This is a genomic window from Flavobacterium arcticum (assembly GCF_003344925.1).
GTDB lineage: Bacteria > Bacteroidota > Bacteroidia > Flavobacteriales > Flavobacteriaceae > Flavobacterium > Flavobacterium arcticum.
Genome location: NZ_CP031188.1, coordinates 2,852,672 through 2,968,014, shown reverse-complemented (window position 1 = coordinate 2,968,014; position 115,343 = coordinate 2,852,672). Strand labels below are relative to the sequence as shown.

General features: G+C 33.8%; 111 protein-coding genes, 1 tRNA gene, 1 other RNA gene and 1 riboswitch (2 of these 114 running past the window's edge). Of the genes, 51 read left to right on the top strand and 62 right to left on the bottom strand.

All coding sequences use genetic code 11. The features are described from left to right. Positions 1 to 196, bottom strand: partial view of a guanitoxin biosynthesis heme-dependent pre-guanitoxin N-hydroxylase GntA gene (gntA, locus tag DVK85_RS13470; protein ID WP_114678939.1) — the 5' end (the start) only. 500 nt of this gene lie to the left of the window's left edge; the window shows 196 of its 696 coding nt (coding positions 1-196); it begins with the start codon at positions 194 to 196; the stop codon falls past the left edge of the window. A 157-nt stretch (positions 197 to 353) separates the two neighbouring features. Between gntA and DVK85_RS13465 the strand changes: the two genes are divergently transcribed. Next, positions 354 to 797 carry a hypothetical protein gene (locus tag DVK85_RS13465; RefSeq protein ID WP_114678938.1) on the top strand — a complete coding sequence of 148 codons (444 nt, stop codon included), beginning with the start codon at positions 354 to 356 and terminating at the stop codon, positions 795 to 797. A 1-nt stretch (position 798) separates the two neighbouring features. Here DVK85_RS13465 and ribD read toward each other — a convergent pair whose 3' ends face one another. Further along, entirely contained in the window at positions 799 to 1,848 is a 1,050-nt protein-coding gene (gene ribD, locus DVK85_RS13460) for a bifunctional diaminohydroxyphosphoribosylaminopyrimidine deaminase/5-amino-6-(5-phosphoribosylamino)uracil reductase RibD (RefSeq protein ID WP_114678937.1), read from the bottom strand. 55 nt (positions 1,849 to 1,903) lie between these two features. On the opposite strand from ribD, the gene DVK85_RS13455 reads away from it, so the two are divergent. Both DVK85_RS13455 and prmC read left to right on the top strand, forming a co-directional pair. After that, the gene (locus DVK85_RS13455; protein WP_114678936.1) at positions 1,904 to 2,392 is read left to right on the top strand and encodes a GNAT family N-acetyltransferase; all 489 of its coding nucleotides are present in this window, start codon (positions 1,904 to 1,906) and stop codon (positions 2,390 to 2,392) included. Positions 2,393 to 2,416: 24 nt separating this feature from the next. Beyond that, positions 2,417 to 3,262 carry a peptide chain release factor N(5)-glutamine methyltransferase gene (gene prmC, locus DVK85_RS13450; RefSeq protein ID WP_114678935.1) on the top strand — a complete coding sequence of 282 codons (846 nt, stop codon included), beginning with the start codon at positions 2,417 to 2,419 and terminating at the stop codon, positions 3,260 to 3,262. A 15-nt stretch (positions 3,263 to 3,277) separates the two neighbouring features. On the opposite strand, the gene DVK85_RS13445 is transcribed toward prmC, so the two are convergent. Then, entirely contained in the window at positions 3,278 to 4,522 is a 1,245-nt protein-coding gene (locus DVK85_RS13445) for an ABC transporter permease (protein ID WP_114679074.1), read from the bottom strand. Positions 4,523 to 4,671: 149 nt separating this feature from the next. On the opposite strand from DVK85_RS13445, the gene hisS reads away from it, so the two are divergent. Then, on the top strand, positions 4,672 to 6,045 hold the full coding sequence (gene hisS, locus DVK85_RS13440) for a histidine--tRNA ligase (RefSeq protein WP_114678934.1): 1,374 nt from the start codon (positions 4,672 to 4,674) through the stop codon (positions 6,043 to 6,045). Positions 6,046 to 6,172: 127 nt separating this feature from the next. Here the strand turns inward: hisS and DVK85_RS13435 are convergent, their stop codons facing one another. Together DVK85_RS13435 and DVK85_RS13430 are read right to left on the bottom strand one after the other, a co-directional pair. After that, the gene (locus DVK85_RS13435; protein ID WP_127960595.1) at positions 6,173 to 6,403 is read right to left on the bottom strand and encodes a hypothetical protein; all 231 of its coding nucleotides are present in this window, start codon (positions 6,401 to 6,403) and stop codon (positions 6,173 to 6,175) included. A 156-nt stretch (positions 6,404 to 6,559) separates the two neighbouring features. After that, on the bottom strand, positions 6,560 to 7,180 hold the full coding sequence (locus DVK85_RS13430) for a hypothetical protein (RefSeq protein WP_127960594.1): 621 nt from the start codon (positions 7,178 to 7,180) through the stop codon (positions 6,560 to 6,562). 114 nt (positions 7,181 to 7,294) lie between these two features. Between DVK85_RS13430 and DVK85_RS13425 the strand changes: the two genes are divergently transcribed. Beyond that, positions 7,295 to 8,131 (top strand): hypothetical protein, encoded by an 837-nt coding sequence (locus DVK85_RS13425; protein ID WP_114678931.1) that lies wholly within the window; start codon positions 7,295 to 7,297, stop codon positions 8,129 to 8,131. Positions 8,132 to 8,136: 5 nt separating this feature from the next. On the opposite strand, the gene DVK85_RS13420 is transcribed toward DVK85_RS13425, so the two are convergent. The 4 genes from DVK85_RS13420 to DVK85_RS13405 form a co-directional block, all read right to left on the bottom strand. Beyond that, on the bottom strand, positions 8,137 to 8,325 hold the full coding sequence (locus DVK85_RS13420; protein ID WP_114678930.1) for a hypothetical protein: 189 nt from the start codon (positions 8,323 to 8,325) through the stop codon (positions 8,137 to 8,139). Positions 8,326 to 8,387: 62 nt separating this feature from the next. Continuing rightward, entirely contained in the window at positions 8,388 to 9,056 is a 669-nt protein-coding gene (locus DVK85_RS13415; protein ID WP_114678929.1) for a hypothetical protein, read from the bottom strand. A 48-nt stretch (positions 9,057 to 9,104) separates the two neighbouring features. Beyond that, on the bottom strand, positions 9,105 to 9,377 hold the full coding sequence (locus tag DVK85_RS13410) for a hypothetical protein (protein ID WP_114678928.1): 273 nt from the start codon (positions 9,375 to 9,377) through the stop codon (positions 9,105 to 9,107). An 8-nt stretch (positions 9,378 to 9,385) separates the two neighbouring features. Further along, on the bottom strand, positions 9,386 to 10,165 hold the full coding sequence (locus DVK85_RS13405) for an NYN domain-containing protein (RefSeq protein ID WP_114678927.1): 780 nt from the start codon (positions 10,163 to 10,165) through the stop codon (positions 9,386 to 9,388). Positions 10,166 to 10,564: 399 nt separating this feature from the next. Here DVK85_RS13405 and DVK85_RS13400 point away from each other — a divergent pair, with 399 nt between their 5' ends. Then, a complete protein-coding gene (locus DVK85_RS13400; RefSeq protein ID WP_114678926.1) occupies positions 10,565 to 13,042 on the top strand; it encodes a DUF5686 and carboxypeptidase regulatory-like domain-containing protein in 2,478 nt (825 codons plus the stop codon). Positions 13,043 to 13,120: 78 nt separating this feature from the next. On the opposite strand, the gene murA is transcribed toward DVK85_RS13400, so the two are convergent. The 3 genes from murA to DVK85_RS13385 are packed head-to-tail and all read right to left on the bottom strand — an operon-like array spanning position 13,121 to position 15,446. After that, positions 13,121 to 14,431, bottom strand: coding sequence for a UDP-N-acetylglucosamine 1-carboxyvinyltransferase (murA, locus tag DVK85_RS13395; protein ID WP_114678925.1), 1,311 nt, complete (start codon positions 14,429 to 14,431; stop codon positions 13,121 to 13,123). 14 nt (positions 14,432 to 14,445) lie between these two features. After that, the gene (locus DVK85_RS13390; protein ID WP_114678924.1) at positions 14,446 to 15,144 is read right to left on the bottom strand and encodes a DUF4290 domain-containing protein; all 699 of its coding nucleotides are present in this window, start codon (positions 15,142 to 15,144) and stop codon (positions 14,446 to 14,448) included. 17 nt (positions 15,145 to 15,161) lie between these two features. Further along, positions 15,162 to 15,446, bottom strand: coding sequence for a DUF493 family protein (locus tag DVK85_RS13385; protein WP_114678923.1), 285 nt, complete (start codon positions 15,444 to 15,446; stop codon positions 15,162 to 15,164). A 740-nt stretch (positions 15,447 to 16,186) separates the two neighbouring features. Here DVK85_RS13385 and DVK85_RS13375 point away from each other — a divergent pair. After that, positions 16,187 to 16,486 carry a hypothetical protein gene (locus tag DVK85_RS13375; RefSeq protein WP_114678921.1) on the top strand — a complete coding sequence of 100 codons (300 nt, stop codon included), beginning with the start codon at positions 16,187 to 16,189 and terminating at the stop codon, positions 16,484 to 16,486. An 83-nt stretch (positions 16,487 to 16,569) separates the two neighbouring features. Here DVK85_RS13375 and DVK85_RS13370 read toward each other — a convergent pair whose 3' ends face one another. Further along, on the bottom strand, positions 16,570 to 16,809 hold the full coding sequence (locus DVK85_RS13370; protein ID WP_114678920.1) for a hypothetical protein: 240 nt from the start codon (positions 16,807 to 16,809) through the stop codon (positions 16,570 to 16,572). A 295-nt stretch (positions 16,810 to 17,104) separates the two neighbouring features. Here DVK85_RS13370 and DVK85_RS13365 point away from each other — a divergent pair, with 295 nt between their 5' ends. The 5 genes from DVK85_RS13365 to DVK85_RS13345 all read left to right on the top strand — a co-directional run bounded on the left by DVK85_RS13365 (position 17,105) and on the right by DVK85_RS13345 (position 21,631). Then, positions 17,105 to 17,641 carry an AAA family ATPase gene (locus tag DVK85_RS13365; RefSeq protein ID WP_114678919.1) on the top strand — a complete coding sequence of 179 codons (537 nt, stop codon included), beginning with the start codon at positions 17,105 to 17,107 and terminating at the stop codon, positions 17,639 to 17,641. 5 nt (positions 17,642 to 17,646) lie between these two features. Beyond that, positions 17,647 to 19,539 carry a RecQ family ATP-dependent DNA helicase gene (locus DVK85_RS13360; RefSeq protein WP_114678918.1) on the top strand — a complete coding sequence of 631 codons (1,893 nt, stop codon included), beginning with the start codon at positions 17,647 to 17,649 and terminating at the stop codon, positions 19,537 to 19,539. After that, a complete protein-coding gene (gene fmt, locus DVK85_RS13355; protein WP_114678917.1) occupies positions 19,539 to 20,486 on the top strand; it encodes a methionyl-tRNA formyltransferase in 948 nt (315 codons plus the stop codon). Before DVK85_RS13360 ends, fmt begins: the two co-directional genes overlap by 1 nt. Before the next feature lie 188 nt (positions 20,487 to 20,674). Then, entirely contained in the window at positions 20,675 to 20,950 is a 276-nt protein-coding gene (locus DVK85_RS13350) for an HU family DNA-binding protein (RefSeq protein WP_114678916.1), read from the top strand. Between the two features lie 120 nt (positions 20,951 to 21,070). Further along, the gene (locus DVK85_RS13345; protein WP_114678915.1) at positions 21,071 to 21,631 is read left to right on the top strand and encodes a YqgE/AlgH family protein; all 561 of its coding nucleotides are present in this window, start codon (positions 21,071 to 21,073) and stop codon (positions 21,629 to 21,631) included. Here the strand turns inward: DVK85_RS13345 and DVK85_RS13340 are convergent. Next, positions 21,623 to 22,468: an aminotransferase class IV gene (locus DVK85_RS13340; RefSeq protein WP_114678914.1), complete on the bottom strand. Its 846-nt coding sequence runs from the start codon at positions 22,466 to 22,468 to the stop codon at positions 21,623 to 21,625. The genes DVK85_RS13345 and DVK85_RS13340 overlap by 9 nt on opposite strands. 53 nt (positions 22,469 to 22,521) lie before the next feature. After that, complete coding sequence (locus tag DVK85_RS13335; protein WP_114679073.1) at positions 22,522 to 22,914, bottom strand: START-like domain-containing protein; 393 nt, start codon at positions 22,912 to 22,914, stop codon at positions 22,522 to 22,524. Positions 22,915 to 23,068: 154 nt separating this feature from the next. On the opposite strand from DVK85_RS13335, the gene DVK85_RS13330 reads away from it, so the two are divergent. The 3 genes from DVK85_RS13330 to DVK85_RS13320 all read left to right on the top strand — a co-directional run bounded on the left by DVK85_RS13330 (position 23,069) and on the right by DVK85_RS13320 (position 25,928). After that, positions 23,069 to 23,142, top strand: a tRNA-Met gene (locus DVK85_RS13330). Positions 23,143 to 23,398: 256 nt separating this feature from the next. After that, positions 23,399 to 24,928: an Eco57I restriction-modification methylase domain-containing protein gene (locus tag DVK85_RS13325; RefSeq protein ID WP_205431324.1), complete on the top strand. Its 1,530-nt coding sequence runs from the start codon at positions 23,399 to 23,401 to the stop codon at positions 24,926 to 24,928. A gap of 16 nt (positions 24,929 to 24,944) precedes the next feature. Then, positions 24,945 to 25,928, top strand: a complete 984-nt coding sequence (locus DVK85_RS13320) for a BsuBI/PstI family type II restriction endonuclease (RefSeq protein ID WP_114678913.1) — start codon at positions 24,945 to 24,947, stop codon at positions 25,926 to 25,928. Between the two features lie 710 nt (positions 25,929 to 26,638). Here the strand turns inward: DVK85_RS13320 and DVK85_RS13315 are convergent. Beyond that, positions 26,639 to 27,202 (bottom strand): porin family protein, encoded by a 564-nt coding sequence (locus DVK85_RS13315; RefSeq protein ID WP_114678912.1) that lies wholly within the window; start codon positions 27,200 to 27,202, stop codon positions 26,639 to 26,641. 194 nt (positions 27,203 to 27,396) lie between these two features. Here DVK85_RS13315 and DVK85_RS13310 point away from each other — a divergent pair, with 194 nt between their 5' ends. The 7 genes from DVK85_RS13310 to DVK85_RS13280 all read left to right on the top strand — a co-directional run bounded on the left by DVK85_RS13310 (position 27,397) and on the right by DVK85_RS13280 (position 32,941). Continuing rightward, positions 27,397 to 27,924, top strand: coding sequence for a porin family protein (locus DVK85_RS13310; protein WP_162845312.1), 528 nt, complete (start codon positions 27,397 to 27,399; stop codon positions 27,922 to 27,924). Between the two features lie 21 nt (positions 27,925 to 27,945). Continuing rightward, entirely contained in the window at positions 27,946 to 28,482 is a 537-nt protein-coding gene (locus tag DVK85_RS13305) for a porin family protein (RefSeq protein ID WP_114678910.1), read from the top strand. A gap of 79 nt (positions 28,483 to 28,561) precedes the next feature. Continuing rightward, on the top strand, positions 28,562 to 28,978 hold the full coding sequence (gene aroQ / locus DVK85_RS13300; protein ID WP_114678909.1) for a type II 3-dehydroquinate dehydratase: 417 nt from the start codon (positions 28,562 to 28,564) through the stop codon (positions 28,976 to 28,978). A 124-nt stretch (positions 28,979 to 29,102) separates the two neighbouring features. Beyond that, positions 29,103 to 30,038, top strand: a complete 936-nt coding sequence (locus tag DVK85_RS13295; RefSeq protein ID WP_114678908.1) for a 1-phosphofructokinase family hexose kinase — start codon at positions 29,103 to 29,105, stop codon at positions 30,036 to 30,038. A gap of 13 nt (positions 30,039 to 30,051) precedes the next feature. Beyond that, a complete protein-coding gene (locus DVK85_RS13290; protein WP_114678907.1) occupies positions 30,052 to 30,951 on the top strand; it encodes a site-specific tyrosine recombinase in 900 nt (299 codons plus the stop codon). 81 nt (positions 30,952 to 31,032) lie between these two features. After that, positions 31,033 to 32,553, top strand: coding sequence for a sensor histidine kinase (locus tag DVK85_RS13285; RefSeq protein WP_114678906.1), 1,521 nt, complete (start codon positions 31,033 to 31,035; stop codon positions 32,551 to 32,553). Then, entirely contained in the window at positions 32,540 to 32,941 is a 402-nt protein-coding gene (locus DVK85_RS13280) for a response regulator (RefSeq protein ID WP_114678905.1), read from the top strand. The genes DVK85_RS13285 and DVK85_RS13280 overlap by 14 nt, the downstream gene beginning before the upstream one ends. 67 nt (positions 32,942 to 33,008) lie before the next feature. Here DVK85_RS13280 and rny read toward each other — a convergent pair whose 3' ends face one another. The 4 genes from rny to DVK85_RS13260 form a co-directional block, all read right to left on the bottom strand. Continuing rightward, positions 33,009 to 34,574: a ribonuclease Y gene (gene rny / locus DVK85_RS13275; RefSeq protein WP_114679071.1), complete on the bottom strand. Its 1,566-nt coding sequence runs from the start codon at positions 34,572 to 34,574 to the stop codon at positions 33,009 to 33,011. Positions 34,575 to 34,633: 59 nt separating this feature from the next. Further along, positions 34,634 to 34,740: non-coding RNA, 6S RNA (gene ssrS / locus DVK85_RS13270), on the bottom strand. Between the two features lie 59 nt (positions 34,741 to 34,799). Beyond that, a complete protein-coding gene (locus DVK85_RS13265; RefSeq protein ID WP_114678904.1) occupies positions 34,800 to 35,093 on the bottom strand; it encodes a cell division protein ZapA in 294 nt (97 codons plus the stop codon). Between the two features lie 7 nt (positions 35,094 to 35,100). Continuing rightward, entirely contained in the window at positions 35,101 to 35,391 is a 291-nt protein-coding gene (locus DVK85_RS13260) for a hypothetical protein (RefSeq protein ID WP_114678903.1), read from the bottom strand. A gap of 178 nt (positions 35,392 to 35,569) precedes the next feature. Between DVK85_RS13260 and DVK85_RS13255 the strand changes: the two genes are divergently transcribed. From DVK85_RS13255 to DVK85_RS13245, 3 genes are read left to right on the top strand one after another with little or no spacing between them, the layout of a single operon-like run. Beyond that, positions 35,570 to 37,285 (top strand): M23 family metallopeptidase, encoded by a 1,716-nt coding sequence (locus DVK85_RS13255; protein WP_114678902.1) that lies wholly within the window; start codon positions 35,570 to 35,572, stop codon positions 37,283 to 37,285. Then, positions 37,269 to 39,755, top strand: coding sequence for a TonB-dependent receptor (locus DVK85_RS13250; protein ID WP_240339584.1), 2,487 nt, complete (start codon positions 37,269 to 37,271; stop codon positions 39,753 to 39,755). Before DVK85_RS13255 ends, DVK85_RS13250 begins: the two co-directional genes overlap by 17 nt. Before the next feature lie 46 nt (positions 39,756 to 39,801). After that, entirely contained in the window at positions 39,802 to 40,548 is a 747-nt protein-coding gene (locus DVK85_RS13245; RefSeq protein ID WP_114679070.1) for a hypothetical protein, read from the top strand. Between the two features lie 8 nt (positions 40,549 to 40,556). Here the strand turns inward: DVK85_RS13245 and DVK85_RS13240 are convergent, their stop codons facing one another. The 6 genes from DVK85_RS13240 to DVK85_RS13215 form a co-directional block, all read right to left on the bottom strand. Beyond that, a complete protein-coding gene (locus DVK85_RS13240; RefSeq protein ID WP_114678900.1) occupies positions 40,557 to 41,255 on the bottom strand; it encodes a hypothetical protein in 699 nt (232 codons plus the stop codon). Between the two features lie 76 nt (positions 41,256 to 41,331). Beyond that, on the bottom strand, positions 41,332 to 41,955 hold the full coding sequence (locus DVK85_RS13235; RefSeq protein WP_114678899.1) for an HAD family hydrolase: 624 nt from the start codon (positions 41,953 to 41,955) through the stop codon (positions 41,332 to 41,334). A gap of 94 nt (positions 41,956 to 42,049) precedes the next feature. Then, complete coding sequence (locus tag DVK85_RS13230) at positions 42,050 to 43,879, bottom strand: ABC transporter ATP-binding protein (RefSeq protein WP_114678898.1); 1,830 nt, start codon at positions 43,877 to 43,879, stop codon at positions 42,050 to 42,052. Positions 43,880 to 43,883: 4 nt separating this feature from the next. Beyond that, entirely contained in the window at positions 43,884 to 45,611 is a 1,728-nt protein-coding gene (locus tag DVK85_RS13225) for a phospho-sugar mutase (RefSeq protein ID WP_114678897.1), read from the bottom strand. 60 nt (positions 45,612 to 45,671) lie between these two features. Further along, on the bottom strand, positions 45,672 to 46,622 hold the full coding sequence (locus tag DVK85_RS13220; protein ID WP_114678896.1) for a glycosyltransferase family 2 protein: 951 nt from the start codon (positions 46,620 to 46,622) through the stop codon (positions 45,672 to 45,674). Beyond that, positions 46,623 to 47,156 carry a DUF4199 domain-containing protein gene (locus tag DVK85_RS13215; protein WP_114678895.1) on the bottom strand — a complete coding sequence of 178 codons (534 nt, stop codon included), beginning with the start codon at positions 47,154 to 47,156 and terminating at the stop codon, positions 46,623 to 46,625. It lies immediately after the preceding gene. A gap of 245 nt (positions 47,157 to 47,401) precedes the next feature. Between DVK85_RS13215 and DVK85_RS13210 the strand changes: the two genes are divergently transcribed. From DVK85_RS13210 to DVK85_RS13200, 3 genes are all read left to right on the top strand, one after another. Further along, positions 47,402 to 47,653, top strand: coding sequence for a type B 50S ribosomal protein L31 (locus DVK85_RS13210; protein ID WP_114678894.1), 252 nt, complete (start codon positions 47,402 to 47,404; stop codon positions 47,651 to 47,653). Positions 47,654 to 47,816: 163 nt separating this feature from the next. Further along, complete coding sequence (locus DVK85_RS13205; RefSeq protein ID WP_114678893.1) at positions 47,817 to 48,992, top strand: GlmU family protein; 1,176 nt, start codon at positions 47,817 to 47,819, stop codon at positions 48,990 to 48,992. 13 nt (positions 48,993 to 49,005) lie between these two features. Continuing rightward, positions 49,006 to 49,611, top strand: a complete 606-nt coding sequence (locus DVK85_RS13200; RefSeq protein WP_114678892.1) for a thermonuclease family protein — start codon at positions 49,006 to 49,008, stop codon at positions 49,609 to 49,611. Between the two features lie 3 nt (positions 49,612 to 49,614). Here the strand turns inward: DVK85_RS13200 and DVK85_RS13195 are convergent, their stop codons facing one another. Continuing rightward, positions 49,615 to 51,216, bottom strand: a complete 1,602-nt coding sequence (locus DVK85_RS13195) for an ABC transporter substrate-binding protein (protein WP_114678891.1) — start codon at positions 51,214 to 51,216, stop codon at positions 49,615 to 49,617. Between the two features lie 88 nt (positions 51,217 to 51,304). Between DVK85_RS13195 and mtaB the strand changes: the two genes are divergently transcribed. Then, positions 51,305 to 52,642, top strand: coding sequence for a tRNA (N(6)-L-threonylcarbamoyladenosine(37)-C(2))-methylthiotransferase MtaB (gene mtaB / locus DVK85_RS13190; protein WP_114678890.1), 1,338 nt, complete (start codon positions 51,305 to 51,307; stop codon positions 52,640 to 52,642). Between the two features lie 111 nt (positions 52,643 to 52,753). On the opposite strand, the gene DVK85_RS13185 is transcribed toward mtaB, so the two are convergent. Genes DVK85_RS13185 through DVK85_RS13175 form a run of 3 tightly spaced genes read right to left on the bottom strand, consistent with a single transcriptional unit; the run spans position 52,754 to position 54,508 of the window. After that, positions 52,754 to 53,470, bottom strand: coding sequence for a 3-ketoacyl-ACP reductase (locus DVK85_RS13185; RefSeq protein WP_114678889.1), 717 nt, complete (start codon positions 53,468 to 53,470; stop codon positions 52,754 to 52,756). Positions 53,471 to 53,490: 20 nt separating this feature from the next. Then, on the bottom strand, positions 53,491 to 53,778 hold the full coding sequence (locus DVK85_RS13180; protein WP_114678888.1) for a GNAT family N-acetyltransferase: 288 nt from the start codon (positions 53,776 to 53,778) through the stop codon (positions 53,491 to 53,493). A 7-nt stretch (positions 53,779 to 53,785) separates the two neighbouring features. Next, a complete protein-coding gene (locus DVK85_RS13175) occupies positions 53,786 to 54,508 on the bottom strand; it encodes a pirin family protein (RefSeq protein ID WP_114678887.1) in 723 nt (240 codons plus the stop codon). A 121-nt stretch (positions 54,509 to 54,629) separates the two neighbouring features. Between DVK85_RS13175 and DVK85_RS13170 the strand changes: the two genes are divergently transcribed. Together DVK85_RS13170 and DVK85_RS13165 are read left to right on the top strand one after the other, a co-directional pair. Continuing rightward, entirely contained in the window at positions 54,630 to 55,292 is a 663-nt protein-coding gene (locus tag DVK85_RS13170; protein ID WP_114678886.1) for an alpha/beta hydrolase, read from the top strand. A 69-nt stretch (positions 55,293 to 55,361) separates the two neighbouring features. Next, positions 55,362 to 56,285, top strand: coding sequence for a lytic transglycosylase domain-containing protein (locus DVK85_RS13165; RefSeq protein WP_240339585.1), 924 nt, complete (start codon positions 55,362 to 55,364; stop codon positions 56,283 to 56,285). Positions 56,286 to 56,321: 36 nt separating this feature from the next. Here the strand turns inward: DVK85_RS13165 and DVK85_RS13160 are convergent, their stop codons facing one another. After that, positions 56,322 to 56,861 carry a DUF2892 domain-containing protein gene (locus DVK85_RS13160; RefSeq protein ID WP_114678885.1) on the bottom strand — a complete coding sequence of 180 codons (540 nt, stop codon included), beginning with the start codon at positions 56,859 to 56,861 and terminating at the stop codon, positions 56,322 to 56,324. Between the two features lie 170 nt (positions 56,862 to 57,031). Here DVK85_RS13160 and rpmH point away from each other — a divergent pair, with 170 nt between their 5' ends. The 3 genes from rpmH (at position 57,032) to DVK85_RS13145 (ending at position 61,175) form a co-directional block, all read left to right on the top strand. Beyond that, positions 57,032 to 57,193, top strand: a complete 162-nt coding sequence (gene rpmH, locus DVK85_RS13155; protein WP_091315350.1) for a 50S ribosomal protein L34 — start codon at positions 57,032 to 57,034, stop codon at positions 57,191 to 57,193. A gap of 164 nt (positions 57,194 to 57,357) precedes the next feature. Further along, positions 57,358 to 60,210, top strand: a complete 2,853-nt coding sequence (carB, locus tag DVK85_RS13150) for a carbamoyl-phosphate synthase large subunit (RefSeq protein ID WP_114678884.1) — start codon at positions 57,358 to 57,360, stop codon at positions 60,208 to 60,210. A 389-nt stretch (positions 60,211 to 60,599) separates the two neighbouring features. Next, positions 60,600 to 61,175, top strand: a complete 576-nt coding sequence (locus DVK85_RS13145) for a T9SS type A sorting domain-containing protein (RefSeq protein WP_114678883.1) — start codon at positions 60,600 to 60,602, stop codon at positions 61,173 to 61,175. Between the two features lie 110 nt (positions 61,176 to 61,285). Here the strand turns inward: DVK85_RS13145 and DVK85_RS13140 are convergent, their stop codons facing one another. The 5 genes from DVK85_RS13140 to rmuC form a co-directional block, all read right to left on the bottom strand. Next, entirely contained in the window at positions 61,286 to 63,298 is a 2,013-nt protein-coding gene (locus tag DVK85_RS13140) for an FG-GAP-like repeat-containing protein (RefSeq protein WP_114678882.1), read from the bottom strand. Positions 63,299 to 63,340: 42 nt separating this feature from the next. Next, positions 63,341 to 64,438, bottom strand: coding sequence for a hypothetical protein (locus DVK85_RS13135; RefSeq protein ID WP_114678881.1), 1,098 nt, complete (start codon positions 64,436 to 64,438; stop codon positions 63,341 to 63,343). Between the two features lie 133 nt (positions 64,439 to 64,571). Next, positions 64,572 to 65,669 carry a hypothetical protein gene (locus tag DVK85_RS13130; protein ID WP_240339586.1) on the bottom strand — a complete coding sequence of 366 codons (1,098 nt, stop codon included), beginning with the start codon at positions 65,667 to 65,669 and terminating at the stop codon, positions 64,572 to 64,574. 65 nt (positions 65,670 to 65,734) lie between these two features. Then, positions 65,735 to 66,280: an acyl-CoA thioesterase gene (locus tag DVK85_RS13120; protein ID WP_114678878.1), complete on the bottom strand. Its 546-nt coding sequence runs from the start codon at positions 66,278 to 66,280 to the stop codon at positions 65,735 to 65,737. Between the two features lie 9 nt (positions 66,281 to 66,289). After that, positions 66,290 to 67,681 carry a DNA recombination protein RmuC gene (rmuC, locus tag DVK85_RS13115; RefSeq protein WP_114678877.1) on the bottom strand — a complete coding sequence of 464 codons (1,392 nt, stop codon included), beginning with the start codon at positions 67,679 to 67,681 and terminating at the stop codon, positions 66,290 to 66,292. A 169-nt stretch (positions 67,682 to 67,850) separates the two neighbouring features. Here rmuC and DVK85_RS13110 point away from each other — a divergent pair, with 169 nt between their 5' ends. Together DVK85_RS13110 and DVK85_RS13105 are read left to right on the top strand one after the other, a co-directional pair. After that, positions 67,851 to 68,555, top strand: a complete 705-nt coding sequence (locus DVK85_RS13110) for an HAD family hydrolase (protein WP_114678876.1) — start codon at positions 67,851 to 67,853, stop codon at positions 68,553 to 68,555. A gap of 20 nt (positions 68,556 to 68,575) precedes the next feature. Next, positions 68,576 to 69,007 (top strand): DUF6526 family protein, encoded by a 432-nt coding sequence (locus DVK85_RS13105; protein WP_114678875.1) that lies wholly within the window; start codon positions 68,576 to 68,578, stop codon positions 69,005 to 69,007. 8 nt (positions 69,008 to 69,015) lie between these two features. Here the strand turns inward: DVK85_RS13105 and DVK85_RS13100 are convergent, their stop codons facing one another. Genes DVK85_RS13100 through DVK85_RS13090 form a run of 3 tightly spaced genes read right to left on the bottom strand, consistent with a single transcriptional unit; the run spans position 69,016 to position 71,991 of the window. Next, the gene (locus DVK85_RS13100; protein WP_114678874.1) at positions 69,016 to 69,801 is read right to left on the bottom strand and encodes an ABC transporter ATP-binding protein; all 786 of its coding nucleotides are present in this window, start codon (positions 69,799 to 69,801) and stop codon (positions 69,016 to 69,018) included. Between the two features lie 9 nt (positions 69,802 to 69,810). Beyond that, positions 69,811 to 70,845, bottom strand: coding sequence for a FecCD family ABC transporter permease (locus DVK85_RS13095; protein ID WP_114678873.1), 1,035 nt, complete (start codon positions 70,843 to 70,845; stop codon positions 69,811 to 69,813). A 6-nt stretch (positions 70,846 to 70,851) separates the two neighbouring features. Beyond that, the gene (locus tag DVK85_RS13090; protein ID WP_114678872.1) at positions 70,852 to 71,991 is read right to left on the bottom strand and encodes an ABC transporter substrate-binding protein; all 1,140 of its coding nucleotides are present in this window, start codon (positions 71,989 to 71,991) and stop codon (positions 70,852 to 70,854) included. Positions 71,992 to 72,045: 54 nt separating this feature from the next. After that, positions 72,046 to 72,250, top strand: a riboswitch (cobalamin riboswitch). 31 nt (positions 72,251 to 72,281) lie between these two features. On the opposite strand from DVK85_RS13090, the gene DVK85_RS13085 reads away from it, so the two are divergent. Both DVK85_RS13085 and DVK85_RS13080 read left to right on the top strand, forming a co-directional pair. Beyond that, positions 72,282 to 74,105 (top strand): TonB-dependent receptor plug domain-containing protein, encoded by a 1,824-nt coding sequence (locus tag DVK85_RS13085; protein WP_114678871.1) that lies wholly within the window; start codon positions 72,282 to 72,284, stop codon positions 74,103 to 74,105. 6 nt (positions 74,106 to 74,111) lie between these two features. After that, positions 74,112 to 75,176, top strand: a complete 1,065-nt coding sequence (locus DVK85_RS13080; protein ID WP_114678870.1) for a YncE family protein — start codon at positions 74,112 to 74,114, stop codon at positions 75,174 to 75,176. A gap of 96 nt (positions 75,177 to 75,272) precedes the next feature. On the opposite strand, the gene DVK85_RS13075 is transcribed toward DVK85_RS13080, so the two are convergent. Continuing rightward, positions 75,273 to 76,718 (bottom strand): S41 family peptidase, encoded by a 1,446-nt coding sequence (locus DVK85_RS13075; protein WP_114678869.1) that lies wholly within the window; start codon positions 76,716 to 76,718, stop codon positions 75,273 to 75,275. Between the two features lie 121 nt (positions 76,719 to 76,839). Here DVK85_RS13075 and DVK85_RS13070 point away from each other — a divergent pair, with 121 nt between their 5' ends. The 5 genes from DVK85_RS13070 to DVK85_RS13050 are packed head-to-tail and all read left to right on the top strand — an operon-like array spanning position 76,840 to position 79,337. Continuing rightward, a complete protein-coding gene (locus DVK85_RS13070) occupies positions 76,840 to 77,355 on the top strand; it encodes an RNA polymerase sigma factor (RefSeq protein ID WP_114678868.1) in 516 nt (171 codons plus the stop codon). Continuing rightward, entirely contained in the window at positions 77,336 to 77,788 is a 453-nt protein-coding gene (locus tag DVK85_RS13065; RefSeq protein ID WP_114678867.1) for a hypothetical protein, read from the top strand. The genes DVK85_RS13070 and DVK85_RS13065 overlap by 20 nt, the downstream gene beginning before the upstream one ends. Next, positions 77,785 to 78,246 carry a DUF4252 domain-containing protein gene (locus tag DVK85_RS13060; RefSeq protein ID WP_114678866.1) on the top strand — a complete coding sequence of 154 codons (462 nt, stop codon included), beginning with the start codon at positions 77,785 to 77,787 and terminating at the stop codon, positions 78,244 to 78,246. Before DVK85_RS13065 ends, DVK85_RS13060 begins: the two co-directional genes overlap by 4 nt. Positions 78,247 to 78,276: 30 nt before the next feature. Next, complete coding sequence (locus DVK85_RS13055; protein WP_114678865.1) at positions 78,277 to 78,798, top strand: DUF4252 domain-containing protein; 522 nt, start codon at positions 78,277 to 78,279, stop codon at positions 78,796 to 78,798. 2 nt (positions 78,799 to 78,800) lie between these two features. Continuing rightward, positions 78,801 to 79,337, top strand: a complete 537-nt coding sequence (locus DVK85_RS13050; RefSeq protein ID WP_114678864.1) for a DUF4252 domain-containing protein — start codon at positions 78,801 to 78,803, stop codon at positions 79,335 to 79,337. A gap of 78 nt (positions 79,338 to 79,415) precedes the next feature. Here DVK85_RS13050 and DVK85_RS13045 read toward each other — a convergent pair whose 3' ends face one another. Genes DVK85_RS13045 through DVK85_RS13030 form a run of 4 tightly spaced genes read right to left on the bottom strand, consistent with a single transcriptional unit; the run spans position 79,416 to position 83,161 of the window. Next, positions 79,416 to 79,865 carry a sterol desaturase family protein gene (locus tag DVK85_RS13045; protein ID WP_114678863.1) on the bottom strand — a complete coding sequence of 150 codons (450 nt, stop codon included), beginning with the start codon at positions 79,863 to 79,865 and terminating at the stop codon, positions 79,416 to 79,418. Positions 79,866 to 79,875: 10 nt separating this feature from the next. After that, on the bottom strand, positions 79,876 to 80,715 hold the full coding sequence (locus DVK85_RS13040) for a phytoene/squalene synthase family protein (protein ID WP_114678862.1): 840 nt from the start codon (positions 80,713 to 80,715) through the stop codon (positions 79,876 to 79,878). After that, positions 80,712 to 82,208: a phytoene desaturase family protein gene (locus tag DVK85_RS13035; RefSeq protein ID WP_114678861.1), complete on the bottom strand. Its 1,497-nt coding sequence runs from the start codon at positions 82,206 to 82,208 to the stop codon at positions 80,712 to 80,714. The genes DVK85_RS13040 and DVK85_RS13035 overlap by 4 nt, the downstream gene beginning before the upstream one ends. Before the next feature lie 53 nt (positions 82,209 to 82,261). Further along, entirely contained in the window at positions 82,262 to 83,161 is a 900-nt protein-coding gene (locus DVK85_RS13030; protein WP_114678860.1) for a MerR family transcriptional regulator, read from the bottom strand. Between the two features lie 234 nt (positions 83,162 to 83,395). Between DVK85_RS13030 and typA the strand changes: the two genes are divergently transcribed. Then, the gene (gene typA, locus DVK85_RS13025) at positions 83,396 to 85,195 is read left to right on the top strand and encodes a translational GTPase TypA (RefSeq protein WP_114679068.1); all 1,800 of its coding nucleotides are present in this window, start codon (positions 83,396 to 83,398) and stop codon (positions 85,193 to 85,195) included. 73 nt (positions 85,196 to 85,268) lie between these two features. On the opposite strand, the gene DVK85_RS13020 is transcribed toward typA, so the two are convergent. The 10 genes from DVK85_RS13020 to DVK85_RS12975 form a co-directional block, all read right to left on the bottom strand. Then, a complete protein-coding gene (locus DVK85_RS13020; RefSeq protein WP_114678859.1) occupies positions 85,269 to 86,177 on the bottom strand; it encodes a GTP pyrophosphokinase in 909 nt (302 codons plus the stop codon). A gap of 41 nt (positions 86,178 to 86,218) precedes the next feature. Continuing rightward, a complete protein-coding gene (locus tag DVK85_RS13015) occupies positions 86,219 to 89,578 on the bottom strand; it encodes a T9SS type B sorting domain-containing protein (RefSeq protein ID WP_114678858.1) in 3,360 nt (1,119 codons plus the stop codon). Between the two features lie 105 nt (positions 89,579 to 89,683). Further along, positions 89,684 to 93,028 (bottom strand): T9SS type B sorting domain-containing protein, encoded by a 3,345-nt coding sequence (locus DVK85_RS13010; protein ID WP_114678857.1) that lies wholly within the window; start codon positions 93,026 to 93,028, stop codon positions 89,684 to 89,686. Between the two features lie 38 nt (positions 93,029 to 93,066). Continuing rightward, positions 93,067 to 95,373, bottom strand: coding sequence for a T9SS type B sorting domain-containing protein (locus tag DVK85_RS13005; protein ID WP_114678856.1), 2,307 nt, complete (start codon positions 95,371 to 95,373; stop codon positions 93,067 to 93,069). 16 nt (positions 95,374 to 95,389) lie between these two features. After that, on the bottom strand, positions 95,390 to 96,232 hold the full coding sequence (locus DVK85_RS13000) for an ABC transporter permease (protein ID WP_114678855.1): 843 nt from the start codon (positions 96,230 to 96,232) through the stop codon (positions 95,390 to 95,392). An 11-nt stretch (positions 96,233 to 96,243) separates the two neighbouring features. Then, entirely contained in the window at positions 96,244 to 97,149 is a 906-nt protein-coding gene (locus DVK85_RS12995) for an ABC transporter ATP-binding protein (protein WP_114678854.1), read from the bottom strand. A 95-nt stretch (positions 97,150 to 97,244) separates the two neighbouring features. Next, positions 97,245 to 99,098 (bottom strand): BamA/TamA family outer membrane protein, encoded by a 1,854-nt coding sequence (locus DVK85_RS12990; protein WP_114678853.1) that lies wholly within the window; start codon positions 99,096 to 99,098, stop codon positions 97,245 to 97,247. 130 nt (positions 99,099 to 99,228) lie between these two features. Continuing rightward, positions 99,229 to 100,287 (bottom strand): nucleoid-associated protein, encoded by a 1,059-nt coding sequence (locus tag DVK85_RS12985; RefSeq protein ID WP_114678852.1) that lies wholly within the window; start codon positions 100,285 to 100,287, stop codon positions 99,229 to 99,231. Between the two features lie 48 nt (positions 100,288 to 100,335). Then, on the bottom strand, positions 100,336 to 100,860 hold the full coding sequence (locus tag DVK85_RS12980; protein ID WP_114678851.1) for an IS1096 element passenger TnpR family protein: 525 nt from the start codon (positions 100,858 to 100,860) through the stop codon (positions 100,336 to 100,338). Between the two features lie 115 nt (positions 100,861 to 100,975). Beyond that, on the bottom strand, positions 100,976 to 101,539 hold the full coding sequence (locus tag DVK85_RS12975; RefSeq protein ID WP_114678850.1) for a DUF1543 domain-containing protein: 564 nt from the start codon (positions 101,537 to 101,539) through the stop codon (positions 100,976 to 100,978). A gap of 104 nt (positions 101,540 to 101,643) precedes the next feature. On the opposite strand from DVK85_RS12975, the gene DVK85_RS12970 reads away from it, so the two are divergent. After that, complete coding sequence (locus DVK85_RS12970) at positions 101,644 to 102,153, top strand: hypothetical protein (RefSeq protein ID WP_114678849.1); 510 nt, start codon at positions 101,644 to 101,646, stop codon at positions 102,151 to 102,153. 86 nt (positions 102,154 to 102,239) lie between these two features. Here DVK85_RS12970 and DVK85_RS12965 read toward each other — a convergent pair whose 3' ends face one another. Continuing rightward, positions 102,240 to 102,491, bottom strand: coding sequence for a hypothetical protein (locus DVK85_RS12965; RefSeq protein WP_114678848.1), 252 nt, complete (start codon positions 102,489 to 102,491; stop codon positions 102,240 to 102,242). 449 nt (positions 102,492 to 102,940) lie between these two features. Between DVK85_RS12965 and DVK85_RS12960 the strand changes: the two genes are divergently transcribed. Both DVK85_RS12960 and DVK85_RS12955 read left to right on the top strand, forming a co-directional pair. After that, on the top strand, positions 102,941 to 105,130 hold the full coding sequence (locus tag DVK85_RS12960) for a glutamine synthetase III family protein (protein ID WP_114678847.1): 2,190 nt from the start codon (positions 102,941 to 102,943) through the stop codon (positions 105,128 to 105,130). A 121-nt stretch (positions 105,131 to 105,251) separates the two neighbouring features. Beyond that, complete coding sequence (locus DVK85_RS12955; RefSeq protein ID WP_114678846.1) at positions 105,252 to 106,142, top strand: OmpA family protein; 891 nt, start codon at positions 105,252 to 105,254, stop codon at positions 106,140 to 106,142. A gap of 162 nt (positions 106,143 to 106,304) precedes the next feature. On the opposite strand, the gene DVK85_RS12950 is transcribed toward DVK85_RS12955, so the two are convergent. Further along, positions 106,305 to 107,138: a TIR domain-containing protein gene (locus tag DVK85_RS12950; RefSeq protein WP_114678845.1), complete on the bottom strand. Its 834-nt coding sequence runs from the start codon at positions 107,136 to 107,138 to the stop codon at positions 106,305 to 106,307. Between the two features lie 129 nt (positions 107,139 to 107,267). Here DVK85_RS12950 and DVK85_RS12945 point away from each other — a divergent pair, with 129 nt between their 5' ends. The 4 genes from DVK85_RS12945 (at position 107,268) to DVK85_RS12930 (ending at position 111,015) form a co-directional block, all read left to right on the top strand. Beyond that, positions 107,268 to 108,446: an AIR synthase related protein gene (locus DVK85_RS12945; RefSeq protein ID WP_114678844.1), complete on the top strand. Its 1,179-nt coding sequence runs from the start codon at positions 107,268 to 107,270 to the stop codon at positions 108,444 to 108,446. Between the two features lie 45 nt (positions 108,447 to 108,491). Beyond that, a complete protein-coding gene (locus DVK85_RS12940; RefSeq protein WP_114678843.1) occupies positions 108,492 to 109,229 on the top strand; it encodes a YqjF family protein in 738 nt (245 codons plus the stop codon). Positions 109,230 to 109,234: 5 nt separating this feature from the next. After that, complete coding sequence (locus DVK85_RS12935) at positions 109,235 to 109,672, top strand: hypothetical protein (protein ID WP_114678842.1); 438 nt, start codon at positions 109,235 to 109,237, stop codon at positions 109,670 to 109,672. Between the two features lie 107 nt (positions 109,673 to 109,779). Next, the gene (locus DVK85_RS12930) at positions 109,780 to 111,015 is read left to right on the top strand and encodes a T9SS type A sorting domain-containing protein (RefSeq protein WP_162845313.1); all 1,236 of its coding nucleotides are present in this window, start codon (positions 109,780 to 109,782) and stop codon (positions 111,013 to 111,015) included. 82 nt (positions 111,016 to 111,097) lie between these two features. Here the strand turns inward: DVK85_RS12930 and DVK85_RS12925 are convergent, their stop codons facing one another. The 6 genes from DVK85_RS12925 to DVK85_RS12905 all read right to left on the bottom strand — a co-directional run. Then, on the bottom strand, positions 111,098 to 111,649 hold the full coding sequence (locus DVK85_RS12925; protein WP_114678840.1) for a carboxymuconolactone decarboxylase family protein: 552 nt from the start codon (positions 111,647 to 111,649) through the stop codon (positions 111,098 to 111,100). Positions 111,650 to 111,756: 107 nt separating this feature from the next. Continuing rightward, a complete protein-coding gene (locus DVK85_RS13610) occupies positions 111,757 to 112,056 on the bottom strand; it encodes a helix-turn-helix domain-containing protein (protein WP_205431326.1) in 300 nt (99 codons plus the stop codon). Positions 112,057 to 112,096: 40 nt separating this feature from the next. Further along, positions 112,097 to 112,606: a hypothetical protein gene (locus DVK85_RS13605; RefSeq protein WP_205431328.1), complete on the bottom strand. Its 510-nt coding sequence runs from the start codon at positions 112,604 to 112,606 to the stop codon at positions 112,097 to 112,099. A gap of 106 nt (positions 112,607 to 112,712) precedes the next feature. Beyond that, positions 112,713 to 113,822, bottom strand: coding sequence for a peptidylprolyl isomerase (locus DVK85_RS12915; protein ID WP_205431330.1), 1,110 nt, complete (start codon positions 113,820 to 113,822; stop codon positions 112,713 to 112,715). Between the two features lie 13 nt (positions 113,823 to 113,835). Beyond that, positions 113,836 to 114,399, bottom strand: a complete 564-nt coding sequence (gldI, locus tag DVK85_RS12910; RefSeq protein ID WP_114678838.1) for a gliding motility-associated peptidyl-prolyl isomerase GldI — start codon at positions 114,397 to 114,399, stop codon at positions 113,836 to 113,838. Between the two features lie 3 nt (positions 114,400 to 114,402). Next, positions 114,403 to 115,343, bottom strand: partial view of a DHH family phosphoesterase gene (locus DVK85_RS12905; RefSeq protein WP_114678837.1) — the 3' portion only. Its footprint extends 73 nt past the window's final position; only the last 941 of its 1,014 coding nucleotides appear in the window; the start codon falls outside the window, past its right edge; its stop codon occupies positions 114,403 to 114,405.

Genomic DNA, 115,343 nt, shown 5'->3' with positions numbered 1-115,343 from the left:
AATTGCGATAACCTTCAAGAAAATCATATATAAACTCGAGTATAGCTTTGTCGTCTTTTGGACACCCCATATGTCCTGCTGTCATAATTTTTAGTTGATCCTTAACTAAGGCAGCTTTTGCTGCTACGCAAGGAAAAATTTTATCTTTTAGCATTGATTTAAAATCTTCGCTAACTTTACCTTGAATTTCAGTCATGATGCTTATTTTTGTTACTACAATTTCTCACTTTTAGATCGCCAATACAAGGATTTTATATTTACTTTAAGCTTTGTAAGAATAAACTAAATAAAAAGTGTTAATTTGAGTTATAATTCAGCTAATAAATCATTTAATCAGCTAACAAAATATACTTATGAAAACAACAATTAAGACTTTACTCGTACTAATTACTTGCTTCACACTTGCTAATTGCAACAAGAAACAAGAAGCGCCAAAAGAAAAATATTGTGGTGTAGAAATTACTGGTTTTGAAATAATGGACTTAAAAACTATAGGCAATAAAGGCTATACTTATACTGATGCAGATAAGGTTCTTGCTGGCGATATGATGGAAGCTGTAGATAAAATGCTGGGTAAAACTGATGCGGTTAAGTTCTCTTATTTTATGAGAGATGAAAATACCATAGGTATGTATGTTATAGGACCAGATGACCAAGCTGAGGTAGAAAAAATAAGCTGTTTTTTATTAAAAGAAGATTTTGATGGTAGGTTACCAAAAGAAAGGAAATTATTATTTTATACCAATGATCATAATACGCTTGTTGCGGCTATAAAGAGTAAGAAAGAAGTCGATTAATTTAGCTGTTCTCATTTTTATAAATTAATAACTCATCATTTACTATCATTTGTTTTTTGATGATTGTTCCTCTTATTGAAGGAGCTTTAGTCCCTTCTCTAAAAGTTGTAGTCCCTTTAAAAACTCGGGCTTCATCCCATAGGTTTGCCGTTATAAACGTTTGTAACGTTTTAAGTCCTCCCTCAATAATAACCGATTGCAAGTTGTGTTTGTAGAGTATATCGCTAACAGTTTGGGCAAGATTATCATCAAAAGAAATAGTTTCATACAGCAGATTTTCACTACTCTCTAAATCAGTCTGCTCTGTTAAGAATATCGATTTTACACTACCATCCTTAACCGCATAGTCACTACTTACTCGGTTGGTTCTGTCTAAGACTATTCGCACAGGACTTATACCTGTCCAGTCGCGTACATCCAGTTTTGGGTTGTCGTCAATAACCGTTTGTGTGCCTACTACAATAGCTATTTCTTCACTACGCCATTTATGCACCAGTTGACGCGAATATTGGTTTGTTATCCATACTGGCTTTTTACTGTCTTTTGTTTTTGGACTCAAATAACCATCAGCACTCTCAGCCCATTTTAGTATAATGTAAGGTCGTTTCTTTTCATGGAAAGTAAAAAAGCGACGGTTAAATTCTCGGCACTCATTTTCTAAAACACCTACAATAGCATTTTTACCGGCTTCTAGTAGTTTAAGAATCCCTTTGCCTGCCACTTTTTCGTGTGGGTCTGTAGTACCAATAACAATATTAGGTATTTGTTGTTGTATAATAAGGTCGCAACATGGTGGCGTTTTACCATAATGGCTACACGGTTCTAGGCTTACATATAGTGTGGCTTCAGGTATTAAATGCTTGTCTTCAGGACGAACGGAATTAACACAGTTTACCTCACCATGTGCTCCGCCATAAGGCGAAGTATAGCCTTCTCCAATAATACGATTGTTATGTACAAGTACTGCTCCAACCGATGGGTTAGGCATGGCTGTCCTGAGTCCGTTTGCGGCGAGTTCTAGGCAACGGCGCATGTATAGTTCGTGGTTCATTATATTTACAAAAGTGTAAAGTTACAAAATCCGTAAATAGTAGTAGCTTTGCTTTATGGATGTAATAATAAGAAAAATTAAACTTGCTGATGATGTTGCTATAGCAAAAGTAATAAGGCAGGTACTTATTGAGCATAATGTACCCAAAATAGGTACTGCCTATGCCGATGTTTCGTTAGACTGTATGTATGAAACCTACAATCAAAAGAATTCGGAATATTTTGTAGTAGAGCAGGAGGGAACTATAATTGGCGGGGCTGGTATTGCACCGTTAGAAAATGGAGCTAATGATATTTGTGAGTTACAAAAAATGTATTTTCTGGAAGAAGCAAGAGGGATTGGTATTGGCGCCAAGATGATGGAGTGTTGCCTAGAAAGCGCAAAGAACTTTGGTTTTGTAAACTGTTACCTCGAAACAATGCCCTATATGCGTGATGCCCAAAAACTATATAAAAAATTTGGTTTTGAATATCTCGATGAACCTATGGGTAACACGGGGCATGGCTCATGCCCGGTATGGATGTTGAAAAAACTAGAGATTTAATAAACTACACACGATATTATAATAATGAAACTAAAAGTATATAAAACTAATTTTTTAGAGCAGCTTACTCCGCTATATGATAGCATGGAAGCAGAACGTTTTTTTACCATTACTCTCGAAAAGCTTAAAGGGTGGCAACGTGTTGATGTGGTTATGAATCCTGATGCTGAGTTAACTGATGCTGAGGTTGCAAAATGGGATGTTGTTTTAAATGCCTTAAAAATATATAAACCGATACAGTATATTTTTGGTATGGCTCATTTTTATGGACTGGAACTAAAGGTAAATGAAAATACATTGATACCACGTCCTGAAACCGAAGAACTGGTAGAGTGGATAATAAAAGAGAATGCAGATAAAGGCAAAATAAATATACTAGATATTGGTACAGGTAGTGGTTGTATTGCTATAGCACTGGCTAAAAATTTGCCTAATGCAACCGTATATGCTATAGATGTTTCTGATGAAGCGTTAATGGTAGCACAAGATAATGCTAAAGCTAATGATGCCGATGTTACTTTTTTGCAAAAAGATATTCTTATTACAGAGGAGCTGCCTTTACAATTTGATGTCATTGTTTCAAACCCACCGTATGTGCGTAATTTAGAGAAGCATGAAATAAAAAATAATGTGCTAGACTATGAGCCACATCTTGCGCTTTTTGTAGAGGATAATGACCCCTTATTGTTTTACCGAAAAATAGCGGTACTCGCACAAAAAAGCCTTACGCCAAACGGCAAATTATACTTTGAAATCAACCAATATTTAGGTAAAGAAACATCCGAAATACTACAAGAATATCAGTATAAGGATGTTGAAGTACGTAAAGACCTATATGGTAACAATAGGATGATAGGGGCTATTTTATAAAACCAATATCTTCAATTATTCATGACGAAGTGCCTCAATAGGGTCTAGTGCAGCAGCTTTTACAGCAGGGTAAGAACCTGAAAATAATGTTACTACTAAGATGGTGGTAAGTGCTGCAAAAATAGCTGTCCAAGGTATGGGGAATGATGTGTCCATAATGAGCGATAACCCTACGCCACCAGTAAGTACTCCTAAAAAAATACCCAATGCACCCCCTATAAGGCTAATGATAAGCGTCTCGGTAAAAAACTGCATAGCTATAGTAGCCTTTGTAGCCCCGAGTGACTTTCGCACCCCAATTTCGCGTGTACGTTCGGTTACAGATACTAACATGATGTTCATTAATGCTATAGATGAGCCAAATACTGTAATAATACCAATAACCCATGCAGCATAATTAATAGTTTCGGTTTGCGAAAGTAATGTTTCTAATAATTCGTCACTACGCTCTATACCAAAGTTGTCATCTTCTACAGGGTTTAATTTTCGCACCTGTCTCATGGTAATAATGGCTTCATCTACACCCGCATCGAGCATATCGCTATTACCTACCATTGTTTTTATCTCATAGTTAATGTACGGTGCTGTAAATAATGAGCGCGCAAGTTGTATGGGTATTAACACTCTTAAATCTTTACGATTACCAAAAGTAGAGCCTTGCTCTTTAAGAACTCCTATAACCTTAAATCGAGCCCCTCTAATAGATATAGTTTTATCTATAGGGTTCATATCTTTAAGAAGTCCTTTTTCAAAATCAGAACCTACTATACAAACATTATTGTTGTTTTTTATATCAAACGTATTAAAGTTTCTGCCTTTAGTAGTTTCTAATCCAGAGTTAGGCATAAAGTATTCATCAACACCTAATATGGTTATTTCGGGGTCTGTTTTTTCGCTTAAATGTTTTACTTCGGCACTGCTTGCTGCTGTAAACGATAATGAAACGGCAGCAGTAGGAAAGTTGTATCGTTCCTGAAATTCTTTAGCCTGGGGGTAAGAAATAATAGCATTTACTTTAGCTCTTCCGTTATTACGTCCTATTTGTTCAGAAAAGTCATAACGACTTATAGAAAAGGTATTAGTACCCATACTGGCAAAGTTTCCTGTAATAGTACTTTGTAAAACAGCTACCCCTGAGAGGATACCTACTAATGCAAAAATACCAATACCTATAATTGCTACTGTTAATATGGTGCGTAATAGTTGGCTACGTATAGAGCCTAATGCAATTTTAGTATTTTCCCTGAATAGGTTAAACATAGGTAGTAGTTTTAATGCCACTAAAATACACAATTTGTTTTAGCTTTAGGGGGTAAAATTTCAGGAGAATGTATAATCTTGAATTGTAAACTTATAATCTTACAGCCTCAATGTGTATATTTGCCTAATTAAAAATAAGATTTAAAAAGATGGCACAAAAACCAGGAATTCCAAAAGGCACAAGAGATTTTTCGCCCATAGAGGTGGCTAAGCGTCAATATATAATAGCGACGATAAAGCATCATTTTGAGACTTTTGGTTTTCAGCCTATTGAAACCCCTTCATTTGAAAATTATGATACCCTGATGGGTAAGTATGGTGAAGAAGGCGACCGACTTATTTTTAAGATACTAAATAGTGGAGATTATTTGGCTAAAGCCAATGAAACACTTTTAGTAAATAAAGATAGTGTAAAACTTACATCACAAATATCTGAAAAAGCATTGCGCTATGACCTTACTGTTCCTTTTGCACGCTATGTAGTACAGCATCAAAATGATATTGAATTCCCATTCAGACGTTACCAAATACAACCAGTATGGAGGGCTGATCGCCCTCAGAAAGGTCGTTTTAGAGAGTTTTATCAATGTGATGCCGATGTAGTTGGTAGTACATCGCTATGGCAAGAAGTAGAGCTAGTACAGCTATATGATGGTGTTTTCTCATCATTAGGATTAGCGGGTGTTACTATTAAGATTAATAACCGTAAAGTACTTTCGGGCATTGCTGAGGTAATTGGTGCAAAAGATAAACTGATTGACTTTACTGTAGCATTAGATAAGCTGGATAAGGTAGGAGAGGATGGCGTGAAGAAAGAAATGCTAGAAAAAGGTATTACTGAAGATGCAATAGCAAAAGTACAACCGTTATTCAACTTTACAGGAAGTATAAATGAGAAGTTGGAGAAGTTATCACAATTATTAGCATCATCTGAAGAAGGGATGAAAGGGGTTGAAGAGCTTCGTTTTATTTGTGATAATGTTATAACTGTAGGGCTCAACAAATCAGTGCTTGACCTTGATGTTACATTAGCGCGAGGATTAAATTATTATACAGGAGCTATATTTGAAGTTACTGCTCCTGAAGGAGTTGCTATGGGCTCTATAGGCGGTGGCGGTAGGTATGACGACCTAACTGGTATTTTTGGGTTAAAAAATATGAGTGGGGTAGGTATATCTTTCGGACTTGATAGAATTTATCTTGTACTTGAAGATTTAGGACTTTTTCCTGATACGGTTACTGAGGCTACTAAGGCATTGTTTATAAATTTTGGAGATACAGAGGCTTTATATAGCATGAAAGCGATTAAAAAATTGCGTGATATGGGCTGTAAAGTAGAGCTATACCCTGATACTGCAAAAATAGGAAAGCAGTTTCAGCACGCCGATAAACGAGGTATACCTTATGTAGTACTTACAGGAGCTGAGGAAATGAATAATAATAAGTTTACCCTAAAAAATCTCGCTACAGGAGAACAGACAGCAGTATCGCTAGATGAATTGATAGAACAGTTGAACAAATAATTATTTCTAAAAAGATTTGACTATTTTGTTTACCTTTTTTGGGAAGCTATAAAATAAATAAAATCCCGTCAGATAATGACGGGATTTTTGATTTTTAAATGCGATTTTTAAAATTTGAACGTTGCTATTAAACAATATTTAATAGACTGATTTTGCTTTTAGACACGTTACCCGTGTTGTCTTGTAAAATTTCAATTCCTAAAATTTCAAAAGGACGTTCAATCTGGTTACCGTTGATGTCGAGGTAATCCATTACAAGAGAGTCAAAATTGTCAGGATGTAGTGTAATGGCTACGCTGTCAGTAATTTCATTTTCAATAATGAAGTTGCGCATTCCGTCATAAGTAATTTTTTCCATAAGCATATATAAGTTTAGTTCTTATAAAAATAGGAAAGAAGATTGAATAAAATATTGTTTCAATTGTTAAAATTAACTGATTTAACATATGTTTGCTGTTTTGTTATATAATAATATATTTTTTTGTATTAAAAAATGAATTATTAGTAATTGCATTTACTGTTCCATAAAGTCAATTATTCCGCCACCAGTATCACCTTTTTTTACCGTGTTATTTTTAGTAATATCCCAGTTAATGTTAGGGTATTTCTTTTTAAATTCTTTTTTATCACGGTCAAATTTATCCCATATAACAACTCTAGGAGTGCCAGGTTGTGCATTTTCAATATAGGTAAGTTCGCCTATGTAAGTTATCTCTCCTTTTTTAATATCAAAAGGGATAGCAAATTTTTTACTGTTACTTACCATACCACTATAACCAATGTGATCGAGATAATTGTATTGTGTAAAGGCATAGCTGCCAGGTTCTCGTTCTATAACAAAAAGGTAGGTTTTTTTGCTATCAAAATCACCATTATAAGCAGGTTCACTTTTAATTCGGGCTTTAATTTCTATCTTACCATCATTTTGACGAATGAATTTTTTATCGCCCGATGTAGGTTCGTAAAAAAAGCGATATATATCATTAACGGGTTTTTCGCCTTCAAAAGTAATAGTGCCTATTGCTAGCCCTTTTGATGATGTTATATTGAATGTTTCGGGTGCGGTATCAGTAGTTTTGGTTTTGCATCCTGTTGCTAATACTAAGCTTAGCAAGAGTATAAAAGTAAATTTCATAGTAACAGTTTTATACTCGTAAATATACAAAAAACAAACTGCCATTAATTTTACTTGATGAATAAAGAAATATAGCAATATTTTATATATTGCCTGCTGTTAATTAATTATACCATGAATAGAATAGTTTATTTTTTTACAATATTATTTATTACAGTTAATGTTAATGCACAAGATAAAGACGAGGTGCTAGCAGAGGCTTGGCTAATGTATAATTCAGAAAAAGCTTCATGGAACGGTACTGATATGGTAACGCAGTATTACCCTGAAAAACTAAAAACATCTGGTGGATACTTCTCTTATACTAATGATGATAGGCATACTTGTGTTTTTTTTAACAGAGATTCTGTTCCTAGTATTACAATAAGTATAAGTTTTGATGATACTTTTATACCAGAAACAACTAAGGTTGATACTACCTATAGAAAAATGACATCTCTTGAAAATGACCTTTATGAAATAAGACAAAAGGCTATTATAGAATCAGTGAACGATACTGTTACATTTAAGCGTTATAAAAATACTAATTACAACTATATACCGCTAATAGTAGGCAAGAAGAAAAAGGTATATATACTAACGGGAACAGGGGTAAGAGGTGTGGTTGTTTTTGGAAATGATTACTTAATTACATTTGACAAAAAGAATAGGATTAAAAAAAAGAAACCACTACACAAAAATATAATACCTATTGAGTATAGTGATAATCCTGATGAAAATATAACGATACACAACCACCAAGAGGAAACAGGTGATCTTATTACCGCCACAGATATTTGTACTCTTATGCTGTATTGCCCATATACTAACTGGAGTCAACATTATGTAGTCTCAAAAAAAAATATTTCAATATGGGACTGCGAAAAGAGTGAACTTTTTGTGGTTACAATGAAGGCTTGGAAGCGTATGAACGAACATGATTTAGATAAGGAAAGAGAAGAAAACAAATAATCTCCTTAATACAATTCTGAAAGATAATATATTTGACTAGTAGTATATGCTTTTTCGTCTCTACCCTTACTAGCAGAACAGGTATACGTTATATCACCATTTTTCTCATGGTTTATTTTCCAAACATATATAGGTGTTTTTAAACCAAATTTTCCTGCTATATATACCTCATCATTTACATTGAACTTTACCATTTGTAGCTGTTTATGGTAAATATACGAAATAAAGACATGGCAACTCGTATATAGTCAAACTATTATTGTAAATCTACGTTTGTGTTTGTAGTAGTGATATGATGCGATTTAAAATAAGTATCGACAACATTACCAAAACTTTTCATAGTTACATAGTTAAAAGTACCGCCAACAGCCGCGCCTATACCAAAAGGGAGGAGTTTACCTAAAGTAGCCCCACCACGTTTACCTCCATATTTGGCAACTAGCTTTTGCCCTATTTTCTGATTTACATGATTACCTAGCTTATCATTAAAATGCTTATTAAGGTGCGCTGTAGTTATAACACTGCTTTTATAGGTTATAGTAGTACCATGACCATTTTTAATAACGCCAGACCATATACCTAATACGGTAGCAAACTCAGCTTCAAATTCTTCTTCTATATCCTTGCCATAAATTAATGATGTACCATAACAAATGCTAGCCATCCAGCGAAGCATAAGTACTAAATCGGCAGAGATAGAACCTGCTTCTATGGCAGCTTGTGTTGCAGTACCTAATCCTGGTATTATACCAGGTAGTGCTGTAATAGCCCCTACAGATGTGTATTTATTTCTTATTTTTTTGGTGTATAATCGAGATAGCTCGCTTGCAGGCATACCAGGGTGCGAAAAGTGTAATTTGTTTACATTTCTCTTAATGTCATGGTAAGCTGGTGTAACTTTATGTATTATTTTATTGAAATCCATATTATATGATTAGCAAATAGTATTCCAATAAAAAAATGAGGTTATTTGTTAACTTTGCAAATTGATTTTTTTAAGCCTACTATCTTCAAAGTCTTGTAATGGTTCTTTATGTAAAATGCACTGAATGTCCTCCCAAGTTGCACATTTTACAGTAAAAATAATCCCGTCTATAAGCATTGGTAGGTGTATAAAATCTACTCCTTTAAGGTCTTCGTTCAAATAATCTGCCATATCTTTAATGGCATAAAACCACTCTTTGTCATACTGCACTTTATTTATTGTACTTTCTTTACGCAGCAGCGCCTCATTAATCTTTTTCATGCCTATTATTAGTGCCTGTTTTTTACATAAACATGCTTAATGTTAGCCTTTCCTGTTTCTCTTTCATCTACTATAAAACTGTCTAAGCTTTTTATAAGCGGAAGCATTTTTGAAAATCCGTAGTTACGCGGATCAAAATCAGGCTGCTTTTTCAAGATGATGTTGCCTAGATCACCTAGAAATGCCCAACCATCCTCGTCACCAAGATCGTTAACACTATTGCGTATAAGACTCACTAAACGTTTATCAATTTTGCTAAGACTCTCTTTTGGTTTTGCAAGTACTTTTTCTTCATTATTGTCGCTAGTAGCCTTTTTCGGAGTAACATTATTTGTACTGTTATCTTCTTTTTCTAGAATTTCGAAATATATAAATTTATCACAAGCCGTTATAAAAGGGATAGGAGTTTTCTTTTCGCCTATACCTATTACTTTCATGCCTGCTTCACGCAGTCGAGTTGCTAGTCGCGTAAAATCGCTATCGCTAGATACTATGCAAAAACCATCTACTTTACCAGAGTAGAGTATATCCATAGCATCAATTATCATGGCACTATCTGTAGCATTTTTTCCTTTAGTATAGCTGTATTGTTGTATTGGGGTAATAGCGTTTTCTAATAGTACTTTTTTCCAGTTTGATACCCTGGGGCTTGTCCAGTCGGTATATATACGTTTGGTGGTAGGTGTACCATATTTTGTGATTTCTTCAAACATACCTTTTATGTTAGCATAAGGCACATTTTCGGCATCTATAAGCACTGCAAGTTTTAAGTTTTGTATTGTATTCATTGCAAATTGTTTACTCAAAGATAAGATAAATCTGTGGTAACAATGTTCATTTATTGTATAATTTGGTATATGATATAGCCAAAACAAGCATACAGTAATAGTGACAACAGGATGTTAATGTTCTTATGCTTTTTTACAATATTTTTAAATGAAGTTTTCTTTTTTAAGATAAGCCAATGTAAAAGTGCACCAGGATATACTACTGTAGTTATTAAGACTTCGATTATTATTTCGAAAATGAAATCGCCCATAATTGGTGTTTTAGAGGATTTAAATATAATAATTTGTTTTTTCTTGTAAGAAGAAGTTATAAATTACGTTCTAACCTAGAAAGTGATACAACCTTTTGTTAACTTACTTCGTCTATACCTACAATAACCAATACTTAACAATATATAAATGCATAAAGTTATTACCGTATTATTACTGTTGCTGGGAGTTACAGTACATTCACAAATTAAAGGTAAAGTAACCTCTTCCGATGGTCAATCTATACCTTTTGTAAGTATAACAGTAGAAGACACCTATACTGGTACTACTGCTAACGAAAATGGGGAGTATGAGCTAAATATAAAAAAAACAGGTAATTATACACTGCTTTTTCAGTCTATAGGTTATAAAACTAAGAGAAAGAGTATTGATATAAAAACTTTTCCGTACTTGCTTAATATTACTTTGCAAGATGAAACATATCAGCTAGATGAAGTGGTGATTTCTAATAAAGAAAATCCTGCCATTGCTATAATTAGAAGTGCTATTGCTAATAAGAAAGAAAACTCTGCTAAAACAGGACGGTTTGAAGCTGACTTTTACTCTAAAGGTATTTTTAGAGTAAAGGATGTTCCTAAAAAGATAATGGGCATAAAGGTAGAAGATGAAGAGGAAAGTATGCTAGATAGTACAGGAAGTGGTATTATATACCTATCAGAAACGGTATCTAAAATTACATTTGAGCAACCTAATAATCTTAAAGAGCGTATAATTGCTTCTAAAATAAGCGGTAATGATAATGGTTTTAGTTATAACACCGCATTAGGTACTTCTTATAATTTTTATGATAATTATGTAAAGTTTGGTATCAATATGGTGTCGCCCTTAGCAGATAACGCTTTTAATTATTATAAGTTTTCTTTTGAAGGTAGTTTTTTTGACGAAAACGAAACGCAGATAAATAAAATAAAAGTAATACCGCGCCGAGATAAAGAACCTGTAGTTGAAGGTTATATTTATATCGTAGAAGATAGTTGGGCTATTTCGGCTGTAGATTTTGATATAAAAGGATATAGAGTACAGCAACCTATAATGGAAACTCTAAACTTAAAACAAAACTTTAGTTACAATACTAAAAATAGAATATGGGCTAAAAATTCGCAAACACTAGATTTTAAAGCAGGGTTATTTGGTATAACCTTTACAGGCAAGTTTACTCATGTATATACTAACTATGTATTTCATGATAGTTTTGATAAAGGCACTTTTGGTAAAGAGGTTGTGTATATAGAGAAAGACTCTAATAAAAAAGATTCCATATATTGGAATGAAATGCGACCTGTACCGCTTACAGAAGAAGAAGTTGTTGACTATGTAAAGAAAGATAGCATACAAACACTGCACACCTCGCAAACCTATCTTGATTCTACAGATCAAAAGAATAATAAGTTTGGTGTGTTCGATATTCTATCGGGTTATACCTATCGCAATTCATTTAAAAAATGGCGTATAAGCTACGATGGTTTATTAGGTCTTTCTAATATTGGCTTTAATACTGTACAAGGATGGAACCTTAATACAAACCTTTCTTTTACGAAGTATGATGAAGATACAGGGAAGTCAACCTACTTAGGTACAAATTTTGAGTATGGTTTAGCCGAAGATAGACTACGTGTTTTAGGGCGTTTTACTCATCGCTTTAATAGGACTAATAATGCTACTCTTTATTTAACAGGAGGTAATGTAGCTGAACAATATAATGAAGCAAAACCTATAAGTAAATTTATAAATACGGTTAGTACATTGTTTTTTAAGGACAACTACATGAAGCTGTATGATAATACTTTTGCTAAAGCACAATACCAACAGGAGATAATTACAGGGCTAAATGTACTGGCTACTACAGAGTATACTAGAAGAAGAGCCTTAACGAATCATACTGATTATGTTTTAATAAAAGATAGTGACAGTTACACTTCTAATAATCCATTAGCGCCAGAGGTAGACGTACCTACTTTTGAGAAACATCATTTAATGAAAGCAAGTATTGTGGCGAATATGAGATTTGGTCAAAAATATATAACCCGTCCTGATGGTAAAATACCTATAAGCAGTCGCAACTATCCTTCATTTTCGGTAATGTATGAAAAAGGTTTTGCGGGTAGCGAAAGTAATTATGAGTATGATTTTGTTGCTGGGCGTGTTACTTATAACACAACGTTAGGTAATAAAGGTAATTTTGGCATTAATATAAAAGGAGGTAAGTTTTTTAATGCTGATAATATAGCATTTATCGACTATAAACATTTTAATGGTAACCAAACTCATGTGGGAGGCGGACAAAGCTATTTGAATGTTTTTAATTTACTACCTTATTATAGTCATAGTACTAATGATGAATATATGGAGCTACACGCAGAGCATAACTTTAAAGGATATATAATGAACAAAATTCCGTTATTAAATAAATTGCAATGGAATCTTGTAGTGGGATATCACCAAATTTCGACACCGGATTATAAACCATATAGTGAGTTTACTGCAGGTTTTGATAATGTAGGTTTTGGCAAATTTAAAATGTTGCGTATTGATTATGTTCGTTCTTATCAAAATGGTTTCCAGACTGATGGTGTTATTTTCGGACTTAAATTTTTAGATATACTTTAATGTATGTTAAATAGTATTATATAATAAAAAAGGATGCTGATATATAGCATCCTTTTTTTATTTATATGAAATAGTATATTAATCTATTCTTTCAATTTTAGCACCAAGAGCTTTAAGTCTTTCATCAATTCTTTCGTACCCTCTGTCTATTTGTTCACTGTTTTGTATAATACTTGTTCCTTTAGCCGAAAGTGCTGCTATGAGTAGCGAAACTCCTGCACGTATATCTGGCGAGGACATTTTAACACCTTTTAGTTGTGATTTAAAATCATGACCTATTACAGTTGCTCTGTGTGGGTCGCATAATATAATTTTTGCTCCCATATCTATCAGCCTATCTGTAAAGAAAAGGCGACTTTCAAACATTTTTTGATGTATCAGGACACTTCCTCTTGCTTGTGTGGCTATTACTAATATAATGCTCAAAAGATCAGGAGTAAAACCAGGCCAAGGTGCATCGGATATAGTAAGTATAGAACCATCTATATAATTTTGTATTTCATAACCGTCAGGATGTTTAGGGATAAATATATCATCGCCTCTACGTTCTAGTGTAATCCCTAATTTTCTAAATGTATTTGGTATAACACCAAGGTTATCCCAACTTACATTTTTAATAGTTATTTCACTCTGGGTCATGGCAGCAAGACCTATCCAGCTACCTATTTCAATCATATCAGGTAATATTCTGTGCTCGCAACCACCAAGCTTTTCTACACCTTCTATATGTAATAGATTAGAACCTATACCTGTAATTTTAGCTCCCATGCTGTTAAGCATTTTGCATAATTGTTGCAAGTAAGGCTCACAAGCAGCATTATATATAGAAGTTTTACCTTCGGCAAGTACAGCAGCCATAACAATGTTAGCAGTTCCTGTAACAGATGCTTCGTCTAGAAGCATATAAGTACCCTTAAGTCTTTCAGCTTCTACTCCGTAAAAAGAATCTTCTTTATTATAACGGAATGTAGCACCTAGATTTATAAATCCTTCAAAGTGTGTGTCTAGTCTTCTTCGCCCAATTTTGTCGCCTCCAGGCTTAGGGATATACCCTTTACCAAAACGTGCAAGTAAGGGACCAACCAACATAATAGAACCTCTCAATGCTTTACCTTCTTCTTTAAAAGCCTCTGATTCAAGATGTTTTATATTAACATCTTTGGCTTGAAAAGTATAAGAACCGTGTGCCAGTTTTTCTACTTTTACACCAAGGTTACTTAGTAATGCTATAAGCTTATTAACATCAATTATATCGGGTATATTGGTTATAGTTACTTTCTCAGGAGTTAGTAATACAGCACATAATACCTGTAATGCTTCATTTTTTGCTCCCTGCGGTGTAATTTCGCCATGTAGCTGTAGCCCTCCTTCAATTTTAAATGTTCCCATGTTGTTTTAAAGAATTAGGATTTTCTGTTTTTATTATTTTGGTTATTTTTTCCACCAGAGTTAGATCGATGAGATTTAGGTTTTATAGTGCCAAACTGTGTTTTATTACTTAGCTTTTTATTTACCTTCATTAAATCAGAAGAGGTAGAAAGCTCTTCTTCGCTTTTTAAAAGATCTATTTTTCCTCCTGATAATTCTAACAGATGTTGAAAGATAACATCATCTTTAACAGTGTCTTTGTTCCAGCTTAAAAATGATTTTTTCATATGGTTAGCTATAACCATAATAAGTGCGTTTTTAAGCTCTCCGTCTTCCCATTTATTGGCTACATCTATCATGTATTTAATATTGTTGCCATAAAAACGATACTTAGGGAAATTTTGAGGGTAGGCAAGCCTTTCAGGCTTTTCTTCTAACATTTCTTTAGAAGGAATAGGGTAGGGTGAATCTACATCCAGATTGAAGTCAGACATTATAAATATTTGATCCCAAAGTTTGTGCTGAAAATCAGGTACATCGCGTAGATGAGGGTTGAGGTTACCCATTACTGATATTATATATTTTGCAGCTTTGTTTCGTTCTTCTTTGTCCTCTATGGCCGCGGCTTGGTCAATTAGTTTTTGCAAGTGCCTTCCATACTCGGGTATTATTAAGTGAGTCCTTTCGGAATTATACTCTAATGAGTTTACTGCTTCTTCCGGTGTATATTGCATATTAGTTTTTGAAAAAATTATAGTGAGATTATACCTTCAATCTCTGAAAGTTCTATATACTTATCTATTACAGATTGTGCGCTTACCATTTTTACATTTATAGAGATACTGGTATATTTTTCGTTTTTAGATTTAGTAGTTTTTATAACAGCTCCCATTCCGTTAAAAGTATTCTCTACTTTTAATATCTTTTCAGGATTTGTTGGAACGATAAATTTAAATAAATATTCTGATGGCCAAATTGTTGAATCTGATAATTCTTGTTTTAGCCTTTTGTAAAATTCTTCACTTTTGTTGTCCATGTATAAGTAAATTATAGGCAAATATACGCTTTACATAGTAACTTCCCTAAAAAACCAATTAGCATACTATTTTTACTGAAAAAAATAAGTCGTGCTGCTATTTATTAAAGATGTCACTTTATAATTTAAGTTTATTGCTGTTTATTATTTTTATAATTTGTAACTGTAATTGACGATTTTATTATGTTTTAAACTTTAGGGTTAAAATGGTAATTATAGATAGGACAGATGCAATAATAAAGCTATATCGTATAATTTTATCTAATACTGATTTGTTCTGAAATAATTTGAATACAAAGAAAAGAGCTACACCCATAAAAAAGTTTAATAAAATAAGTGTAGTTAATATATTGTTTAGGATAGTATTAATTACTCCAAAAGCGTTTATTAATGCCATACTATTTAGAATGACAAAAATAATAAACCAGATGAAATAAAAAGCAACTATAGTATGGAAGGCAATATGTTTGTAGTCAATTTTTTTCATATTCATAATTGAATATTTTTTAATCAAAATTTATGCCGTAATGAATTAAGCAAGGGTTTGGTTCTAGTATAGTGTTTTAATTAGATGTTGGTTTTTTTGATTTAAAAAAATACTATATACTCACAATCTGAATGTTACTGTTTTTTGTTGTGCAGATTTGTTTTAATATTGTATTAGATTACTATTATATTAATTATATTTGCAGCATTATTTTAATGAGCCCCCGCTCCCTAAAAATTAACTTTATTAGCTAATGAAATTAAAAGATCTTAAATCTTGGGTAAACAAGCTATCTGATGATGAGCTTGAAAAAGAGTTGCACTATAACGCTATGGATTATGGTATTTCAGGTACTATATCTGAAATTATTCACTCTGATGATGATTTGTATTATGTAGGCGATGAGCCCGCAATTATGAATACTAGTAAAGAGTTGAAACAAAGAGGTTATTCAGAATATGAAATATCCGAATTGGATGTAGAGGTGCCTAATGGTTGTTACTACATTGAGTTGAGTAATGAGTATAGTATTCTTGAACGATTTGCAGATTAAAAAATCGAATACTAAGCTATAAGTACTAAAAAAAGGGTTTTATAAAACCCTTTTTTTAGTACTTATAGCTTCAATTATAGAAATTAGTTTGAAGTAAGTTGTTTTTCTTCTCTTCTTTTCGAAAAGTAATAATAAGCAAAACTAATAGCTACAATTGCTAGTACTATAATTTTACCGTTAATTGGTGCTACAGGGTCACCACCATCTTCTACACCACCATCTCCGTCACCAGTACCATCCTGATCACTTGGTTGAGCAAACAAGGTATAATCACTTGCTATTAGGAAAATAAAAACATACAAATTTAAAAATAACTTTCTCATACTTTTGGGTTTATTTCTAAAACAAATATATGTATATATTTAGTATAAAAAAATATTTGTATATTTTTTTTAGGTTAACAATTAATAAATGAATTGTTATTTGTTTTGTGTATAAGTGTTTGATTAGGTATTAGATATATATTTAAAGTGTAGTTTTTAAAATTACTATAGCCTAACGTCTATGATGCATATAGGTATAAAAAAATTGAATGATTTTATTCCATATTTATTCTATTGTATATAACACTTTTATTATAAAATAGGTTTAAGTAAATTTGCTCCTTATATAAAAATTGTGGCTAAAGAAATAATAATAATAATTGGCGGACCAGGCTCTGGGAAAACGAGTCTTATAGAGTATCTTGAAAAAAAAGGACATACTTGCTATCCTGAAATTTCACGTGAAGTTACCCTCGAGGCGCGTAAACAAGGTATAGAACAACTGTTTTTAGAAAAGCCGTTGCTTTTTAGTGAACTTCTACTCGAAGGTAGAAAAAAGCAGTATACCTCTGCTGTTAATGATGAAAGTGATATCGTATTTATAGATAGAGGGTTGCCCGATGTTTTGGCTTATATGCATTACATTGGCGATGCTTATCCGTCTTTTTTTGATGATGTTTGTAAAGAATATAGATATACTAAAATATTCTTTTTACCGCCTTGGCGCGAAATATATACCGCCGATGAAGCTCGTTATGAAAGCTATGAGCAAGCAGAATTGATTGCTACTCATTTGCAAGAAACATATAAAAGTTATGGTTATCAATTAATAGAAGTTCCAAAAGATACTCTAGATAACAGAATTCTTTTTATATTGGAGCATCTTTCATAATTTATATGCAACAACCTCTTGAGATTCTAAAAAAGTACTGGCAGCATGATAACTTTCGCGATCCGCAGGGAGAAATAATCCAATCGGTACTCGAAGGAAAAGATACTTTTGCTTTAATGCCTACAGGTGGAGGAAAATCTATATGCTTTCAAATACCTGCATTAATAAAACCGGGGATTTGTTTAGTGGTATCTCCTCTTATAGCTTTAATGAAAGATCAGGTTGCTAATTTGTCTCAACGTGGTATTAAAGCTATTGCGTTAACAGGAGGCTTGTCTCCCGATGCTATAAGCGATCAATTAGATAATTGTAAATTTGGAGATTATAAATTTCTGTATGTTTCGCCTGAGAGGTTACAAGCCGATTGGATCATAGAACGTATAAAAGAATTGCATATAAATCTTGTTGCTATAGATGAAGCGCATTGTGTGTCGCAATGGGGGCATGATTTTAGACCAGCGTATTTAAAAATATCTGAATTAAAAAAACATTTGCCCTATGTTCCTTTTCTAGCCCTAACAGCATCGGCTACAAAAAGAGTGCAAGATGATATTGTAACAAATTTAGGATTAGAAACCCCTATTGTATATAAAAAATCATTCTTTAGAGAGAATATAGCCTACATGGTTTTTGAAACCGAAGACAAACTACATCGTTTACAACAAATACTCACTAAAAATCCTGAACCCTCTATTATATATGTTCGTAATAGAAAGTCGTGTCACGATGTTTCGCAACAACTCCAATCGTTAGGGTATAAAGCGACTTATTATCATGGCGGGCTTAGAGAAAAAGAAAAAGAAGCCAATATGAAGGCTTGGATGCAAGAAAAAGTGCAAGTAATAGTAGCTACTAATGCTTTTGGTATGGGGATAGATAAGGTTAATGTGAAAACAGTTATTCATATACAACTTCCAGAAAATCCAGAAAACTATTATCAGGAAGCAGGTAGAGTAGGGCGAAACGGCGAAAAATCATTTGCTATATTGCTTATAAATAAGTCGGATATTGTAGTTACTCAAAATCAGTTTATAGAAGTCTTGCCAGATAGAAAGTTTTTAAAAAATGTATATTCTCGATTAAATAGTTATTTACAAATAGCCTATGGTGAAGGTATAGGGCAAACTTTCCCTTTTAACCTTAATGCCTTTTGCTGGCAATATAAATTTTCTGTTGTAAAAACATATAATGCGCTTCAGTTTTTAGATAGGCAAAGTATCATTACATTATCTAAACAATTTTCAGAAAGTATTACACTTCAGTTTCTGGTGTCAAGTAAAGAAGTATTGCGTTATACAAGCCTTAATCCTGCAGATGAGGAGATGGTTCTTGCTATTTTAAGAAATTATGCAGGTATATTTGATATGGAAACAGCTATTAATACTAATCTTATAACAAGGAAGGCAAAAACTAGTGAACAGGAACTTTTAGCCTTAATGCAGCGTTTACAACAAAAAGGAATTATTAGCTATACTAGTAAAGGAGCTGATAGTAGTCTTACTTTTAATGAGATTAGAGAAGATGATTTGACTATTAATCGTGTTGCGGTTTTTTTAGAACAACAAAACAAAATAAAATTACAGCAATTTGAGACAATAGTGCATTATGCAACAAATACTAATAGGTGTAAGAGTCGTTTACTACTCGATTATTTTGACGAGGAAAAAAGTAAAGATTGTGGTATTTGTTCTTATTGTATAACTAAAAATAAAAAGTCGAGAAATATTATTGATCTAGCACAATCAGTATTACAACTGTTAGAAAAAGGTTCTTGCAATTCGCGTGAGATAGAGCAAAAACTTGAACTTTCATCACAGGAAACTATATATGTTTTACAACTTTTGCTAGAAAATGAAAAGATTAAATTAAATACAAATAACCAATACATTATAAAGTAATGGAACGTTTACGAATTGTTTTTATGGGGACTCCCGAATTTGCGGTAGGAATTTTAGATGCTATATATCAAAATAACTATGATATTGTTGGGGTTATAACAGCCCCTGATCGTCCTGCTGGTAGAGGGCAAAAAGTAAAACACTCTGCTGTTAAAGAGTATGCTCTCGAAAAGAACTTAAAGCTTTTACAACCTACAAATTTAAAAGATGAAAATTTTTTAAAAGAGCTTGAAAGTTTAAAAGCAAACTTACAGGTAGTAGTGGCTTTTCGTATGTTACCAGCTCAAGTATGGAAAATGCCAAAGTTAGGTACATTTAACCTACATGCATCATTATTGCCTCAATATAGAGGGGCTGCTCCTATTAACTGGGCTATTATTAATGGTGAAAAAACAACAGGAGTAACCACTTTTTTTATAGATGATAAGATTGATACAGGTGCTATTATATTAAAAGAAGAAACGGCTATAGTTCCTACTGAGGTGGCAGGAGAACTACATGATAGACTTATGCTGCTAGGTGTTGATGCGGTTCTAAAAACACTTACTCTTATTGCGAACGGACAAACAGAAACGACTATACAACCTACAGATGCAGATATAAAAACGGCTTATAAATTAAATAAAGAAAATTGTAAAATAGACTGGGCTAAGCCAGGGCAAGCTATTTATAATCTTATAAGAGGACTAAGTCCGTATCCTGCAGCATGGACTTTTATTAATGATAATGAACAAGAATGGAATGTAAAGATATATAATGCTCTATTCATAAAAGAAAATCATGATATTGAAGTAGGTAAACTTATAATTGATAAAAAAGAAATTAAGGTAAGTGTTGCTGATGGATATATTGTATTGCTTGATTTGCAATTTCCAGGTAAGAAAAAAATGACAGCAGGTAATTTGCTAAACGGTATGAAGTTTACTAAAGATGCTATAGCAAAATAGTCAGTAAACACAAGTGTTAACGAAAAATTATAATTTCCAAGACTGTTTGTTAACATTTTAATAAAAGTTATTAACAATTAAATTGAAATAGATATAAAACACTTGCATGATATAGATTTCCTGCTAAATTTGTAGGACAGGATATATAAAAGCATTATTTTTAAACCAAACAATTAATAACAATTATTATGAACAAATCAGAATTAATCGACGCGATGGCTGCAGACGCAGGAATATCAAAAGGTGCAGCAAAGAAAGCATTAGAGTCATTCATAGGTAATGTAGGCGATGCGTTAAACCAAGGTAAAAGAGTATCTCTAGTAGGTTTCGGTTCTTGGTCTGTAACTAACAGAGCAGCTAGAGAAGGAAGGAATCCACAAACAGGTGCTACTATTCAGATTGCTGCTAAAAATGTTGTTAAGTTTAAGCCAGGTGCTGAGCTTGATGGTGCTGTTAATAAATAATCATATCAATTAGCAAAGTATATAAAGCCTCTCTTATCGAGAGGCTTTTTTTATAAAACTTTATAAATTTATTTTGGATGTCTATTTTTTTTAACTAAATTTAATTCAAATTGAGCGACTATGATTTCACTAAAACCAAAAAAAGGGCACTTGCTTATTGCAGAGCCTTCGACCATAGGAGATCTGTCATTTAACAGGTCTGTGGTATTGTTAGCCGATCATAATACGGAGGGCGCTGTAGGATTTATTTTGAATAAACCCTTAGGTTTTACTATACAAGATCTTATTCCTGAAGTAAGCGGGGAGTTTAAAATTTATAATGGAGGTCCTGTAGAACAAGACAATCTGTATTTTATACATAACATACCAGAGCTTATACCTAATAGTATTGAAATATCTAATGGTATTTATTGGGGGGGAGATTTTGAGTCTACTAAAGAGCTAATTAATAAAGGAAAGATAAAAAAGAACAATATTCGCTTCTTTTTAGGTTATACAGGCTGGGAGGCACATCAACTGGAGGATGAGCTTGAAGATGATTCATGGATAGTAGCTGAAAATAGTTACCAAAATAAAATTATAGGAAAATCGAGTGCTTCTTTTTGGAAAGAAAAAATAATGGAGCTAGGCGGTGAGTATTTAATATGGTCTAATGCGCCTGAAAATCCTACCTTAAACTAATCCTAATCTTATTTGAGCATTTAGTTTTTTAAGAATACCTAAAGCTAAATGATTATTGTATTCTTTTTTTCTATATTTAGTAATGGGTTGTATGCCTACAATTACGTTAGTAATAAATAATTCATCGGCTTTTTGAAGATCAAAAGGTGATATAGATGCTTCTTCAACTATAATTCCTTCGTGCTTTTTGGCTATTGCTAAAACTTGTTTTCTCATAATACCATTAAGACAGCCATCTACTACTGGTGGTGTTATTAGTTTATTGTCCATTAACATAAACAAGTTGCCTTGTAGTGCTTCTACTACGTTTTTATCGTCATTTAAAAGCAGGCAGTTATTTAATCCATTTTCGTTAGCAAAAATACTTCCTGTAATTTGCACCATTTTATTAACCGTTTTTAAAGAAGATAGTAATTGTTTGGTTACATAAAAGTCTTTAAAAAGATCTACTTCATATACTGTATCTGAAAAATGATATATAGGGGTGTCTAATGTATCGGCTGTTATAATAAACTCGGTATTGTTATCTGTAGGTAAGTAATATCCTCCGGGTTTTCTAAAAAATGTAAGTCGTGCACGAGCAGAGGCATTTAGATTTAAACTATTAACTAACTCTACTACCTTTTGCTCCATATACTCCATAGTAAAGTACATAGGTATTTCCATTCTGACTATACGCATAGATGCCATTAGTCTAAAATAATGGTCTTCTATAAATAATACTTTTCCATCAAGTACTTTTAAGGTTTCAAAAATAGCATCTCCATATAAAAATGCTCTATTTTGATGTATAGTGATGTCTGATTGTGCTACTAAGTTGCCGTTATAACTTATCATAAAAAAGCCCTATTTTTTAATAGGGCAAATATAACTGTAATCGTACTGATATCCTAAACAGAACCTAAAACATGTTTAAGGTCAGATATTTGATTTTCCCATAATTGCTTAGCTTCTTCCAAATCATCTTCATAAGCAAAGTCTACAACCATTATCGATACATCTTTTGTAATTTCATCGACTAATATTCTTAACTCAAAATAATACTCAGTATCTTTATTATCGTCATCTACCCATCTAAACTTAATTTTTTCTCCAGTTTTTTTAGAAGACATTCTAGCTTTTTCTTCAGAGTCATCCCATATAAAGGTGAAAAATTCTCCTCTAGAGTTAACATTATCAGCAAACCATTCTGATAACCCTGATGGTGTTGATATGTATTGGTATAAAAGCTGTGGCGATGAGGTTATCGGGATTTCGAGTTCATATTTTATTTTTTCGTCCATCGGTCTATCAAATTTTCGCGAAATATAGAATAATAAACAGTTAAAAAAAAACATTTAGTTAAAATAATTTTTTCAAAAAAATATGTTTGCAGGGTATAAATAAAATTATATATTTGCACCCGCATTGGAGTAATAACAATGTTAGACAAAAAAAGGCGAGGTAGCTCAGTTGGTTAGAGCGCAGGATTCATAACCCTGAGGTCACGGGTTCAACTCCCGTCTTCGCTACAAAAGTAAGTTATTGATACAAACGGTTTTAAAGCAATTTAAAACCGTTTTTTTTATAATAAATATGTTCAATCTATTATAATTTGAACATATTTTTGAACATAATTGATACTAAAAAAAGTAATTTTTTGACCTTAAAAGATCATAATAATAATAATACTTCTAAGTGATTTTTTAAGACTACATTTATTTCTTACTCTAGAATATATTATCATTTTTTTAAAACGTTACTTATTTTTACCAAAAAAAAGGGATTATGGGTTTAGTACAAATTGAAAAAGAATCTCCTATTAATAATATCTTATCTTTACAAAAGGATTATTCGTACTCAAAATCGGTAAAGGAAAGAAAAGCAACTGGACAATATTTTACTGGATCGGTTATCGCGAAATATATGGCATCTCTTGTGAATATACCTAATAAAAAATGTATCAGAATATTAGATGCGGGGGCTGGTTTAGGTATATTAACAGCCTCTGCTTCTCTATATTGTCTAGAAAAAGGGTGTGAGAGTGTTCATGCTGTTTTATATGAAATTGACAAAGATATTTTTGACAAAATAAAAATATCAATGGATAGCATTTATAACGAATTTAGAGAAAACGGAAAAAAATTTTCGTATGAAATTATTTCTGAAGATTTCATTCTTTCGAGACCTGATAAAAATAAAGACATTGAACCTTTTGACATTTCTGTGATTAATCCTCCTTATTTTAAATACAATTTGAAAACTTCCCCATATGCACGTGCTGTAGCTGATTTATATGATGGTGACCCAAACATCTATGCTTCATTTATGGCTGTGGTTGTAAATTGTATGAATGTAAATGGACAATTGATTACTATTACGCCAAGAAGTTTTACAAATGGATTATATTTTAAAGGTCTTAGAGGTTTTCTATTATCTAAAGTTTCTTTAAGCTTAATTCATATATTTAGACATAGGAATAAAATTTTTCAAAATGATGAGAATAAAGTTTTACAAGAAAATATTATTTGTTCTTTCGTTAAAAGAAATCAATCTAATAAAATTACAATACGTTCTAGTGATTGTGATTTAAAAATTGAATCTGCAGAAGAAAGACAATACTCGTCGAGTACCATTATTTATACAGCAAATAATTTAAAACTAATTCGAATACCAGAAAATGATCAAGAAGCAGCTATTCTAAAAATAGCAGAAAGTCTGCCAAACACTTTCTCTAAAGCAGGCTATTTCATATCGACAGGTAAAGTTGTTGAACATAGAACTAAGGATTTTATTATAAGTCCCAAGGTAGAGGCAAATTCAGTTCCCTTATACCGACCTCATAATATAACCCCAATGAAAATCTCTTGGGATGGTAATCATAAAAAAGATGTTTCTTTTATTCTTAATAAAAATCACGAAAAACATACTATCATTAATTCAAACTATGTTATATTAAAGCGTTTTTCATCTAAAGATGAAAAACGAAGATTAGTTGCAAGTATTCATTTGCAAACAGATAAGAATTATAAATATATTGGGTTTGGAAATAAAACTAATTATATTGGATTGATAGGAGAAACTCTTTCTCAAACAGAAGCCTTTGGGGTATCAGCTCTTTTCAATTCAACTTTTATGGATAAGTATTTTAGGTGTATATCAGGGAATACACAAGTTAACGCCACTGAAGTTAGGGTTATGATGTTTCCTTCTAGGAAACAAATCCAACAAATAGGTGGTCAAATTGAAAAATCACAAATTGACAACCAAAAAGAATTAGATGAAATTGTAAACTCTATACTTGCAATTAATTTTTAAACACCAACAATAAATTATGCAATTCACTGAAGAACAAACTGTAAAACTAACCCTTGCGAAAGAATTATTAGAAAAATTAGGACTTCCAAAAGCTCAATGTAATAATCGTTCAGCATGGGTGTTCTTAGCATTAGCAGATATCAAACCAAATGATAATTGGGCTGAAGCAAAATCTCCTTTATTACCCACTGTTACGATTATGGAATTCATTCGAAATGAATATGGGATGGATTATAAACCAAACAGTAGAGAAACAATAAGGCGTCAAACTTTACATCAGTTTGAGCAAGCTAGAATAATTGATAGGAATAGGGATAATCCAGCTCGTGCTACAAATAGTAAAGACAATAATTATTCTCTAAATAAAGAAGTTATAAATATTTTAGTCGAATATCCTAAAGGGAATTGGGAAAAAAAAATACTCGAATATAAAAATTCAGTTACTGAATTAACAGAGCAGTATAAACGTACTAGAGAGATACATATGATCCCTATCAAAACACCAGATGGTCGTGTATTCGAATTATCTCCAGGTGAGCATAACAAACTTCATGCTGATATTATTTATGAATTTTGTTCACGATTTATTGGGTCAGATGGTCATATATTATATATAGGTGACACAGCTAGTAGTAGAGAAGAAAAAGGGAAGTATATGCTATTAGAAACTGAGTATTTAAAATCGTTAAATGTTTCTCCTATGTCCCATGATAAATTACCTGATGTTATTGTTTATGATGAAAAAAATAATTGGCTATTTTTAATTGAAGCAGTTACTAGTCATGGACCGATTTCTCCAAAACGTTGGGTAGAATTAGAAGTAGCATTTAAAGAATGTAAAGCAGGATTGGTATATGTAACTGCTTTTCCGAATCAAAATACTTTTAGGAAATATGCAGCTGACATTGCTTGGGAGACAGAAGTATGGATTGCTGATAATCCCAGCCATATGATACATTTTAATGGAGATAGATTTTTAGGTCCACATAAAAAGGGGTAATAAATTATTAACCCATATTTTTCCAAGTTCTAAATATATGAATGGATACTTAGAGATAGATTTAAAATAGTTTGCAAATTTTAGTGAACAATTTTTTGAACATATTTTATGTAAAAATTAAAAATCATTGCTTTTTAATTCGTTGATTTTAAGTGATTTATTTTTTTGGTTTATGATGGTTTAAAATTCATAACCCTGAGGTCACGGGTTCAACTCCCGTCTTCGCTACAGGTAATCCCGTAACAAATAGTAAATACTGTTGGTTACGGGATTTTATTTTTTTAGCTCTTCTATACATTTTTAAAAGATATTTTTCAAGTCATAAAACATCGTTTATTAGATTTATTCTTATTTCCTCATTAAGTGTTTTTCTTACGATTACTTGTCGGTTGCACTTAAATAAACAATTGTATTATAGATCAAGAATACAGTTTATCGATACTTTACTACCGTTCGTCGGAACTAATGGGGTGTAAGTCTATTTGTTAAATAATGATTTCTATTATGTAATAAATTTGCACCATAATAACGAAAGTTATTATAGTAATTTTTTAGTTGGATGGAAAGCCTGTAGCAATACAGGCTTTTTTTATTATATATTTTCTTGGGTTTGAGTTTAATTTTAGATAATAAAAAACCCGACTGCAAAATACAATCGGGAAATTTATATTAATCTGTCAACTTATTTTAAGGTGACCTAAGGTTGTAAATTAGAATTTATAACCAACAGAAAGCGAAATTACATTGTTAGTTGTTTTGTAATCGTCGCTACCTTCTCCATCATAAATATTGTTAAGACCAGCACTATATCTTGCTTGGAAGAAAACACCCATTGGTAAATCGTAAGCAACACCTCCGTTTAAAGCAAAGTCAACACCTTTATAACCATCTTTAACGTCTTCATCTTCTGCTTTAGCACTCATAAGGAAACCTACTTGTGGCCCTGCTTCGATACTTAAACCTTCCATAAGATAGTATTTAGCCATAATAGGAATGTTAATGTAATCAAATTTAAGATCATATTCTACTCCAAGTTCTTTTCCTTTTGCACCTTGCATAGAGTAAAGAAGTTCTGGCTGAACAGAGAATGTCTCAGTTAATTTAATTTCTGCAATAGCACCAACGTGTAATCCAGTTCTTGAACCATCAGTTTCCGCATCACCACCAAAGTCAGCAATGTTTAAACCTGCTTTTGCACCAAACTTAACTTCTTGAGCTTGCGTAGCAAAGCTAAACGCCATTACGGCCGCAGCCGAAAGTAATAATTTTTTCATTTTGTAAATTAATTTGTTGTTAGGAATAACAAATGTACTTTTTTTTATTTTATTAAAAATACCTAGTATTGGTGATTTTTTTAAATTTAATAATAAGTAAACATTAGACGAAATAAATATACTGTACTAGTTTCGACTCTTTTTGTATGGTAATTTATACTATTTTTGTGCTATATAACAATAACTTATCATTTATGAAAAAACTATTACTTGTCGCTTTTGTATTTATGTGTAGCTATACTACTGTAAAAGCTCAAGCATTTGGAATAAAAGCTGGTTTAAATTTTGCTAATTTTAATGGTAATGATGCTGATGATTTTAATGTTTTAACTAGTTTTCATGTAGGAATGGTTGCAGAGATGCACTTGATGGATGCTTTATCTGTTCAGCCTGAGTTTTTATACTCTGTACAAGGGGCAAAAACAAAAGATGAAACTTATAAGCTGAATTATGTAACTTTACCTGTAATGCTTAAACTATATTTTACAGATTCGTTTAATATACATGCAGGACCACAAATAGGATTGCTTATTGGTGAGTCGGATAGTTTTACTACTTTTGAAAGTAGTACTTACGATTTAGGCTTTGCAGGTGGTGTAGAGTTTTTCTTTGCCGATAATTTTGCCGCACAAGCAAGGTATAATGCTGGTTCAACTAAAGTTTCAGACAAGTATGAGCTTAAAAACTCAGTATTACAATTGTCATTATGTTATATGTTTTAGTAATCAACTAAATTTTTAAATATGAAAAAAGTATTAGTTTTAGTAGCAGTAATAGCAACTAGCTTTGCTATGCAAGCACAAGGTGTTAACTTCGGTGTAAAAGGAGGTGCTAATTTTGCGAACCTTAATGGAGATATTGATGGTGATGGCATAACTAGTTTTCATGCAGGAGCAGTGCTTGAGCTAAATCTTGTACCAACTTTTTCGGTACAGGCAGAAGGTTTGTTTTCTTCTCAGGGCTCTGAATATAAAGATGAACTAGGTGCAGTGCGTGATATTAATTTAGATTATATATCAGTACCAGTAATGGCAAAATATTATATATTGCCAAGTAAACTTAGCCTTATGGCAGGGCCTCAATTTTCATTTCTTATAGATGAAGCAGAGGAAGCGTTAGAGTCTAAAAGTTTTGATATGGCAGCCGCAGGTGGCGTAGAGCTGAAACTTATAGCTGGGCTTTTTGTACAAGCACGATATACAATAGGACTTACAGATGTTTATGAAGATGTAGATTCTAAAAATGCAGTATTTCAGCTATCAGTAGGATATTTCTTTTAAACACATTTATATTTTAGGTTTATAATTAGCCGACCTTATGAGGTCGGCTTTTTTATGTATTTTTACAAAAAGACTGCCAATGAAAATTATTATAATTAACGGTCCTAATCTTAACCTACTAGGACAAAGAGAACCAGAGGTATATGGTACTACAACGTTTCACGATTATTTTAAAATATTACAAGAAGAATATCCTGATGTCGAATTATCATACTATCAAAGTAATATAGAAGGCGAAATAATAGATAAAATACAAAAGGTGGGCTTTAAATACAATGGTATTATACTTAATGCAGGAGGATATACTCATACATCTGTAGCCATTGCCGATGCTGTTAAGGCGATAACTACCCCTGTAGTAGAAGTGCATATATCTAACACTTTTTCGCGAGAAACGTTTAGGCATCAGTCATATATATCACCTGTTGCCAGAGGTGTTATTATTGGTTTTGGTCTTAAAGGATATAACTTAGCTATACAGTCGCTTATAGGTTAACCTTCATTATCATAATTTATATATAGAGTATATAAACTATATTTAAGTTCTATTATATTTAAGTTTTTCACAACATATTAAAGTAAATTTTAATGCTAAATTAGCAGGAAATGAATACAGTATCATGATAAACAATGTACTCACTATAACCCTTAACCCAACTGTAGATAAAAGTAGTAGTGTAGCTAATATAAAACCTGAAAAAAAATTAAGATGTGCTCCGCCAAAATATGAACCAGGAGGTGGCGGTATCAATGTTTCCCGTGGTTTAGTAAGGCTTGGTATAAATACAACAGCTTTTTTTACTTCAGGAGGATGTACTGGCGATTTATTACAACAATTGTTAGAACAAGAGTATGTAACTACACTACCTGTACCAGTGGTAGCCCAAACACGTGAAAACTTTATAGTAGTAGACACATTAACTAATGAGCAGTACCGTTTTGGTATGCCTGGCGAAGCAGTTACCGTTGATGAAACAACTACTATACTTGATAAAATTAAGGCAATAAAACCTTTTCCTGAAATTATGGTTATAAGTGGTAGTTTACCGCTAGGTATTTCGCCAAATTTTATAAAAACTATAGTTAAGATTGCAAAAGATAAAGGTAGTAAAGTAGTACTTGATACCTCTGGTGACGCGCTTTTTACAGCATTAGAAGAAGGCGTGTATTTACTTAAACCCAATATTGGTGAGCTCAGTCGCTTGTCGGGTATAGAGCATTTAGATAATGAAACTGCAACCCAAGCAGCAAGACAGCTTATAAATAAAGGTATGACAGAGGTTGTAGTGGTATCTATGGGAGCACAAGGCGCTTATTTAGTAACAAAAAATGATAGTGTACATATACCTGCACCATCGGTTAAAAAAATGAGTACAGTGGGAGCAGGAGACAGTATGGTTGCAGGTATGGTGGCTATGTTAGCACAAGGAAGCACTTTTTTAAATATGGCACGCATGGGGGTTGCCTGTGGCTCGGCAGCTACAATGAACCCAGGTACAAGCTTGTTTAACAAAGAAGATGCCGAGCGTTTATACCAATGGTTATCTAAAAAGTAGTAGATAGACTTCTATGAAAAACTGGTCGATATATATAAAAGACTATAAATCCTATCTTAAAATAGAACGTGGATTATCAGATAATTCGATAACAAACTATTTATTTGATATCAATAGGTTGGTTAAGTATATGGATGATAATAGTATAGATGTTTCTCCTGTATATATAAATGAAGAGACAATACAACAATTTATATACCATGTAGCGACAGAGTTGAATCCGCGTTCTCGTGCAAGACTTATATCTGGGCTTAAAAGTTTCTTTAGTTATATCGTTTTTGAAAATTATAGAAAAGACAACCCTTTAGAACTTATAGAAGTTCCTAAAATAGGGCGTAAACTACCTGATACACTTTCTACTGCCGAAATAGATGCACTTATAAGTGCTATAAATTTGGCTAGTAATGAAGGAGAACGTAATAGAGCTATGTTAGAAACGTTATATAGTTGCGGACTCCGAGTATCTGAATTGATAGGGCTTAAAATTTCAGATTTGTTTTTTGAGGAAGGCTTTATTAAGGTTACAGGAAAAGGAAATAAACAAAGATTTGTACCTATAGATGATCTTACTCAAAAATATATTACCATATATAAAGATGGTGTAAGAACTTTTCAGAATATACAAAAAGGACATGAAGATACTTTGTTTTTAAACCGACGCGGTAAAGGACTAACAAGGGCTATGATATTTACTATTATAAAAGATTTGGCTAAAAGAATTGAATTAAATAAAATAATAAGTCCACATACATTTAGACATTCTTTTGCAACACATTTATTAGAAAACGGAGCCGACTTACGTTCTATTCAACTTATGTTAGGGCATGAATCGATTACAACAACAGAGATATATATGCATTTAGATCGAAAATTTCTTAGAAATATTATAAATACATACCACCCACGACGATAATTTTAAGAATTTTGACAGATAAATACTAAAAAAAATTATTTTTTTTAAAACTAACCCTATTTTTGTGTAAAACTATTTTAGATGGAGTTTTTTGATATGCCAGATATTCATGATGGTGAGAGCCTAAATGCTTTTTATAAAAAGTTACTAGACCAAGTACCAGATCTTATATTTAAAATGATTTGGAAGACTGATGATCTTTACTCGATAGTTTTTGCTAGCGAAACAGTAAATGATATTTTAGAGCTAAGTGTAGAAACATTTATGTATAACACTCAAGTTTTTTTAAAAGAGAGATTATTACTGGATGATTTTGGTCGTTTTAAAGAAAGTCTTGAAAAATCTAAAGCAGAGCTTACGGGATGGAATGGTGAGTTTCGCGTACGGCTACCCAAGAAAGGATTGCGTTGGATGCGAATAAACGCTAAGCCCGAATTGCAAAAAGATGGGAGTATATATTTTTATGGTAGAGTAAGTGATGTTACCGACCAAAAGGAACACGAGCGTAAGTTGAAAATTTCTGAAGAACGCTTTAAGTATGCCTTACATGCAGCATCAGAAGGAATATGGGATTGGGATATGGTTACTGATAACGTCTATTTCTCAGGACAATCAATGAGTATACTAGGTAGTGAAGAGGAAGAAGTTATTGTACCTTTAAAGTTTTGGAGAGATAGGATGCACCCTGATGATATAAAGGGGCATAAGGCTTCTAGAGATGCTCATTTAGAAGGGAAATCATCTAGTTTTGAGAATATATATCGCATCATGAATGATGAGGGTAAATATAGATGGGTGCTTAGTAGAGGTAAAGTAGTGGGGTATGACGATTTTGGAAACCCAATAAGAGCAATAGGTACACATAAAGACATAACTTTATTAAAAGAAAAAGAAATAGAGCTTGGCAATACTATAGACATTATTGGAGATCAAAATAACAGACTTATTAATTTTGCTCATATAGTTTCGCATAACTTAAGATCACATGCTGGTAACCTTAAGATGTTAATAGATATATTTAAAGGTGCTAAAGAAGACGAAAAGGAGGATATGCTAAATCATCTTGAAGCTATATCTGATAGTTTATATGTAACTATTATACATTTAAAAGAGTTAGTAGATATACAATTTGAGATAAAAACAGTAAAAGAAAACCTTAATTTAAGGCACTATCTTAAAAATATATTGAATATATTGCATAATGAAATAACTAAGAATGGTGTAAATATAGAAATTAACATACCTCTTGATGTAACGGTAAACTACAACCCTGCATATCTTGAAAGTGTTTTGCTTAATTTTACCACAAATGCAATTAAGTATTCAAGCTCAGAAAGAAAGCCGATGCTTTCTTATGATTTTTCGGTAGTAGAAGGGAAGAAGGTTCTATCTATATCGGATAATGGTTTAGGTATTGATTTAAAAAAACATAAGAATTCTCTTTTTGGGATGTATAAAACATTCCACAAAAATCAAAACTCGAGAGGTATAGGGTTATTTATAACCAAGAACCAAGTAGAAGCAATGGGAGGTAAAATAGAAGTTTCTAGTGAAGTAAACAAAGGAACTACTTTTAAAATATATTTTGATGAAGATGGTTAAAAGCCTTTATGTAATTGACGATGACAAAATTTATCATTTTTTATTTAAGAATCTTCTTAAACAAAATGGTATAGATGTAACAACTAAGTTTTTTGGTGATGGAGCCGAGGCGATAGAATATATACAGTCTAATAATAATGAGCAATTACCAGATCTTATATTGCTCGATGTAAATATGCCAATAATGGATGGGTGGCAATTTCTAGAAGAATATTCAAAATTGACAACATCATTATCTAAAACATCAATAGTATATATGATAAGTTCATCAAACAGTGAAGTTGATATGAACAAAGCTAAAGAGTTTAATGATATAGTTAAAGATTATTATTTAAAACCGATTTGCAAAGAAGACCTCGATAAGATATTTATGAGCGAAGAAGTATAATACGAATAAAAAAAGCTGCCATTGGCAGCTTTTTTTATTCGTGTACAAACTCTCTAAACTCTAATTATTATTTAGCAATGTTTACAGCTCTTGTTTCCCTGATTACAGTAATTTTTACCTGACCAGGATATGTCATTTCTGTTTGTATCTTATGCGATATTTCGAAAGATAAAGTAGCAGCCATTTCATCGCTAACCTTTTCGCTTTCTACTATTACACGCAGCTCTCTACCAGCTTGTATAGCATAGGCACTCTTAACTCCACCAAAGCCATAGGCAATTTCTTCAAGATCTTTAAGTCTTTGTATATATGAGTCTAGCACTTGTCTTCTTGCACCTGGTCTAGCACCCGATATAGCATCACACACTTGTATAACAGGAGATAGTAAGAATTTCATTTCTATTTCATCGTGGTGAGCACCAATGGCATTACATACCTCTTCTTTTTCACCATATTTTTCTGCCCACTGCATACCTAGTAATGCGTGTGGTAAGTCGCTCTCTGCATCGGGTACTTTTCCAATATCGTGTAGTAATCCAGCTCTTTTAGCAATTTTTACATTAAGCCCTAATTCAGCAGCCATAATACCACAAAGCTTAGCTACTTCGCGTGAGTGCTGTAGCAAGTTTTGTCCGTAAGAAGAACGGTATTTCATTCTTCCTACTATTTTTATAAGTTCAGGGTGTAGTCCGTGTATCCCTAAATCTATAACGGTACGTTTACCTACTTCTATGATTTCGTCTTCAATTTGCTTAGCTGTTTTTGCAACTACCTCTTCAATACGTGCTGGGTGAATTCTACCATCTGTTACCAGTTTGTGTAAAGCAAGGCGTGCTATTTCTCTACGCACAGGATCAAAACACGAAAGTATAATAGCCTCTGGAGTATCATCTACAATAATTTCTACACCTGTAGCAGCTTCTAGTGCGCGTATGTTACGACCTTCACGTCCAATAATTCGTCCTTTAACGTCGTCTGATTCTATATTAAATACTGATACACAGTTCTCAACAGCTTCTTCAGTACCTACACGTTGTATCGTGTTTATTATTATTTTTTTGGCTTCTTGTTGTGCCGTTAGTTTAGCCTCTTCTATAGTGTCTTGTATGTGCGACATAGCATTGCTCTTCGCTTCTGCTTTAAGATTGTCTACAAGTTGACTTTTTGCTTCTTCGGCAGATAGTCCTGATATAACTTCTAGTTGCTCTACTTGACTTTTGTGTAATCTGTCTATTTCTTGTTGCTTTTTATCAAGATAGTCAATACGGTTGTTGTAGTCAGAAATTTTAGTTTCTACTTCATCATTAACCTTCTTCGCTTTTGCAAGTTCACTAGAAACTTGTGACTCTTTATCACGGATTCTTTTTTCTGCTTCCGATATTTTTTTGTCGCGCCCTAATATAACTTGTTCATGCTCTGCTTTAAGCTCTAAAAACTTCTCTTTAGCTTGTAGTATTTTATCTTTCTTAATAGCTTCCGCTTCGCTTTTAGCATCTTTTAGTATAGAGGAGACCTCTTTTTTTGCATTACCTAAAATTCCGGACGCACTCTTTTTTTCAAGAAACTTTGCTATCACGAAACCAATCGCTAATCCTATAATGCAACCGATAATTATCATTAATGTTGAATCCATAAATTTTTTTAATGTTGGTGTATGTATATAAAAAAAGCCTACATCAGAAGAGATTGTATAAACTCGTAATGGACAAGTTTTGAGCTAACCCGTTGTTCAAGGATCTGCTCAAGGCAGCTTGCTTTAGAAACGGAGATTCACTCATTTTAATTTGTTAGTGTTGAGTTTATCAAATATGTACTAATGTAGGCAGTATTTTTGACGTATGTAAAGAACGTGTTTTTATTATTTAGAGAGTACTTCGCTCAATTTTTTATCCATTTCTTTCAACTTAGCAACCGCTTTTTCTAGCGATTCAGCAGTATCTATCTGCTTTTGTTCTGTTTGTGCTGCAAACTGTAGCGCGCACATTGCTAAAACATCCTGTTTGTCTCTCACGGCATAGTTTTCTTCGAATTGCTTAATCATAGCATCAATTTTTTTAGAGGCACTTCTTAGCCCTTCTTCTTGCGACGGGTCTACCGTTAGTGGGTAAACTCTGTCGGCTATTGATATCTTTATCTTAAGCTTTTCATCCATTTCTTCCTTAATCAGAAAGTTGTGCTATGCAGTAATCAATTTCACGGATCAATGAATTTATCTTGAGTTTTGTTTCTCTCTTGTTTTCGTCACTGCCCAGTAATGAATTTGCCATTTTTAAAGTCTCATGCTGCCTTTTTAACATAGAAATCTCTTCAGACTGATTGCTGATAACCTTAGCTGATGCCGAAATTTCATTTTCAAGCTTCTGGTTCTGTTTGTTTAGCTCATCCAGTTTTTGGTATAGCTTCTCAATTTTACTTTCCAGAGAATCAACTATTTCGGGTAATCCGCTCATAGCATTCAATATTCATTACAATATTTCACAAAGTTAATATTACTTTGCATACAAACAATAGTTATGCTAAAATTATTATAATTTTTTTCGTATATCTGTAATAAATTGCTATGTAAACAGTTATAAGTAAAAACCTTGTAGTTACTGGTTTTTGGATGCTTTTTTATATTTTAGCCTTATGAGATTACGAATATTTTTTTTACTGTTTACTGCATTGTCTTTTGCACAACAACAGTACCCTGATGGCTATTTTAAATCGCCTCTCAATTTGCCTGTATATCCATCTGGTACATTTGGAGAGGTAAGGAGTAATCATTTCCATACAGGACTAGATTATAGAACAGACCAAAAAACAGGTTTGCCTGTTCATTCGGCTGCCGATGGCTATGTTTCACGTATTAAGGTATCGTCTTACGGTTACGGTACAGCATTGTATATAGACCATCCTAATGGTTATACTACAGTATATGGACACCTTGAGGGCTATGCGCCTAAAATAGCCAGAGTAGTTAGAGCAGAGCAGTATAAAAAACAAAATTTTGATGTAGAAATGTTTTTTAAACCTAACGAAATCCCGGTAACACAAGGCGAGGTGGTTGCATTTTCGGGTAACTCGGGTAGCTCTGGCGGACCTCATTTGCATTTTGAGTATAGAGATACTAAAACCGAAGCTATTATTAACCCGCTCCATTTTGGTCTTAAAAAATTAATGAAAGATACTAAAGCTCCCGCAATAAAAGGGCTTATGGTATATCCGCTGAGTGATGCTACTGTGATAGATGGGGTTGCTAAACCTTTTTTGGTAAAACTCAGATTACAAAAGGATGGTACGTATAAAGCCGATAAAATTTTGGCTAAAGGTAAAATAGGCTTCTCAATAAATACATCTGATAGATCTACGGGTAGTACACCAAATAATGGGGTTTATAAAGTGAAAACTTTTTACAATGATAGCCCTGCATTTAGTTACACATTTGATACTTTTGCTTTTAGCGAGTCACGATATTCTAATAACTTTATCGACTATGGTTATTATTATAATACAAGGCAGCGTTTTCAAAAACTTTTTGTAACAACACCTTATCCACTTTCAGTGATTTCGGGTAATACAACTAATGGGCAACTCGAAATACTACCTAATGGAACTCAAAATTATAAAATAGAGGTTTCAGATTTTCATGGTAACAAAACCATAGTAAATGGTAGTGTTGAGTATTCTAATATTACTGCAACGGCTGTAGAACCTAAAAATACTACACCTTATTTTTTAAAAGCGGCAAGCAATAATAATTATACAAAAGATGGCGTTTCGGTATATATACCAGCACATTCTTTTTATGAAGATTTTTATATGAATTTTACTGTAAAAGATTCTGTACTGTACTTACATGATCCTGAAGTACCCGTACATGATTATATAACAATATCGTTTGACGTGAGCCACCTTAAGCCCGAAGTTTTACAAAAAACCTTTATAGAAGGTTTTACTGGTAAACGCAGGACGTATAACTCCAGTACACTAGAAAATGGTAAATTAACAGCTAAGGTAAGATCTTTAGGCGATTATAAACTTGATCAAGATACAACCCCGCCTAAAATATACAGTTGTAGCTTTGCCGAAGGGAAATGGCTTAGTCAGCAACAAACTTTTAGCCTCAAGATGAGCGACGATCTTTCTGGAATTGCTACATTTGACGCTTGGTTAAATGGTAAATGGATATTGATGCATTATGATTATAAAACCCGTATCATCTTCCATAATTTTAGTGATGGAGTTGTAGATGAAGGTCGCAACGATTTAAAAGTTGTTGTTACGGATAATGTTGGAAATTCTACTACCTTTGAAACGCATTTTTTTAGAACACAAAATACTGCCCTTGAAAACAATAAATAAATTACTTACGCTTACTTTTATCCTATTTAGCAGCGTACTTTTTGCTCAAAAAAGCCCTATTTTATATGGTGTATTACTCGATGAACACAATGTACCGATAGATGGAGTAAGTGTATATTATGATGTTCCTTCGGGACGTGTAACCACAACTACTGATCGTAGTGGGTTTTATAGTATAAACATTCCTGTAAATACTCCTGTAAATGTCTTTTTCTCACACATTAGCTTTAAACTTTCGTCTATAGAAAATGTTGAGATGGGATATAATGATAGTTTCGAGTTCAACTCCTTTATGCTTACAGGAACAGAGACACTTAATAATATTGTAATTGATGCCAAAACAGGTAGGAAACGGGTAGAAGGTATAACTAATATATCGCCCGAAACAATTAGAAAAATACCTGGAGCTAATGCAGGGGTAGAAAATATTATAAAATTACTTGGAGGTAATAGTAATAATGAGTTGAGTACTCAATATGCAGTGCGTGGTGGTAATTATGACGAAAACTTGGTCTATGTAGAAGATATCGAGATATATCGTCCATTCCTTATTCGTTCAGGACAGCAGGAAGGGCTAAGCTTTACTAATACTGCTATGATAGAGAATGTCGATTTTTCATCGGGAGGTTTTCAGGCACGTTATGGCGATAAACTATCATCAGTACTAGATATTACTTACCGCCGACCAAAAGGTTTTGGTGCAGAGGTAGAGGCTAGTTTTCTAGGCGGTAGCCTTACTCTTGAGTCGTTATCAAAAAATAAAAAATGGAGTGGTATAATAGGGGCACGTTATCGTGATAATAGTCTGTTAGTAAATAGTCAGGAGACAGAAACCAATTTTAAGCCCACCTTTGCCGATGTGCAAACGATGGTGAACTTTAAGCCTACTGATAAGTGGGAGCTTAGTTTTTTAGGTAATATGTCACAAAATAAGTACCACTACCAACCATTAACACGTCAAACTAATTTTGGTACTATAGATGAGCCTATTGCTTTACAAATTTATTATGATGGGCAAGAAAAGGATGAGTATGAAACCTATTTTGGAGCTTTTAAATCTACCTATGAAGTTTCAGAAAACTTTAAGTTTAAGGTAATTGGCTCTATATATCACACGCAAGAACAAGAGCATTTTGATATACTAGCACAATATGCACTGGGTGAGGTAGATACTAATATAGGTTCAGATACTTTTGGTGAGATACAATCGGCTCGTGGAGCAGGTTCGCAGTTAAATCATGCTCGTAATGACCTTGATGCTCTTATAGTAAATGCCGAAGTAAAAGGATTTCATGACATAAAAAGTAATCTTATAGAATGGGGTGTAAAATATACTCGTGAAGACATTCGCGACCGTTTAGTAGAGTGGGAGGTAATCGACTCGGCAGGGTTTGCATTACCAGCTCCTGTTATAGATACACCAATAAATGATCAGCCTTATAACCCTTATACAGGACCGTTAACACCTTATCAAAATGTAAGGGCTACTAATTTTGTCGAAATTAATAGGGTATCAGGTTATGCACAATGGAGTAGAAGAGCAAAATTGGGAAGCAGCGATATATGGATGAATGCTGGAGTAAGGGCGCATCAATGGCAAGTTAATGTGTATGGTAATAGCGGTAAGAGTCAGGTAACGATGAGTCCGCGAGGGCAGTTTACCATTAAGCCTGATTGGAAACGCGATATGTTATTCCGTATAGCAGGAGGGCTATATCATCAGCCGCCATTTTACAGAGAACTTAGAGATTCACTTGGTGTAGTTAATCCTAATGTTAAAGCACAGCAGTCGATACATATAGTATTGGGTAATGATTATAGTTTTAAATTATCAGGCAGACCTTTTAAACTGGTTACAGAGGCATATTATAAAAAGCTTGATGATGTAAATACTTATACGTTAGAAAATGTACGTATTCGTTATCGTGCTAATAATGATGCCGTTGCTTATGCCTATGGGCTTGATGTACGTATGAATGGTGAGTTTGTACCAGGTACAGAATCGTGGGTAACATTTGGCTATTTAAAAACAGAAGAAAACTATAGAGATAAAGGATATATAGCACGACCTACTGACCAAAGACTTAAATTTGGAATCCTATTTCAAGATTATGTGCCTAACATACCGAGCTTGAAAATGTACTTAAACTTAGTGTATAATACAGGGTTGCCAGGCGGTTCGCCATCGTATGCAGATCCTTATGTGTATCAATCAAGGCTTAATGACTACCGCCGTGCCGATGCTGGCTTTGCTTATGTCTTTACTGATGGAACAAAGGCGTATGACAAGGGGCATTGGCTGGCTATGTTTAAAGAACTTTCTGTAGGTTTAGAAATCTTTAACCTGTTTGATAATCAAAATGCTATTACCAATACTTGGGTGCGCGATGTGTATACAAAATCGCAATATGGTATTCCTAATTATCTAACCAGTCGCGTTTTCAGTATAAAGCTTAACGCAAGGATATAATTATTCAAACATTTTCAGTATTTTTGGTAATATATCTGATATGGAAATGAAAAAAAACGCACTATTAGTATTCGCATTTTCAGGACTTCTTGCTATAAGTTGTGGTAAAGAGGAAAAGCCAAAACCAAAGGTTATTTATGAAGATACTACCGAGGTAAAGAAGGAGGTTCCGAAAGTTGACTCTACGCAAATAAAAATCGCTGATTTACCAGTGCATATGGAGGGTACTAAGTACCTAATACACCCCATTGGTGATATTCGTATCTATGATGATAGGAGCAAAATTTACGGTAGTAGCAGGACTAATAATATTAGTTATGCTATATCAAATTATAACCGTTATGAAATAACGGGATATTTTGAAAATTTGAAGTTTCAACATATCGATTCTACAGCGCTACATCCGCTTACAGATAAAAAGATGCAAATACAAACCGCTACTTATCTTGATGCGATCGCTAAAAAACAGGTGCTAGTTTATACACTAGTAGATTCTGATACGAATCATGATAGAAAGATAGATGCTAATGATATAAAATCACTTTATATAAGTGATATAAGCGGACGCAATTTCCATAAGCTATCGCGTAATATGCAAGAGCTTATAGATTGGAATGTGGTAGAGGTACAAAATAGATTATACTTCCGTACTATAGAGGATATTAATAAAAATGGTGCTTTTGATAAAAATGATAAAGTACATTACTACTATGTTAATTTACTTTCGCCAGAGTGGAAGGTAACCGATTATGAGCCTGTAGCCTCTGTTGTGCGTGACACTATTGATAAATAATAGTTTTTTTATATTAGTATATCGCTCTCTAAGTCCGATTTTTCTATTGTAAAGTTGAAGCCTAGTTGTTCCATAAGTTGGATAACAAGGTTTTTATACCAGTTCTCTGATTTTGGATGAATATATATTTTTTCTATGAGAGAGTTAATGTCTACATCAATTTTTACTCCGTCGTTAATGGTTTTACCATATTTAGTATAGTCAGATATAATTCGTAATTCACCCTCATATTGAAAGCTCTTTCTTTTAAACAGGAATGGGAAGAAAATATCATCAAACGGAATAAACTCTTTCTTGTAGTCAATATAGTTTACGGCACCAATATGTTGTTCATATTTAGTTTCAGATGCTAACGCTTGTTGTAACCGCCCTATGGTAGATTGTATAGCAAGCCCTTCGCTATTTTGTGTAAATATTTGCCACATGGCATACGACTCATGCTCGTTAATATGCCAACTGCTTATCACCACTTTTTCTCTATGTGTTTTATAACGATTAAGAAATTCAGGATTGTTTTGAGCAATCTTTTTCATTTCGCCATAAGTAGGTTCGCTGAATGTACCCTCATACTGATCTTCAAATTTATCTGCACGTGCCATAAATAGCTTTTTGCAAAGTAATAAATCTAAAAACTTAGAAAGGTCTAAATATTTCCATACCACAGTATCGGGATCGGACAGGGTTATATTTTTTTGAGGAACATACATAAAATTAGTTGGCTTGTTTAATATGTTAAATGTACAAATGTTCTGCCATACTAATCATTATTAAATCGTTATTAGTTTATTTAGTATTGTATATAGTTACGAGCTCTTTAAAATGGCTTATAGCATAATCAGCTTCTTCAGCATTGTATAGGTTATTTTTGTCATACAATATAGTAGGTATTCCTAATGCTTTGGCTGCTCCAATTTCCGATTCAGGGTCATCACCTACTACAAAGACCTCTTCGGGACTGTAATTGTAACGTTTTAAGATATCAGCAAATACTTCTTTTTTACTTGTAACTGTAGGATTTACTACATGCGCTTCTTTAAAATCGTTCTCTATGCCCAAGTGTTTTATTTTACTTAGTTGCATTTTTCGGAACCCTGTGGTAACTAAGAATCGCTCTGCCGTGATAGTATGTATTTCAGGATAATCGTCAAAAGGAGCTATAGCTTTATTGTATTCCATTTCCTCTTGTAAGTCAATACCTTTTTGGGTGAGTTCCTCGCTAAACTTAAAGCGTTGTGCCACCAACCTGAAAGGTGTTCGCATAATAGCTTTGCGTATAGCATCATAATCATTATTGTGCAGTCTGCTTTCGATAATAAGGTCGAATAGTGGCTTGAATAATATATCGCCTATGGCGCTTACAGGGTATATAGTGTTATCGAGGTCGTATATAATTGCTTTTTTTTGCATAGAATAAGTCTTTAACTTTTATCAAAGCTAAATATACTGCATAAAAAAATAGCTGCAAATTTGCAGCTATTCCTTATCATATTATTAACAATGGTTATTCGAAACTTTGCATTGTTACCAATTTTTTATAATTACCATCTAGCATAATAAGTTCGTCGTGCGTACCTTGTTCTACAATACGCCCTTTTTTCATCACTATGATTTTATCAGCTTTTTGAATTGTAGAAAGTCTATGAGCAATAACTACCGAAGTACGGTTTTGCATCATATTTTCTAATGCTTGTTGTACGAGTCTTTCACTTTCGGTATCTAGTGCAGAGGTCGCCTCGTCTAAAATCATTATAGGAGGGTTTTTCAATACAGCACGTGCTATACTAAGGCGTTGTTTTTGCCCACCACTTAGTTTGTTTCCGCCATCGCCTATGTTTGTCTGTATGCCTTCAGGTAAGTCTTTTACAAACTCATAAGCATTCGCTATTTTTAAGGCATCAATAATCTCTTCATCTGTCGCATTTTCTTTACCTAAAGCAATGTTGTTACGTATGGTATCGTTAAACAAGATACTATCTTGTGTTACTAGTCCCATAAGCCCTCTTAATGCACTTAGCTTATAATCTTTTATATTAATACCGTCTATTTTAATACTACCTTCTTGTACATCATAAAAACGAGTAAGCAGGTTAGCTATAGTGCTTTTTCCGCTACCTGATTGCCCTACTAGTGCAACGGTTTGTCCTTTAGGTACTGTAAGTGAAAAATCTTTTAAAACATTTTCTTCCTCATATCGGAAGTTGATATTTTCTATAACTATATCTTGTTCAAAATAATTTTTTTCGATAGCACTTGGCTTGTTTTTTATAGGGTTTTCCTGTTCAAGTACTTCCATAACCCGCTCGGCAGCGGCATTACCCTTTTTAACACCATAGGACGCTTTCGAAATAGCTTTTGCTGGAGTAAGTATATTATAGGCAAGTCCCATATAAACAATAAAGTCCGAAGGTTTTAAGGTTCCTTCTACTAAAACCATGCGCCCACCATACCATAGTAATACAGTGATAACCACTATGCCTAAAAATTCACTAGTTGGTGAAGCAAGGTTTTGTCTATTAAGAACTTTGTTTGAAAAATGATAAAAATTGTCAGTAGATTTTTGAAATTTTTGATTGAAGTAAGGTTCAGAGTTAAAACCTTTTATTACTTTAAGTCCTCCTAATGTTTCTTCAATGATAGAGAGGAAATATCCTTGTTCTTTTTGGGCACGATCCGAACGCTTTTTTAGTGACTTTCCTACTAAAGATATAGCATATCCTGAAATAGGGATAAAAATGAAAACAAATATAGTAAGCTTTGTGCTTATTGTTAACATTACAATTATTGTAAAAATAATAGTTAGTGGTTCACGTACAATTAGTTCCAGAATAGATAAGAAAGAGTGTTGTATCTCTAATACATCTGATGAGATACGAGCCATAGTGTCTCCTTTTCTCTTTTCTGAAAAGTATGCTAATGGTAATTCTACTATCTTTTTGTACATGGCATTCCTGATATCTTTAAGCACACCATTTCTCAGAAAGGTAATAAAGTACATAGCCCAATAATTACACATATTCTTTAGTAAGAACAGGGATATAATAAGTGATATTACTATAGTAAGTGTAAATTGTTGACCATGTTCTTCAGAAGCTGTTTGCATATAATGTCCCATATATGCTTTTACATAATCTCCTACTTCTAGGATGCCTGTATAAACAGGTTTTTCGACAACTTTGTCTTTATCTTCTCCAAAGAGAACATCAAGCATTGGTATAAGAGATACAAAAGAAAGTGCACTAAATAAAGCATAAAAAATATTAAAGAAAATATTTAGTGCAGCATATTTTTTGTAAGGTTTCGCAAAGCGAAATATTTTTTTAAAGTAATCCATTAACTTAAATAAGGTTCATTGCTTTTATAATGCCTTCAATTCTCAGGGTAAGCATGGTTTCTATTCCTACAAAATCATCAACATTGTCCAGTGTATCGTTTACACTAAAGTAAAATTTAATTTTTGGCTCAGTACCACTTGGTCGTGCACATATTTTACTACCGTCTTCTAGATAATAAATAAGCACATTCGATTTTGGGAGGTACAGCTCTTCTGTTTCACCTGTTAATAGGTTTTTACCCGATGATGCCTGATAATCTTCTACCATAACTACACGTTGTCCGTTTATTTCTTCTAGCGGATTTTCACGTAGATCTATCATCATTTGCTTTATTTCCTGAGCCCCTTCAATACCTTTTTTGGTAAGCGAGATAAGCGACTCTTTATAAAAACCAAACTCGGTATAAAGACGTAGTAATTCTTGATACATCGAACTACCTTTTGCTTTAGCTTGTGCTGCTATTTCGCATACCAATAGGGTAGAGGTAACTGCGTCTTTATCGCGAACAGCATCGCCTACCATATAACCAAAACTTTCCTCTCCACCACCGATAAATTCAAGTTCAGGGAAGTCTTTTATCATTTTGGCAATCCACTTAAAACCTGTAAGCCCCACTTTGCACTCTACATTATAAGTCGTAGCAAGTTCCATCATCATTGGGGTAGATACAATGGTTGACCCAATAAATTGATTGTCGGTTATTTTATTATGCTTTTTCCATTGCTCCAGTAAAAACTGCGTCATCAGTACCATAGTTTGGTTACCGTTTAACAATGTCATGACGCCTTCATTATTACGAACAGCTACACCAAGTCTATCGCTGTCAGGGTCAGTACCTACTACAATATCTGCACCTACTTTATCCGCTAATGCTGTGGCCATAGCAAGTGCTTCTGGCTCTTCAGGGTTTGGCGATTTTACTGTAGGAAAGTTACCGTTAGGTACAGCTTGTTCTGCTACTAAGTGTACGTTTTTATATCCCGCAGCTTCTAATACATCTGGTACTAATTTTATAGAAGTTCCGTGTAACGAGGTAAATACAATATTTAAGTTGTCTTTTGCTTCCTGTGGTGTATTGAAAGTAGCATTTTTTAGTGACGACTGTATGAATGCTTTATCAATAGCAGTGTCTATATACTCTATAAGGCTTTCGTTAGCTTCAAACCTAATTTGATTGTATTGTAAAGCCTCAATGGTATTTATAATTTCGCCATCTTGTGGCGGTACAAGCTGCCCACCATCTTCCCAATATACTTTATAACCGTTATATTCGGGAGGATTGTGTGATGCTGTAAGTACTATACCTGCTTGGCAGTCTAATTGTTTTACAGCAAACGAAAGCTCAGGCGTTGGGCGCATATCAGAGAAAAGGAAAACCTTAATACCGTTTGCTGAAAATACATCGGCAACTACTTTTGCAAGTGTGTCACTATTATGTCGGCAATCATAAGCTATCGCAACTTTAATTTGCTTGTTTGGGAATGATTTTTTTAAATAGTCAGATAAGCCTTGTGTAGCCTTACCTAATGTATACTTATTAATTCGGTTAGTACCAGGCCCCATAATACCGCGCATACCACCTGTACCAAACTCAAGGTTTTTATAAAAACTTTCTTCAAGTTCTTTAGGTGATGAGGTCATCATCTCCTTTATAGTATTTTGTGTATCAGTGTCAAAATCTGGCGTTAGCCATATATTTACTTTATCTAGTATCGATTTTTCAATATCCATAGTATTTTATTATGAATTTAAAGGTTGGTTTTTATGAATTGAAGATACAAATTATTTTTATTATAATGATTCGCTTATTTTGTAACGTTCTTCATTATTTTTAGTACGTAGAATTATTTCTCCTAAAAATCCTGCAAGGAAAAGCTGTGTGCCTATTATCATTGTGGTAAGCGCAATGTAAAACCAAGGATTATCTGTTACCAGTATAGTAGGTTCATGATTATACAACTTATATAGCTTTATAAAACCAATATAGGTTGCTGCAAATAGCCCTATGATAAACATAAGTACTCCTAGTGCGCCAAAAAGATGCATAGGACGTTTACCAAAACGCGATATAAACCAAATTGTTATAAGGTCGAGAAAGCCGTTAATAAAGCGTTCCATACCAAACTTGGTACTACCATATTTTCTTGCTTGATGTACCACTACTTTTTCGCCAATATTGGCAAATCCTGCATTTTTAGCAAGCACAGGTATATAACGGTGCATTTCGCCAGATACTTCTATGTTTTTTACTACGGTGTTTTTATAAGCTTTTAGTCCGCAATTAAAATCGTGTAGTTTCACGCCCGATGTTTTACGAGCTGCCCAATTAAAGAGCTTCGAAGGCATGTTTTTAGCAATTACCGAATCGTATCGCTTTTTTTTCCACCCCGATACTAAATCCAACCCTTTACCCATAATCATGTTGTACAATTCGGGTATTTCTTCGGGACTATCTTGTAAATCAGCATCCATAGTAATAATAACCTCACCCTGCGCTTTAGCAAAGCCAGCATGCAGGGCTTGAGACTTACCATAATTATGCAAAAACCGAATGCCTTTTACATTCGGGTTTGTGGTAGCGAGGAGTTGTATTTTTTGCCAAGAACTGTCAGTACTACCATCATCAATGAAAATTAATTCATAACTATAGCTATTAGTTGTCATTACGGCAACAATCCACTGATGTAGTTCGTTAAGCGATTCCTCTTCGTTAAGGAGTGGTATTACTATGGATAAATTCATCTAGTTTTCGAACTCAGGCTTATTTTTTTTAATTGCAGCAGCTACTATAAGACCAATTATTATATAAAATATAAGCCCAAAAATATAAGATTTTGCTAATGATGCTATACTGAAGTTGTCTACGTCTTTTATCTGTTCTACAGTAGATCTTATGTCTTCGCTTTTAGCACCTACGCTTTGCATCATTTCAACACTTTTTTTAAGAGCTATTTCCGAAAGTGTTACTTTTGCTTCGGGATCTACATAATTAAAAAGCACAAACATAAATAATGTACTAATAATAGAGCTGAGAGCCATTGTTATAAAATAGCTTGTAAAAGCTTCTTTAAAAGTTATGTATCCATCTAATGTTTTTTTAGATTTTACTATTGAAAATATTGCTATTCCTAGGCTGATTAGAAACATAATAATCCCAACCCAAATGCTAAACATGAGTTCAAGGTTAATTATATATAGGATAGTACTGATTAAAACGGATACGATTCCAATAATAATACCGAAATTAACGCCGTTCTTTTTGATTACATCATTCATGATATGGTTGGTTTTAAAGTTACAAATATACTAATTACAATAGTAATGAGTCGTGAAAATGGAATGGATGTTACAGTCAAAAAAAATAAATGTAACTATTTGATATTAAAAAAATAGTTGTACTTTTGCACTCTGAATTTAAAATGTTCAAAAATAAAAAGTTGTAAAAGCGTTTATACCTTTCCGCATATAAGGAAAGCCGCAAAGCGGGTTTGCAGCCATAACAAAATAAAATTTACGTAAAGATGAGAAAAGGTATTCACCCAGAAAATTACAGATTAGTTGCATTTAAGGATATGTCTAATGAAGATGTATTTATTACTAAATCTACTGCAGATACAAAAGAAACAATTGAAGTAGACGGAGTTGAGTATCCGGTAGTGAAAATGGAGATTTCTAGAACTTCACACCCATTCTATACAGGTAAATCTAAACTTATTGATACAGCAGGACGTATTGACAAGTTCAAAAGCAAATATTCAAAATTCAAAAAATAATTTTTGGATTTCAAATTATAGAAAACCTTCCCGAAACGGAAGGTTTTTTTATACCTTGTTTTTAAGTTATCATTAAAATTGTAGCATATTAATATATACGTAATTTTTAGGTTATAACTTTACAACTTTATTACCTATTTTTGGAGCACAAACACTAAAAACCATGAATTATATACTTTTTGACGGAACTGTGCGCAACGCGCTTTTACCGTTTACTTTTACTCGTCCTGTAGCAGATATTAGGATAGGAATTCTTACCATTCGCGAAAAATGGGAAAAGCATTTGGGTTATACTACCACAACGCTTACCGAAGAGTACCTGATGGGAAAATATCCTATGGTAGAAATGGAGCAAAATATAATGATAAATGCTTCTTTTTTGCCTACAGAAGATATGGTAGAAATGATACAGGGACTTGAAGAGAAACAAGCTGTTTTTTGCGGTGAAGAAGTTGTTGCTTTTTATACTAGTGAAACTCAGGAAGAAGTAGATTTTGATACGTATGAAATTATAGAGTATAATGGAGATTGTTTACGAGTAGAAAATCCGTGGGATATATTCCAGAAAAATGATGCTGCTATTCGTGAAGATTTTGAATTACTTACCGAAGGACGAACTTCGCAACCTATACCTACTACAGTAAATGTTGTTGCTCCCGAAAATATCTTTATAGAAGAAGGTGCCAAACTGCAATTTGTTACGCTTAATGCGAGTACAGGACCTATATATATAGGTAAAGATACAGAGGTTATGGAAGGCTCAGTAATTCGTGGTCCATTTGCATTGTGCGAAGGTGCTCAGGTAAAACTAGCCACTAAAGTATATGGTGCTACTACTGTAGGACCACACTCACGTATTGGTGGTGAAGTAAATAATTCAGTGTTATTTGGATACTCTAACAAAGGGCATGATGGCTTTTTAGGTAACTCGGTTTTAGGAGAATGGTGTAACCTTGGTGCTGATACTAACAACTCTAATTTGAAAAACAATTATGATGAGGTAAAGCTATGGAGTTATGAAAAAGAAGGTTTTAAAAAGACAGGATTACAGTTTTGCGGACTTATGATGGGCGACCATAGTAAATGTGGTATTAACACTATGTTTAATACAGGTACAGTAGTAGGGGTTAGTACTAATATTTTTGGTAGTGGTTTCCCGCGTAATTTTGTGCCAAGTTTCTCTTGGGGTGGAGCTTCGGGTTTTACAACATATATAACCAAGAAAGCGTTTGAAACTGCAAAAATAGTAATGGCACGTCGTCATGTAGAGTTTACAGAGGAAGATGCTGCTATAATGGAGTACATTTTTGAAGAAACAAAAAAATGGCGTAAAGACTAGTTAATACTATACAATGACAAGAAAACAAAATAGAGGTAGGGGTAAAAAAAAGTATTCTATCTGGATTTTACTCCTTATACTAACTGTTTCTATATATTCAGTTGTAAGAAATATAGATAATAAGGGTGGTAGTAAACCTCAAGATGGTTTTGTCGAAAAAACATATAAAAAAGCAAAAAGACCATTTCGTAGTCTAAAAACATTTACGGGAAAAGTAGTAAGTATAAAAGACGGTGATACCTTTGAAGTATTATATGACGGATTTGCCGAACGTATTCGCCTTGCCGAAATAGACTGCCCCGAAAGTAAACAAGCTTTTGGTAAAGCTGCTAAAAAATATGCATCTGATTTATGTTATGGTCAAATTGTAACGGTAGAATCGGGAGGTAAACGCGATCAATATGGTAGAGTAGTGGGCACAGTAATAACCCAAGATGGTATTAATGTAAATGAAGAGCTTGTAAAGGCTGGACTAGCATGGCATTATAAAAATTACTCTGATAGTGAATTGCTTGCAGAAATAGAGAATAAAGCAAGAGCTAAAAAAGTAGGCTTATGGGCAGATAGAAATCCTACTGCTCCTTGGCAATGGCGAAGAAAAAATAGAAATCATAGGTAATAATTATTGTTTCTTTACCTGTTTTAACGTTAATAAATTTAAAGGATTAATCCCTAATCCTTTTACATTTTTACCTGTAAAACGTGCTGCTTTATCATAAAATAAAGGGATAACGGGAGCTTCTTCCATTATTATCGAATCCATTTTTTTATACAAAGTATATCTTTCTTTGTCATTTATAACTGTAAAAGCCTTTTCATATAGCCTGTCAAATTCTTCATTTTTAAAATGTGTATAGTTAGGACCTCCTGGAGAGAAGTTGTTACTGTAAAATAATGAAAGATAATTCTCAGCATCAGGATAATCGGCTATCCAACTTGCTTTAAAAAACGAGACTTTACCGTTAGATATTGATTGTGTAAGGGTAGAAGGCGGATTTACATCTACTTCTACATTCAGTCCTATTTTCTGCCATTCGCGTTGCAGATACTCAGCTATATCAAGATAAGAAGCACTAGTGCTCATTTGTATCTTAGGGTTATTATCTCCTGTTGTCTTTTTGTACTCCGCTATCAGCTTGCGTGCTTTTGCAGGGTTGTAATCATAACCTTTTGTACCATAACCTCCAAGTCCTGTAGGTATCATACCATGTATGGCAGGTGTACCCATACCGTTACGCAGGTACATAATCATTTTACTACGATTAAACCCATAATTCATAGCTTGGCGTATGTGTTTATCTTTTACAGCGTCATCAACACCATCAAGTCTAAAACCCATATATTCAGTATTAAGATATGCACCTGTAATCATGTTTACAGTATTTTTATACTTGGGTTGTAGTTCTCCTTTGGGTGTAAGTATCTCGTCTTTATAGGATGGGTCTAACCCTGAAACAAAATCTTGTCTGCCTTGTACAAACTGTAAAAAGCCACTTTGTTTATCAGGTAAAAAGGTAATGGCTACAGCTTCAAGGTAAGGGAGTTGTACACCGTTTTTATCTTTTTCGTAGTATAAAGGGTTTTTTCGCAGTACCAGTTTTATATTCTCTTCCCATATTTTAAACTGAAAAGGTCCGGTACCAATAGGATTAGCACGAAAATCGTAATCTTTGGTTTTAAAGGCTTCGTGTGGTACTACAGATGCATACTTCATAGTAAGCAATCCCAAAAAAGCAGGAAATGTTTTATTAAGTTGTATCTGAAAAGTACTGTCATTTACTGCGCTAAAACTTTCTACATTTTGCAATATCCATCTGCCAGGGGCGGCAATATCTTCATCGAGTAGCCGGTTAAGGCTATATTCAAAATCAGCAGCAACTACTGTTCGTGTACTATCTGCTCCAAAAACAGCATTTTTATGAAAATATACATCATCACGAAGGGTAAAAGTATAGGTTTTACCATCGAGAGATATTTCCCATTTTTTGGCAATATCAGGCTGTATGTTCAGTTTATCGTCCAGTTGTACCAGCCCGTTAAACAGTTGGTTACATACCCATATAGAAGGACGAATGCGTGAAAAAGCAGGGTCTAATGAATTGACGGCTGCATTTTCGTTATAGCGGAAAACGAGGTGGTCGCGGTTTTGTTTTTCTGATTCTGAACACGAAGTAAACAGAAACATAAAGCAACAAATTGATATATAGTATCTTATTGATTTCATCAAATCGAATTTTGTGTGTAAATTTGCAACCTCTTTTTTAAGAGAGGTAAATATAAATAAAGTTACTGCTTTACAGTAAGCTTAGAGAATGGAAAACAAGAAAAAAGTTGCTTTTTATACGCTGGGATGTAAACTGAATTTTTCAGAAACATCTACTATTGCCCGAAATTTTCAAGATGAAGGTTTCGATCGTGTTGATTTTGAAGATGCTGCAGATATTTATGTTATAAACACTTGCTCGGTTACAGAGAATGCCGATAAGCAGTTTAAACAGGTAGTTAAAAAAGCGCTAAAGAAGAATGATAAGGCTTTTGTAGCTGCTGTGGGGTGCTATGCACAATTAAAACCAGAACAACTTGCAGCTGTTGATGGTGTAGATCTTGTTTTAGGTGCGACTGAAAAATTTAAACTTACCGATTATATAAATGATTTGTCTAAAAATGATATGGGTGAGGTACACTCATGCGAAATATCGGAGGCTGATTTTTATGTAGGCAGCTACTCTATTGGCGATCGTACTCGTGCTTTCCTGAAAGTGCAGGATGGATGCGATTATAAATGTACATACTGTACTATTCCATTAGCGCGTGGTATTTCGCGTAGTGATACACTACAAAATGTACTTAATAATGCTTCTGAAATATCGCAGAAAGGTATTAAAGAGATTGTTCTTACTGGGGTAAATATAGGCGACTATGGTAAAGGCGAGTTTGGTAATAAAAAGCATGAGCATACTTTTTATGAACTGGTACAGGCATTAGATGAAGTAGAGGGGATAGAGCGTTTAAGAATATCGTCTATAGAGCCTAATTTACTAAAAAATGAGACAATTGATTTTGTATCTAAGAGTAGAACATTTGTACCACATTTCCATATACCATTACAATCTGGTAGTAACGAGATATTGAAGTTAATGCGCCGTCGCTATATGCGCGAAGTATATACTGAGCGTGTAGCAAAAACACGCGAAGTAATGCCTCATGCCTGCATAGGTGTAGATGTTATTGTTGGTTTCCCAGGGGAAACTGACGAGCATTTTTTAGAGACGTACAACTACTTGAATAGTATGGATATATCTTACCTACATGTATTTACATATAGCGAAAGAGATAATACTCCTGCTGCCGAAATGGATGGTGTAGTCCCTATGAATGTGCGTAGTAAACGTAGTAAAATGCTTCGTGGACTATCGGTTAAAAAACGTAGAGCTTTTTATGAAGCTCAGTTGGGTAGCACTCGTACTGTATTATTTGAAGGAGAGAATAAAGAAGGTTACATTCATGGTTTTACCGAAAACTATGTAAAGGTAAAAACGCCTTGGAATCCTGAACTGGTAAATACGCTTCACGAAATAAAACTTACCAAGATAGATGATGATGGTATAGTAAGGATGGAGTTTGTAAAAGAGCCTGTATTTTTAGGATAAACTGTTATACAGTTACTTGTACGTTTTAAGTGAGAGAGATTTGAGATTAAATTATAAAAAAATAGAGGACATTACGTGTCCTCTATTTTTTTATATAAATAAGAATTTAGGTTATGGGTTAGTAGACCAAATTCCGCTTTCTTTTATAAATACTCTTTTGTTTAGCTTTAACTGCGCTATAATTACTTCGGCAATATCTTCAGCTTGCATTACGCTTTCGGGGTTTCCGTCTGTTAAGTTTAAGTCAATAGCCATATCTGTAGCTACAGTGCTAGGAGTTAAGGCTGTTACTCTTATGTTGTGTTTTCTTACCTCTTGCATTAAAGACTCTGTTAAGCCCATAACACCAAATTTAGATGCACTATAAGCACTTGTAGCAGCATTACCTTTTTGTCCTGCTGTAGATGATATATTTATAATATCGCCACCTTGTTGTTTTATCATACCAGGTAGTACAGCACGAGTAGTATAATATACTCCCATTAGGTTAGTTTTTATAATACCCTCCCAGTCTGTAGGGTCTAAATCTAGAAACTTACCAAACTTACCAATACCAGCATTGTTAATTAAAATGTCTATAGAACCAAACGCTGCTAAAGCTTTACTAACGGCGTCATTTACAGCATTAATATCGGCTACATCTGCTGTTACTACAAATGCTTTTACACCAGTTTTTTCTACTGCTGTCGCTACTTCTTCAAGACTGTTTTTAGTACGTGAAAGTAGTATAATATTTACACCTTCGTTAGCCAAAGCTAATGCTACAGCTTTACCTATACCTTTACCTGCACCTGTTATAAGTGCATTTTTTCCTTTTAAACTTTGCATTCTGTATTTATTTATTGTTTTTATATTCTAATGCCTGGTGGTAGCAATTCTTTATACTGAGGGTTTTTCTTAAAAAAAGCAGCTACTTTTGGGTGCACAGGTACTACTTTTAATCTTTTTTCTTCGGCGATTTCAAGTATTTCTTTAAGAAATTCATTAACCACATCTTCCTCCTCAAACCCTTCAGGGGTATTAATGCGGGTAAGAAATATTTTTCGTTCTTGCAAAGAGTATTCTACGGATAATATTACATTATCATTTACTGTTGTTTCAAACTGTCTCTGAAATTGGTTGTCTCTAATTTCCATAGTTTTTTTAATTATGCGTCATTGGTACTTCTATCAGTACTATTTTAGAAGCTTTTTTTATTTCAATTGTAAGGCTGTCGAGTTCTATTGCGCCATAAGCATCACGTTCTTTAATAATTTGCCCATCAATTTCTATTTCACCCTCTATCAAGAATAAATAGACGCCATTGGCAGGCATCATTATGTTATGTGTTATTTTTTGCCCAGTATCAAATATTCCTATGTGTAGGTATGCTTGTTGATGTATCCATAAAGCATTATCATTATTTTTGCCTTGTGGAGCTACAATGTTAACAAAAGTGTTATTGTTTTTCTCTAGATCAAAACTTTTTTGATCATATCGGGGTGTTACATCTTGTTTATCAGGAAAAACCCACAATTGAAGTGTTTTTGCAGCTTCTGTTTGGCTGGCATTCATCTCAGAGTGTTGTATACCAGTGCCAGCGCTCATAACCTGTACTTCGCCAAAGCTAACAGTAGCTTCGTTACCCATACTGTCACGATGTGTAAGTCCTCCTTGTAGTGGTATGGTTATAATTTCCATATTATCATGAGGGTGTGTCCCAAAACCCATTCCTGCAGCAATAGTATCATCATTCAATACACGTAGCATACCAAACTGTACCATGTCAGGATTATAGTAGTTACCGAAAGAAAACGAAAAGTTGGCTTGTAGCCACCCGAAATCGGCAGTACCTCTTTCACTTTTAGGAAACAATCGTGACTTCATAATTTATTGATAAATTAAGATTATATGAACGCTCGAAGTGGGATAAAAATTTTAACTTTATACAAATTTCGTAATAAAAATCGACAAATAGCGTGAGGGAGCGTTAAAACCCAATAATAAAATGGAAAAAATTCCTGTTTATTTTATGCCAGGACTAGCTGCGAGTCCTGTTATTTTTGAAAATATAAAGCTTCCCGAAGATAAATTTGAAATGTTTTTTCTTGAATGGTTATTGCCTGAAGCGCAAGAGTCTTTATCACACTATGCCAAACGAATCTCTAAAAACATAGTACACAAAAACCCTGTTTTAATAGGGGTTTCTTTCGGTGGGGTATTGGTGCAGGAAATAGCAGAAGTGATACCAACAAGAAAAGTAATTATCGTATCTAGTGTAAAATGTAATGCTGAGTTTCCGCGTAGAATGCGTTTTGCTAAACTTGTAAGAGCTTACAATGTTTTCCCTACAGCTCTTATGGAACGAGTTGACTGGTTGGCACGTTTTGCTAAAGGTAATAGCTTTATTGCGAAACGATTAAGGTTGTATGAGAAATTTTTGTCTGTAAGAGATAAAAAATATCTCGATTGGGCTTTTAGAACTATAATACTTTGGGATAGGGTAGCCCCTAATGATAATGTAGTTCATATTCATGGTACTGCTGATGGTGTTTTTCCGCCACAATATTTAAAAGACTATATACCCCTGCAAAATGGTACTCATATTATGATAATTAATAAGGTAAAATGGTTTAATGAAAATCTTCCTAAAATTATTACAGCATCGTAGTATTTGGTGTCATTTTTGTAGCTTTACAAACAGGTAATGGCTGTGCTATTTCCTTAAATATGCTGTACTATGAATTATAAAAAGAAAGACGTTATGGAATGGGGTAAGAAAGTGGGTGTTATAGCATCGGTAGTGTTGGTAAGCGGAATACTTATAAATGCTGTTTCGACCAAAACATCAGAAAAAATTGAGGAGGAAAAAAATGTGTCAAGTTTTTATTTTCCTTCTAAAATTGATTTTGCAGGAGAGGTTACACCTTTGGATGTTGCCGATGTAAAAGAAAGGTTTGATAGAGAATTACTTGTAAATGCTAACCTGCATGCTACAACTCAAATTATTATAAAACGTGCTAATAGGGCTTTTACAATTATTGAACCTATATTAAAGAAAAATGGTGTACCTGACGATTTTAAATATCTTGCTGTTGCAGAAAGCGGATTGGTGAATGCAGTTTCACCTGCTGGAGCACGGGGTGTATGGCAGTTTATGCCCGAAACGGGAAAACAATATGGTTTAGAAATTAACGACCTTGTAGATGAGCGTTATCATTTAGAAAAATCTACAGAAGCAGCATGTAAATATCTATTAAATGCAAAAGAGAAATTAGGTTCTTGGACGTTAGCAGCAGCATCTTATAATGCAGGACTTACCGGGGTTAACAGGCAACTAACATTTCAGGGGGTAGATGATTATTATGATCTACTTTTAAATGATGAGACTTCGCGCTATGTATTTAGGATATTAGCTTTAAAACAAGTTATGATAGACCCATCTAAATATAACTTTCACCTTTTACCAGAGGATATGTATCCTGTACTTCCAGTAAAAGATGTAGCAGTAACATCATCAATATCAGATTTAGCAGTATTTGCTAAAGAACAGGGAATAAATTATAAGATATTAAAAATACACAACCCATGGATGCGCGACAGGAAACTGAATGTAGCGTCGGGTAAAGAATATAATATAGAGATTCCGCTATCGGGATATTAAATAAAAAAGCCGCCTCATATGAGGCGGCTTTTTTATTTAATATCTTCTTTGCTGTGTTTGCGGTCCCTTTTTAAGTTGCTGTTTCATCATTGTTATTTGATCTTTCAGCATGTTTTGTTTGTCCAGTTTCTTAGCTTCATTAAGTAAACTTGTAGCTTCTACTTTTCGGTTTTTAGTAATTGCTATACCTGCAAGGTTAAGTTTTGCCATTGCCATATCCTGATCCATATTAAGTCCAAGAGCAACAGCTTTTTTAAGGTATTTCTCCGCTTGCGTTAAGTTGGTTTGCGATAACATAAGCCCGTTAAGGTAATTGTAATACCCTTCTTGCTTTCTTACTAATGATGCTTGAGGGTTCTTTATTTTATCGAGTAATTTTTTAGCACCGTCAAAATCTTGTTTTCTTAACTTTAAGAAAGCCATTAAAATCATCTCATTTTTATAATATAATAGTATAAAAATTCCCGAAAGGAGTAATAAGAAAATGCCGTTACCTATATTTTTTTCTGTAAATTGCCATACTGCAGTTATAATTACCAGTGCAGCAAGCACAAGCTTAATGTTTTTATTGAACATGATAGTTATATAAATTTGTGGTGCAAAGGTAATAAAATGAATTAAAAATATTTTTATAAAAGCACTTGTGTGTAAAAAAAAGGTTTGTATATTTGCACTCGGTTTTGGAATAGCGGTATTCCGTATACCTCGATAAGATATTCAATAAAAGATTTTAAAGATACAACGTAATGAGTAAGAGAACATTTCAGCCATCGAAAAGAAAAAGAAGAAATAAGCACGGTTTTATGGATAGGATGTCCTCTCCAAATGGTAGAAAAGTGCTTGCTCGCAGAAGAGCTAAAGGAAGACATAAACTTACTGTTTCTTGTGAACCAAGACATAAAAAATAATGTTTTTTTTAAACATAATAAAGGTGTTACTTATTTTAGTAACGCCTTTTTTTATACCCTGTAAAGATTTCTCCTACTGATAGCTGTCAGAATAAAGGGGATTTTTTTTAAAATAAATAGTAAATTTGCACAACTTCAATATATAACTACAACTACACACAACAATGCCGAAAGACAATTCTATTAAATCTATTTTAATTATTGGTTCAGGTCCAATCGTTATCGGGCAGGCCTGCGAGTTTGATTATGCTGGTTCACAAGCGGCACGTTCTATAAGAGAAGAAGGTATAGAGGTAATACTTATTAACTCGAATCCTGCAACGATTATGACCGACCCATCGATGGCAGATCATGTATACTTGAAACCACTTACTACAAAATCTATTATTGAGATATTAAAGGCACACCCAAATATCGATGCTGTACTACCTACTATGGGAGGACAAACAGCACTTAACCTTTGCCTTGAGGCAGAAGAAAAAGGTATATGGGCAGACTTTAATGTAAGACTTATAGGAGTGGATGTAAATGCCATAAATATAACTGAAGATAGAGAGCAGTTTAAACAATTACTACAAAAAATAGGAATACCTGCTGCTCCTGCTAAAATTGCTAATTCTTTCTTGAAAGGAAAAGAAATCGCGCAAGAGTTTGGTTTTCCTTTAGTAATTCGTCCATCATTTACATTAGGTGGCTCTGGAGCCGCATTTGTACATAATAAAGAAGAATTTGACGACCTACTTACCTTTGGTCTTGAGTCTTCACCTATACACGAGGTACTTATAGACAAAGCCTTATTGGGCTGGAAAGAATATGAATTAGAGCTACTTCGAGATAAAAATGATAACGTTGTTATTATTTGTTCTATCGAAAATATGGATCCTATGGGTATCCATACAGGAGATAGTATAACGGTAGCACCTGCCATGACCTTATCTGATACTACCTATCAGAAAATGAGAGATATGGCAATCAAAATGATGCGTAGCATTGGTAACTTTGCCGGAGGGTGTAATGTGCAGTTTGCTGTAAGCCCAGATGAAAAAGAAGATATTGTTGCCATTGAGATTAACCCGAGGGTATCACGCTCATCGGCACTAGCATCAAAAGCTACAGGATATCCTATTGCAAAAATAGCATCTAAACTGGCATTGGGCTACCATCTTGATGAATTAGAAAATCAAATAACAAAATCTACATCGGCTTTATTTGAGCCTACATTAGATTATGTTATTGTAAAAATACCACGTTGGAACTTTGATAAATTTGAAGGAGCCGATAGAACATTAGGACTTCAAATGAAATCGGTAGGAGAGGTAATGGGTATTGGGCGTTCGTTCCAAGAAGCATTGCACAAAGCTACCCAGTCGCTAGAAATTAAGCGTAACGGTCTTGGAGCCGATGGTAAAGGATATACCAATTATGAACAAGTTATTGATAAATTAACCCACGCAAGTTGGGATAGGGTATTTGTAATTTATGATGCAATACAAATGGGTATCCCGTTGAGTCGCATACATGAAATTACTAAAATAGATATGTGGTTCTTACGTCAGTATGAAGAGCTTTATCTATTAGAAAAAGAAATATCTAATTTTAAAATAGATACATTACCAAAAGAGTTATTACTTGAAGCAAAACAAAAAGGTTTTGCCGACAGGCAAATTGCCCACATGATGGGCTGCCTTGAAAGTCAGGTTTATAACAAGCGTGAAGAAATGGGAGTGAAGCGCGTGTACAAGCTAGTAGATACTTGTGCTGCTGAGTTTACGGCGAAAACACCATACTATTACTCTACATTTGAAGCAGAGATAGAAAGACCAGATGGTACACGTTATGTACATAACGAAAGTATTGTTACTGATAAGAAAAAAGTTATAGTATTAGGTTCAGGACCTAACCGAATAGGACAGGGTATTGAGTTTGATTATTCTTGCGTACACGGTGTGCTTGCAGCCTCAGAGTGTGGTTATGAAACTATAATGATAAACTGTAACCCTGAAACAGTATCGACTGATTTTGATACAGCCGATAAACTTTATTTTGAACCTGTATTCTGGGAACATATATATGATATTATCCGTCATGAAAAGCCTGAAGGTGTTATTGTTCAGCTTGGAGGACAAACAGCACTTAAACTAGCAGAGAAGTTAGATAGATATGGTATCAAGATATTAGGTACAAGCTATGATGCACTAGACCTTGCTGAGGACAGAGGGCGTTTCTCTGAGCTATTATCAAATCTAAATATACCATTCCCTAAGTTTGGTGTAGCAGAGAGTGCAGAAGAAGCTGTAAAGCTTTCGGATGAGCTTGATTTCCCATTATTAGTACGTCCTTCGTATGTATTAGGAGGTCAGGGAATGAAAATTGTTATTAACAAGCAAGAACTAGAAGAGCATGTTATTGATCTATTGAAAAATATACCAGGTAATAAGCTACTGTTAGATCATTATCTTGATGGCGCTATAGAGGCTGAGGCAGATGCTATATGTGATGGCGAAGATGTTTACATCATTGGTATTATGGAACATATAGAGCCTTGTGGAGTACACTCTGGCGATAGTAATGCTACATTACCACCATTTAATCTTGGGGAGTTTGTAATGCAGCAAATAAAAGACCATACTAAAAAGATTGCATTAGCACTTAAAACAGTAGGACTTATCAATATACAGTTTGCTGTAAAAGACGATACGGTTTATATTATAGAAGCTAATCCAAGAGCATCACGTACTGTACCGTTTATCGCTAAGGCGTATGGCGAACCGTATGTAAACTATGCTACTAAAGTAATGCTGGGCGATAAAAAAGTAAAAGACTTTACGTTTAACCCACAGCTTAAAGGATATGCAATTAAGCAACCAGTATTCTCTTTCAACAAGTTTCCAGGTGTGAATAAAAAACTTGGACCTGAAATGAAGAGTACAGGTGAAAGTATCCTGTTTATAGAGGACTTGAAAGACGACCAGTTCTACGAGCTGTACTCACGAAGAAAAATGTACTTGAGCAGATAAAATAAAAAAGCCCCTTTCGGGGCTTTTTTATTTTTATAATTTCAGGAGTTATTCTTTAATAAACTTAATCGATTTTCTTTCTCCTATTTTTAAAATATAGATCCCGTTAGATAGTTTATCAATAGCTATTTCATTAGTTGCAATAGTACCTGTTGCCACTATTTTTCCAGTAAATTTAGTGTACTGATTTTATATAATATCGAGAGTTAGTAGTATAATGGATACTTTGCTTTAACAAGGTTTATTCAATTACCTAAAGTATCTCTAAAAACAAATACTGGTTTATACCTCGCGAATACTAATTGATAGTACTCCAATTCTAAATAACTACTCTTTTATATTTATTTATACAATTACTTTGTATAGTATAATCAATTAAAATAACTGTTATGAAAACAAAATTACTATTAGTAGTAGCATTAGTAGCTACAAGTGTTAATGCACAAACTACACATATGATAAGCTGGTTTATGGGAGTGCCTTCTGCCGAGGCAACAATGACTATCGACTCTGGAGATACTGTTAAATGGATATGGGGAGATGCATCACCTCATACTGTAACAAGTCAATCAGGTGGTGCTGAATCTTTTGATAGCGGTACAATTACAGGAAATGGTGAAGAGTATTCTCATACTTTTACAAATGAGGGGAGTACTGACTATGCTTGTTCTTTTCACCCTACAATGCAAGGTACTATTACAGTACAAAGTGTTGCTGCAATAATAGATGATAAGCTTATTGATTTTAGCTATTATCCTAACCCTGTTACTGATGTTTTAACGATAACTTCTGGTAGCGTTATAAACAAAGTTACTGTTTATGATATGACAGGAAGAGTTATTATGACTAATACTGCTGATACTTCTACTGTAAAGTTATATATGGACTCTTTTAATGCAGGTACTTATATTGTTACAGTAAATAGTGCAGGAGCATTAAAAAATATTACGATTGTAAAAAAATAAATGGATGTGTTTTTTGAAAGAAAGCCTGCTCTTAATTATTAAGAGCAGGCTTTTTGTTTATTAATTAATAAAGCAAGAAACTGTAGTTTATTAATATTAAATCAAGTTGTTTATTCTTTAACGATTTTCGATGAGTAATGTTTGCCACTTGCATCTTTAAGTATTAATATATAAGTACCTGCCGATAGGTGTTGTACAGGTATGCTTGTAGTAGATACAGCCTGTGTAGTTATCAGTCTTCCAGAGATATCATAAACATAAGCATTGGTTATTGATATATTTTCATTTGTACTAAACTGTATTACATCTTTTACAGGGTTAGGGTATATATTAAATATTGTGCTACTCACATTGTTTATGCCAAGCGTAGAACCTTCTACTACCATTAAAGACTCATTAATAGTTGGGTTTTCAATAATATCGATAATTCCAGAAGGCCATTTTATAACAACTTGGTCTATTTCATCAGTTTGCCCAAGCCCGAAATGAGTATTAAGCGAACTCATATAACGGAAACCGTCACCACTACGCACATCACGAATTTGCTTTTGCCAAACATCACCACTTCCGTAAATTTCTACACGTGCACCTATACCGTTTTTATTACTATCTGTTCCTTCTAGGTGTATTTTTAGCCAGTTATTATCGTTACCACCATTCATCATGATTTTATTACCATTTAAGATATCAAGAAAACCATCATCATTAAGGTCACCTATAGCTCCTACTACTGCACTACCAGTATTAACGGGTGTAAAAGTCATATCTCCGTTATTAAACATTATAAAAGTGCCTCCACCCATTACGTCTAGAAAACCATCATTATTAAAGTCATGTGTAATATGTTCTCTACCATATTGATTAAATGTATCAAAACCAGAACCTTCTGTCGAGTCACTAAAAGTGCCATCGTTGTTATTAATCATTAACTTATGTGTACCATGAGAAGTAGAGTTAGCTCCTACCATAGCATCCATATCACCATCGTTATCAAAATCACCAAAAGCTGTTGACCATGTTTGTACAATATCTGCCATACCAGCTTCGATACTTACATTGGTAAATACTCCGTCACCATCATTTCTATGTAATTCGTTTATACCAGCGTCATCACCACCACCTCTACATTTTGCAATAAACAAGTCAGGGTCGCCATCATTGTCATAATCTACCCATATAGAACCATAGTTTCCTCCTGTAATATAATCGCCAATTCCGCCTTGAATAAATTCAAAACTACTGTCACCATCATTTAAAAAATATACATTAGGCTCTACATCATGACATACAAAGGCATCTAGATTACCATCGTTGTTAAGATCAACAAAGTTTGTACGTTGTGAAAATATAGATTGAGGCGATATCATGGCTGTATAAGCACTACCGTCTTCATTAGCAAGCATTATTGTTGCACCGCTACCTGAGCCATATAATAGGTCATTATAACCATTTCCGTCATAATCTCCAGCAGCAAGACTCCAGCCTGGCATGTATGGTGTGTTATCAGCACCTACTAGATTCCCATTAAAAGTGCCATCAGTATTTTGGTATAACATAGTTATAGATCCTGATCCAGGTACGGCAATATCATCAAGATAGTCGCCATTCATGTCTGCAACGCACATAATGTATTGCCCTGTAATACCTTCTAGGCTTACAGCTTCAAACATAGGAGCAATATACTCTGATTCTTCAACTTCAAAAACAAAATCATTGCTGTCCCAGTAATTATCAAAAGAAATATAATAAAGTACATCAGGTTGTGCGGTAAATTCTACTACAGATGAGTAGCCTTCGCCACTATCGTCATCTCCAGCTTCACATATAAGGTTGTCACAATCTCCTGTGTATATATGTACACGGGTGTCTAATATAGGGAAACCTTCAGGATCAGTACTTATTGTAATATTAAGTATCTCTGTGCTACTATAAGTATACCATGCGCCCTTTGTAACCTCATTATTAGTACCACCTATACATATGGGTAACGGTACCTCGCTTCCATCAGCATAAGATACATTGTTTATACCTATTGTTGCTGGCTGTGCAGTTGCACAAGTGTTTTGGGCAGTAAGGTTTACTATGCCCAATCCTGTAATTAATAAAGTAAATATTTTTTTCATAATTAGTTAGGGTTAATTTTAGCTGTTAGTTAATTTTATTTTTTATGGACAAGTCCCGTCCATATTATTAATCCAATCTCCAAATAGTTGAAGTCCTTCTTCATGAACTATAGATCTACCTAGCATAGGCATACGTTCTGATTCGTTAGTGGTACTAAGTCTGTAGTACATTACAGAGTTTTCAATTTTTTGTTTGGCTATTATATGTGGATATGATGTGCTTATAAATTCAAATGGTTCTACACATACTCCCATATTAATAGCTTTAGTTGTTTCGCTAAATGCAAGTCTCATTGGCATATAATCACAATGAGCGCCTTCTGCATGGCAGTGAGCACAATTAATATCCATATATGAGCGTACTCTCAATTCTAAGGGCTGAGAAATATCTGTCCAGTCTATAGTACTGGTTATTTCAGCAGGAAGATTATCTTGAAGGTAGCCTTCCTCAATCCATTTACTTAATTGATTGGCAGTGCCATCACTATAGTTGAACATCTTGTTCATATTTTGCGGTTTAGGTCCAATAGGTATTGGAGCATTTCCGTTTTTATGGCAAGTAAGACATTCTGATTCTGAAGGAATTCTGTATGTGGAGCTTTTTTCCACTCCATTTTCTATCCAGCTTATATCTGTAAAACTTCCTTCAAGATCAAGATAGGCTTCTGTTTGTTCATCATTCCATACATAATCGGCAAATATCCATCCACTATCTTTTTTTATCATTAATCTTGTTTCTATTATGCGTGTGCTATTATCGGGTAGCACATTTTCATAATAAAAATTTTTAATTATAACTGTTCTAGTAGGGAAATCTAGTATGGTTTCATCTCCATTATAAGTAGCTTTTTCGCCTTCGGGCATCCATATAAATCTTTTTTTGTGAGCATAGTCAGTAAAAAGAGCACTATTTAGGTCATATGGTAATACCTTATAAGCAGGTTCCATATTTTTAAGGTCGCCTTCATAAAATTTATATTCCGATAACTTTGTATAAGGTACGGCACTAATATCTACTACTACTGGCGACACAGGATCTAGTATTTCGGTATAAGTATCACCGTCATCCGTTCCGCAAGAAGTTAATGTTGAAAAAAGGGTTAAAAAAAATAAAGTTTTTAAGTAATTATGCTTTTTCATGTATTAATCTTACAATTTTATATTCAATAGTAACAAATATAAAATAAAAAACCCTACTTTATTTTTTTTAACATATAAAGTTTCTTTTGTTATTTTGAGAATAGTTTAAATTAATAGTTTAATTTTTAGTGAGTTACGGGCATGTAGTTTCGACGCTATTAATCCACTCTTCAATAAGTTCAACCCCTTCTTGGTGTACTATTGTGCGTCCTACAGGTGGCATCATTTCACTTTGAATATTAGTATTCATCCTGAAATGCATTAATGACCCTTGTATGTCTTGTCCTGAAACAATATATTGTTGATCGCCTGTTACAAAATCTATAGGTTCTCTACATATCCCAAGATTTTCGGGCACTGTTGATTGTGAAAAGGATAGTTCCATAGGGGTATAATCGCATGATGTACCTGTGCTATGGCAGTGAGCACAGTTAATGTCAAGGTAAGAGCGTACTCTTAGCTCAAGTGATTGCGAAGCATCAGCCCAATCTACAGTGCTATTTATGGTTGTAGGCTTAGTATCAAGATAATCTTCTTCTATCCATTTGCTCAACTGGTTCTTTGTACCATCATTATAAGTGTACATCTTGTTGAGGTTTTGTGGTTTTACACCTATAGGTGTATAGACGTTATTAATTGTATGACAGGTGGCACAATCTATTGTAGAAGGTGTTTTGTAATTAGTAGTTATAGCTGTACCGTTTTGATTCCAAGACATACGAATTGTTTCACGCTGAGTACTTAATAATGCTTCTGTTTGTTCATCATTCCATACATAATTAGCAAAAGCCCACCCGTCAGCTTTTTTTATCATTAATCGGGTCTCTATTATATATGTAGTATTATTTGGAATAGTATTATCATAATAAAAATTCTTTATGAGTACAGTACCTATAGGAAATACAGGTACTTCTCTATCAGTTGTATAATTTGCTTGTACATCTTTTGGCATCCATATAAATCGCTTTTTAATTGCATAGTCAGTAAAAAGACTGCTATTAATATCATAAGGAATAACTTTATATACAGGTTGTAAGTTTTTTAGTTCACCTTCAAAAAAATTATATTCAGATAGACTAGCATAGGGCACAGCGTTGAGGTCTAATACTACAGGCGATTCTTCTTCGGGTATAATTTCTGTATATGTATCAGAATCATCCGAACCACAAGAGTATAGTGTAGTTATAAGTGTAACTAATAAAAGTGTCTTAAAAAAGTAGTTGTGTTTCATAAATTATAATATAGTAAAGACAAATATAAAATAATTTAACAACTACATTGTAGTATTATAGTTTATTACAGGTCAACTTTTACATTTAATGATTTTAATGTTTCATAAGCTTCGGATGAAGTATAGTTGAAATTTTCTTGATTTTGATTGTGACGTTTTCTGAAATTGATACGTTTTAATGTTTTGTGAAAACGACGGACTTCTTCTAAAGATGTTATAAGCGGACGGGGTACACTCACAGTAGTGCCATTTTCATCTTTGGCTACCATAGTAAAGTAAGAAGAATTACAATGCTTAATTTTACCAGTTTGGATATTCTCGGATGTTACTCGTATGCCCACTACCATAGAACTATTGCCTACATAATTTACAGATGCTTTCATGGTTACTAGTTCGCCTACATCTATGGGGTTTAAAAAATCTACTTTATCTACCGACGCTGTAACACAATATTTACCCGAATATTTGGATGCTGAAGCGAAAGCGATTTGATCCATCAAGCCTAAGATGTACCCACCGTGTATTTTACCACTAAAGTTAGTATGCGAGGGTAACATCAATTCGGATATTGTTATTCGCGATGTAGTTAGTTTTTTATAGTTATTATTCATTTTTAAATATTACGGGTTGAGTAAATTATCGTCTTCTGTATTTTCTTCATCACTTAGCATAGCTCGGGTTACTATGTTTTCGGGTAGCGATTTTTTAGCTTTAGCCCCCATTTTTTTCAATTTCCCTATACTGGTTACGATATTGCCACGTCCGTTTACTAGTTTGCCCATAGCTCCTTCATAGGCTTTTTTGCCTTCGTCCATACGTTTGCCTACCATAATAAGATCGTCAGTAAAACCTACAAATTTATCATATAACGCACCTGCCTGTCTAGCAATTTCATAGGCATTTTCCTGCTGTTTTTGATTTGTCCACATACTGTCTATAGTACGTAAGGTAGCAAGTAGTGTGCTAGGTGTTACAATTACAATATTACGTTCAAAAGCTTTATTGTATAGAGTCGTATCTTCATTTAATGCGCTTGCAAAAGCCGATTCTATAGGGATGAAAAGTAAAACAAAATCAGGGCTTTCCATTTTATAGAGGTCTTGATAATTCTTTTCTCCCAATTGATCTATATGGCGTTTTATAGAGTTTACGTGTTCTTTTAGGTGCACTATTCTTAACGGATCATCTTCTTCGTTTACATAACGTTCATAAGCCACGAGTGATACCTTACTATCTACAACCATTTTTTTGCCATCGGGTAAGTTTATCACTACATCGGGTAGTACACGTGTACCCTCATCGGTAGTATGGCTTTGTTGTACAAAATATTCGCGGTCTTTTTCCAGCCCCGATTTTTCTAGTACTCGTTCCAGTATCAATTCGCCCCAGTTTCCTTGCATTTTGCTGTCGCCTTTTAATGCTTTGGTAAGGTTAATTGTTTCGCGGCTCATCTGCTCATTCATTTTACTAAGCCCAAGTATTTGCTCACGTAGTGCAGCATGGTAGTCAATACTTTCTTTGTGAGTACTTTCTACTTTTCGTTCAAAAAGCTGTATTTTTTCCTGTAAAGGCGACAATATGTTTTTAATATTCTCGCGATTTTGCTCGGTAAACTTAGTCGATTTTTCTTCCAATATTTTATTGGCAAGGTTTTCAAACTCTTTAGTAAATTTTTCGCGCAGTTCTTCTGTTTCCTCACGTTGTTCTTTAACGCGCTCCATCAGGTTGTCAAAGTCCGTTTCCTTTTTTGTAAGCTGTATCGATAGTGCATCTTTTGCGGTACGCAGGTTTTCGCGTTCTTCTTGTAGCTGTAACATTTGCTTTTCAATAACTTGTTTTTCGCTTACAAATTGCTGTTTTAGTTGTTCTATATGCTGAGTAAGGCTATTGTTGCGCTCTTCAAGTACTTTTCGCTCGGAATCAGATTTTGAAGAGAAAACAATTTTACCAATAAAAACACCTATTGCAAGGGCTATTATAAAGGCGAGTAATAAAGTAATGGTTTCGGGCATTAGTGAAGTTTTTGCTGAAATGTAAAAATAAGGAAAATATCCAAACGTTTATGTTTATTAATAGTTCAGAAATGTTTTTTATGAATATTAAAACATTATAAATCAATTAACATAACACATTACTTTGTATAGTCTTTCTTTAGTAAATTTGTAAATAAACTCTTAATTTATGAGCCTTAAAGTTATAGCATTTGACGCTGACGATACTCTATTTATAAATGAACCTTACTTTGAAGAAACCGAAAAGAAGTTTTGTGGTATTATGGAAAACTATCTTTCACATCAAAGTATATCGCAAGAGCTTTTTAATACTCAAATAAATAATTTACCATTATATGGTTATGGTATTAAAGGTTATGTGCTTAGTATGATAGAAGCTGCTGTAAAAATATCTGAAGGGACTCTGAGTGTAAGTAGTATACAAAAAATTACAGATCTTGGTAAAGAATTAATACAAAAGCCTATTGTATTGCTAGATGGGGTAGAACAAACCCTAAATAAGCTACAAGGGCATTATAAACTAGTTGTAGCTACTAAAGGCGACCTGAAAGATCAGCAACGCAAACTACATAATTCTGGGCTAGGGCATTATTTTCATCATATAGAGGTGATGTCTGATAAAAAGGCAATAGACTATCAAAAACTTCTAAAGCGTTTAGATATATCACCTAGTGAATTTTATATGATAGGTAATTCATTAAAGTCTGATGTGCTTCCTGTATTAGAAATTGGTGGTCATGCCTGCCATGTACCTTTCCATACTACTTGGGCACATGAAATGGTAGAGCACAATGTAGAACATGAGAATTTTAGCGAAATCGAAAAAATAACAGAGATACTACCACTACTATTGCCTAAAAGTAATTTACTGTAACAATAAAAAAATAAAAGACAATGTCACAACAAAATTATAAAAATCATATACGATTTTACTCGCCACATCACTTTATATTTTATCCGTTAATGCTTATTTTACTTGTTGCAACAGCTTATAATGCTTCAAAAAGTGAGGAGCAAATATGGCTCTTTATGGGTATGCTTACTACGGCTGTTATATGGCTGTCCTTTATGTTACGCCAACACTATTCACTAACCTTACAAAATAGAATTATACTACAAGAAATGCGCTATCGCTATTTTGTTGTAACAGGAAAGCGTTTAGAAATTTTAGAAGATAGTTTATCGCAAGGTCAAATTTTTGCATTGCGTTTTGCTCCTGATGATGAATTGGCAGCACTTGCTGATAGAGTAATAAAAGAAAACCTTTCGCCTAGTGCGATTAAAAAATCAATAAAAAACTGGCGCGCTGATAATAGTAGGGTATAAGGTTTGTTCTACAGAATTGTAAAGCCATTCTTGTTTTTATCGAATACTATATTCTTATCCATAAATAAAGCATCAAAAACATTACTTTCTATAAGCTTTTTAGGACTGCTTTGTACTGTTCCTTCGGGTGTCATTACTACAAGTTCGTCACTAAGCTGTAAGGCAAGGTCAAGATCATGGGTGGAATAGAGAATGCTTTTTCCTGTTTTCTTGGTAAGCTGTTTTAGCAGTTTTAATAAGCTCACTTTGTGCAGTAAGTCGAGGTGCGTGGTAGGTTCGTCTAGTAGTATTAAAGGGGTGTCTTGCGCTAAAGCGCGTGCAATGAGTACTCTTTGCAACTGTCCATCACTTATTTCATAATGCTTTTTATCTACCAATGCTGTTAGTTGTGTTAGTGCTAATGCTTCATTTACTTTCTCGCTATCCTCAGGAGAAAGTGTACCCAACCAGTTGGTATAAGGTTGTCTTCCTAGCGCAACCAGTTCATACACGCTGAGGTTACTCGGTGGTAAGCCTTCTGTTAATACTATACTAAGGTTTTGCGCTAGTTCTTTAGGGGTATAGTCATTTATTTTTTTACGATTAAGAAAAACTTCTCCTTTCAATGGGTTTTGTATGCCTGTAAGGGTACGTAATAGTGTAGATTTACCAATACCATTTGCCCCAATAAGTGCCGTAAAACTTCCTGCTTTCAGGTTAATGGTAATATTATCTGCTATTACTTTTTTTGCTTTTTTAGTAGTATAGCCAATGCTTATTCCATTTGCCGATAGTATCATGTCGTCTTGTTTCATAGCGTTGGTTTAACTGTACATTCCTTTTCTTTTTCGTAATAATAACCATATTACTATTGGTGCACCTATTATAGAGGTTACCGCATTAATAGGTAATGTTAAGTCGCTGCCAGGTAGTTGTGTTATAGTATCACATAGTAGCATTATTATTGCTCCGCATAACAATGTACCCCAAAACAATATTAAATGATTACTTGTCTTAAATAAAAGTTTTGCAATATGGGGTACGGCAAGCCCTATAAAGGCTATTGGTCCTGCAAAAGCCGTTATGCTTCCGGCAAGTAAACTGGTTGCCAATATTATTATAAATCGTGTTTTACTAAAGTTAATACCCATGCTTTTAGCGTAGCGTTCGCCTAATAATAATGCATTGAGCGGTTTTATACACGATGCAGCCAAGATTATACCTGCCAGACAGGTTATACCCAAAATACTTATGTTTTTCCAAGGCAAGCTACCCAAACTACCCATAGCCCAAAATGTGAATTTTTGAAGCTGTTGTGCTGTACTAAAGTAGGTGAGTACGCTTACTATAGCACTAGTAAAACTACCAAACATTAAGCCTACAATAAGTATTGCCATAGTATCTTTTAAGCGTTGTGCTACTAGTAATACCGCTAGTAGGACTACGAAACTACCCAGTATAGCTGCTATTATTACACCATAAGATGAAATGAATATATTACCTAAAAAAGCAGGTAATATTCCAGCACCTAGTATAATGAAAGCTACCCCAAGACTTGCTCCTGAACTCAGCCCCAGTACATAGGGCCCTGCTAAGGGGTTGCGAAAAAGCGTTTGCATAAGTAATCCGCTAATTGATAACCCTATACCTACTATAATAGCAGTTATAGCTTTGGGTAAACGATAGTTAAGTATAATATATTCCCAACTGTTTTTGGTAGCTTCGCCACCTGCTAGGGTTTGTATTACATCTTTAAAAGGAATACTTACCGACCCTAAGCTAAGGTTTGCTAAAAATAGTAGTACTAAGCTAATGCCTAGTGCCAGAAATAAAAATTTATATTGCTTTGTGTGCTGCAATGCGTTTTATTTTAGTTTTTCAAAAAAATGAAGTTCATAGTTTGGTAACAATTCGGGGTGTAGTATTTTCACGAGGTCTTTTAACACTAAGTCAGGACGGTTAGGAGCGAGTTCATAATAAATAATACCTCCTGTAGCTCCTGTTTTACTTGCAAAAGAATATACTTCTTTGTTTTGAAAAGCTTTAAATTGTGCATAGTGAGGGTTACTGTCAACCATTTCTTGTAATGATGTAAACTGAGCAGGACCAATCCAAAAGTCAGCATTTTGTGCCTTGTCTAATACTGTTTCAAACGATAGTGTATGACTGCCTGTTCCGTCAGAGTCTGCCCAAAGATAATTGGCATGCGCATCCTTTATAAACAATGCACCCCAACTACCTCCTTGTGGTAAATACCAATGATCTTGATACATAGCTCCACTAAGTACGGTAGGGTTATCCTTGGCGTTTTGTGCTAAAGTTTTTGCCTCATTGTAATCAGTTTCAATTTGGTTAAATATACTATCTGCTTTTTCTTGTAAGTCGTATAGTTCCCCGAAAAATTTAATCCATTCCGCTTTTCCTAATGGCGATTGTTCTGTCCAGTCGCCGTTATACAATACTTTTGTACCGCTCTGCTCTAATGTAGTCATTGTTTTATTATCTCCGCTAATGCTAAAGCCCACTACCGCATCGGGTGATAAGTCTATCATTACTTCGGTGTTTAGGCTTTCATTAGCACCAGCTTCGCGTACTTTACCAGCATCAATTCGCGCTCTTGTTTTCTCTGATGATATATAATTAGTTCCTGGAAACCCTACCAATGAATTCTCAACGCCAAGCATTTCTAATGATGGTATGTGTGTAGTTGAGGTAGCTACTACTGTTTTTATGGGTACAGGTATCGTAATATATTGGCTAAGGCTATCGGGTATTATAGCGTTTTTTTGTTGCATTACATAAGTAAAACCTTTCTCGGCATTAGGCCAAGGGTTTGTCACTTTTACAACGGAGTAGCCATTGTATCTATAAATTTGTAACCCGCTCGCGTGTGTTACGGCATTAACAGTTGTTTCGGGTGGAGTACTCTTTTGTTTTGCTTCCTTTTTACAGCCAGTAGCTACAAGCAATACAATAATCGATAAGATGATGTTTAACTTCTTCATAAAAAATATTGAACAGTTGCAAATGTATAAATTAAATATCTCAATATAAATCCTATCTTTGCCCCGACTTTAGGTTGTGGCGTTTTTTCATGTCGTCACATTAAAAGGGAATCAGGTTAAATACCTGAGCTGTTCCCGCAACTGTAAGCTTATCCCGATAAGGGAGACTGTTGTTAACTGCATACCACTGTAACGAAAGTTATGGGAAGGTGAACAACAGTACGCAAGCCAGGAGACCTGCCTTTAGTATAACGAATATCGAACCTTCGGGAAAAAGGGTTCTACGATTTATGACTATAAGAAAACTATTCTTCATCGCTTCACTATTATTGTGCCAATACCTTTGTGCGCAAAACGATACTATTACCCAATTGCAAGAGGTAATAATATCTGATACTCAACTACGCGATTATTCCAACTCGCAATCAGTTCAACAATTAAACGATTCAGTTATTGCTCGTAATCCAGCTTCATTAGGAGCTTTACTCAACTATAATACTGTCATTTATTTTAAAGAAAATGGTTTGGGTATGGTGTCGTCACCATCGTTTCGGGGTACTACGGCGCAGCAAACCGCTGTAATATGGAATGGTATCAACATCAACTCACAACTTAACGGGCAAACAGATTTTAATATCTTGAATGCAGGTGATTTCAATTCGGTTAGCGTAAGAGCAGGAGGAGGTAGCGTTATTTATGGTAGTAGTGCTATTGGGGGGAGTATTCATTTGAATAATGATTTATCTTTTGATAATAAAATTAACAATGTACTTTTAGTTAAATATGGTAGCTATAATACTGTGAATGCTAATTACAATTTTAAGGCTTCTACCCATAAATTTAGTAGTGATGTAAGCATTAGTCGAAACAATTCTAACAATGACTATGAATACCCCAATTCGAACATAAAAAATGAAAACGGACAGTATTATAATACCAGTTATAATGCTGCTTTTGGGTATAAATTGAATAAAAAAAACATACTACGGCTGTATAGCTTTGCTTACGATGGCGAAAGGCACTTTTCGCGTACGCTTGCTGCACCGTCACAAAGTAAATACCAAGACATTAACTCAAGAAACTTACTAGAGTGGTTAGGGTTGTATGGACGTTTTACCTCTAAGCTAAAAGCAGGATTGCTTACCGAGCATTATAAGTATTATGCGAGGGGTAATGATAATTATACTTTCGGGAAAGTAAATACATGGCTGGGAACGTATGACTTGGCTTACCGCATTACCGATAATTTAAAAATAAACACATTATTAAACTATACTCATAACAAAGGCAAAGGCTCAGATATCGAGGTAAAGGAGCGTAATATAGGTTCAGGGAGTTTGTTGTTACAACATACGGTTAACAATAAATTACAATATGAATTAGGTGTACGTAAAGAGGTAACAGATGTTTATAAAAGCCCCATGCTTTTTTCTTTTGGGAGTAGTTATGATGTAACGAAATTTTATACTGTTAAAGCTAATGCTTCGCGCAATTTTCGTATTCCTACTTTTAACGATTTGTATTGGCAGGGTAGTGGCGACCCTAATTTAAAACCCGAAAGCTCTTATCAAGCAGAGCTAGGCAACGAGTTTAAAGTTAAAAATGTAAAACTTACCGTTACAGGATATTATATAAAACTACGCGATATGCTGCGCTGGATACCGGTAAACAATGTATGGCGACCTGAAAATGTAGGTAAAGTAAATACTTATGGGGTGGAGTCGGTTATAAACTGGCAAAAAACTATAGGTAGTAGCCGTTTCACTTTTAATGGTACTTATGCTTATACCGTATCGCGTGAAGATGGTAGTAGTAACCAACTTATTTATGTGCCTTTTAATAAAGCTACGGCTTCGCTAGCTTATTCTTATAAAAACATCTCTACATATTACCGCCATTTATATAATGGTAAGGTATTTAATACCTCTGATAACAATTCTCAAATTGACGCTTACCATGTTTCTACACTTGGTGCAGAATATCATTTTAAGCTCTTGCAAGGCTTAGATGTAGGTGTGCAAATACATAACCTTTGGGACAAAGCCTATCAGAACGTAGCAACACGTCCTATGCCAGGACGCAATTATACTATGTACCTTAATTTTAAATTTTAATCATAAATGAAACTTAACAAACTAATTTTAACAGCATTTGCAGGAGCTCTATTCTTTGCTTCATGTAGCAGTGATGACGATTCATCTAACGCGCCAAAAGGCGCTTATGATAATGGTTTATTAATACTTAACCAAGGAGGGTATAATGTAGGTAATGCTTCTATATCATTTCTTTCGGAAGCTAATGAGCTTGAAAATAATGTGTTTTCACTGGTTAACGGTGGACTTCTTGGCGATACAGGTCAAGATATAGGCTTACATGGCGACTATGCTTACATTGTTGTAAACAATTCCCATAAAATAGAAATAGTAAACCGTTATACTTTTGAAGGTGTAGCAACCGTTACTACTGGGCTTGATAATCCGCGTTATATAGCTTTTTCAGGAGATAAGGGGTATGTTACTAACTGGGGTGATCCTGTCGATACTACTGATGATTATGTTGCTGTATTAGACTTATCTACTAATACTGTTTCATCAAGTATTGAAGTAGTAGAAGGTCCTGAGGCTATTGTTGAAAATAATGGTAATTTATATGTAGCTCATAAAGGTGGCTATGGTTATGGTAATACTGTAACGGTAATAAATGCTGCTGCTGGTAATGTAACAACAAGCATTGCTGTAGGAGATGTGCCAAACAGTCTTGAAATTGATAATGGTAAATTATACGTAATGGGCGAAGGAGCACCATCATGGTCGGGTACAGAAACTACCGGACAATTGACGGTTATAAACCTTACTGATAACAGTATTTCCCAAAATCTTGTTTTTAACGGAATAACTCACCCTACTAACCTTGTTATAGAAAACAATAAGTTATACTATACTATAAATGATGGTATATATACTATGACAACTTCTGCTACTACCTTACCTTCTGCACCATTATTTACTACTACTGAGCAAGGAGTGTATGGTGTATATTCTTTTGAAGTGAAAAACAATAAGGTATATGTAGGTGATGCTATGGACTATAACTCTAATGGTAAAGTATATATTTATTCGCTTACAGGTGAGAAGCTAGAAGAGTTTACTGTAGGGGTAATACCTGCAGGTTTTTATTTTAATTAGATTATTTGTTATTTGTTTAAGTTTAGTATCCTGAATGAACATCCACATACAGGAGAAAAGAAAAAGAGTGGCTTTCGCCACTCTTTTTTATTATAATTACTGTAAATTTTTTATCAGGTTAAACCCACCTTCAAGAATATCATCTTTATACATTTCAGTACCAAAACGACGCATACTCTTAGAGTCTTTAAACAGTTTATGATTGTTATTATCAGGAATACTAAACCTTCCGTTTCCTGTTATATCAGCTATTGCTGTTGCAAATAATGGTTCGTTAGGGTCGCCTATTATACCCATGTTTCCAAAGTCTTCTTTAAGTTCTATGTCAGGGTTTATACCTTGTTCATAGTCACCAAAATTATTTTTGTTTACCACTTTTAGTACAATAGGTTGCATGGCATAAGTATGCACTCCGCTGCGATTGTTTTTGGAGAAATCTTGAGAATCGTATAGTGTAACCGAACCTACATTTTTACCAGTAGTTACATCGCCTATAACGGTAACATCTACATAAGGTTTTAGACAGTTAATAATCAATTCGCTTGCCGATGCTGTGGAGCGTGTAGTAAGTATATATACTTTATTAAGGTTTAGGCTGTTTATTGCAGCATCGTTAGATAGTTTATTGGTAAAATTATTAACTAATGCTGCTGGATTTCTATCTTCATAATACGCCTGTAGTTTAGAGTTCCATTGTTCTTTAGCGAATAGTTCTCCGTTAAATTGTCCTGTAATCATGCTGGCAAGATAAGTAGCTGTTCTTACAGATCCGCCTGAGTTATATCGTAAATCTAATACTAACTCATTAACACCTTGCGAAGCTAGTTGTCCAAAAGCAGCATTAAGTTCATCGTCATAACTACTATAAAAACCATTATACATAAAGTAGCCTATTACGTGCTCATCTTCCGTTATAACATTAGTAGTATATACAGGGTTTTCGGCATATTCGGTTTTTGTTAAAGTAACTTCTTCACCGTTTGGCGTAAGTTCACCATCATTATAATCGGCAAAGTTTAGGGTATAAGTAGTTTCGCTTAGTAATGACTGGTAATTACCATCATTTAAAGGAGTACCGTTTATAGCATAAAAAATATCACCTCGTTGTATATCTTTTGTTGCAGCATCCGAATCGGGTAATATGTAACGAACATACCCAAAAACACTCGTTTGGCTTTCATCGGCATATACAAGTCCAAATTCAACGCCATTGCTTGTAGAAACACCTTGTAATGCATTTTCTAGCACCCTGTAGTCTGGGAAAATTACACTAAAACGGTCTGTAGTACCTGGTTCATATAATAAATTTTGAAATAGCGATTCAGGGCTAGAGAAACCTTCAAGATATGAGTTTAACTGTGCTTGATTACTAAATCGGTCATCGTCAAGTTCAGGTACTTGCTCTTGCCATAAGTAGTATAAGTTTAATCCTTTCCATATAAAGTCATTAACAGGAACAGCTTTATCATCCATATCTTCGCAGCTCTGAAAGGTTAATGAAGTAACCATTAGTGCAGCTAGTAGTAGTGTTATCTTTCTCATCAAGCGCAATTATTATTTCTGATTAAAACGTAAATTTAATATATTTAATACAATATGTAACAAAAATTTATATTGTTCGTCTTCCTTTTATTAACGGCTAACAAACCAATGTCTATTATAAATGAATCAATCGGAGTTCATAAATATTACAAACACTTTTAAAGATCGAATGTTTCGATTGGCAAAACGACTTTTGGTAAGTACCGAAGAAGCAGAAGATGCTACACAGGAGGTATTGGTACGACTCTGGAAGAATAAAGCAAAGTTAGATACTTATTCGAGTGTAGAAGCATTGGCAATTACAATAACTAAAAATTATTGTTTAGATCAGTTAAAATCAAAACGAGCAACAGAGATGCGCATAGTGCACTCTAACTTTACTGATGGGCAAGCTAGTTTACAGAAACAAGCAGAAGATCGTGATAGTTGGAGTTGGGTAGAAAAAATTATGCATACCCTGCCAGAACAGCAAAAAATAATTGTTCAGATGCGTGATGTAGAACAATATGAATTTGAAGAAATCGCTAAAATGATGGATATGAATGAAACGGCTGTGCGAGTAGCCCTTTCGAGAGCGAGAAAAACAATTAGAGAAGAGCTTACAAAAAAACATAGCTATGGAATTGAAAGAAATTGAAAAACTACTGGAAAAATATTTTGATGCAGCAACCAGTACTGCCGAAGAGAATAGACTTAAAGACTATTTCTCTTCTCTAGATGTGGCGCCCCATTTAGAACAGTACCGTCCTATGTTTGGATATTTTACCCAGCAGGCAACAGAAAAATTTGAAAAAACCGTACCACTAAAACCTAGAAAACAATATGTAGCATGGTTATCGGTAGCAGCAAGTTTTGTACTAATGCTTGGTCTTTATGCACTATTCCTTACTCCACAAACACCACAAGAAGGAGAGTTGGGTACTTATGATGATCCTGAAGTAGCATTTAAGGAAACTCAAAAAGCACTTAATATGCTTTCTAGTAATATAAATGTAGGAGTAACAGGAGCAGCGTATTTAGGCGAATATCAAAAATCAAAAAACAAAATTTTTAAAGAAGATACAAAATGAAAAAATTTATAATTGTAGCACTATTGGCAGTTACACCATTTGTTACCTTTGCCCAAAGAGAGTTTGATAAATTTCAGGACAAAGAGGGGATTGATGGGATAGTTATTCATGAAAACCTTGTAGATGTTTTAGGGTATATTAAATTATCTGGAGGAGCAGAAAAAGCAAAAGACTACTTAGATAAAGTAGATAGCATGGAAAGTCTTAGGGTGTTTACTACATCAGACAAAAAATATTCTAAGGATATGAAAAAAACGGTTGCATCTTACCTTAGAAAGCACTCTATGGATGAGCTTGTAAGCCTAAATGATAAAGGAACTAAAGTAAACATATACATTACAGCAGGTAAAAATAACTCACAAATAAAAGAGTTACTTGTTTTTACCGAGAACAAGAAAGATGATGAGGTTGTACTTGTCTCTTTTATAGGGAATATAGATCTAGATGATAAAGAATAAATTAAGAACACCCCATAAAGTAAAACAAAGATGAAAAAGATAATAATCGTATTAGTAATAATGCTTATGCCTACACTGTTTTTTGCACAGTCGGCATTTGATAAATTCGATGGTAAGGATGGTGTAACCGCTATTATAGTAAGCAAAAAAATGTTTCAGCTAATAGGCAATGTTGAAATGGATAAAAATAATAAGGAAGCTCAGCAGTATTTTGACCTTATTAAGAAACTAGATAACCTTAAAGTCTTCACTACGTCTGACAGTAAGGCTATAGGAGATATGAAAAGTTCTGTAGTAAGTTACCTGAAAAAATACCCTCTAGAAGAATTGATGCGTGTTAATGATAGCGGAAAAGTTATTAAAATATACGTAAAAACAGGTGCATCATCATCTCAAATATTAGAATTATTAATGTTTATAGAAGGTGGTAAAGATGATACAGTATTAATGTCGCTTACAGGAGATTTTGAGTTGAGTGAACTTTCTGTACTTACAGATAAAATGAATTTACCAGGAGGTAGCCAGCTTAAAAAAGCATCTAAAAAATCGTAACTATGAAAAAGATGTTTTTTATAGCAGGAATGTTATTAGTACTGCTGGTATCTTGCGATAATAAACCTTCGTTGCAAAAGTATTTTGTAGAAAAGTCACAATCTAAAAATTTTGTAGCACTAGATATTGCGCCAAATTTTATAAATACCGATAGTATTACGCTAACAGCAGGTGAGCAAGAAGCATTGCAGTCGTTAGATAAATTGAATATACTTATCTTTAAAACAGACTCTTTAAGTACTAAATTGTATAAAACAGAACAAGCCAATGTAAAAGGCTTGTTGAAAGATGAACAGTATGAGGAGTTAATGCGTTATGGTTCTAATAAAGTAGGCGTCGCTATTTATACAGTAGGCAATGATGTACATATCGATGAGTTTGTACTTTTTATGCATCAGCAAGATAATGGTTTTGGTGTGGTGCGCGTACTAGGCGATGACATGAACCCAAATAATATAATGAAGATTGTAGGGGTGTTACAAAAGGGGAACTTAAACCTAGAACAACTTAAACCATTACAAGACATGATGATGAAATAATCGAAAAATAATAAAGGTTAATTATTTATAAAAATGCCCTCAAAGGAGTTTTCTTTGAGGGCATTTTTATAAAATATATTATTTTTTAAAATACTTAAAAGGAACAATCAGCATCCCAAAGCATTCACCTTTATCTTTATCTAAGTGTTTATGGTGCATTTTGTGTGCCCTACGCACTGCTTTAGCATACCTGTTATTAGCATTTCGGAACAGTTTAAACCGTTGGTGTATAAAAATATCATGCACTAAAAAGTAGGCAAGCCCATAAGCAAAAATGCCTAGACCAATAGCTAAGCCAATTTCTAAAATATTGTTTTGCCATAACAAAAAGAAACCAATGCTCACTATGGCATAAAATATAAAAAAGGCATCATTACGCTCAAACCAAGAGTCATGATCTTTACGGTGGTGGTCGCTGTGCAAGCTCCACAAAAAACCATGCATTACATATTTATGCGTAAACCACGCCATAAATTCCATTATGAAAAACGTGAGTATAAAAACGATTATATGAATATAAAGTGCCATGAATTGTAAATTATATAATATTAAACCTGTAGTCAAGATAACATTTTGCAAGCAATCCTATTTTTTGATAATCAGGGACACGAATGCGTGTTGACTTTATCTTAACCGATGGTGTTCTTTTTAATTTCTTGAGTAATTTTTTATAATATACATAAGCTGTATAAACACCAAATTTAGCTTCTGTAGGTAGTTTTATAATACCTTTAAACCCTTCATTTAGGTCAGCTTCTATTTCCTCTACAATTTGTCTTTTTATTACATCATCCATTTCCTGTAGATTTAAAGCAGGAAAGTAGTTCCTGTCTAATCCTTCGGTATCATCTTTCAGGTCGCGCAAAAAATTTATTTTCTGGAATGCCGACCCTAGTCGCATTGCTGGTTCTTTTAGCTCATCATATTTAGTAGTATCATTACCCGTAAAAACTTTAAGGCACATAAGTCCTACAACATCTGCTGAGCCGTAAATATACTCATTATACTCTGTAACACTTTTATAGTCTTTTTTGTATAAATCCATCTTCATACTTTCCATAAAGCTACTAATGAGTTCTTCTGAGATGTTATACTTGTTAGCAGTGTACTGAAAAGCATTTAATACAGGGTTAAGACTAATACCATCTTTTAGAGCGTTATCTAAATCATTTTCAAAACATGTAAATAATCGTTCTTTGTCATAATCATGAAAAGTATCGACTATTTCATCGGCAAAGCGTACAAAGCCATAGATATTATAAATATCTTGACGTATGCGTGGCGAAAGCATCTTCACGGCAGAAGAAAAAGAAGTGCTGTATGCCTTAGTTACGTTACGGCTGCACTGGTATGAGATTTCGTCAAAAATAGATTTCATATTGTTTCCTTTACGGTTACTTTTATTTCTTTATTTAGCTGTTTTTCTATTAACCCAGCAACTAGTTTACCAGATATTAATGCTGGTGGTACACCAGGTCCTGGTACAGTGAGCTGTCCTGTAAAGTATAAGTTCTTTACTTTTTGACTTTTTAGCTTTGGTCTTAAAAATGCAGTTTGCAACAGCGTGTTAGCTAACCCGTAGGCATTACCTTTATATGAGTTATAATCTTTTACAAAGTCGTTTACACAAAATGACTCTTTAAATAGAATACTACTTTTAAGTTCCTGTCCTGTAAGGCGCTCTAATCGGGTTATTATCTTATCAAAGTATTTCTCTCTAAGTTCTTCAGTATCCTCTATACCTGGCGCTAGTGGTATAAGAAATGTACCCGCTTCTTTACTTGATGGTGCTGCCTCTATATCTGTTTTAGATGGGAAACTTGCATAAAACAAAGGTTCATCAGGCCACTTAGGGTTATCATATATATCCTGAGCATGTATATCAAAATCAGTATCAAAAAACAGTGTGTGGTGTTCTGCTCTCTCAATTTTTTTATCAAAACCTACATAAAACAGTAATGACGATGGAGCAAAAGTACGTTTGTTCCAGTAGTCTTCGCTATAAGCTCTATAAGGCTTGTCTAGCAATGTTTCGGTATGATGGTAGTCTGCACCACTCACAATAATATCTGCGGTTATTTTTTCATTATTTACCATCATCCAAGAAGCAGTACCATTTTCTACTCCTATCTTTTCTATTGCGGCATTAGTATATATTTTAACCCCTAATGATCTGGCTAAACTTTCCATACCTTCAATAACGCTATACATACCGCCTTCGGGATGCCAAGTACCTAACCCAAAATCGGCATAATTCATAAAACTGTAAAACGAAGGTGTGTCAGATGGTTTTGCTCCAAGAAACAATACTGGAAATTCGAGTATTTGGACTAATTTTTTACTTTTAAATTTTTTTCTAACATCACGAGATATATTGCTAAAAAATTGCCCCAACTTCATCATTGTTTTTGGGGTAACTAATTCTAGTGGCGACTCTCCTGGACGATATACTAAATCTTTAATGGCAATATTATAGTTGCTTTTAGCCTCATCAAGAAACTCTTTTAATATTTTACCACTTCCTTGTTCAATACTTTCAAATGTATTTATAATCGACTGAGGATTACTAGCAATATCTACATAATCATTCTCTCCAAAATATACTCTATAAGCAGGAGATAGTTTTTTTAGACTGTAATAATCGTGTGGTTTTTTATCAAAATCAGCAAAAAAACGTTCAAAAACATCGGGCATCCAGTACCAAGTAGGTCCTATGTCAAAAGTAAGTCCATCTTTTTTAAGCTGCCTTGCTCTGCCGCCTATGGTCGCATTTTTTTCGTATATCGTTACATCATGTCCTAATTTAGCAAGATAGCATGCTGCCGATAATGACGAAAATCCTGAGCCTATTATTTTTATTTCTTTCTTCATTTGTTTAGTAATTATTGATAATAGTTGAACAATTATGTTTTGGATGGCAATACTTATAATCCATTGCTAAACTCACTTATTGATTTAAATACTGATATGTTTTTATTTATTTTATCTTCATTTATAAACTGTGTATTATGCCCAAAAACATATAATAGCGTAGTGTCGTCATTTATAAGCTCGAGTTTTAGCTCTTCGATATAATCATTTATTTCGCCCATTGTTGGCTCTACTGTTATGTAGGTTACAAAGGTTACATTGTCAAAATGTTTTTTAACGTCTTTTAAACTGTCTATAGGTACACTTTCACCAAGAAAAATAGATTTGTGATCATTTAATGCTAATTCATAGTTTATAAACATTAAACCGAGCTCATGTATTTCATTTTTTGGTAAGTAGAGTATATAGGTTCTTTCGGTTTTTTGTGGTGGTTGTAGTAATAACTTCTCAATATTTGAGGCTAGCTTTTGTTTGATTAAAAAACTTATAAAATGCTCATGTGCAGGAGTTATAGTATTTGTTTGCCATAATAAACCTATTTCGTTAAGTAAAGGGATAAAAAAGTCGTAAAAAATTTCTCTAAACGATTTTTCTTGCAGTAGAGCGTTGTAGGTGTTTAAGAAAAGCGCCTGATCAAAATTCATCATAGCTAGCTTAAAGTCGTTTAATATATGGTTAGACATACTTTTGTTGGAAAGTATCTCTTTTACCAGTACAGGTAGCTTTTCTTCGGGCATTTTTGATATTGCCGATATTTTATATCCAAAGTTGTGTAAGGTGGTTATATTGAGTAGTTTTTGTAAGTTTTCGATGTCATAAAAACGAATATTCGTTTCAGTACGCATAGGTTCAAGGATATTATATCTTTTTTCCCAAATGCGAATAGTATGCGCCTTTATCCCTGAAAGGTTTTCCAGATCTCGAATATTGAATTTTGTCTTTACGTTGTTCATTGTTTTTATAAAAAAGTTAAACAAATATACTTTATTAAATAATACTACTTTAATTTTTTCACAAAAACTTATGATTATCTGTCTCTTAGATTCTGTTTTAGTGTTATTTCCTGTTATATCGGCTACTATTTGTTATTAAATTGTATTATGGTGTTAATAAAAGCTAAACCCTTAATAACTAATGTTTTTTTTATCGAAATAAAGTGTATTTTTGCAGCTTCAAAAAAAGAGAGAATGACGCCCATTAGAAACATTGCGATTATTGCACACGTTGACCACGGTAAGACTACATTGGTTGACAAAATCATGTACCACTGCCAATTGTTCCGTGAAAACGAGAATACTGGTGATCTTATCCTAGATAATAATGACCTAGAACGCGAGCGTGGTATAACCATTACTTCGAAAAACGTTTCGGTTACGTATAAAGGTACTAAAATTAATATTATAGATACCCCTGGTCACGCCGATTTTGGAGGAGAGGTAGAGCGTGTACTTAACATGGCCGATGGTGTTTGCCTTTTGGTTGATGCTTTTGAAGGACCAATGCCCCAAACGCGTTTTGTACTGCAAAAAGCGATTGACCTTGGACTTAAACCATGTGTTGTTGTAAATAAGGTAGATAAAGAAAACTGTACTCCAGAAGAAGTACATGAAAAAGTATTTGACCTTATGTTTGAATTAGGTGCGGAAGAATGGCAGCTTGATTTCCCTACTGTTTACGGTTCGGCAAAACAAAACTGGATGTCAACCGACTGGAAAGACAAAACTGAAAACATAGAACCATTACTTGATATGGTTATAGAGCATGTACCTGCACCAAAAGTGTCTGAAGGTACACCACAAATGCTTATTACATCACTTGACTTTTCTAGCTTTACAGGTCGTATCGCTATTGGTCGCCTTCAAAGAGGTATACTAAAAGAAGGTATGAACATATCATTAGTAAAACGTGATGGTAAAATAATAAAATCTAAAATAAAAGAACTTCACACTTTTGAAGGGCTTGGTCGTTTAAAAGTTAGCGAGGTAGTAGCTGGAGATATTTGTGCTATTGTAGGTCTTGAAGGTTTTGAAATTGGCGATACTGTTGCCGATGCTGAAAACCCAGAGGCACTTACTTCTATTGCTATTGATGAGCCTACTATGAGTATGCTTTTCACTATTAACGATTCTCCATTCTTTGGTAAAGAAGGTAAATTTGTTACTTCTCGACATATTAAAGATAGATTAACTAAAGAACTTGAAAAAAATCTTGCTCTTCGTCTAGGCGAAACTAATAGTGCAGATAAATTCATGGTATTTGGTCGTGGTGTATTGCACTTATCTGTACTTATAGAAACTATGAGAAGAGAGGGGTATGAACTACAAATAGGTCAGCCACAGGTTATTATTAAAGAAGTTGACGGTAAAAAATGTGAGCCAGTTGAAGAGCTTACTATCGATTTACCTGAAAACCTATCTGGTCGTGCAGTAGAGTTTGTAACACTACGAAAAGGAGAAATGCTAAGTATGGAGCCTAAGGGTGAACGTATGATAGTAAAATTCCTTATCCCATCGCGTGGTATTATAGGGTTAAGAAACCAGTTGCTTACTGCTACAGCAGGTGAAGCTATCATGACACACCGTTTCTTAGAGTATCAGCCATTTAAAGGTGAGATACCAGGACGTATGAGTGGTTCACTTATATCTATGGAGAATGGTAAAGCAATTCCTTACTCTATTGATAAATTACAAGATAGAGGTAAATTCTTTGTAGATCCTAATGAGGATATTTATGAAGGACAGGTTATTGGAGAAAACTCTCGTGGTGATGATATGACGGTTAACGTAACTAAAACTAAAAAGTTAAGTAACGTACGTTCGTCAGGAGCTGATGATAAAGCGAAGATTGTACCAGCTATTAAATTCTCTCTAGAAGAAGCATTAGAATATATACAAAAAGATGAATATGTAGAGGTAACACCTACAAAACTTCGTTTACGTAAAATATACCTTAATGAAACTGATAGAAAACGTTTTAAAATAGCATAACTTTTAGTTCAAGCATTGATATAAAAAATTCCCTTACATTATTATGTAAGGGAATTTTTTTATAGGATTATTTTTAAGATGCTTTTTCTTGCTGTTTATTATTGATTCTTTCCTTGTCAGCTTCTAATATTTTAAGTACTTTATCGACATAATTATCATTATCGATATTTTCAAGATTAATTTTATCAGTAATTAAATCGTCTAGAGCATTTGTTGTTAGTATGTTATAATCTTTTTCAATTTTAGAACTTAATTCTTTGTTTAGATCATTATCCAAATTATATATACCTTCTGAATTTTTTAGCATGACTCTCCTAAATGTTTCAGGAAATAAATCTAGTTTTAAAATTTCTTCATAATCACATTCTTTTATGTAATTATAATGTTTTTCAACCTGACTTTTGATATTTTGTAATTTTTCATCGACAACTTCTAAAAGAGCAGAAACCCTGTATAAGTCTCTGTTAATAATATTTGGTATATTTTCCTCCCTTTTATAAAACAAAGTATGAGATATCTCAGCCCAAATATGTTCTGATAATGTCCTAATTTGGACTTCTATTTTTTTTTCTGAATGATTTCTCCAATCAGGAACTGTTAACCATTCTTCTTTTATTTTTAAAATTAGATGAGTAGAATTGTACCCAAATTTATCAGGACTTTGTTCATCTTTTAGAACTTTACTATTAAGTAATTCAAACTCACTAGATAGTAAGTCAATGATATCTTTTTTATATTCTGGAAATAATAAAACTATTCTCAATCCAACTAGATCATTGATTTCAGTAATTGTCTTTTTAACTGTAAACCTTCCTGATGATAGCTTTTCTTGTATTGATGATAATTGTTTTTTCCTACCATAAATATTAAAAGCAATAGGTATGTTTTTTTCAATGAGCAATTTTTCAATAGTACGTTTTATTTCTTTGAAAAAATCGGTGTAATCATTTTCTATTTCATGATATTCTTTTTCAATATTCATAAAGTAATTTGTTTAGTTAAGATAAACTTATAAAAATTAATCTATCTCACCAAACTAAAATGTCCTTTTACCGTTCTTCCATCTTCTAGGCTAATAATATACCAATAGTCAGTAGCGGGTAGTTTTCGTCCATTATAAATACCATCCCAGCCAAGTCCTTTTGGGTTTACACCCGCCAAAAATTTACCATACCGGTCAAGAATATAAACACGACTTTTCGCATAAATTTCGGCACTAATACCTATTATTTGCCAAGTTTCGTTTACACCATCACCATTAGGAGTAAAAAATTTAGGAATAGCTAGTACTGATATGTCTTGTTCTACTATACCACAACCATTAGTATCATATACATATACAGTATGTAGTCCAGGTTCTACATCCTCAAAAAAGTTTGATGCTACAAATGGACCATTAGGTAAGTCAATACTGTATAGATATGTAGTGTTTACTCCACCTGTAGGCGAAGCCAATACAGTTACTGTATTATTGTCTACAAGATCTGTAACAATAATATCATCTATAATTGCCACATCAGATGGTGTTACGGTAATAGTACGTAATTTTCCGCAACCATTTATATTAGTTACCATTACGGTATAAATACCTGCTTCATTGACCTGTATAGACCTCGTTGTCGCTCCTGTAGACCATAAGTAACTAAATCCTGGCGGATTACCTGTTACCCCGCTAGTAAGCAGTATATAGTCTTGTGTGTTGTTGCATACTATAGCTTCATCTTCAATGGCAATATCAGGCAGGGCATATACTACAAGCTGAATTTCTTGTAACAGTGTACAATCGTTATTATTCTCTATACGGGCATATACACTTTGCTCATAAGGTGTTGTGTTGCTATACTCACTACTTATAGGGTTTTGTTCTAACAGTGCATCAGTAGCATTGGCATAATATAGTATTACGTCAGTATCATTTTCTACTCCTGCATCGCTAAGGTTAAAAGCGTGCAAACCATCTTCAGTGCCATCATCATCACAATTATCTAAAACAATAGGCGGAGTTGTATTAATATTGACTTGTAATATTAAAGGTAGTACCCTAGAGCAACCTGTTACTGTATTGGTTATTTTAGCAGTAATTGTTTGCGGATTTTCTGTATTAGTATATGCTCCTGTAATATTATTTGTATCGGCAGTAGCATTAGCATCATTAACATAATAGGTTACTACAAGATTAGTATCGCCAGCAGTAAAGAAGTTGTTAGCCTCTTCTAAATTAAATTGGGTAATACCATCAGGATTTATCCCTAAGTCACATTGTATTAGTGCTACATTATTTATAATAGAAGGTAATGGGTTAACTATTAATGTAATAGGTTCTATTGCAAAACACTCGGCAAAAGTATTGTTTACCACACGTGCATAAATAATTTGTTCGTTTGCAGTGGTGTTATATAAGCTTTGTGGTAGTGGTGCTGTTTCTGCTTCGGCATTTGCTTGTGTTGTGTAGTAAACAGTAGTAAAGTTATCAGTATCCTGCACTAATGCTGCTGTAACCTCGGCAAGGTTAAAAGTTGCCTGTCCGTTAGTATCATCACCATCAGTGGCATCATCACATATACTATAACTACTATCATTAAAAGCAGGAGTGTTAGTTACATTTATTTCAAATGATGTAGTGTCATAACAGCTTGTGTTATTCCTATTTTGTACTCTTACATATAGTGTTTGCGGATTTGAAGTATTCGTGTAAGATGCAGCATTTATTGCCGCAGTATTAGCGTCGGCATCTTCTTGCGTTTCAAAATACCTTACGTCATATCCTGTAGGGTTTTGCGCACCAAGAATGTCATTGTTATTATCGGTAAGGTTAAAAGTAGTTACACCATTATTGTCAGGGTCGCATTCTGTTAAGGTAAGTGCAGTATTAGCAATGGGTACAGTATGAACAATTATATCTTTACTTACTATAGTTATATCATCTTCTTTTGTGATAGTTACAACTACATTATAAGTACCTGTATTTTCATAAAGGTGAGTAGGGTTCACAACATCTGATGTAGCAGTACCATCGCCAAAATCCCATTCTACCGAATCAAATTCTAAATTTACATTAAGCTCAAATTGTGTAGCTTCGCCTTCGCAATTATTAGTAGCTACAATATTTGCCGAGAGTAAAGATGTTATAAACGGAGGTAAGCCAAACCGTGCCTGCATACTTGTGGTTAGCGTAACACCGTTTGCCTGAAAATTACAGTCTAAACCGTCTGCATCAGGATCGTTAATTACATCAAGAGTATTGCCAAATGTAGAGCGATATATTTTTGCATTTGGTCCTAATTGCAAAGCGGTAGAAGTGCCTGATAAAGTTGCAATAATAATTTCAGAGGCAGGTATGTCATCTGCTTCAAGATCAAATTGATGTAGCTCTGAATTATTTCCGCTACTATCAGTAAAATATAGCTTCTTAGTTTCTGCCGAAAACTCTATTCCATATGGATTAATATTATCTTTTATAAGTATAGGATTTGATACTATTCCTGTAGCGTTATCAAAATCATAAAGATATACTGAGCCATTTCCAATAGCTTGCCCCTGTACAGTACCGTTTTGCTGATGCACAATAGCTAGTTTCTGACTGTCGGGTGATGCTTTAAGGTAACCAATGGCATTTCTTCTATAACCATTAGTAATAATTAAAGGTTCTATTTGTGTAACTATAGGTATTTCGTTTACACCTGTACTCGTTACCTCAAAAGCATAAAATTTATCTACAAACTGTGTAAGAACCCAAAATCCTGTTGCTGATGCATTTTTTACGGCTGTAATTTTTTCAGAGCATTGATATTTAATTTGTTCTGAATCGTCAGCGTCATAGGTTACTAAATGGACATTGCGGGTTGTAACATCGCCAATACTACCATTAGTTCCTGTAACAGATAAATCTACAATAGAATAATTAAATCCATTATTAAAACCATCGTCATCGTTAGGTATTGTTCCTGTAGCTCCACCATTTTCTATATAAGTATCTGTAAACTGGTCAGGATAGCTGTCCGCATTCTGATGATGTGGCTCATCTACAGTAAAAATATAGTAAATGTTAGGGTCTCCTTTTTTAGGAACTATAATACCAGACTGTGTGCTTGAAGGGTCGCCATTAAGCCCTGTTCCAGCAGCATAATTACCATTTGGCATTAACACATGGTTCTTATCCCATACATTACGCCCATCGGTGTAAAACAATAGGTTACCTAATGGGTCTGATAGTGTGCTGCAGCCTTCATTAGTGGTCATAGCACTACCTGCAAGCGGTACCACAGTACCGTTTTCAAGAAACTCTATACCAGCATTGTTGCCAAAAAACCAGTTGTTAGCCTCACCTTGTGCTAAGGATGAAAATGAGAAGAAAAGCAATAAAAAAACAGTAAAATACTTCATAAGAAAAAGTTGGGACTCCAAAATTAACAAATTGTAGTTATAAAATATTTGCTAAAGCGTTAATTGTTAGTTTTGAATTAGTATTCTACGCTAATGATTTAGAATTTACCTTAAAAGTGAAAAATGGCTTTTAATAACTCGTCCGTTATTAAACTCTAGTTTAAACCAATAATCTGTAGCAGGTAAGTTATGACCATTATATGTACCATCCCATCCTTTTTGCTTGCCTAAATAACTTTTAACCATTTTACCATAGCGATCAAAAATAGTTACTCTTGCATCTGGAAAAAAGTATAAGAAACTTACATTCCATACTTCATTTGTACCATCTCCATTTGGAGTAAAGTATTTAGGATAGTTCAATATAGGGACTTCAAGTTCTATGGTTTTACAATTATCTTTAGATCGTATATAAATAGTGTACAAACCAGGTATTAAATTATTAAAAGTAGGAACATCTGTAAAAATTTGCCCGTTCATCGAAAACTCATAGGCTTCAGGATTTTCGTTTATTATAACTGTAATTGCGTTAACCGAAGTGGTAAAATCAACAATATTTAATGTATAATCTATTTCAGGTAAGGGAAGTATACCAATAGTAAAATATGTTACTCCGTAACCAAAACAGCCCGAAGTATTTTCGAGTCTTGCCCATATGGTTTGGTTGATATATGGTGTTGTATTTGTATAAAATCTATTAATCGGGTTTATGTCATTTTCAGCATCTTCTTGACTTGTATAATAGGTAACAACGGTGTCAGAATTTCCGTTACTTATTAAATAAGAGTTCTCTGCTAAATCAAAAAGTTGAAAACCATCTTCTTCAAAGTCACAAAGTAATAAATCTTGTGGTTCACCTGTAGGTAATGTATAGTCTATGTTTATAGAAAAACTATCACCAGTATAACAATCAGCCATAGTGTTAGTAAGACGTATGTATATAGTTTGTGGGTTTGTTGTATTTGTAAAAGTTTCGGGATTAGCAATGGTATTCTCACCACTAGCCATATCTTCGGGTGTTAAATGATATGTAATTTCTATATCAGTTTGATTCCCAATAAATATTTCACTATACTCTGTAAGGTTAAATATTGTGGCTGCATCATCAATACCATCATCGTCGCACTTAGTAAGGTTTATATCAATACCATCAGGATTATTTATTGTAGGAGCTGGCGTTACATGTATAGTAAAAGATGCTATATCAAAACAATTTCCATTTAATACATCACTACGTGCCCATAGTTGTTCGTTCTCATAAGGTAATGTGTTTTCATATAATTCTCCAATAGCATTTGCACCATTTAGAGCATCTTCTTCGGTAGTGTAATAACTAATAACTGCATTATCATTTCCGTTAGCGACAGCATCGTTGTTAATAGATAAATCAAATTCAGCTATACCGTCATTATCGCATAAATATAAATCATCTGGAGTTCCTGCACCCGGTATAACAATAAGATTAAAGCTACTACTTGTAGAGCATTCTGCCAATGTATTAGTGATAGTAATATGAATTACTTGGGGGTTTATGTTATTAGCATACATCTCTGGTGTCGCTATTGGTGTAGTTGCGGGTATTCCATTATTATCTTCATAATAAGTAAATACTACATTTTGTTGTGTGCCTTGTAGCATAGCTTCATTTACTGTAAGGTTAAAAATAACAAGCTCATCATCAACTCCATCATTGTCACATAATGTAATATCAGGTGGTATATTATCTATTGCTACAAATTCGGGTGGTGTTATTACTGTTATAGTAAAACTGGTATAATCAACACACTCTTCTTCTGTTTTATCAAGTCTTGCCCATATTATCTCACTTGTATAGGGTGTTTCGTTCTCATAAAGTATATCTAGTTCATTTTCCTCATCTTCGGCATCTTGTTGGGTAGGGTAGTAGGTTACTACAGCATCGGTATTACCATTAGCAATGAGACCTGTATTAGTCGATAGATCAAATGTTGCGATACCATCATCGTCATCACAAATAAATAACTCTTCAGGTATTCCTGCTCCAGGTGTTACATTAAGCATAAAGGTACCCATAGTATAACATCCTGTAATAGCGTTTTCTATTTTTACATGAATAATTTGCGGATTGGGCACATTAGAATAACTTTCAGGAAAAGCGATTGGGTTTAATTCAGGTTCACCTGCTGCTATATCTTCATAGTAAGTAAATATTATATCTTCTTGATCTCCTTTTAATAGCGTTTCATTAATGGTAAGGTCAAATTCTACAGAGCCATCAGGAATACCGTCATTATCACAAAGTGTAATATTTGGTAGAGTATCATCTGGAACGTTAAAAAGGGGTATGGGAGCTACATTTATTATAAAAGAGGTAAAGTCAATACACCCTTCTTGTTCATCTTCAATTCTTACCCATATCTGTTCGCTTTGGTAAGCAAACTGGTTTTGATATGGTAGTTCTATAGCACCTATTGCATTTTGAGCATCTTCTTCTGATGTATAATAAGTTACAACTGCATTTGTATTTCCGTTAGCTATGACTGCCTCGTTAACGGATAAATCAAATTCGGCAATGCCGCTACTATTATCACAAATAATGATATCTTGAGGTATACCAATACTAGGTGGGAGAGATATTGTAAAAGTTTCGTTAGAATAGCAACCTGTTACTACATCGGTCATTTTTAGGTATATGGTTTGCGGATTGGTTTCGTTAACAAAAACTTCGGGCGACTCCATTGGGTTTTCTCCGGTAACCATATCATTTTCACTTAAGTGGTAGGTTAGAGCTACCCCCGTTTGATCATCAATAAACATATCAGCATATACTGTCAGGTCAAATGTGGTTGTTTCATCGTTAACTCCATCATCATCACACTGCACAATGTCTAGGGGTATATTGTTAGGGTTGTTAAAAACAGGGGTATCATGAAAAGTAGCTGAACCTGTCCACTCTAAAGAAAAGTTAGAAGCACCATGTGGTCTGTCTATAATTAGGTAATAAATATCGCCATCTTCTACTTCCATCCATTGAATAAATGAATTTCCATCCATTCCTGGTCCTTCAGATACATCAGTTTGTGTATCATTCATTCCTGTAGTATTATAATCCAACACTGCTGCTAATGGGTTGGTGGTAGAACAGCGTATTGTAGTACCTAAATCATAGCAAGTAACATTAGGTCCGAATATCCAAAAATCAAAATCAACAACAAGGTCGTCTATCTCTTCGGGAAAAATAGTAAAACCGAGTGTACCACCTTCTTTAATCATTATTTTAAGCCATATGCTATTGTGTTCTATGCTAGAACAGGCATTTTCGCCCAGTTCCTGTACACCAACACCTGTTGCATCGAGCCCGTAGTAATCGTGGTTACCACATACCACAATAGCATCAGGACAGTCGCTTTGCGCGTAAAGTCCTGTTGTATATAAAATGAGTAGTAATAGTACCCTAAAAATATTTTTCACGAAGAGATAGCGTTAATTTTTTTATAAATATATAAAAATTAACGCATTAGGGCAAAGTGTCCCCTTACTATTCTTCCATTTTCAAGTGTTATTATAAACCAGTAATCAGTAGCGGGTAATTTTTGACCATTTAAACTCCCATCCCATCCGATGCTATTTCCTGTAAAACCAGATATTACTTTCCCGAATCGGTCAAAAATAGTAACTTTTATTTCGGGTCTGTTAGTCATGTAAGGAATTCGCCATGTGTCATTTTCACCATCACCATTTGGGGTGAAGAATTTCGGATAGTCGAGTACAAAAATAGTATCTGTATATACAGGGTTACAACCGTTTTTATCTTTTATATATATAGTATATTCACCAGATGTTAATCCTTCAAAATATTGAGAATCTTGATACGTTAAACCATCAAGCGAATATTCATAATCTCCCAATCCTAAAGGGGTAATGGTTATTGAGTTCTTTTTTCCTCTAAAATCATGAATAACTATAGTAGCATTTATTGCAATACCCGACTGTAATACCGTATAGGTTTTACTTGCTTCGCAACCAAAATTATTGGTAACAGTAACAGTATAAATTCCGGGTTCGGTTACTGTTATTGTTTGCGTTGATTGCTCAGGAGTGGTGTCCCATTTATAAGATGTATATTGACTGCCAGGGTTAAGTATAAGTGGTGTATCATCACAAATATAAACGTCTTCGGTAGCAAAACTTTCTCCAAATGTATATATGATGAGTTCCAGTTCGGCAATGCCGTAACACTCACTACCATTATAAATACGGGCATATACCGTTTGCCCTCCTGAAACTGTATTAGTAAAACTTTCAGGGTTAGGTATTGGGTTTACGGCTTCTAAAGCATCTTCAACAGTGAGATAATATAATAACTCTAAATCATCTGGAAGTCCTTGTAATATTTCGTCATTTCTTTGATTTAAGTCTAATTCAAAAAAGCCATCATCAGTATCATCTTCATCACAACTGGCAATAGGGGTAGGGTTAGTAATACCGTTTACAGATGTTGCAAGTGTTATAATACTAATACTATGACACCCATATTGGTTTTGGACCCTTGCATATAACTCTTGGTTAGGCGTAGTGTTTTGATAAGATGTTGTACTTGTTATAACATCAATACCATTTTCGGCATTATCATAGCTTTCATAATAATTTACCCATAAATCAGTATTATCATTGGTAACAAGTGGTGTAGCTAGTTCTATGTTAAAAGTTGTAAGCCCGTCATTATTATCGTCACACTGTATAAGTGTTCGGGTTACACTTTCGGGGTTAGTAGCATATTCTATAGTTATTTCTCCATCAGACGCACACCCTGTTGTTAGCTGTACTGATACACTATATACCCCTGCCGAAGTTACTGTGTAAGTAGGGTTGGTTTCGTCTGTAAGTGCAATATCATTTTTATACCATTGATACCCTATAGCAGTATCGAAAGTAGCATCTAGTGTGAGGGTATTGCCTTCGCAAACAGGATTATCTCTTGCTAATAATCTATCTGGGCCAAGCTCTGTAATAACTTCAAAACTACCACCACCTATAAATATTGCCGAATCATATCGGTAGTTACCTTCATCGGCAATAACTAATTTAATATGATAAAGCGTGCCAGGGGTTACATTTGCCTGTGCTTGCATTACTTTAGTTTGCCCATTAAAGTTGGTAGGGTGCTCATTACCATTAAATGCATCAAAATATTCTTCATTTTGTGGACCACAGGCTCCTGGTATGTCAGGGTGTACAGAGGTTACTTTTACAGGAATATCAGTATTGGGTACGACAGCTAAATTTTGATATGGGTTATCAGTATTTGCCTCTTTTAGTAGGAAAGCAAAACCATCAGAATAACTGCATGGTGCAGTATCATGATATTCTTCTGATGATAACATATAATCGAAACTAATCTTGTTACCTAGCGGAATAAAATCAAACTCTAGTATAGTACTGTTAACTGAATTATTTATGCCAAGCGCCTGACCTAAGTCTTGGTCGCCTGGCCAACTCATACCTGCGCCATCGTCTAATAATGATGTATTAGGACCTTGTGCAGCAACTGCACTTCCTGTACTTAATACAATACCATTTTGAAAAGGGAAAGATGTACCAGTTGCCGTAAAATAGCCATAACTTTGGGCTCCTGAGTCGAAATTACCGCCCAGAACTGAAAAGTTAGAAACTGAGGCGCATGGACTGTTTACTAAAACATCTTCAACCAGTTGTTGTGCGGTATAAGTATCGTTTACCTGTATGTATTGTGCTGATGCTGATGTTGTTATTAGCGTCAATAATATGGCAGTATAATGTAGTAACCGTATTTTCATAGCGGATGCAAAGATACTACAAATCCCTCTTTTTTAATATTCTATATGACATAAAAATGAAGAAAGCAGTCCAAAAAATTGCAATTGCAAACTCATACCAATGTGTTCCGTAAAACTTTTCTGTAACAATGCCACCATTATTAAGGTTTTCTATTGCTTTATATGCTTGGAATCGTGAAACTGGTTCTTTTATTAAACTGCTTATAGACTGTAAAGGGAAAAATTGTACAATATTATTTGTAATTACGCTATCTTTTATAATCATCCATCGTAGTAATAGAAACAATAACCCTTCGACTATATACCATAAGAAGACAAATCCTATTGCGAATGCTGAGCGCTTTACTAGCATACCCGCAAAAAGACAAAAGGAGAAAAAAGCTGTCAATTTTAAAAAGTAACTGCTTATATAGCCGAGATCTGAAAATACTATAGATGCTTCGGTATAAGATGAAAAGCTATAACCCAATATAAGCGACATAAAGAATATAAATAAGGTAGAACCTAAGGCAAATACTAATACTGTAAGAAATTTAGATTGTATAAATTCCTTCTTACTCATACCATCTATAAGGTTTTGTTTTAGTGTACCATAAGTATATTCGTTAGACATCATGGAAACGACAATCAATGCAAGAAAAAATTTGAGTGTATCAGCTATATAGGTGTTAAAATGCCATATATAAGGGAAGTTAAAGATGCCTTGATCGGCAAGTCGGAAATCGATACCTATAATTTTAAAATTTACCGAAGCTAATAAGGCTATAAAAGACAGCAGGACAAAGTAGGTTATTATTAAAACTTTACTTGATGTATTTTGCCACAATTTTTGGAGTTCTATATTTAAAAGACGTTTCATATCCTGATTGGTTAGTTAGATGATTTTTTTGCAGTTAGCTGAATAAATTGTTCTTCGAGACTGTTTTTTCTGAGTAGCATATGGTTCACGCATATACCTTTTTCAAAAAGATAACGGTTTAGCGTCCCCCCTTCTAACGGGTTATTGAGGTAGACCAATAATTTGTCTTCGTTTTCTTCAATTTTTTCTATGCTGGGGTGTTGTGCTAATGCTGCTTTAAGTGCAATATTATCATCAGCTTGTAATTCAAAAAAGCCTTCATTTGCCGTCATTCCGTTTACACTACCAGTATATAGAATTTCACCTTTTCGTAAAACTACCGCATGGCTGCATACCTTTTCTACCTCGTCTAAAAGGTGAGAGGCAAGTAATATAGTAGTACCTAATAATGCTATTTGTTTTATAATATCTCTTATTTGTCGAATGCCCTGTGGGTCAAGTCCATTAGTAGGTTCGTCGAGTATCAATATTTCGGGATCATTAAGCAATGCAGAAGCTATGGCAAGACGTTGTTTCATACCAAGTGAATAGGTACGGAATTTACTGTCTTTTCTATCTAATAGTCCTACAAGCTCCAGCTTTTCATCTATTTTAGTATACTTTATCCCCTTAATATCACATACTAGTTTTAGGTTTTGATATGCAGTCATATAAGGGTAAAAGTTAGGACGTTCTATAATAGCTCCTACTTTTTTTAGTGCCTCATGAGTGTCGGTTGTACCACCAAACCAGCTATAGCTACCCGAGGTTTTATTTACAACGTTTAGTATAATGCCTAATGTAGTCGATTTACCGCTACCATTAGGTCCTAATATGCCATATACATTGCCTTTTTTTATTTCGAAGGAGATATTTTTTACAGCGTGTACTTTTCCGTACCTCTTGTCGAGGTTGTTGATGCTTAATATGGTTTCCAAGATATGAGGAATTAAGGTTTGTTACTTATTTTGACGATAAGATACTGGTATTGTTACGAAAAAAGAGACAAACTTTACTTTTTAGTAGTAAAACACTACTCATAAGGTGCAACGACAGGTTTACCAATTCGGAAATTAGGTAGTGAAATATCGGTATTTTTAAAGGTATTGGTTTTAAAAATATTATCGCCTTCTCCTGGTATGGTTGGGTAAAATGCAAGCGAAAGTTGAATACTATTAAAAACGAGGTAATCGTTATATATAAGTAACCCTACACCAATTTTACTATATACTTTACTTTCAAAAAGGGTGCGTGTTTTATTGCCAATAACCCCCATGGTAAAACTGGCAAATGGATTGAGACGGAAACCCGAAATATTCCAAGGCGAATAAGATTGTGTTTGCAACGTGAGGAGTGCTTTTTTTGTGCCCACTATTGTCCTGTTGTTAAAGCCATGTATACCGTTTTCCTCATTAATGTTTAAAAGGTCAGTTATTATAGGTTGGCGGTTGTCGCCAAATACTAGTGTTGGTTTTATAAAATGCCTAAAACGCCAATTTCCCCAGTTTTTTATATTACTGAAGTATAGCATATCAAAACGTAGCACAGTTTCTTCTGTTTTTCCTTTATAAAAGAAAGCTCCTACTTGGGCATTAATACTTAAAAACCCCCACTTGAAGTAATCTCCAAAAGCATAACGACCGCCAAAATAAAAACGATGCTCTTTATTTTTATCTTGAACACCAAATGTACTAGAATATACACGTCCTACAGGTACATCCTCTACAATATCATAATTAAAGAGATACCTGTCTTGAACGAATTTTCGAGAGGTTATACCTATACTGGCAAGGTATAACCTTTCTTTAGTATAATAGCCTATAGAGTCATATGCTACAGAAGGCGACTCGTTGTATGTTTTGTTAAAAAACCTCCCCGTAGTTACTAAGTTTGTAGTACGGTATTCTTCGTTATCTCTTTTAAATATTTTAAATGAGTGACCTGTCCAATAATCTTGTACTTGCGATTTTTGGTTTTGGCGTTCCCATTCATATTGGGCATTTGGCAATGAGTCGCGCACTAATCGTTCTTCAAAATAAACACCACCTGCCCAACGCGTAATGGGTGAGAAAAAAACACGTTGTAATCCTAAACTTTTTAGAGAATTTTCAGTCTCTAAAGTTTGATAGTTTAGCTCTGCATCAATAAAGGTGTTTTTTATATTAGATATTTTGTATCGTGCCAAATAAGAAGTTTCGCCTGTATTTATATTTTTATCAATATTGTTAGCAAACTGATGCCCCCAACCTAAAAAATTACGTTCAGTAACCTCTATATTAGTACCAGAGCCTGATGCTGAGATATTTGGTGTAAGACTCCAAGAGTCTAGTACACGAACATATACATCTACAGAGTCTTTACTACTTGGTATAGGTACAGGTTTTATTATTACTCTACGCGCATAACGTTGAGAACGTATTAAACGCTCTGACTCCTTAACGAGTAATGAGTCTAAACGTTCGTTTTTTTTAAATAATAATCTATTCCTTATCGTAAATTCTTTCGTTTTTATATGCACTGAGTTCCCAGACCTTTCAATCCACTTTCTAGGTTTACGGGTAGTGTCTGATACGGAATAACCAAATGGGTCTAGCGTTTCTATTTGTATATTTCTAATAACCCTACCTTCATACTTTTTGTATAAATCCTCTATTTCGGTAATGTAGTTTTTAGATTGTTTTCTATGGTTACTCGATACAGACTTAAATATGAGTTTATGTAATACTTTAGTAAACTTACTTTTTTTAGAGTAGTTTTCTATTTCTTTATATACTTCTTGTTGTTGCTTACCTTTTATAGTGTCATTTTTTTTTGGTTTGTCTTGCGCAGCAGCTAAGCCAATTCCAAAAAATAGCAGTAATAACAGTAATTTTATTCTAACATGCATTTTCTCCTCCTCTTGTTATTCTATTTTAATGCTAAATAACGCTAAATATAGTATTTTACTATATGCTTTATAGTACTGTTAACAAAAAAGAGGCTATATAGCCTCTTTTTTGTGTTGTCTAATTAATGTATTAGCTCTTTTCTTCTTTATTAAAATAAACGAGGTAGTAATACATTTGCTTTTCTTCATCCCAGCCTTTTTCTACAAATTTCTCTGCACTTTCTGGGTTTACAAAGTCCATTTTTATTTGAATATTAGTATCCAAATTTATCACATTCTTCATTTTCTTGCGCGCATCGGTAACCGCTGCATTAGCAATAGGGAAGTTAGTAACATCTTCAATACTATATTTTGGCGATTTTTCTGTTTTATAATGCTTAAATTCAGGAATAAGGTCAGGGTTGTCTAGTACCTCATTCAAGAAATTAGTTTCTTCAAACTCATCGTTCTTAGCAAAATAATTTACAGAACGATTCATGAACATTACCTCTTCTTTTTTATCCTCAGCGGGGAGTACTACATCTTTTGCAAAATCCTGAACAAACTTCATGTATTTTTTAGTCATAAAGTTTTCGTCCTGAAATGCATCTACAGATAAGAAGTGCTCTAACCAATAGCGTGCATCATAACGGTTGCTATCTATAGTAAGTATTTTGTAACCTTCTTCTTTTTTATAATTAAAAATAAGGCAACCTTTATCTAGTTTGTTAAGGTTAATACCTTGCTGCAATATCATTTCTAGATGCGAACCTTTTTCTTCAAACTGAAGAAAGTCGGTTTTTATTTCACTTTTAAAAACACCAATGGCATCAGTTACATTATTATCAATACTCACATTAGTAAGGTAAGCAACATATACTTCACCATTTTTAATGTGTGGGTGGTTTGATTGCTCAAAAAGATGCTTGGTTATATTTTTAGAAATCTCATGTGCATTACCTGGGTTTTCAAACATTTCTGTAGCCAGTTTGTACATATCATGATAGTCTAAATCTACATCATGAGCAAACTGAAAATAATTTTCTTCTTTATCTCTAAAAGGCTTAAAAAAGTATTCTTTTAATAAAGGTACAATTTCGTCATTAAGGCCATAAGGCTGTTCTGAAAGAAATATAGCTTCGTTTCGACTTTTATTACCCACCCTGTGCACTGATAGGGTTTCGATATGTGTATTAAAAAGGTTGATCATTTTTTAATAAAGGTTCTTAGCTATTTATCTGCTAAGCTTTTTTAGTTGTTAGTTCCAATTTCCGTCATCAAGAAAGCTATCATCGCTAAACATGTCTAGATCATCTTCATCATAATCATCGTCAAATTCGCTAAAGCTATCATTCTCATCTCCACTAAAGTCTTTTTCAGGAGCATTAGCAGGCATTTCGCCATGCGAGAATAAAAGGTCTGGGTAGCTAGCTCCATTTTCAGGCTCTTCTATAGCACCAAGCTCTATCAAAAATGTCCACATGTTTAGAAAATCATACACATAAATTATTTTAGTGTTATCATTATCTAAAATATTGCTTAGTTGATAGTCAGCCATTGTTTTTTGTTCCCCAGGTACATCACCCGTGTCAAAGAACGGAATTTCCTCTTCCTGTGTCCACTCATCATCACAAGTATAAAAAGAGGCAATTTCCAGTCCGTCAAAACCAAAAGCATTTACAATGGCATTGTGCAAATCTTCCAGTGTATCCTCTTCGTTTATAGCAATATCCCTAAAAATATCCTCTTCCGCATCGAGTATCACTCTGAATTTGTAAATCATAAATCTGTTATTTTTTTAAAGGTCAAAGGTAAACCATTAATTCGGAAATTTACTTTTTGGATTTTTAGAATTTTTAGATATAGTTTTTTATAAAGTACTCTTTTTAAATTTCAATTTACTTGTTAGGGTTGTCGCTTAGCTTGAGATAACCAATATGTAATTCATCTTCTATTATTGCTGTGGTAGGTGTTATTTTTATAGTATATAATTCTTGTAGGTGAGGGAGTAGTATGTCTTGTACGTGGTGTAAGTCATCGGCATCAAGTGCATATTTATCATCTATATGAGATACTGCACCTTTAAAACCATAATGTTTATAAAAAGTAGATGTCTTAACTTTTTTAACAGCTTCGCCCATTGTTTGTGCTATGACAAGTTTTTTATAATGATATTCTTCAAAATCATTAGGTTTATAGCCACCCATATTTATAAAGAAAAGTTTTTCATTTTTCGCTTCGGTTGTTTTAGCTGTAATATTAATAGTATAATTATCTACTTGTGTAATTTCGCGCCAAGCATCTATATGTAGCCTGCCACCATCAGCCCAAAAAGTATACATATCGGGTATAAGCTCTTCTATAGAACGCCCTATCCCGAAAAAAATATCGTGTTGCTCTGTAAGTCTTCCTTTAGGCGTACAGCCCAGTAAAACCATATATAATTTTAAATTTGTTTCCATGCAGAACAAATATAAATCAAAAAAATAGTAATAAAATTAGCGCTAAAATGTTTTTTGGTTCAGTTTTTGAAAATGTTTTAGTCTAAACAATAAAATTTTAAAACATGAGAAAAATATTTTTACTTTTATCAGTGGTCGGAACACTTGCTTTTACATCTTGCGATAATGATGATGATATATATGTAGATACTGATACTATTGGCGAGACAATACAGTTAAACAGTGTAAATCTTACTTTTGATAATGCTACAGGACGTTATCAGTTATTATACCCATTAGATCCAGTTATATACGATTCAGATGCTGTATTGGTATATAGATTTGTAAACGACGATGGGTTTATTGCTAAACAACTAATTCCGAGAACACTTTATATAGGAGGTCCTGATGAGGTTGATTATGATTTTAATTATACATCTCAAGATGTGCTTATTTATGCCGATGCAAATTTTGACTTGAGTACGGCTCCAGAATTTATATACAATCAAACATTTCAAATAATCATTTTACCTTCTGATTTTTCTTCGAATATAGATGTAAACGATTATGATGCAGTTATGAGTGCACTTAATGCTGGAGGTAACCAGGAAGTTCGGGTTATTGAAACACGATAATTATTTATTATTATAAAAAACAAAGGGATATGTTTATAAACATATCCCTTTGTTTTTTTCTAGCAAATTATTGCAGTAAGTTCATTTTACGCATTAGCAGTTTTTGTCCATTCGTTAGCTCTTTCTTTAGCTACATTTATTGTTTTGTCTGCATTTTTAACTTCTTTTTCTGCTTTTTTGTGTAATGTGTTGAGCTTTCCTTCTAGGTTATCTTTAGCCTCCTCTACATGTTTTCTAAAAGCTGTTTTTTTAGCATTTCTTCTCGAAATAAATATTGCGGCTGTTGCTAAGGCTGCTGCTCCGGCAGCAATACCTGCTATTAATGCTCTATTACTCATAATTAGTGTTTTTATGTTATAATGCTAAATTAATGAATAAGTGTTTAAGAAGTGTTTTTATTGTGTAATGTTTAACAAATATGCGTTTTGTTGGGTTATTTTGTATTTTATTTAACGTTTTAAGGCGTTTGGTAAAGTATGTGTAATGCTGTTATTTATTAATTTTATAGATATATAAAACGTAAATATGTATTTTTCTGTTAATTAGTATGTTATGTTTTTAAGGGATGCAAAGTATATAGATATAACATGAAAGAATAAAAATTATTATTTCAAGAATAAGTGATGTTAAGGTCTTAAATATTGTTTTTGATAGGGGTGTTTTGTTTTCTAAATGTATTTATCTTAAAAAACACCCTATCAAAATAGGGGTATTTTATATTTTGAATATATATTTTGTATATTTGCAAAGTATTTAAACAACTAATAACAAATAAATATACAGTTTCATGTCTACATTACGTTTTCAGGCTTTAAAAGAAATCGCTGGCAGAAAGCCGGTTGAGGTTGAAGAACTTGACAGAAAGTCAACTATTTTTGGGAGTAACGTGTTCAATGATAAATCGATGCGCCAATTTTTAACGCCAGAAGCATACAAGGCGGTAAGAAACGCAGTACAGCATGGAAAAAAAATAGACCGTAAACTGGCAGATTATATCTCTATGGGTATGAAAGAGTGGGCACTTTCTAAAGGTGTTACTCATTATACACACTGGTTTCAGCCACTTACAGGAACTACTGCAGAGAAACATGATGCATTTTTTGAAACAATGCCTGATGGTAGTGAACCTGTAGAGAAATTTGGCGGAAGCCAACTAGTACAGCAAGAGCCAGATGCTTCTAGTTTTCCTAATGGAGGTATTAGAAATACGTTTGAAGCACGTGGTTATACAGCATGGGATCCTACATCACCAGCATTTATATTTGGTACAACATTATGTATCCCTACGGTATTTGTATCATATACAGGGGAAGCATTAGATTATAAAACACCATTACTTAGAGCATTAGCCTCTATAGATGAAGCTGCTACAGACGTATGCCGTTATTTTGATAAAAATGTTAAAAAGGTAACAGCTACCTTAGGGTGGGAGCAAGAGTACTTTCTTATAGATGTTGCTTTGGCTAATTCAAGACCCGATATTACTCTTACAGGGCGTACGCTTTTAGGGCATACATCGGCAAAAGGACAACAATTAGACGACCATTACTTTGGATCTATACCTACTAGGGCGCTTAATTATATGAGAGATTTAGAAAATGAGTGTATGCTATTAGGTATACCTGTTAAAACTCGTCATAACGAAGTTGCTCCAAACCAGTTTGAGCTTGCACCAATATTTGAAGAAGCTAACCTTGCAGTTGACCATAATTCACTTATTATGGATGTGATGCAAAAAGTTGCTGAACGTCATTATTTCAAAGTATTACTACATGAAAAACCATTTAAAGGTGTAAACGGTTCTGGTAAACACAACAACTGGTCTTTAGCTACAGATACAGGAATTAACCTGTTAGGACCTGGTAAAACACCAATGAGTAACCTACAGTTTCTTACCTTTTTTATAAATACAATAAAAGCGGTTCATACTAATGAGGAGTTGATGCGTGCTGGTATTGCAACAGCATCAAACGACCATAGACTAGGAGCTAACGAAGCCCCACCAGCTATTATATCTGTATTTATAGGTGAGCAACTTACAAGAGTGCTAGAAGGACTTGAAAATGTATCTTCGGGCAAACTTTCGCCACAAGAAAAAACAGATTTAAAATTAAATGTAGTAGGTAAAATTCCAGATGTATTGTTAGATAATACTGATAGAAACAGAACTTCGCCATTTGCCTTTACAGGAAATAAATTTGAATTTAGAGCAGTGGGCTCAACAGCTAACTGTGCCAATGCAATGACTATTGTTAATGCTATTGTTGCAAAACAGCTAAAAGACTTTAAGAAAGAAGTTGATGCGCTAATTGCCGATAAAGGCATGAAAAAAGATGATGCTATATTTAATGTTTTAAGAGAGTACATTAAAGAAACAAAAGCTATTCTTTTTGAAGGTGACGGTTATAGCGAAGAGTGGGAAGTAGAAGCTGCAAAACGCGGACTTAGTAACCACAAAACGACACCAACGGCACTTAAAGCAAAGGTTTCTAAAAAGACTTTAGACTTATTTGAAGAGCTAAACATAATGAACCATATAGAAATGGAAGCTCGTTATGAAATAGAACTTGAAGAATATGCTAAAAAAATACAAATAGAAGGTAGAGTGTTAGGCGACATTGCTCGCAATCACGTAGTACCAACAGCTATTCGTTATCAAAATATTCTTATTGAGAACGTAAAAGGACTCAAAGAAATATTTGGAAAAGACCATGAAACAGTAGGAAGACAGCAAATAGCACTTATAAAAGAAATTTCAGAGCACATTGCAGGTATCAATATTAAAGTTGAGGCTATGACAGAGGAGCGCAAAAAAGCCAATGAACTTGAAACAGCAGATGAAATGGCAGTAGCTTATTGTGATAAGGTAAAACCTTATTTTGATACTATCAGAAACCACTGTGATAAACTAGAACTTTTGGTTGATGATGAAATTTGGACACTTACTAAATACAGAGAATTACTTTTCACGAAGTAATACATAAATAATTTAGATATACAGAAGCCCGCCATTTATGGCGGGCTTCTTGCATACTACAAGCAAACGTTACGTTAAATTAAATTTCCTTAATTTAGTTCCCGACTATAATAAAAACACAATGAAAAACATTTCTATATATATACTTTTTTTATTTTTTGCCTTAAATGTATCATCACAAGAGCAGTTTTCGGTTTATTTTGACACCAATAAATATGAGCTTACAAAAACTGAAGCTGATCGCCTTGACAAATGGGCGATAGCCAATGCAACTTCTAAAATACTGGCTATAAATGGTTACACCGATGAAGATGGTACTACAGGGCTAAACGATACACTGGCGCAACGCAGAGTAAACTATGTATTTGGTATGATAAAAGGTAATGTCCCTACTCGTGAAGATTTTAAGATTCGTAGTTTTGGCGAATTGCATAAAATGTCGCCTGTAAAAGCAGAGAATAGAAAAGTAACCATATACTACCTGCAAGAAAAAGACCTTGACAAAGAAAATGAGATATTAGGCATAAAAGAAACGTCAAAATCCGTTAAGAAAAAACGGGTAATAAATTATCCTGATAGAATTTATGTAACCGACCCACGAGGGGGAAGACAGGAAATCCCTTTGGATGTAGAGTTTATGAAAAAAGTAGGAGAAGCACAAGCAGGAGAAAAATTACAAATTACAAACCTGAATTTTCATCTTAATACCTTTGCTATAGTAGCCGAGTCGCGCCCGCGACTCTATGAGCTATTAGAAATTATGCGCGCCAACCCCAATATGAAAATAAAACTATTAGGGCATATATGCTGTATAAAGGGCGACCCACGCAAACTATCATACCAGCGTGCTAAAGCGGTAGCTATGTTCCTTAGGCAAAACGGTATAGAGAGAGAACGCACCTCGTTTGAAGGGCTTGGTACTACCGACCCGATATACCCATTACCTGAAAAAACAGAAGAAGAACGCGCTGCTAACCGTAGGGTAGAGGTATTGGTTGTAGAGAATCCTTAAATCCAATTTACCGATGTAATAATAGTTTAATTTAGCAATTGCCTAATAATTTAATTGTTAGCATGTGTGATGAAGCAATTTATTAGATTGAACATTCACAGTTGTTAAGTAAACTATTTAAGAAAAAAACCAGTATTTTTCCAATCAAGTTTAGACATTCTTTTATGTGATATTTTTATTAATTCTATTTATGATCCTATCTCTTTTTCGTTCCCAAACATTAAAACTTATATTTTTTACATCAAAAAAAGTTTCAATTTTTTCTTTAAAAAGATTTAATTCGTCACTTGAATTAATTATAAATCCTTGGGTAAGTGGAATTACACCTTTCATTTCTTTATAATTAAAAGGAGGTACAATAATAGGGATATGCTGTTTTGAGAGAGCCCATGTAGCTCCCATTTCACATAAACTTACAGGACTATTATAAAATTTTTTAGAAAGAACAAATAAAATTAAAGAATTTTCAGAAAGTTCTTGTTTGATTTTATCCAAGAAATTTTCACCTAATGGAATGCCATATCCCGGAAAAGAAGAGCAAAATATTTTATCACTATCAATACCTAATACTTCTATAATTTCTATTAATTCCTCAACAATATATTTATCCATTGAAGAGTGGCTTATAAAATTTTTTTCTATTATTTCAGTATTTGATTCTTCAAGTTCATCTCCTATATCTTCAATTAATTCCTCTTCAAATTCTTCAATATAGCTATTTATTAAATTCTTTGCTATTTGCAAATCTTTTCTGAATTCTATCAAGTCATCTCTTGAGTAGTCTTCATCAGAATAATAAATCATTGCATCATAAAAGAAGTCTAAATCATTAAACTCTCTTACTTCATGAGAATTTTTACCAAAAATTTTTATAAGTGTTCTTTCAGTTAAACTTTTCCAACTCCTAAACTCAGGAGCTTCGGAAGATTCTTTTGTGATTTCATTAGCCCCAGTCAGAACTTTTTTTAAGAGTTCTATTTTTCTTTTTAAATTCATTTGTTAATATCTAGTGAGAGTTTTGTTAAAGTAAAACTACAAAAAATCGAATTACAATTGCTACATTATAAAATTGTTACATTAAAGCATTAGCATTATCTTTGCGCTTTACAACACAAACTACACTACATGAGTTCTGATACAAGTAAACGCTACAGCCAAAGAGGAGTTTCTGCCTCTAAGGAAGATGTGCACAATGCCATTAAGAATATTGATAAAGGATTATTCCCTAAAGCCTTTTGTAAAATTGTTCCAGATTATTTAACCAACGATGAGGATTATTGCCTTATTATGCACGCCGATGGCGCAGGGACAAAATCGTCATTGGCGTATATGTACTGGAAAGAAACAGGCGATATATCGGTATGGAAAGGCATAGCACAAGATGCATTGATAATGAATATAGACGACCTACTTTGTGTAGGTGCTACCGATAATATTATGCTATCTTCTACTATTGGTAGAAATAAAAATCTTGTTCCAGGCGAGGTAATATCAGCAATTATCAATGGTACGGAAGAACTTATAGAAGAATTGAAAAACTTTGGTGTTACTATACATGCTACAGGTGGCGAGACTGCCGATGTAGGCGATTTGGTACGTACTATAATTGTAGATTCTACCGTTACGACACGTATAAAGCGTAGCGATGTTGTAGATAATGCTAACATTAAGGCAGGCGATGTAATTGTAGGTTTAGAATCATTTGGGCAGGCAACTTATGAGAAAGGTTATAATGGCGGAATGGGTAGTAACGGATTAACTTCGGCACGTCATGATGTATTTAGTAAATACCTTGCAGAGAAATATCCTGAAAGTTTTGATGCTGCTGTACCTGATGAGTTGGTATATTCGGGTAATGTAAAACTAACTGATGAAGTAGCAGATAGCCCTATAGATGCAGGTAAACTGGTGCTTTCGCCAACACGTACCTATGCACCTATTATTAAAAAAATACTAGAAAAATATACACCAAACAATATACATGGTATGGTACATTGCAGTGGAGGAGCACAGACGAAAGTACTTCACTTTGTAGATAATGTACACGTAATAAAAGACAACCTTTTCCCTGTTCCGCCATTGTTTAAACTAATACAAGAACAAAGTAATACCGACTGGAAAGAAATGTATCAGGTATTTAACTGCGGTCACCGTATGGAGTTATATGTACCCGAAAACATTGCACAGGATATTATAGCCATTTCGAAATCTTTTAATGTAGATGCTAAGATTGTGGGGAGGTTAGAAGCTTCTGAATCAAAACAGCTTACTATAAAAAGTGACTATGGCACTTTCACTTATTAAAATTCAAATCCGCTTTTATAGCGGATTTTTTTATACTATTACATTATGCAACAAAATATAGCGACTAAAAAACGTACTTTTCTAAGTGCCGAATGGCGCAAACTGATAATGGTTAATTATGCAGTTGACCCTGAAGTGTTGAAACCTTATTTGCCTAAACATACCGAACTGGATACTTGGAACGGCACTTGCTATGTCAGTCTTGTTGGGTTTATGTTTATAGACACTAAAATGATGGGTATACGTATTCCTCTTCACGTTAATTTTGAGGAAATTAATTTACGCTTTTATGTACGCCATGGCGATAAAGAGAATTATAAAAGGGGAGTAGTGTTTATTAAGGAAATAGTGCCCCGTCCTGCGCTTACTATGGTTGCCAATTTATTATACAAAGAAAATTATGAAACTTTACCTACTTGGCATACATGGCAAGAAGAGGGAGATGACTTAGTTGTAGAATATAAATGGATGAAAGAACAACTGAATATAATTAAAACTATAACGGATAAAACTCCTATAGATATAACCCCTGATAGTGAAGAAGAGTTTATTACGGAGCATTTTTGGGGCTATACCAAAGTGAATGATGAGGTAACATCAGAGTATGAAGTAGCTCATCCGCGTTGGCAAATATATCCTGTAAAAGACTACGAAGTAAATGTTAACTTTGCTAAAGTATATGGTAATGATTTTTCTTTTTTACAAGAAGCAAAACCTATCTCAGTATATTTAGCCGAAGGGTCTGAAATAATAGTAAAGCAAGGATCTAAAATAAAAAACTAATAATTATGAAAATAAATTTAAAAAGAGGAATAGCTGAACTGGAGTTTGGAATGTTACCAAAAAATGTTGAAGCATTATACGGAAAACCAGACAAAAAGTATAAAGATGATGACAAGAACATTATCTATTTATATAACGATAAAAAACTACGCCTTACGTTTTATGAAGATGAACTTTTTAGATTGGGGTATATTATAGCTTCGCACCCTGAATTAGAAATTTTTTCTATGCCATGTATTGGTCAAGAATGGGAAACAATACAACCGAAACTTAAAGAGAATAAGATTAAGGGCTTTGAAAATGAAGTTTTCGACTCGTTAGATAATTATTTTAATGAGGATAACTGGATTATTTTTGTGGTAGAGTTTGGCGAAGTTGTAAGAGTAGAGCTTGGTGCAGTAATTAGTAATCAAGATGAATTTGAATGGTACTTTAAAGGATAATAGTTAAAGATATAAGATCTTTTATAATTTTTAATTTTATATATAGTTTAAAATAAATGTGTTTTTTTTGAGATATGTTTATTTTTTATCTATTTTTAGACCAAAAAATGAAAAAGAAATTACTTTCGCTAACCCTAATTTTAGGGGTTAGTGTTACATCATTTGGTCAATTATCAAAAAAAGTTTTATTTATAGGTAATAGCTATACAGCTGTTAATAATTTGCCTTTAATGGTAAGCAATATGGCGATTAATACAGGAGATGTTCTTATTTATGATTCGAACACTCCAGGGGGACAACGGCTTATAAACCATGCTGCTAATACAACAACTTTAAATAAAATAAATGCAGATGAATGGGATTTTGTAGCGTTACAAGCGCAAAGCCAAGAACCTTCTTGGGGACAGGCGCAAATGGAAGTAGAGCTTTACCCTTATGCAGAGCAGCTAAGTAATGCTATTAGAGCTAATAATGCATGCTCACAACCTTTGTTCTATATGACTTGGGGGAGAGAAAATGGAGATGCAAATAATTGTGAGTTTGCTCCATGGGTTTGTACCTATGAAGGTATGGATGATGCACTTAGGGCTTCTTATATTTATATGGCAGAACAAAACAATGCAGAAGTAGCCCCAGCGGGTGCTGTATGGCGTTATTTACGCACTAATAGTCCTGAAATTAATTTATATTCGGGAGATGGGTCTCATCCTTCATTAGCAGGTACTTATGCTGCCGCTTGTGCGTTTTATACTATAATTTATAAAAAAGATCCAGCATTGATTACATGGAATTCAGATTTGTCTGATGATGTTGCAAATACTATAAGGTTGGCAGCTAAAACAATAGTTTTTGATGCTATAGATGATTGGGATTATGTAGCAAACTTTAATTATACTGTAAATGATAACGAAGTAACATTTACTTACCCTCATACCTCAGACGATATCACTTGGGATTTTGGAGACGAAAATAATTCGATAAATGATAATCCAGTTCATACTTATAATGAAAATGGTGATTTTGAAGTTGTTTTAACGATCAATAAATGCGGAAGAGTTCATGAGTTTACAAAAATGATTAATATAAATTTTTTAAGCTTACAGAATGAAAGCATAAATGCAGTAATGCTATACCCAAACCCTACTACGGGTAATATTTATATTAAAGGATTAGAAAATAAAACGTTTAACGTTTCTATTTATACCGTATTAGGACAAGAAATTAAACATTTTGATAATGTTTTAAACAATACTATTTCTGTTTCAGATTTATCTAAAGGAGCTTATTTTTTAAAGATAGATTATAATAATTCTTTTAAAACAATAAAGATTGTAAGGCAGTAAATAACATTAAAATACAATAAATATAAAAAAGGGTGTTATTAATAACACCCTTTTTTATATTTATGCTTTCTTACATCATTTATTATACAGCCTCTACACCATATAATGCTGGGGCAGCAGGAAAATCGACAGGGAACTGAGCAGCACCATAAATAAAGTTAGATACTGTTTTATCGCCTATTAGTAAAATAATATCTACAAGACTAGTTTCGGTATAGCCTGCTACAAGTAGTGCCTCGGTAGTTGCTACTGATGCTTTACCTCTATTTACAGTAATCTCTTTAGTAAATTTAGCCAATGCATCTATTTTACTATCAAAGCTAGCACTTCCTTTTCTTATTTCTAGTATTTGTTCATCAGTAAAGCCATTCATTTTTCCAATGGCAGTATGAGCAGCAAGACAATAGTCACAAGTATTAACTTGGCTTACTACAAGGTTTACAACTTCTTTTTCTTTTGGTCTTAAAGATGTTTTTCTGTTTTGTAGTGCAAGGTAGTCTCCTAATGCTGTTTCACTTTTAGTAAAGTATGCATAAAGGTTAGGTACCATACCAATACCTTTTTTTAGGTTATCGAAAATTGCTTGATTATTTTCAGAAACTTCTTCTCTTGTAGGAACTGTGAAATTTTTCATATTACTTTATCTTAAATTTTTTGTTTGTCGTTATTGACAGTACAAAGATGCGACAGATAGTAATCTTGAGAAATAGATAAAGTTCCCGACGTGTGGTCAATTCTTCCTTATTCTACCTTTTTTATGCTGTTTTTAAACTCAGTAGGGGTAAAAGAGGTCTGTTTTTTAAAAAAACGACTAAAATGTGAAGTGTCTTCAAAACCTGTTTCGACTGCAATTTCTTTTATAGATTTGTCAGTATAATATAATAGTCGTTTTGCTTCGTTTACTACTCGCTCTTGAATAATTTGTAAAGGTGTCTTTTTACCATACAATGCAAATACATTAGCTAGTGTTTTTGGCGATTTATTGAGTGCCGAGGCATAATACTGCACTTCATGATGCTTACGATAATTATTTTCTACCATTATATTATACTCACGGTATAAGCTAAACTTACTACCATCTTCACGGGGCTATATATTGTTGTTTTGCCAGTCGTGTAACGGTTATAATTAGTCTTGCTAATAGCAGGCGGAGCATTTCGCCTTGTATTGTATCATCAGTTTCAAACTCATCTTTAAAAACATGTAGTAATGCCGTTATTTTTTCGGTTTCCTTTTCATTAGGTAGTATAAACATGGTTTCGGATGATCCATAAAATAAAAAACCCACACAACTTATTTCTTGATCATGATCTATTATACAATAGAAATCTCTATTAAATTGCCAAGCAACAATTGTTTCTGAATCTTCAAACCTAAAACTTTGGTTAGTCATTAATGGCAGAATAGCATTTACAGGAAAATTATATACTATTTCATCAATAGTTATTTTTTGTGTTTTTCCTCTATTCCAAGCAATGGTAAGTAATTTATCTTCTTTATTACGTGTAAAATATAGCCTATCAAAATCTTCATTTTCACATATAATTTGAAAATGAGCATTGGTTTTACCATCTTTAAAAACTAAATCCATACTATAAATCTTTAAAAAGATATTATGTTGCTAGTACTGTAATTACTTAAACAACAAAAAGGGTTTAATACTAAACCCTTTTTGTTGTAATTTTAATAAAGCAATATTAATTAGTAGCAGGTGTGCTTTCCATCATTTCAAGCTCAAATACTATAGTAGCATTTCCTGGTATTTTACCCCTAGGGTTACCTCTTTCGCCATATCCTAAATGAGCAGGTATAAATATAATTGCTTTATCGCCTAGTCCCATTTGCTCTATACCTTCTATAAAACCAGGTATCATACCTGATTTTGTACCTACCTTAAAAGGTATTGGCTTATAAGCACCAGCGGCATCTTTTTGTGGAATATAATTACCAAATTTTTTGGCAACCTCTGCAATACTTGAATCGAATAAGAAACCATTTTCAAGAAATCCTGAATAATCAAGATCTACTGTAGTACCAATGTTTGGTTTTTGTCCGTTACCCTTTTCTATAATAACATACGTTAAACCAGAGCTTGTAGTAGTACCACTTTCTTTTAGTTTCGCAAAATAGGCAGCTTTCTCTGCTTTTACTTTGTTAGCAGCTTCTTCTTCTTCTTTTTGTGCCTTTATAGCATCCTCTAGAGTGTTTTTAAATATTTTTGCAGCTTTAAATTTTTTAGCATCGCGTCCTACACGAATTATCTTAACAGATTTTATTATATCGTCTTGCTCTATTAGGTTTACTACATCCATACCTTCTATTACATGTCCAAATACAGTATGTTTTCCGTCAAGGTGAGGAGTTGCTTTATGAGTTATAAAAAATTGACTACCATTAGTACCAGATCCTGCATTAGCCATAGATAAGATGCCTCCTTTATCGTGTTTTAAATCGGTTATTTCATCAGGAAATTTATATCCAGGTCCGCCAGAACCATCTCCTTTTGGGTCGCCAGTTTGTATCATAAAATCTTTAATAACACGGTGAAATTTAAGCCCATCATAGAAAGGTTTGTCTTTCAAATCTTCGCTAACCATGTCATTATCTCCTTCAGCAAGACTCACAAAGTTGGCTACTGTAAGAGGTGTTTTTTCAAACTCTAATACTAATAATATATTTCCTTTATTCGTTTCTATTTTGGCATACATACCATCTTCTAGTTTTCCGTAAGATTGTGTATCTCCAGTGTTTTTACACGAAAATAAAAGGGCAAATACACTTAAAAAAAGACTTGTCATTGGTTTCATTTATAGTTAGTTATTATTCTTTTACTTCAGTTTCAGGTTTTATATCACTAAGAGTAACGGTACATACTAAAGGCTGGTTTACACCAATTTTGTTATTATCACCATGATAACCATACCCCATATTAGAAGGGAATAGAAAAGTAACCTTTTCGCCTTCTCTCATTAGTTTAATACCGCTACGAAGTCCCATCATTATATTCTCTTTATCTACATAATAGGTTTGCGGACGCAATTCTGCTTCGCTATATATAGTATTGCCATTAAGGTCTTTAACATCATAATTAAAAAAAGCAACATCACCTCTTTTTGGTGTAACAGTATCTTGCGTGTTTTTTACTTCATAGTGATACCAATAACCTTTATCTGAAGCAATATAATCAATATGCGGATTGCTTTTAATAATAGAGTCAATAATAGCTTCTTCTTCAGCAATAAGTTTTCTATTACGCTCTACAGATTTATCTATAAATGCAGAACCCGAAGTTCTAGACACTGGTCGTCTGGCTTGCTGTTGTTGTGAGCATCCTGTAAGTACTATGCCCATTAAAAATAGAGCTGTTAAAAAAACCTTCCTCATCTCTCAATCAATTTTTATGTTTGCTAAAGTAGCAATAAATTTTTGGATAGTAGCTTCGAGTAATTCAGTCGATTTACCACCTGCTGCATTAATATGCCCTCCGCCACTAAAATGCTCACGAGCATATTGATTTACATCGAAGCCTTCTTTAGATCGGAAAGATATTTTTACAATACCTTCATCTTTATTTTCGGTAAAGAAAGCAGTAAACATAATATTTTTTATACTAAGGCCATAGTTTACAATACCCTCTGTATCACCTTTAGTATTTCCTAGGCTAGATAATTCTTCTTGGCTAAGATAACTATATGATGTTTTATGCTCTGGCAATACAGTCATGTTCTGCAAAGCCCTTGCCAAAATATGTATTCTATTTGCCGAATTGTTATCAAATAATAAACTGTGAATTTTACTATTGTCTATTCCTAAGTCTATAAAATCGGCAACTACACGGTGTGTAGTTCCTGTAGTAGATGGGTATCGAAATGAGCCAGAATCGGTAACAATACCCGTATATAAGCAGGTTGCAATAGTTTTATTTAAAGTATTGCCTTCGCCCAAACTATGCATGAAATGATATATCATTTCGCAGGTAGAGCCATAGCTAGTATCAGAGAATATATATTGAGCATAATCATCAGGTTTTTGATGATGGTCTATCATTATATAGGTCTTGTCTAGTTTTTCTAATACTTTTTGCATAGAATCACCTGTACGACCAAGGGTATTAAAATCGAGTGTAAAAATTATTTCGGCTTCATCTAGTATTTTTACCGCAGTATCATTTTCTCTTTCAAAAACAATTACATTTTCCGATCCTGGTAACCATTGTAAGAAATCAGGAAACTCATTGGGAGCTATAACGGTAGGCTGATGCCCTTTTTGTTTTAAAAAATGGTATAATCCTAACGTAGAGCCCATTGCATCACCGTCAGGGTTGCGGT

Excerpts from the sequence above, each read along its gene's own strand:
- DVK85_RS13455 (WP_114678936.1), top strand. The coding sequence starts at position 1,904 with ATGGATGTAATAATAAGAAAAATTAAACTTGCTGATGATGTTGCTATA.
- DVK85_RS13065 (WP_114678867.1), top strand. The coding sequence starts at position 77,336 with ATGGAATTGAAAGAAATTGAAAAACTACTGGAAAAATATTTTGATGCA.
- DVK85_RS13205 (WP_114678893.1), top strand. The coding sequence starts at position 47,817 with ATGAATTATATACTTTTTGACGGAACTGTGCGCAACGCGCTTTTACCG.
- DVK85_RS13060 (WP_114678866.1), top strand. The coding sequence starts at position 77,785 with ATGAAAAAATTTATAATTGTAGCACTATTGGCAGTTACACCATTTGTT.
- DVK85_RS13020 (WP_114678859.1), bottom strand. The coding sequence starts at position 86,177 with ATGAATATTGAAAAAGAATATCATGAAATAGAAAATGATTACACCGAT.
- DVK85_RS12980 (WP_114678851.1), bottom strand. The coding sequence starts at position 100,860 with ATGATTTACAAATTCAGAGTGATACTCGATGCGGAAGAGGATATTTTT.
- rny (WP_114679071.1), bottom strand. The coding sequence starts at position 34,574 with ATGGATTCAACATTAATGATAATTATCGGTTGCATTATAGGATTAGCG.
- gldI (WP_114678838.1), bottom strand. The coding sequence starts at position 114,399 with ATGAGGAAGGTTTTTTTAACAGCTCTATTTTTAATGGGCATAGTACTT.
- DVK85_RS12935 (WP_114678842.1), top strand. The coding sequence starts at position 109,235 with ATGAAAATAAATTTAAAAAGAGGAATAGCTGAACTGGAGTTTGGAATG.
- DVK85_RS13340 (WP_114678914.1), bottom strand. The coding sequence starts at position 22,468 with ATGATAAGTTATAACGGCAACTTAGTAGCACAATCAGACATCACTATA.
- murA (WP_114678925.1), bottom strand. The coding sequence starts at position 14,431 with ATGGGAACATTTAAAATTGAAGGAGGGCTACAGCTACATGGCGAAATT.
- DVK85_RS13130 (WP_240339586.1), bottom strand. The coding sequence starts at position 65,669 with ATGAAACACAACTACTTTTTTAAGACACTTTTATTAGTTACACTTATA.
- DVK85_RS13410 (WP_114678928.1), bottom strand. The coding sequence starts at position 9,377 with ATGAAAAAGATTAATGAGGCGCTGCTGCGTAAAGAAAGTACAATAAAT.
- DVK85_RS13170 (WP_114678886.1), top strand. The coding sequence starts at position 54,630 with ATGGAAAAAATTCCTGTTTATTTTATGCCAGGACTAGCTGCGAGTCCT.
- DVK85_RS13370 (WP_114678920.1), bottom strand. The coding sequence starts at position 16,809 with ATGAGAAAGTTATTTTTAAATTTGTATGTTTTTATTTTCCTAATAGCA.
- DVK85_RS13295 (WP_114678908.1), top strand. The coding sequence starts at position 29,103 with ATGATAAACAATGTACTCACTATAACCCTTAACCCAACTGTAGATAAA.
- DVK85_RS13090 (WP_114678872.1), bottom strand. The coding sequence starts at position 71,991 with ATGAAGAAGTTAAACATCATCTTATCGATTATTGTATTGCTTGTAGCT.
- DVK85_RS13005 (WP_114678856.1), bottom strand. The coding sequence starts at position 95,373 with ATGAAAATACGGTTACTACATTATACTGCCATATTATTGACGCTAATA.
- DVK85_RS13235 (WP_114678899.1), bottom strand. The coding sequence starts at position 41,955 with ATGCAAAAAAAAGCAATTATATACGACCTCGATAACACTATATACCCT.
- DVK85_RS13375 (WP_114678921.1), top strand. The coding sequence starts at position 16,187 with ATGAAATTAAAAGATCTTAAATCTTGGGTAAACAAGCTATCTGATGAT.
- DVK85_RS13220 (WP_114678896.1), bottom strand. The coding sequence starts at position 46,622 with ATGAATTTATCCATAGTAATACCACTCCTTAACGAAGAGGAATCGCTT.
- DVK85_RS13610 (WP_205431326.1), bottom strand. The coding sequence starts at position 112,056 with ATGGTAGAAAATAATTATCGTAAGCATCATGAAGTGCAGTATTATGCC.
- prmC (WP_114678935.1), top strand. The coding sequence starts at position 2,417 with ATGAAACTAAAAGTATATAAAACTAATTTTTTAGAGCAGCTTACTCCG.
- DVK85_RS13075 (WP_114678869.1), bottom strand. The coding sequence starts at position 76,718 with ATGAGAAAGATAACACTACTACTAGCTGCACTAATGGTTACTTCATTA.
- DVK85_RS13430 (WP_127960594.1), bottom strand. The coding sequence starts at position 7,180 with ATGAAATTTACTTTTATACTCTTGCTAAGCTTAGTATTAGCAACAGGA.
- DVK85_RS13165 (WP_240339585.1), top strand. The coding sequence starts at position 55,362 with ATGAATTATAAAAAGAAAGACGTTATGGAATGGGGTAAGAAAGTGGGT.
- DVK85_RS13260 (WP_114678903.1), bottom strand. The coding sequence starts at position 35,391 with ATGAGCGGATTACCCGAAATAGTTGATTCTCTGGAAAGTAAAATTGAG.
- DVK85_RS13080 (WP_114678870.1), top strand. The coding sequence starts at position 74,112 with ATGAAACTTAACAAACTAATTTTAACAGCATTTGCAGGAGCTCTATTC.
- DVK85_RS12940 (WP_114678843.1), top strand. The coding sequence starts at position 108,492 with ATGCAACAAAATATAGCGACTAAAAAACGTACTTTTCTAAGTGCCGAA.
- DVK85_RS13285 (WP_114678906.1), top strand. The coding sequence starts at position 31,033 with ATGGAGTTTTTTGATATGCCAGATATTCATGATGGTGAGAGCCTAAAT.
- DVK85_RS12990 (WP_114678853.1), bottom strand. The coding sequence starts at position 99,098 with ATGCATGTTAGAATAAAATTACTGTTATTACTGCTATTTTTTGGAATT.
- fmt (WP_114678917.1), top strand. The coding sequence starts at position 19,539 with ATGGAACGTTTACGAATTGTTTTTATGGGGACTCCCGAATTTGCGGTA.
- DVK85_RS13350 (WP_114678916.1), top strand. The coding sequence starts at position 20,675 with ATGAACAAATCAGAATTAATCGACGCGATGGCTGCAGACGCAGGAATA.
- DVK85_RS12985 (WP_114678852.1), bottom strand. The coding sequence starts at position 100,287 with ATGATCAACCTTTTTAATACACATATCGAAACCCTATCAGTGCACAGG.
- DVK85_RS13140 (WP_114678882.1), bottom strand. The coding sequence starts at position 63,298 with ATGAAAAAAATATTTACTTTATTAATTACAGGATTGGGCATAGTAAAC.
- DVK85_RS13200 (WP_114678892.1), top strand. The coding sequence starts at position 49,006 with ATGACAAGAAAACAAAATAGAGGTAGGGGTAAAAAAAAGTATTCTATC.
- DVK85_RS13315 (WP_114678912.1), bottom strand. The coding sequence starts at position 27,202 with ATGAAAAAATTATTACTTTCGGCTGCGGCCGTAATGGCGTTTAGCTTT.
- DVK85_RS13255 (WP_114678902.1), top strand. The coding sequence starts at position 35,570 with ATGAGATTACGAATATTTTTTTTACTGTTTACTGCATTGTCTTTTGCA.
- DVK85_RS13405 (WP_114678927.1), bottom strand. The coding sequence starts at position 10,165 with ATGAATACAATACAAAACTTAAAACTTGCAGTGCTTATAGATGCCGAA.
- DVK85_RS13445 (WP_114679074.1), bottom strand. The coding sequence starts at position 4,522 with ATGTTTAACCTATTCAGGGAAAATACTAAAATTGCATTAGGCTCTATA.
- DVK85_RS12950 (WP_114678845.1), bottom strand. The coding sequence starts at position 107,138 with ATGAATTTAAAAAGAAAAATAGAACTCTTAAAAAAAGTTCTGACTGGG.
- DVK85_RS13265 (WP_114678904.1), bottom strand. The coding sequence starts at position 35,093 with ATGGATGAAAAGCTTAAGATAAAGATATCAATAGCCGACAGAGTTTAC.
- DVK85_RS13135 (WP_114678881.1), bottom strand. The coding sequence starts at position 64,438 with ATGAAAAAGCATAATTACTTAAAAACTTTATTTTTTTTAACCCTTTTT.
- aroQ (WP_114678909.1), top strand. The coding sequence starts at position 28,562 with ATGAAAATTATTATAATTAACGGTCCTAATCTTAACCTACTAGGACAA.
- DVK85_RS12965 (WP_114678848.1), bottom strand. The coding sequence starts at position 102,491 with ATGAGTAATAGAGCATTAATAGCAGGTATTGCTGCCGGAGCAGCAGCC.
- DVK85_RS13345 (WP_114678915.1), top strand. The coding sequence starts at position 21,071 with ATGATTTCACTAAAACCAAAAAAAGGGCACTTGCTTATTGCAGAGCCT.
- DVK85_RS13015 (WP_114678858.1), bottom strand. The coding sequence starts at position 89,578 with ATGAAGTATTTTACTGTTTTTTTATTGCTTTTCTTCTCATTTTCATCC.
- DVK85_RS13465 (WP_114678938.1), top strand. The coding sequence starts at position 354 with ATGAAAACAACAATTAAGACTTTACTCGTACTAATTACTTGCTTCACA.
- hisS (WP_114678934.1), top strand. The coding sequence starts at position 4,672 with ATGGCACAAAAACCAGGAATTCCAAAAGGCACAAGAGATTTTTCGCCC.
- DVK85_RS13225 (WP_114678897.1), bottom strand. The coding sequence starts at position 45,611 with ATGGATATTGAAAAATCGATACTAGATAAAGTAAATATATGGCTAACG.
- DVK85_RS13420 (WP_114678930.1), bottom strand. The coding sequence starts at position 8,325 with ATGGTAAAGTTCAATGTAAATGATGAGGTATATATAGCAGGAAAATTT.
- DVK85_RS13435 (WP_127960595.1), bottom strand. The coding sequence starts at position 6,403 with ATGGAAAAAATTACTTATGACGGAATGCGCAACTTCATTATTGAAAAT.
- DVK85_RS13120 (WP_114678878.1), bottom strand. The coding sequence starts at position 66,280 with ATGAATAATAACTATAAAAAACTAACTACATCGCGAATAACAATATCC.
- DVK85_RS12975 (WP_114678850.1), bottom strand. The coding sequence starts at position 101,539 with ATGGAAACAAATTTAAAATTATATATGGTTTTACTGGGCTGTACGCCT.
- DVK85_RS13305 (WP_114678910.1), top strand. The coding sequence starts at position 27,946 with ATGAAAAAAGTATTAGTTTTAGTAGCAGTAATAGCAACTAGCTTTGCT.
- DVK85_RS12970 (WP_114678849.1), top strand. The coding sequence starts at position 101,644 with ATGAGAAAAATATTTTTACTTTTATCAGTGGTCGGAACACTTGCTTTT.
- rpmH (WP_091315350.1), top strand. The coding sequence starts at position 57,032 with ATGAGTAAGAGAACATTTCAGCCATCGAAAAGAAAAAGAAGAAATAAG.
- DVK85_RS13605 (WP_205431328.1), bottom strand. The coding sequence starts at position 112,606 with ATGGATTTAGTTTTTAAAGATGGTAAAACCAATGCTCATTTTCAAATT.
- DVK85_RS13040 (WP_114678862.1), bottom strand. The coding sequence starts at position 80,715 with ATGAAATCTATTTTTGACGAAATCTCATACCAGTGCAGCCGTAACGTA.
- DVK85_RS13280 (WP_114678905.1), top strand. The coding sequence starts at position 32,540 with ATGAAGATGGTTAAAAGCCTTTATGTAATTGACGATGACAAAATTTAT.
- DVK85_RS13185 (WP_114678889.1), bottom strand. The coding sequence starts at position 53,470 with ATGCAAAGTTTAAAAGGAAAAAATGCACTTATAACAGGTGCAGGTAAA.
- DVK85_RS13100 (WP_114678874.1), bottom strand. The coding sequence starts at position 69,801 with ATGAAACAAGACGACATGATACTATCGGCAAATGGAATAAGCATTGGC.
- DVK85_RS13390 (WP_114678924.1), bottom strand. The coding sequence starts at position 15,144 with ATGCAATATACACCGGAAGAAGCAGTAAACTCATTAGAGTATAATTCC.
- DVK85_RS13230 (WP_114678898.1), bottom strand. The coding sequence starts at position 43,879 with ATGGATTACTTTAAAAAAATATTTCGCTTTGCGAAACCTTACAAAAAA.
- DVK85_RS13045 (WP_114678863.1), bottom strand. The coding sequence starts at position 79,865 with ATGGCACTTTATATTCATATAATCGTTTTTATACTCACGTTTTTCATA.
- DVK85_RS13325 (WP_205431324.1), top strand. The coding sequence starts at position 23,399 with ATGGGTTTAGTACAAATTGAAAAAGAATCTCCTATTAATAATATCTTA.
- DVK85_RS12925 (WP_114678840.1), bottom strand. The coding sequence starts at position 111,649 with ATGAAAAATTTCACAGTTCCTACAAGAGAAGAAGTTTCTGAAAATAAT.
- DVK85_RS13175 (WP_114678887.1), bottom strand. The coding sequence starts at position 54,508 with ATGAAGTCACGATTGTTTCCTAAAAGTGAAAGAGGTACTGCCGATTTC.
- DVK85_RS13385 (WP_114678923.1), bottom strand. The coding sequence starts at position 15,446 with ATGGACAACAAAAGTGAAGAATTTTACAAAAGGCTAAAACAAGAATTA.
- DVK85_RS13415 (WP_114678929.1), bottom strand. The coding sequence starts at position 9,056 with ATGGATTTCAATAAAATAATACATAAAGTTACACCAGCTTACCATGAC.
- DVK85_RS13145 (WP_114678883.1), top strand. The coding sequence starts at position 60,600 with ATGAAAACAAAATTACTATTAGTAGTAGCATTAGTAGCTACAAGTGTT.
- DVK85_RS13320 (WP_114678913.1), top strand. The coding sequence starts at position 24,945 with ATGCAATTCACTGAAGAACAAACTGTAAAACTAACCCTTGCGAAAGAA.
- DVK85_RS12915 (WP_205431330.1), bottom strand. The coding sequence starts at position 113,822 with ATGAAACCAATGACAAGTCTTTTTTTAAGTGTATTTGCCCTTTTATTT.
- DVK85_RS12945 (WP_114678844.1), top strand. The coding sequence starts at position 107,268 with ATGAGTTCTGATACAAGTAAACGCTACAGCCAAAGAGGAGTTTCTGCC.
- mtaB (WP_114678890.1), top strand. The coding sequence starts at position 51,305 with ATGGAAAACAAGAAAAAAGTTGCTTTTTATACGCTGGGATGTAAACTG.
- DVK85_RS13110 (WP_114678876.1), top strand. The coding sequence starts at position 67,851 with ATGAGCCTTAAAGTTATAGCATTTGACGCTGACGATACTCTATTTATA.
- DVK85_RS13195 (WP_114678891.1), bottom strand. The coding sequence starts at position 51,216 with ATGAAATCAATAAGATACTATATATCAATTTGTTGCTTTATGTTTCTG.
- DVK85_RS13105 (WP_114678875.1), top strand. The coding sequence starts at position 68,576 with ATGTCACAACAAAATTATAAAAATCATATACGATTTTACTCGCCACAT.
- DVK85_RS13240 (WP_114678900.1), bottom strand. The coding sequence starts at position 41,255 with ATGTATGTTCCTCAAAAAAATATAACCCTGTCCGATCCCGATACTGTG.
- DVK85_RS13310 (WP_162845312.1), top strand. The coding sequence starts at position 27,397 with ATGAAAAAACTATTACTTGTCGCTTTTGTATTTATGTGTAGCTATACT.
- DVK85_RS13030 (WP_114678860.1), bottom strand. The coding sequence starts at position 83,161 with ATGAACAACGTAAAGACAAAATTCAATATTCGAGATCTGGAAAACCTT.
- DVK85_RS12960 (WP_114678847.1), top strand. The coding sequence starts at position 102,941 with ATGTCTACATTACGTTTTCAGGCTTTAAAAGAAATCGCTGGCAGAAAG.
- typA (WP_114679068.1), top strand. The coding sequence starts at position 83,396 with ATGACGCCCATTAGAAACATTGCGATTATTGCACACGTTGACCACGGT.
- DVK85_RS12955 (WP_114678846.1), top strand. The coding sequence starts at position 105,252 with ATGAAAAACATTTCTATATATATACTTTTTTTATTTTTTGCCTTAAAT.
- DVK85_RS13290 (WP_114678907.1), top strand. The coding sequence starts at position 30,052 with ATGAAAAACTGGTCGATATATATAAAAGACTATAAATCCTATCTTAAA.
- DVK85_RS13000 (WP_114678855.1), bottom strand. The coding sequence starts at position 96,232 with ATGAAACGTCTTTTAAATATAGAACTCCAAAAATTGTGGCAAAATACA.
- DVK85_RS13210 (WP_114678894.1), top strand. The coding sequence starts at position 47,402 with ATGAGAAAAGGTATTCACCCAGAAAATTACAGATTAGTTGCATTTAAG.
- DVK85_RS13050 (WP_114678864.1), top strand. The coding sequence starts at position 78,801 with ATGAAAAAGATGTTTTTTATAGCAGGAATGTTATTAGTACTGCTGGTA.
- DVK85_RS13070 (WP_114678868.1), top strand. The coding sequence starts at position 76,840 with ATGAATCAATCGGAGTTCATAAATATTACAAACACTTTTAAAGATCGA.
- DVK85_RS13400 (WP_114678926.1), top strand. The coding sequence starts at position 10,565 with ATGCATAAAGTTATTACCGTATTATTACTGTTGCTGGGAGTTACAGTA.
- DVK85_RS13335 (WP_114679073.1), bottom strand. The coding sequence starts at position 22,914 with ATGGACGAAAAAATAAAATATGAACTCGAAATCCCGATAACCTCATCG.
- DVK85_RS13245 (WP_114679070.1), top strand. The coding sequence starts at position 39,802 with ATGAAAAAAAACGCACTATTAGTATTCGCATTTTCAGGACTTCTTGCT.
- carB (WP_114678884.1), top strand. The coding sequence starts at position 57,358 with ATGCCGAAAGACAATTCTATTAAATCTATTTTAATTATTGGTTCAGGT.
- DVK85_RS13215 (WP_114678895.1), bottom strand. The coding sequence starts at position 47,156 with ATGAATGATGTAATCAAAAAGAACGGCGTTAATTTCGGTATTATTATT.
- DVK85_RS13180 (WP_114678888.1), bottom strand. The coding sequence starts at position 53,778 with ATGGAAATTAGAGACAACCAATTTCAGAGACAGTTTGAAACAACAGTA.
- DVK85_RS13035 (WP_114678861.1), bottom strand. The coding sequence starts at position 82,208 with ATGAAGAAAGAAATAAAAATAATAGGCTCAGGATTTTCGTCATTATCG.
- DVK85_RS13085 (WP_114678871.1), top strand. The coding sequence starts at position 72,282 with ATGACTATAAGAAAACTATTCTTCATCGCTTCACTATTATTGTGCCAA.
- rmuC (WP_114678877.1), bottom strand. The coding sequence starts at position 67,681 with ATGCCCGAAACCATTACTTTATTACTCGCCTTTATAATAGCCCTTGCA.
- DVK85_RS12930 (WP_162845313.1), top strand. The coding sequence starts at position 109,780 with ATGAAAAAGAAATTACTTTCGCTAACCCTAATTTTAGGGGTTAGTGTT.
- DVK85_RS13055 (WP_114678865.1), top strand. The coding sequence starts at position 78,277 with ATGAAAAAGATAATAATCGTATTAGTAATAATGCTTATGCCTACACTG.
- DVK85_RS13360 (WP_114678918.1), top strand. The coding sequence starts at position 17,647 with ATGCAACAACCTCTTGAGATTCTAAAAAAGTACTGGCAGCATGATAAC.
- DVK85_RS13425 (WP_114678931.1), top strand. The coding sequence starts at position 7,295 with ATGAATAGAATAGTTTATTTTTTTACAATATTATTTATTACAGTTAAT.
- ribD (WP_114678937.1), bottom strand. The coding sequence starts at position 1,848 with ATGAACCACGAACTATACATGCGCCGTTGCCTAGAACTCGCCGCAAAC.
- DVK85_RS13160 (WP_114678885.1), bottom strand. The coding sequence starts at position 56,861 with ATGTTCAATAAAAACATTAAGCTTGTGCTTGCTGCACTGGTAATTATA.